General features: G+C 70.3%; 102 protein-coding genes and 1 pseudogene (2 of these 103 only partly in view). 60 read left to right on the top strand and 43 right to left on the bottom strand.

Going from position 1 to position 111609, the window contains the following annotated elements:
- The 8 genes in view from AC1IQ6_RS14210 to AC1IQ6_RS14175 are tightly spaced (at most 38 nt apart) and all read right to left on the bottom strand, a layout consistent with a single transcriptional unit that may run on beyond the window.
- Positions 1-985, bottom strand: the 5' portion of a protein-coding gene (locus AC1IQ6_RS14210; protein ID WP_219929560.1) for an HAD family hydrolase. 50 nt of this gene lie to the left of the window's left edge; only the first 985 of its 1035 coding nucleotides appear in the window; its start codon is at positions 983-985; the stop codon falls past the left edge of the window.
- On the bottom strand, positions 985-2325 hold the full coding sequence (locus tag AC1IQ6_RS14205) for a hypothetical protein (protein ID WP_246842376.1): 1341 nt from the start codon (positions 2323-2325) through the stop codon (positions 985-987). The genes AC1IQ6_RS14210 and AC1IQ6_RS14205 overlap by 1 nt, the downstream gene beginning before the upstream one ends.
- Positions 2322-3833: a vWA domain-containing protein gene (locus AC1IQ6_RS14200; RefSeq protein ID WP_485864784.1), complete on the bottom strand. Its 1512-nt coding sequence runs from the start codon at positions 3831-3833 to the stop codon at positions 2322-2324. Before AC1IQ6_RS14200 ends, AC1IQ6_RS14205 begins: the two co-directional genes overlap by 4 nt.
- Positions 3824-4840, bottom strand: coding sequence for a VWA domain-containing protein (locus tag AC1IQ6_RS14195; protein ID WP_485864783.1), 1017 nt, complete (start codon positions 4838-4840; stop codon positions 3824-3826). The genes AC1IQ6_RS14200 and AC1IQ6_RS14195 overlap by 10 nt, the downstream gene beginning before the upstream one ends.
- Positions 4827-5333, bottom strand: a complete 507-nt coding sequence (locus AC1IQ6_RS14190) for a DUF4381 domain-containing protein (RefSeq protein ID WP_485864782.1) — start codon at positions 5331-5333, stop codon at positions 4827-4829. The genes AC1IQ6_RS14195 and AC1IQ6_RS14190 overlap by 14 nt, the downstream gene beginning before the upstream one ends.
- Complete coding sequence (locus AC1IQ6_RS14185; protein WP_102771139.1) at positions 5330-6268, bottom strand: DUF58 domain-containing protein; 939 nt, start codon at positions 6266-6268, stop codon at positions 5330-5332. The genes AC1IQ6_RS14190 and AC1IQ6_RS14185 overlap by 4 nt, the downstream gene beginning before the upstream one ends.
- Positions 6269-6277: 9 nt before the next feature.
- Entirely contained in the window at positions 6278-7237 is a 960-nt protein-coding gene (locus AC1IQ6_RS14180; protein ID WP_485864781.1) for an AAA family ATPase, read from the bottom strand.
- A 38-nt stretch (positions 7238-7275) separates the two neighbouring features.
- Positions 7276-8424: a formylglycine-generating enzyme family protein gene (locus AC1IQ6_RS14175; protein WP_102771821.1), complete on the bottom strand. Its 1149-nt coding sequence runs from the start codon at positions 8422-8424 to the stop codon at positions 7276-7278.
- Between the two features lie 528 nt (positions 8425-8952).
- On the opposite strand from AC1IQ6_RS14175, the gene AC1IQ6_RS14170 reads away from it, so the two are divergent.
- Genes AC1IQ6_RS14170 through AC1IQ6_RS14140 form a run of 7 tightly spaced genes read left to right on the top strand, consistent with a single transcriptional unit; the run spans position 8953 to position 16086 of the window.
- Positions 8953-9978, top strand: a complete 1026-nt coding sequence (locus AC1IQ6_RS14170) for a TauD/TfdA family dioxygenase (RefSeq protein ID WP_479729815.1) — start codon at positions 8953-8955, stop codon at positions 9976-9978.
- Between the two features lie 2 nt (positions 9979-9980).
- Positions 9981-10670 (top strand): GntR family transcriptional regulator, encoded by a 690-nt coding sequence (locus AC1IQ6_RS14165; RefSeq protein ID WP_102771142.1) that lies wholly within the window; start codon positions 9981-9983, stop codon positions 10668-10670.
- 59 nt (positions 10671-10729) lie between these two features.
- Positions 10730-11704, top strand: a complete 975-nt coding sequence (locus AC1IQ6_RS14160) for a Bug family tripartite tricarboxylate transporter substrate binding protein (protein ID WP_485864780.1) — start codon at positions 10730-10732, stop codon at positions 11702-11704.
- A complete protein-coding gene (locus AC1IQ6_RS14155) occupies positions 11701-12609 on the top strand; it encodes an SMP-30/gluconolactonase/LRE family protein (protein ID WP_102771144.1) in 909 nt (302 codons plus the stop codon). The genes AC1IQ6_RS14160 and AC1IQ6_RS14155 overlap by 4 nt, the downstream gene beginning before the upstream one ends.
- Before the next feature lie 34 nt (positions 12610-12643).
- Positions 12644-14314, top strand: a complete 1671-nt coding sequence (locus AC1IQ6_RS14150) for a thiamine pyrophosphate-binding protein (protein WP_485864779.1) — start codon at positions 12644-12646, stop codon at positions 14312-14314.
- A 21-nt stretch (positions 14315-14335) separates the two neighbouring features.
- A complete protein-coding gene (locus AC1IQ6_RS14145) occupies positions 14336-15307 on the top strand; it encodes a tripartite tricarboxylate transporter substrate-binding protein (RefSeq protein ID WP_485864778.1) in 972 nt (323 codons plus the stop codon).
- Between the two features lie 20 nt (positions 15308-15327).
- Positions 15328-16086: an SDR family oxidoreductase gene (locus AC1IQ6_RS14140; RefSeq protein ID WP_209165359.1), complete on the top strand. Its 759-nt coding sequence runs from the start codon at positions 15328-15330 to the stop codon at positions 16084-16086.
- On the opposite strand, the gene AC1IQ6_RS14135 is transcribed toward AC1IQ6_RS14140, so the two are convergent.
- Positions 16083-16691 (bottom strand): TetR/AcrR family transcriptional regulator, encoded by a 609-nt coding sequence (locus AC1IQ6_RS14135; protein WP_209165360.1) that lies wholly within the window; start codon positions 16689-16691, stop codon positions 16083-16085. The two genes, AC1IQ6_RS14140 and AC1IQ6_RS14135, sit on opposite strands and share 4 nt — an antisense overlap.
- 171 nt (positions 16692-16862) lie before the next feature.
- Between AC1IQ6_RS14135 and AC1IQ6_RS14130 the strand changes: the two genes are divergently transcribed.
- From AC1IQ6_RS14130 to AC1IQ6_RS14120, 3 genes are read left to right on the top strand one after another with little or no spacing between them, the layout of a single operon-like run.
- Positions 16863-18440 (top strand): MFS transporter, encoded by a 1578-nt coding sequence (locus AC1IQ6_RS14130; RefSeq protein ID WP_485864777.1) that lies wholly within the window; start codon positions 16863-16865, stop codon positions 18438-18440.
- 26 nt (positions 18441-18466) lie between these two features.
- Positions 18467-19627, top strand: a complete 1161-nt coding sequence (locus tag AC1IQ6_RS14125) for an HlyD family secretion protein (RefSeq protein ID WP_485864776.1) — start codon at positions 18467-18469, stop codon at positions 19625-19627.
- Positions 19624-21072 (top strand): efflux transporter outer membrane subunit, encoded by a 1449-nt coding sequence (locus AC1IQ6_RS14120; RefSeq protein ID WP_485864775.1) that lies wholly within the window; start codon positions 19624-19626, stop codon positions 21070-21072. Before AC1IQ6_RS14125 ends, AC1IQ6_RS14120 begins: the two co-directional genes overlap by 4 nt.
- On the opposite strand, the pseudogene AC1IQ6_RS14115 reads toward AC1IQ6_RS14120, so the two are convergent.
- Both AC1IQ6_RS14115 and AC1IQ6_RS14110 read right to left on the bottom strand, forming a co-directional pair.
- Positions 21030-21167 (bottom strand): annotated as a pseudogene (locus tag AC1IQ6_RS14115) (arsenic resistance protein); the annotation flags it as partial. The gene AC1IQ6_RS14120 and the pseudogene AC1IQ6_RS14115 sit on opposite strands and share 43 nt — an antisense overlap.
- 120 nt (positions 21168-21287) lie before the next feature.
- Complete coding sequence (locus tag AC1IQ6_RS14110) at positions 21288-22082, bottom strand: helix-turn-helix transcriptional regulator (RefSeq protein ID WP_111825166.1); 795 nt, start codon at positions 22080-22082, stop codon at positions 21288-21290.
- Between the two features lie 161 nt (positions 22083-22243).
- Between AC1IQ6_RS14110 and AC1IQ6_RS14105 the strand changes: the two genes are divergently transcribed.
- The 8 genes from AC1IQ6_RS14105 to AC1IQ6_RS14070 all read left to right on the top strand — a co-directional run bounded on the left by AC1IQ6_RS14105 (position 22244) and on the right by AC1IQ6_RS14070 (position 29880).
- Entirely contained in the window at positions 22244-23959 is a 1716-nt protein-coding gene (locus tag AC1IQ6_RS14105) for an FAD-dependent oxidoreductase (RefSeq protein WP_485864774.1), read from the top strand.
- Entirely contained in the window at positions 23934-24140 is a 207-nt protein-coding gene (locus tag AC1IQ6_RS14100) for a DUF2783 domain-containing protein (protein ID WP_209165365.1), read from the top strand. The genes AC1IQ6_RS14105 and AC1IQ6_RS14100 overlap by 26 nt, the downstream gene beginning before the upstream one ends.
- Before the next feature lie 13 nt (positions 24141-24153).
- On the top strand, positions 24154-24735 hold the full coding sequence (locus AC1IQ6_RS14095) for a VOC family protein (RefSeq protein ID WP_485864773.1): 582 nt from the start codon (positions 24154-24156) through the stop codon (positions 24733-24735).
- Positions 24736-24772: 37 nt separating this feature from the next.
- Positions 24773-25732: an MBL fold metallo-hydrolase gene (locus AC1IQ6_RS14090; RefSeq protein ID WP_111825162.1), complete on the top strand. Its 960-nt coding sequence runs from the start codon at positions 24773-24775 to the stop codon at positions 25730-25732.
- Between the two features lie 52 nt (positions 25733-25784).
- Positions 25785-26813: a fumarylacetoacetate hydrolase family protein gene (locus AC1IQ6_RS14085; protein WP_485864772.1), complete on the top strand. Its 1029-nt coding sequence runs from the start codon at positions 25785-25787 to the stop codon at positions 26811-26813.
- Positions 26814-26917: 104 nt separating this feature from the next.
- Positions 26918-28261, top strand: a complete 1344-nt coding sequence (locus AC1IQ6_RS14080) for an MFS transporter (RefSeq protein ID WP_111825160.1) — start codon at positions 26918-26920, stop codon at positions 28259-28261.
- A gap of 99 nt (positions 28262-28360) precedes the next feature.
- Positions 28361-29173, top strand: coding sequence for a nickel/cobalt efflux transporter (locus AC1IQ6_RS14075; RefSeq protein WP_111825159.1), 813 nt, complete (start codon positions 28361-28363; stop codon positions 29171-29173).
- An 83-nt stretch (positions 29174-29256) separates the two neighbouring features.
- Entirely contained in the window at positions 29257-29880 is a 624-nt protein-coding gene (locus AC1IQ6_RS14070) for a glutathione S-transferase family protein (RefSeq protein ID WP_485864771.1), read from the top strand.
- A 42-nt stretch (positions 29881-29922) separates the two neighbouring features.
- On the opposite strand, the gene AC1IQ6_RS14065 is transcribed toward AC1IQ6_RS14070, so the two are convergent.
- Positions 29923-30909 (bottom strand): Bug family tripartite tricarboxylate transporter substrate binding protein, encoded by a 987-nt coding sequence (locus AC1IQ6_RS14065; RefSeq protein ID WP_485864770.1) that lies wholly within the window; start codon positions 30907-30909, stop codon positions 29923-29925.
- Positions 30910-31070: 161 nt separating this feature from the next.
- A complete protein-coding gene (locus AC1IQ6_RS14060) occupies positions 31071-31913 on the bottom strand; it encodes an IclR family transcriptional regulator (protein ID WP_102771161.1) in 843 nt (280 codons plus the stop codon).
- Between the two features lie 221 nt (positions 31914-32134).
- On the opposite strand from AC1IQ6_RS14060, the gene AC1IQ6_RS14055 reads away from it, so the two are divergent.
- The 10 genes from AC1IQ6_RS14055 (at position 32135) to AC1IQ6_RS14010 (ending at position 41063) form a co-directional block, all read left to right on the top strand.
- Complete coding sequence (locus AC1IQ6_RS14055) at positions 32135-32938, top strand: enoyl-CoA hydratase-related protein (RefSeq protein ID WP_102771163.1); 804 nt, start codon at positions 32135-32137, stop codon at positions 32936-32938.
- Positions 32939-32988: 50 nt separating this feature from the next.
- A complete protein-coding gene (locus AC1IQ6_RS14050; protein WP_485864769.1) occupies positions 32989-33888 on the top strand; it encodes an SDR family NAD(P)-dependent oxidoreductase in 900 nt (299 codons plus the stop codon).
- 16 nt (positions 33889-33904) lie between these two features.
- Positions 33905-34585 carry a 3-oxoacid CoA-transferase subunit A gene (locus AC1IQ6_RS14045; RefSeq protein WP_102771165.1) on the top strand — a complete coding sequence of 227 codons (681 nt, stop codon included), beginning with the start codon at positions 33905-33907 and terminating at the stop codon, positions 34583-34585.
- Positions 34569-35240, top strand: a complete 672-nt coding sequence (locus tag AC1IQ6_RS14040) for a 3-oxoacid CoA-transferase subunit B (RefSeq protein WP_102771166.1) — start codon at positions 34569-34571, stop codon at positions 35238-35240. Before AC1IQ6_RS14045 ends, AC1IQ6_RS14040 begins: the two co-directional genes overlap by 17 nt.
- 19 nt (positions 35241-35259) lie before the next feature.
- Entirely contained in the window at positions 35260-36225 is a 966-nt protein-coding gene (locus tag AC1IQ6_RS14035) for an NAD(P)H-dependent flavin oxidoreductase (protein WP_209165372.1), read from the top strand.
- Positions 36226-36253: 28 nt separating this feature from the next.
- The gene (locus tag AC1IQ6_RS14030; protein ID WP_485864768.1) at positions 36254-36718 is read left to right on the top strand and encodes a MaoC family dehydratase; all 465 of its coding nucleotides are present in this window, start codon (positions 36254-36256) and stop codon (positions 36716-36718) included.
- On the top strand, positions 36715-37113 hold the full coding sequence (locus tag AC1IQ6_RS14025; protein WP_485864767.1) for a Zn-ribbon domain-containing OB-fold protein: 399 nt from the start codon (positions 36715-36717) through the stop codon (positions 37111-37113). The genes AC1IQ6_RS14030 and AC1IQ6_RS14025 overlap by 4 nt, the downstream gene beginning before the upstream one ends.
- Entirely contained in the window at positions 37113-38270 is a 1158-nt protein-coding gene (locus tag AC1IQ6_RS14020; RefSeq protein ID WP_485866572.1) for an acetyl-CoA acetyltransferase, read from the top strand. Before AC1IQ6_RS14025 ends, AC1IQ6_RS14020 begins: the two co-directional genes overlap by 1 nt.
- 537 nt (positions 38271-38807) lie before the next feature.
- Positions 38808-40172: an APC family permease gene (locus AC1IQ6_RS14015; RefSeq protein WP_102771170.1), complete on the top strand. Its 1365-nt coding sequence runs from the start codon at positions 38808-38810 to the stop codon at positions 40170-40172.
- A gap of 51 nt (positions 40173-40223) precedes the next feature.
- The gene (locus AC1IQ6_RS14010) at positions 40224-41063 is read left to right on the top strand and encodes an SAM-dependent methyltransferase (RefSeq protein ID WP_102771171.1); all 840 of its coding nucleotides are present in this window, start codon (positions 40224-40226) and stop codon (positions 41061-41063) included.
- Here AC1IQ6_RS14010 and AC1IQ6_RS14005 read toward each other — a convergent pair.
- From AC1IQ6_RS14005 to ydiK, 5 genes are all read right to left on the bottom strand, one after another.
- A complete protein-coding gene (locus AC1IQ6_RS14005; RefSeq protein ID WP_485864766.1) occupies positions 41060-42367 on the bottom strand; it encodes a type II toxin-antitoxin system HipA family toxin in 1308 nt (435 codons plus the stop codon). The genes AC1IQ6_RS14010 and AC1IQ6_RS14005 overlap by 4 nt on opposite strands.
- Positions 42368-42382: 15 nt before the next feature.
- The gene (locus AC1IQ6_RS14000; protein ID WP_111825150.1) at positions 42383-42727 is read right to left on the bottom strand and encodes a helix-turn-helix transcriptional regulator; all 345 of its coding nucleotides are present in this window, start codon (positions 42725-42727) and stop codon (positions 42383-42385) included.
- Positions 42728-42846: 119 nt separating this feature from the next.
- On the bottom strand, positions 42847-43980 hold the full coding sequence (locus AC1IQ6_RS13995) for a S66 peptidase family protein (RefSeq protein WP_485864765.1): 1134 nt from the start codon (positions 43978-43980) through the stop codon (positions 42847-42849).
- A 13-nt stretch (positions 43981-43993) separates the two neighbouring features.
- Complete coding sequence (locus AC1IQ6_RS13990; protein ID WP_102771174.1) at positions 43994-44827, bottom strand: RNA pseudouridine synthase; 834 nt, start codon at positions 44825-44827, stop codon at positions 43994-43996.
- A 61-nt stretch (positions 44828-44888) separates the two neighbouring features.
- On the bottom strand, positions 44889-45983 hold the full coding sequence (gene ydiK, locus AC1IQ6_RS13985) for an AI-2E family transporter YdiK (protein WP_485864764.1): 1095 nt from the start codon (positions 45981-45983) through the stop codon (positions 44889-44891).
- Between the two features lie 204 nt (positions 45984-46187).
- Here ydiK and AC1IQ6_RS13980 point away from each other — a divergent pair, with 204 nt between their 5' ends.
- Positions 46188-46382 carry a hypothetical protein gene (locus AC1IQ6_RS13980; protein ID WP_102771178.1) on the top strand — a complete coding sequence of 65 codons (195 nt, stop codon included), beginning with the start codon at positions 46188-46190 and terminating at the stop codon, positions 46380-46382.
- 24 nt (positions 46383-46406) lie between these two features.
- On the opposite strand, the gene AC1IQ6_RS13975 is transcribed toward AC1IQ6_RS13980, so the two are convergent.
- Positions 46407-47429, bottom strand: a complete 1023-nt coding sequence (locus tag AC1IQ6_RS13975) for a DNA-binding protein (protein ID WP_485864763.1) — start codon at positions 47427-47429, stop codon at positions 46407-46409.
- A gap of 98 nt (positions 47430-47527) precedes the next feature.
- On the opposite strand from AC1IQ6_RS13975, the gene AC1IQ6_RS13970 reads away from it, so the two are divergent.
- On the top strand, positions 47528-48625 hold the full coding sequence (locus tag AC1IQ6_RS13970) for a site-specific integrase (protein ID WP_485864762.1): 1098 nt from the start codon (positions 47528-47530) through the stop codon (positions 48623-48625).
- A gap of 96 nt (positions 48626-48721) precedes the next feature.
- Positions 48722-50218 carry a sensor domain-containing diguanylate cyclase gene (locus tag AC1IQ6_RS13965; RefSeq protein ID WP_348639085.1) on the top strand — a complete coding sequence of 499 codons (1497 nt, stop codon included), beginning with the start codon at positions 48722-48724 and terminating at the stop codon, positions 50216-50218.
- Between the two features lie 8 nt (positions 50219-50226).
- Here the strand turns inward: AC1IQ6_RS13965 and AC1IQ6_RS13960 are convergent, their stop codons facing one another.
- The gene (locus AC1IQ6_RS13960; RefSeq protein ID WP_209165382.1) at positions 50227-50961 is read right to left on the bottom strand and encodes a spermine/spermidine synthase domain-containing protein; all 735 of its coding nucleotides are present in this window, start codon (positions 50959-50961) and stop codon (positions 50227-50229) included.
- A 191-nt stretch (positions 50962-51152) separates the two neighbouring features.
- Positions 51153-51305, bottom strand: coding sequence for a hypothetical protein (locus AC1IQ6_RS13955; RefSeq protein WP_168202119.1), 153 nt, complete (start codon positions 51303-51305; stop codon positions 51153-51155).
- 424 nt (positions 51306-51729) lie between these two features.
- Here AC1IQ6_RS13955 and AC1IQ6_RS13950 point away from each other — a divergent pair, with 424 nt between their 5' ends.
- Positions 51730-52173: a GFA family protein gene (locus AC1IQ6_RS13950; RefSeq protein ID WP_485864761.1), complete on the top strand. Its 444-nt coding sequence runs from the start codon at positions 51730-51732 to the stop codon at positions 52171-52173.
- A 15-nt stretch (positions 52174-52188) separates the two neighbouring features.
- Here the strand turns inward: AC1IQ6_RS13950 and AC1IQ6_RS13945 are convergent, their stop codons facing one another.
- Positions 52189-52530 carry an Rdx family protein gene (locus tag AC1IQ6_RS13945; RefSeq protein ID WP_102771184.1) on the bottom strand — a complete coding sequence of 114 codons (342 nt, stop codon included), beginning with the start codon at positions 52528-52530 and terminating at the stop codon, positions 52189-52191.
- Between the two features lie 70 nt (positions 52531-52600).
- On the opposite strand from AC1IQ6_RS13945, the gene AC1IQ6_RS13940 reads away from it, so the two are divergent.
- Complete coding sequence (locus AC1IQ6_RS13940; RefSeq protein ID WP_485864760.1) at positions 52601-53800, top strand: multidrug effflux MFS transporter; 1200 nt, start codon at positions 52601-52603, stop codon at positions 53798-53800.
- Between the two features lie 66 nt (positions 53801-53866).
- Positions 53867-54718, top strand: coding sequence for an enoyl-CoA hydratase (locus AC1IQ6_RS13935; protein ID WP_485864759.1), 852 nt, complete (start codon positions 53867-53869; stop codon positions 54716-54718).
- Here AC1IQ6_RS13935 and chrA read toward each other — a convergent pair.
- Complete coding sequence (gene chrA / locus AC1IQ6_RS13930; RefSeq protein ID WP_111825142.1) at positions 54643-55899, bottom strand: chromate efflux transporter; 1257 nt, start codon at positions 55897-55899, stop codon at positions 54643-54645. The genes AC1IQ6_RS13935 and chrA overlap by 76 nt on opposite strands.
- A 199-nt stretch (positions 55900-56098) precedes the next feature.
- Here chrA and AC1IQ6_RS13925 point away from each other — a divergent pair, with 199 nt between their 5' ends.
- A complete protein-coding gene (locus tag AC1IQ6_RS13925) occupies positions 56099-56578 on the top strand; it encodes a carboxymuconolactone decarboxylase family protein (protein WP_102771186.1) in 480 nt (159 codons plus the stop codon).
- A gap of 1 nt (position 56579) precedes the next feature.
- Here AC1IQ6_RS13925 and pdxR read toward each other — a convergent pair whose 3' ends face one another.
- A complete protein-coding gene (gene pdxR / locus AC1IQ6_RS13920) occupies positions 56580-57983 on the bottom strand; it encodes a MocR-like pyridoxine biosynthesis transcription factor PdxR (RefSeq protein WP_111825140.1) in 1404 nt (467 codons plus the stop codon).
- Positions 57984-58048: 65 nt separating this feature from the next.
- Between pdxR and AC1IQ6_RS13915 the strand changes: the two genes are divergently transcribed.
- From AC1IQ6_RS13915 to AC1IQ6_RS13905, 3 genes are all read left to right on the top strand, one after another.
- A complete protein-coding gene (locus AC1IQ6_RS13915) occupies positions 58049-58516 on the top strand; it encodes a GNAT family N-acetyltransferase (protein ID WP_485864758.1) in 468 nt (155 codons plus the stop codon).
- On the top strand, positions 58513-59136 hold the full coding sequence (locus AC1IQ6_RS13910) for an FMN-dependent NADH-azoreductase (RefSeq protein ID WP_485864757.1): 624 nt from the start codon (positions 58513-58515) through the stop codon (positions 59134-59136). Before AC1IQ6_RS13915 ends, AC1IQ6_RS13910 begins: the two co-directional genes overlap by 4 nt.
- A gap of 154 nt (positions 59137-59290) precedes the next feature.
- A complete protein-coding gene (locus tag AC1IQ6_RS13905) occupies positions 59291-59731 on the top strand; it encodes a hypothetical protein (RefSeq protein WP_111825138.1) in 441 nt (146 codons plus the stop codon).
- Between the two features lie 11 nt (positions 59732-59742).
- Here AC1IQ6_RS13905 and AC1IQ6_RS13900 read toward each other — a convergent pair whose 3' ends face one another.
- The 3 genes from AC1IQ6_RS13900 to AC1IQ6_RS13890 all read right to left on the bottom strand — a co-directional run bounded on the left by AC1IQ6_RS13900 (position 59743) and on the right by AC1IQ6_RS13890 (position 64140).
- Positions 59743-61353 carry an arylsulfatase gene (locus AC1IQ6_RS13900; protein WP_111825137.1) on the bottom strand — a complete coding sequence of 537 codons (1611 nt, stop codon included), beginning with the start codon at positions 61351-61353 and terminating at the stop codon, positions 59743-59745.
- Between the two features lie 77 nt (positions 61354-61430).
- Positions 61431-62405 carry a SphA family protein gene (locus AC1IQ6_RS13895; RefSeq protein WP_111825136.1) on the bottom strand — a complete coding sequence of 325 codons (975 nt, stop codon included), beginning with the start codon at positions 62403-62405 and terminating at the stop codon, positions 61431-61433.
- Between the two features lie 160 nt (positions 62406-62565).
- Complete coding sequence (locus tag AC1IQ6_RS13890) at positions 62566-64140, bottom strand: TerC family protein (RefSeq protein WP_111825134.1); 1575 nt, start codon at positions 64138-64140, stop codon at positions 62566-62568.
- Positions 64141-64510: 370 nt separating this feature from the next.
- Between AC1IQ6_RS13890 and AC1IQ6_RS13885 the strand changes: the two genes are divergently transcribed.
- The 4 genes from AC1IQ6_RS13885 to AC1IQ6_RS13870 all read left to right on the top strand — a co-directional run bounded on the left by AC1IQ6_RS13885 (position 64511) and on the right by AC1IQ6_RS13870 (position 68240).
- Positions 64511-65224 carry an MgtC/SapB family protein gene (locus tag AC1IQ6_RS13885; RefSeq protein ID WP_102771828.1) on the top strand — a complete coding sequence of 238 codons (714 nt, stop codon included), beginning with the start codon at positions 64511-64513 and terminating at the stop codon, positions 65222-65224.
- Positions 65225-65308: 84 nt separating this feature from the next.
- Positions 65309-66076: an endonuclease/exonuclease/phosphatase family protein gene (locus tag AC1IQ6_RS13880; protein ID WP_102771194.1), complete on the top strand. Its 768-nt coding sequence runs from the start codon at positions 65309-65311 to the stop codon at positions 66074-66076.
- Entirely contained in the window at positions 66073-67266 is a 1194-nt protein-coding gene (gene clsB / locus AC1IQ6_RS13875) for a cardiolipin synthase ClsB (RefSeq protein WP_485866541.1), read from the top strand. The genes AC1IQ6_RS13880 and clsB overlap by 4 nt, the downstream gene beginning before the upstream one ends.
- Positions 67263-68240 (top strand): lysylphosphatidylglycerol synthase domain-containing protein, encoded by a 978-nt coding sequence (locus AC1IQ6_RS13870; RefSeq protein ID WP_111825129.1) that lies wholly within the window; start codon positions 67263-67265, stop codon positions 68238-68240. The genes clsB and AC1IQ6_RS13870 overlap by 4 nt, the downstream gene beginning before the upstream one ends.
- Here the strand turns inward: AC1IQ6_RS13870 and AC1IQ6_RS13865 are convergent.
- From AC1IQ6_RS13865 to AC1IQ6_RS13850, 4 genes are all read right to left on the bottom strand, one after another.
- Positions 68237-69346 carry a DUF748 domain-containing protein gene (locus tag AC1IQ6_RS13865; RefSeq protein WP_111825128.1) on the bottom strand — a complete coding sequence of 370 codons (1110 nt, stop codon included), beginning with the start codon at positions 69344-69346 and terminating at the stop codon, positions 68237-68239. The two genes, AC1IQ6_RS13870 and AC1IQ6_RS13865, sit on opposite strands and share 4 nt — an antisense overlap.
- Before the next feature lie 132 nt (positions 69347-69478).
- Positions 69479-69817 carry an ElaB/YgaM/YqjD family protein gene (locus AC1IQ6_RS13860; RefSeq protein ID WP_209165391.1) on the bottom strand — a complete coding sequence of 113 codons (339 nt, stop codon included), beginning with the start codon at positions 69815-69817 and terminating at the stop codon, positions 69479-69481.
- Positions 69804-70091, bottom strand: coding sequence for a hypothetical protein (locus tag AC1IQ6_RS13855; protein WP_485866540.1), 288 nt, complete (start codon positions 70089-70091; stop codon positions 69804-69806). Before AC1IQ6_RS13855 ends, AC1IQ6_RS13860 begins: the two co-directional genes overlap by 14 nt.
- Positions 70092-70145: 54 nt before the next feature.
- Positions 70146-71918, bottom strand: a complete 1773-nt coding sequence (locus tag AC1IQ6_RS13850; protein WP_209165392.1) for a thiamine pyrophosphate-requiring protein — start codon at positions 71916-71918, stop codon at positions 70146-70148.
- 197 nt (positions 71919-72115) lie between these two features.
- Between AC1IQ6_RS13850 and glgA the strand changes: the two genes are divergently transcribed.
- From glgA to treY, 8 genes are read left to right on the top strand one after another with little or no spacing between them, the layout of a single operon-like run.
- Entirely contained in the window at positions 72116-73681 is a 1566-nt protein-coding gene (gene glgA, locus AC1IQ6_RS13845; RefSeq protein WP_485866539.1) for a glycogen synthase GlgA, read from the top strand.
- 12 nt (positions 73682-73693) lie between these two features.
- Positions 73694-76882: a maltotransferase domain-containing protein gene (locus AC1IQ6_RS13840; protein ID WP_485866538.1), complete on the top strand. Its 3189-nt coding sequence runs from the start codon at positions 73694-73696 to the stop codon at positions 76880-76882.
- 14 nt (positions 76883-76896) lie between these two features.
- Positions 76897-80256 carry a maltose alpha-D-glucosyltransferase gene (treS, locus tag AC1IQ6_RS13835; RefSeq protein WP_485866537.1) on the top strand — a complete coding sequence of 1120 codons (3360 nt, stop codon included), beginning with the start codon at positions 76897-76899 and terminating at the stop codon, positions 80254-80256.
- A complete protein-coding gene (gene glgB / locus AC1IQ6_RS13830) occupies positions 80253-82439 on the top strand; it encodes a 1,4-alpha-glucan branching protein GlgB (protein ID WP_485866536.1) in 2187 nt (728 codons plus the stop codon). Before treS ends, glgB begins: the two co-directional genes overlap by 4 nt.
- A gap of 38 nt (positions 82440-82477) precedes the next feature.
- Positions 82478-84589 (top strand): glycogen debranching protein GlgX, encoded by a 2112-nt coding sequence (glgX, locus tag AC1IQ6_RS13825; protein WP_485866535.1) that lies wholly within the window; start codon positions 82478-82480, stop codon positions 84587-84589.
- Positions 84586-86373: a malto-oligosyltrehalose trehalohydrolase gene (treZ, locus tag AC1IQ6_RS13820; RefSeq protein WP_485866534.1), complete on the top strand. Its 1788-nt coding sequence runs from the start codon at positions 84586-84588 to the stop codon at positions 86371-86373. Before glgX ends, treZ begins: the two co-directional genes overlap by 4 nt.
- Positions 86370-88427, top strand: coding sequence for a 4-alpha-glucanotransferase (gene malQ / locus AC1IQ6_RS13815; RefSeq protein WP_485866533.1), 2058 nt, complete (start codon positions 86370-86372; stop codon positions 88425-88427). Before treZ ends, malQ begins: the two co-directional genes overlap by 4 nt.
- Positions 88424-91048, top strand: coding sequence for a malto-oligosyltrehalose synthase (treY, locus tag AC1IQ6_RS13810; protein WP_485866532.1), 2625 nt, complete (start codon positions 88424-88426; stop codon positions 91046-91048). Before malQ ends, treY begins: the two co-directional genes overlap by 4 nt.
- A gap of 78 nt (positions 91049-91126) precedes the next feature.
- Here the strand turns inward: treY and AC1IQ6_RS13805 are convergent, their stop codons facing one another.
- Together AC1IQ6_RS13805 and AC1IQ6_RS13800 are read right to left on the bottom strand one after the other, a co-directional pair.
- Positions 91127-91294 carry a hypothetical protein gene (locus AC1IQ6_RS13805; protein ID WP_168202118.1) on the bottom strand — a complete coding sequence of 56 codons (168 nt, stop codon included), beginning with the start codon at positions 91292-91294 and terminating at the stop codon, positions 91127-91129.
- A 150-nt stretch (positions 91295-91444) separates the two neighbouring features.
- Positions 91445-92359 carry an EAL domain-containing protein gene (locus AC1IQ6_RS13800; protein WP_102771207.1) on the bottom strand — a complete coding sequence of 305 codons (915 nt, stop codon included), beginning with the start codon at positions 92357-92359 and terminating at the stop codon, positions 91445-91447.
- Positions 92360-92699: 340 nt separating this feature from the next.
- On the opposite strand from AC1IQ6_RS13800, the gene AC1IQ6_RS13795 reads away from it, so the two are divergent.
- Positions 92700-93533 (top strand): universal stress protein, encoded by an 834-nt coding sequence (locus tag AC1IQ6_RS13795; protein ID WP_485866531.1) that lies wholly within the window; start codon positions 92700-92702, stop codon positions 93531-93533.
- A gap of 43 nt (positions 93534-93576) precedes the next feature.
- On the opposite strand, the gene AC1IQ6_RS13790 is transcribed toward AC1IQ6_RS13795, so the two are convergent.
- Entirely contained in the window at positions 93577-93729 is a 153-nt protein-coding gene (locus tag AC1IQ6_RS13790; RefSeq protein WP_102771209.1) for a DUF3309 family protein, read from the bottom strand.
- Positions 93730-93778: 49 nt separating this feature from the next.
- The gene (locus AC1IQ6_RS13785; RefSeq protein ID WP_181390871.1) at positions 93779-93940 is read right to left on the bottom strand and encodes a hypothetical protein; all 162 of its coding nucleotides are present in this window, start codon (positions 93938-93940) and stop codon (positions 93779-93781) included.
- Positions 93941-94040: 100 nt separating this feature from the next.
- On the opposite strand from AC1IQ6_RS13785, the gene AC1IQ6_RS13780 reads away from it, so the two are divergent.
- The gene (locus AC1IQ6_RS13780; RefSeq protein ID WP_485866530.1) at positions 94041-95108 is read left to right on the top strand and encodes a DNA topoisomerase IB; all 1068 of its coding nucleotides are present in this window, start codon (positions 94041-94043) and stop codon (positions 95106-95108) included.
- Here AC1IQ6_RS13780 and AC1IQ6_RS13775 read toward each other — a convergent pair.
- Positions 95094-95357 carry a hypothetical protein gene (locus AC1IQ6_RS13775; RefSeq protein WP_485866529.1) on the bottom strand — a complete coding sequence of 88 codons (264 nt, stop codon included), beginning with the start codon at positions 95355-95357 and terminating at the stop codon, positions 95094-95096. The two genes, AC1IQ6_RS13780 and AC1IQ6_RS13775, sit on opposite strands and share 15 nt — an antisense overlap.
- A 147-nt stretch (positions 95358-95504) precedes the next feature.
- Between AC1IQ6_RS13775 and AC1IQ6_RS13770 the strand changes: the two genes are divergently transcribed.
- The 5 genes from AC1IQ6_RS13770 to AC1IQ6_RS13750 all read left to right on the top strand — a co-directional run bounded on the left by AC1IQ6_RS13770 (position 95505) and on the right by AC1IQ6_RS13750 (position 100664).
- Positions 95505-95834 (top strand): four-helix bundle copper-binding protein, encoded by a 330-nt coding sequence (locus tag AC1IQ6_RS13770; RefSeq protein ID WP_111825116.1) that lies wholly within the window; start codon positions 95505-95507, stop codon positions 95832-95834.
- A 74-nt stretch (positions 95835-95908) separates the two neighbouring features.
- Positions 95909-96250, top strand: coding sequence for an ElaB/YgaM/YqjD family protein (locus tag AC1IQ6_RS13765; protein WP_102771213.1), 342 nt, complete (start codon positions 95909-95911; stop codon positions 96248-96250).
- Between the two features lie 75 nt (positions 96251-96325).
- Positions 96326-97225 carry a non-homologous end joining protein Ku gene (gene ku / locus AC1IQ6_RS13760; RefSeq protein WP_485866528.1) on the top strand — a complete coding sequence of 300 codons (900 nt, stop codon included), beginning with the start codon at positions 96326-96328 and terminating at the stop codon, positions 97223-97225.
- A gap of 20 nt (positions 97226-97245) precedes the next feature.
- Positions 97246-99714: a DNA ligase D gene (gene ligD, locus AC1IQ6_RS13755; protein WP_485866527.1), complete on the top strand. Its 2469-nt coding sequence runs from the start codon at positions 97246-97248 to the stop codon at positions 99712-99714.
- Positions 99715-99776: 62 nt separating this feature from the next.
- Positions 99777-100664 (top strand): SDR family oxidoreductase, encoded by an 888-nt coding sequence (locus AC1IQ6_RS13750; protein WP_102771216.1) that lies wholly within the window; start codon positions 99777-99779, stop codon positions 100662-100664.
- Positions 100665-100682: 18 nt separating this feature from the next.
- Here AC1IQ6_RS13750 and AC1IQ6_RS13745 read toward each other — a convergent pair whose 3' ends face one another.
- The 3 genes from AC1IQ6_RS13745 to AC1IQ6_RS13735 all read right to left on the bottom strand — a co-directional run bounded on the left by AC1IQ6_RS13745 (position 100683) and on the right by AC1IQ6_RS13735 (position 102149).
- Complete coding sequence (locus tag AC1IQ6_RS13745) at positions 100683-101291, bottom strand: DUF4142 domain-containing protein (RefSeq protein WP_485866526.1); 609 nt, start codon at positions 101289-101291, stop codon at positions 100683-100685.
- Complete coding sequence (locus AC1IQ6_RS13740; RefSeq protein ID WP_102771217.1) at positions 101288-101860, bottom strand: hypothetical protein; 573 nt, start codon at positions 101858-101860, stop codon at positions 101288-101290. Before AC1IQ6_RS13740 ends, AC1IQ6_RS13745 begins: the two co-directional genes overlap by 4 nt.
- Before the next feature lie 70 nt (positions 101861-101930).
- Entirely contained in the window at positions 101931-102149 is a 219-nt protein-coding gene (locus AC1IQ6_RS13735; protein ID WP_102771218.1) for a hypothetical protein, read from the bottom strand.
- Between the two features lie 125 nt (positions 102150-102274).
- Here AC1IQ6_RS13735 and AC1IQ6_RS13730 point away from each other — a divergent pair, with 125 nt between their 5' ends.
- Positions 102275-102655, top strand: a complete 381-nt coding sequence (locus AC1IQ6_RS13730; protein ID WP_111825110.1) for a hypothetical protein — start codon at positions 102275-102277, stop codon at positions 102653-102655.
- 4 nt (positions 102656-102659) lie between these two features.
- Here the strand turns inward: AC1IQ6_RS13730 and AC1IQ6_RS13725 are convergent, their stop codons facing one another.
- Complete coding sequence (locus AC1IQ6_RS13725) at positions 102660-104036, bottom strand: sigma-54-dependent transcriptional regulator (RefSeq protein WP_485866525.1); 1377 nt, start codon at positions 104034-104036, stop codon at positions 102660-102662.
- A 265-nt stretch (positions 104037-104301) separates the two neighbouring features.
- Between AC1IQ6_RS13725 and AC1IQ6_RS13720 the strand changes: the two genes are divergently transcribed.
- Entirely contained in the window at positions 104302-105216 is a 915-nt protein-coding gene (locus AC1IQ6_RS13720) for a sigma-54 interaction domain-containing protein (RefSeq protein ID WP_209165478.1), read from the top strand.
- A gap of 193 nt (positions 105217-105409) precedes the next feature.
- The gene (locus AC1IQ6_RS13715) at positions 105410-106807 is read left to right on the top strand and encodes an RNA polymerase factor sigma-54 (protein ID WP_485866524.1); all 1398 of its coding nucleotides are present in this window, start codon (positions 105410-105412) and stop codon (positions 106805-106807) included.
- Here AC1IQ6_RS13715 and AC1IQ6_RS13710 read toward each other — a convergent pair.
- From AC1IQ6_RS13710 to AC1IQ6_RS13700, 3 genes are all read right to left on the bottom strand, one after another.
- Positions 106804-109794: a PAS domain-containing protein gene (locus AC1IQ6_RS13710; protein ID WP_485866523.1), complete on the bottom strand. Its 2991-nt coding sequence runs from the start codon at positions 109792-109794 to the stop codon at positions 106804-106806. The genes AC1IQ6_RS13715 and AC1IQ6_RS13710 overlap by 4 nt on opposite strands.
- Positions 109795-109849: 55 nt before the next feature.
- Entirely contained in the window at positions 109850-110533 is a 684-nt protein-coding gene (locus AC1IQ6_RS13705; protein WP_485866522.1) for a DUF2325 domain-containing protein, read from the bottom strand.
- 62 nt (positions 110534-110595) lie between these two features.
- On the bottom strand, positions 110596-111609 hold the 3' portion of the coding sequence (locus AC1IQ6_RS13700) for an MFS transporter (RefSeq protein WP_485866521.1). It continues 240 nt past the right edge of the window; the window shows 1014 of its 1254 coding nt (coding positions 241-1254); its start codon lies off the right edge, out of view; its stop codon occupies positions 110596-110598.

The following is a 111609-nucleotide window of genomic DNA, read 5'->3' as shown; positions in this document are numbered from 1 at the left end:
CGACCGTCCAGCCGCGGGCGCGGGCCTCGTCCAGCGCCTTGTCCAGGCGGCCGAAGCTCGACTGCCGGTCATAGGCCCATTCGCGCTTGGCGTCGGTGTGATGAACCAGCCCGGCGAAGCGCTTGCCAGGGCCGGCCATGGTCCACTGCAGCATCTGCAGGTCGCCGTCGGAGTTGCCGAAGGCCAGGATCGGGCGGCGCCCGATGCCGTGCTGGATCGCCACCGGCTTGCCGGGGCCGTCGTCGTTGAACGCCAGCTTGGCCTGGCGCATCAGCCGCGGCTGGCCCTGGTCGAGCTGGTAGACCGTGGTCACGCTGCTGCCGATCACCTGTTCGGGCGGGATGCCGTAGGCGGCCTGCGTCCATGGCCGCATGAATTCGACCTCGCCGCCGGAAACGATGTAGGTCTTGAAATCGTGCGCGCGCAGATAGTCCAGCAGTTCGCGCATGGGGGCGTAGGTCATGCTGGTGTACGGCAGGCCGGTGCGCGGATGGCGCGCGGTCTTGAGCCAGTCCTGCACGCTCTGGGTGAAATCGGCCGTGGTCATGCCGCCGTGGGTCGCGGCCACGATCTCCAGCATGCCGCGTTGGCCGCTCTTGGCCAACGCGGCGCGGTCGCCCTCCAGCACGGCCTTGAACGGCTGGCGGCTGCGCCATTCGGGATGGGATGGCGCCAGGGCCTGCACCCGGTCCAGCGAGAATTGCAGCTCGAAATACATGGGCTGCTCGCTCCACAGCGTGCCGTCGTTGTCGAACACGGCGATGCGCTCGTCCGGCGCGACGAAGTCGGGGCTGCCGGGCGTGGCCACGGCCTGCACGAACTCGACGATGGCGCTGCGCGAAGGCCCGTCGTTCCAGGACGGCAGCGCAGCCTGCGGCCGCGATTGCGGTTCGGTGGCCGCGCAGCCGGCCAGCAGGCCCAGCGCCAGCAGCCAGGTCCAGGCGGTCAGGCGCCGCAGGCTTTGAAGTGGATCGATACGCCGCATCATTGTCTCCCCATGCGTGTTGCTCGTCGCGGTTGTACGGAATTCAGTTCCGCCGGCAAGGCGTGGCGGTCCGGGGCGCGGCGGCGCCAGGCCTTGCGCCAGCCGCGGCTGGCGGAGGCGAGCTGCCCGCGCCAGCCGGCATGCCCGGCGCCTGCGCCATACGCCTGGCGCAGCGCGTTTTCCGCCAGGCTGCGATCGGCCGGCGACATCCGCGCCAGCGCGCCGCGCAGCCCGACGGCGCCGCGGATGCGCCGCAGCCAGCGATAGCACGCGCTCAGGCCCGGCTCGGCGCCGCGCGCCTCGCGCCGCCAGGCGCGCCAGTAATAGGGTTCGCTGGCGCGCCAGCGCGCCTGCGCGCGCCGCAGGCCGGCCCGCAGCGCGCGCGCGAGCCGGCGCCACCAGGGCCAGCCCAGCCACAGCGCCAGCGCGGCGACGGCCGCGGCCAGCAGCGCCTGCATGGCGCCGGCGGGCAGCGCCCAGCGCAGGCCATGGCGCAGCTGCGCCAGGTCGTCGGCCAGCGAGAACGGCACCGCGGCCGCAGGCGCGGCGGCCACTTCGACTTCGCGGCCGGGCAGCGTCTGCGCGCGGGGTTCGCCGCTGGCGCCATCGGTCCAGTGCAGCGTGATGGGCGGCAAGGCGTAATGGCCAGGCTCCCGGGCCACGTAATCGGCCCGGTCGATGCGCTGGCCGCCCTTGAAGCGGCCGCGTCCGTCGGTCAGCGTCGTGACCTCGGGTTCGCGCGGATAGCGCTTGAAGTTCGGCACCTCGTCCAGCGGCGCGGGCTGCAGCAGCATGGCCTGCACGCCGTCGGCGCGCTGGGTGATGCTGCGCGTGATGCGTCCGCCCTGCACCAGCGGGTCGGGGGCGAGCGTGTAGTCCTGGGTGACGGTGAGTGCGCCCGCGACTTCACCGGGCTGCGCCTGCCCGGCGAACTCGATCTGCAGGGGCGCGCTGGCGGCCGTCGCGGCCGCGCCCGAGGGGCCGAGCTGCGCGCTCACGCTCAGCGCGGGGATGGCGATCGTGCCGGGCGCGGCCGCGCTCAGCAGGAAGGTGTAGCGCAGGCCGTTCAGCGGCACGCCGTCGCGGGTGTCGCGGATCAGTTCGGCCTGGCCGGAAGGCGGCGTCACCATCAGGCCGTTCACTTCCAGCGTGGGCAGTTGCGGCGGCTGGGTGAACCAGGTCGTGGTCATCACGTCCAGTTGCAGCTGCAGCGTGGCGCCGGTCTGCGCCTGCGCGGGCGCGCGCGCCGTGACGTACAGCTGCGGCGTGTCCTGGGCCCGGGCGGGCGCGGCCAGGATCAGCAGCAGCAACAGCAGCCAGCGGGTCAATGCGCGCATCATGGCCGCACCCCCGCGTCCTGGGCCGCGAACTTGCCGCGCAAAAAGCGCGCCGGCGACAGGGTCAGATTGCGCAGCCACACTTCCGCCGAGGCGGCCTGCTGCACCTGCACCGTGGCGAGCTGGCCGGCCTTGGCGCTGCGGTCGGCGATGGTCTGGTCCGGCGGTTCGGCCTGTTCGCCCTGCTGCTCCTGGCTCATGGCCGCCAGCAGCCGCGTCACGATGCCGCGATTGACCACGGCCGGCTCCCAGCCGGGCTTGAGCGCCAGCGCGCGGTCATAGGCGGCGAGCGCGGCGTCGTAGCGCCGCAGCCGGACCTGGGTGTTGCCCACGTAGAAATAGGCGTCGGCGCTGGTCAGTTGCGAAAACGCCTTCAGCGCGGCGGCGTAGTCGCCGGCGGCGTAGGCCGCGCGTCCCTTCCAGTAGGGGGCGGTGTAGTGGGCGGCGGCCGCCTGGTAATCGCCGCGTTCGAATGCGAGCCGGCCCTGCTGGTCGGGCGTCAGGAAAGCGTCGGCCAGGCCGCCGGCGCGCGTATCGGGCGGCGCGCCCAGCGCCAGCACGCCCGCCACCAGGCAAGCCTGCCAGCTCACGCGCCAGCCGCGCCGGACCGCGACCAGCGCCAGCAGCGCCAGGGGCCAGCACAGCCAGTAGCCGGCGTCCTTCCAGTGCGGCGGTCCGGAAAGCGCGTCCTGCACCGCTTCGAAGTGCTGCTGCGCGTGCAGCGTGATCCAGTCCAGATCGTCGGCGCTGGCCGTCAGGCTGCCCAGCGGCGCGCCGGCGGCGCGGGCCATATCGCGCAGCGCCGCCTCGTCGATGCCGCCCTGCGGCTGGCTGCGGCCAACGGCCATGATCAATACCTGCAGGTTAGCGGCGGCCTGGGCGCGCTGGCGCACCGCGTCCGCGGGCGCGGCGCCGTCGGTCATCAGCAGCAGCGTCCCGCCTGCGCGCTCGGCCGCCAGCATTTGCGCCGCCTGGTCGATGGCGCCGGCCACGTCGCGCCCTTCGCTCTGGATCAGTCCGGTGGACAGGGCCTGCACGAACAGGTCCAGCAGGTCGCGGTCATCGGTGGGCGGCAGCACCAGGTGGCTGCTGCCCGCGTAGGCGATCAGCCCGGTCTTGGCCCCGGCGCGGCGCGCCGCCAGGTCGCGCACGGTCTGCTTGGCGGCCTCCAGCCGCGACGGCGGCACGTCGGTGGCGTCCATCGAGGCCGACAGGTCCACCGCGACCACCAGCGGCGCCGTGTTGTCGAGGAAGCCGGGCTCGTCGCGCTGCCATGCCGGCCCGGCGGCGGCCACCGACGCCAGCGCCAGGAACAGCGCCAGCAGATCGAGCGGACGCGGACCGCGCGCGCCGGCCACGCGCACGGTCAGGTAAGGCAGCAGATGCGGGGCGATGCCGTGGCCGCGGCCGATGCCGGCCTGGCCGGCGCGCCCGGCCCACCACAGCGCGGCCGCCAGCGCCACGCCCAGCAGGAACCACGGCCGCAGGAAATGGAAGGCGCTCAGGTCCATGCGTCCTCCCTGCGCTTTTCCCGGCCCGCGTCCCCGCGGGCGCCGAGCCAGCCGCGCAAAGCGCCCGCCACGTGCCATAGCGCCAGCAGGCCGATGGCCGCCAGCAGCGGCACCCAGAAGTATTCGCGCGTGGGCTGGTGGCGCAGCGTCTTGACCTCCTGCGGCGTGAGACGGTCGAGTGTGTCGTACACCGCCTGCAGCGCGGCCAGGTCGGCGGCCTGGAAAAAGCTGCCGCCGGTGGCGCGCGCGATCGCCTGCAGCGCGCCGAAATCCACGCGGTCCTCGCCGCTGGCCCTGGGATCGCCGATGCCGATGGTGTGCACGGTGATGTGGTGCGCGGCGGCCAGCTCGGCCGCGCGCGGCGGCGGCACGGCGCTGCCGGTGTCGTTGCCGTCGGTCAGCAGGATCATCACCTTGTCGCGCTCGTCGGCCGCGTCCAGCATGCGGATGCCCAGCCCGATCGCGTCGCCGATGGCGGTGTTCGGCCCCGCCATGCCGACGGCGGTCTGGTCCAGCAGCAGCTGCAGCGTGGCGTGGTCGCGCGTCAGCGAGGCCTGCGGATAGGCGCCGGTGCCGAACACGATCAGGCCCAGCCTGTCGTTCTTGCGCTTGGCGATGAAGTCGGCCACCACCGCCTTGACGGCCTGCCAGCGCGTCGCCGGCCGGCCCTGCGCGTCGCGGAAGTCGGCGCTGTCCATGGACTGGGAAATGTCCACGGCCAGCAGGATGTCGCGCACCGGTTCCGTATGGGTCAGCGGCGGCTCCACCCATTGCGGACGCGCCAGCGCCAGCAGCACCAGCAGCCAGACCGCGACGTTGAGCCACAGCTGGCCGCGGCCGGCCTGGACGCCCGGGCGCGACGGCGATTTGCCGGTAAGCCGCGCCATGGCGTCGAAGAACGGCGTGCGCAAGGCGCTGCGCGCCTGCACGTAGGGAGGCAGATAGCGGTAGGCCAGCCATGCCAGCGGCGCGGTGGCCAGCAGCCAGAGGTATTCAAGCCGCCACATGGCCGTGCTCCGTCCGGTGCTTTTCCATCCACAGGCGGCTGGCGGCCAGCAGCGCGCGCAGCGCCGCCGGATCGAGTCCGCGCACCGCCGCGTCGGGCGCATAGGCCAGCGTCGCCAGCAGGCGCGCGCCGTCGTCGGGCATGGGCGGGCCGCAGCGCCCCATCCAGGCCAGCCAGGCCGGGCCGGCCAGCGACGGCAGCGCGTCGTCGCCCGGACTTGCGGCCAGCGCGGTGCGCTTGAGCAGATCCGGCAGGCGGCGCAGCGCCAGCGGATCGGCGGCGGCCGCGGTTTCCAGGCGTCCGAGTTCGGCCAGCGCCTCGCGCCGGTAGCGGTTGTCGCGATGCCGGCGCCAGGCGCGCGCGCCAAACCAGATGGCCGCGGCGGCGGCGGCCAGGGCCACCGCGGCCCAGCCCCAGGTCTGCGGCCAGTAGGAAACCGGCGGCGGCAGCGGCAGCTCGCGCAATTGGTCCAGGCCGGGCGGCGCGGCGCTCATGTCCGCCCTCCCCCCGGCCGCAGGCGGCCCAGTTCGCGGCGCAGCTGCATCAGCTCGTCCTGCGCCGTGTCTATGGTCAGCAGCGGCACGCGGCTGCGCCGCAGCAGGTCGGCCACTTCGCGCAGCCGGCCGCTGAAGAAATCCGCCAGCGGCTGGCGTTCGCGCTGCCGCCCCACCGCGATCTCCAGCTGCAATTCGCCCTGGGTCACCAGCAGGCGGCCGCGCCGCGGAATGTTCTGCGCCATGGGGTCGAACACCAGCACCGCGATCACGTCGTTGTGGGCGGCCAGTTGCCGCAGGCGGCGCAGCGTCTCGTCGTCTGCGCCCGCGAAATCGCTAACGATGCAGACCAGGCAGTCGTGCGGCGCCTGAGCCAGGGCCGCGCGCAGCGCAGCGTTCAGGCCTTCGGGGCGCGGCGGCCCGGGGCGTTCGGCCGACAGGCCGCGATTGGCGCGCACGATCTCCGCCAGGAAACCGCGCACGCGGTCGCGGCTGCGCAGCGGCTTGACGCCGCGCTGGCCCTCGTCGTCGAACACGATGCCGCCGACCCGGTCGCCGGCGCGCAGCGCCATCCACGCGGCCGCGGCGGACAGTCTTGCGCCCACCGCGCACTTGAAGGCCCGCACCGAACCGAAATACATGTTCATGCGCTGGTCCGCCAGCACCAGCGTGGGCCGGTCGCGTTCCTCGGTATAGGCGCGCACGTAGGGCTTGCCATAGCGCAGCGAGGCCCGCAGGTCCAGCTGGCGCAGGTCGTCGCCGGCCACATAGCGGCGCAATTCCGCGAAATCCAGGCCCCGTCCGCGCAGCCGCGAGCTATGCAGGCCGGCCAGCACGCTGCTCAGCGGCTGGCGCGCCAGGAACGACAGCCCCGCCACGGCGCCTTCGAGGGCGACCAGCTCGGCCAGCGGAGGATGCACGGGATGCGGCTGCATGGGCCATCCTCAGGCGGGCACCGCGACGCTGTCGAGCAGCCGGTCGATCACCGCGTCGGCGGTCACGCCGTCGGCGACGGCGTCGTAGGACAGATGCAGGCGATGGCGCAGGATCGGATGGGCGACTTCGCGCACGTCGTCCGGCGAGCTGAAATCGGCGCCGGCCAGCCAGGCGTGCACGCGCGCGGCCCGGTCCAGCGCGATGGCGCCGCGCGGGCTGGCGCCGACCTGTATCCAGCGCGCCAGCTCCGTGTCGGCCGGGCTGCGCGTGGCGTTGACCAGGTCCACGATATAGCGGTCGACCGCGGCGGCCACGTGCACCGCCGCCGCTTCGGCGCGGCAGGCGAACAGGTCTTCCTGCGACAGCCTGTCGGCGCCCGCATGGGAATCGGACGGCTGGCGCAGCAGCGCCAGCATCGCCGCCTCGTCGGCCGCCGCGGGATAGCCGAAGCAGATCTTCATCAGGAAGCGGTCCATCTGCGCCTCCGGCAAGGGATAGGTGCCTTCCTGTTCTATGGGGTTCTGCGTGGCCAGCACCATGAACAGCTCGGGCATGGCGCGCGTCACGCCGCCCACCGTGATCTGGCGTTCCTCCATCGCTTCCAGCAAGGCCGACTGCACCTTGGCCGGCGCGCGGTTGACCTCATCGGCCAGGATCAGGTTGCCGAACAGCGGTCCTTGCTGGAACGTCACCCGGTTGCGCCCTTCGGCATCCTGCTGCAGCACGTCGGCGCCGGTGATGTCCGACGGCAGCAGGTCCGGCGTGAACTGGATGCGGCTCATGTCCGCCGCCAGGTGCGCGGCCAGCGTCTTGACGGTGCGCGTCTTAGCCAGGCCCGGCAGGCTTTCGAGCAACACGTGGCCGTCGGCCAGCAGCGCGATAATGATTTCGCGGATCACCCGCTCCTGGCCCAGCACCGAGCCGGACACTGATTTTTCGAGCGCGAGAATGCCGTCGCGGTTCGCCATGCCCCTCCCCCGTAGACATCAAAACTGAAACGCGTTGCTCAGCGGCTTGCGACGCTTGCCTGTCTGGCCTGGGCCGTTTTCCATTGCTCCGGCGTCATGACGGTCCGGAAGCCGAGGTGCGACATGGGATTGAGCGGATCGGTGCCGCGCCGCGCGCTGGCGCGGTAGCTGATGCAATAAGTGTCGCTGCACAGGAAGGAGCCGCCGCGCGTCACGCGCTTGGGCGCCGAGGGCGGCACGATGCCGTCGTCCGGATCGAAGCTGTCGGACGGGCCGGCCGGGTCCTTGGGGGGCTGGCGGAACTGCGACTGGATCTGGAAGGCGTCGGCGCGGTACCAGTCGGCCGTCCACTGCCAGACGTTGCCGGCCATGTCGTAGAGCCCGTAGCCATTGGGCGTGTAGCTGCCCACCGGCGTCGTGCCGACCTGCACTTTTTCGTCCTTCACCACCGGGAACGGCTGCGCCTGCCGGGTGTCCCAGATGTTGGCCATGGCCTGCCCCTGCGGCAGCAATTCGTTGCCCCAGCTATAGGTGGCCTGCTCCAGGCCGCCGCGGGCGGCGTACTCCCATTCGGCCTCGGTGGGCAGGCGCTTGCCGGCCCACTTGGCGTAGGCCTGCGCGTCCTCGTACGACACCTGGACCACGGGATGGTCGTCCTTGCCGTCGATATTGCTGTTGGGGCCTTGCGGATGGCGCCAGTTGGCGCCCGGCACGAAACGCCACCAGCGCGAATAATCGCGCAGCGACACCTCGGTTTCGGTGCCGACGAACACCATGGCGCCGGGCACCAGCGCGCTCTCCGGCGGACGCGGCGTGCCGGCGGGCAACTGCGGCTGCAGGTCTTCCCAGCGGGGTTTTCTTTCCGCCGTGGTGACGTAGCCGGTGGCTTCGACGAAACGCCGGAATTGCGCGTTGGTCACGTCGTTCACGTCCATCCAGAAACCGCTGACGCGGACCTTGTGCGCGGGACGTTCGTTGGGCTGCGACATCTTGTGGTCGTTGCCCATGAGGAATGCGTTGCCGGGTATCCATGCCATGCCGGCCGGGCCGTTCTTGCCGTCGCCCAGCTTGACCACCGGCGCCTGGGGCGCGGAGGCGTCCGCGGAGCCCGCCAGATACGCGCCGAACGCGGCCGCAGCACCGAGAATCGCAGCCATTGCCAAACCGATCTTCAGCCCTTGCTTCACTTGCTTCTCCATCCTGGTAAGTCAAAGCCGAATGCCACGCATGGTGCGGTAATGCTGTTTTTATTTCTTGTTAGTGCCGGGAAAACCCGCAAGGGAAAACCCGGAAAGAAAACGCCTTTTAATGGCGTGCAGGCAGCGGTGCGAAAGCGGCGCTTGCCGCAGCGCGGTATTTTCCGTGCGAGTAGAGAAGATAATGCGTATCGCGCAAATACGCTATCCGAAAAGCGAAATCTCGGGGGCGTTCGGAAGGGTTTGTTGGATTAATAGTAATGCACGCGTCACAGCCGCCGGGTATGCGTTGCAGCGCGCCGGATAATCACGCCCGGCCGCGATATCGGCGGTTTTAACGATGCAACCTTATATGTATATCGAAACAATATCGAACGGAAATATTGACGCCGTGTATTAGCCGGCTGCTTTTCTTCGCGATTCGCGCCTTCCTAGGGTTTCTCTGGATAACACTTGATTGTCGGATTGTCGACAATGCAACAACAGTACAAATTTTTCCAGAGATCCGGGAGAGCTGCAATGCGTCTGACGAAACTGGAGGGACCCAGCGTTTGGAGAAGCGAGGAATTCGGCGGCCAGGAAGACTGGTGCCAGCGCCTCACGGAAGCGGAGCTGGCGGAAATCATGGCCGCGGTGCGCCATTGCCAAAGCCGCGGCACTCCCCTGTTCGAGATCGGCCGGGATGAATTTCCGCTGGACCGGCTGGCGCGGCGCTTCGAGCGCATCCGCGGGGAACTGGAAGGCGGACGCGGCTTCACCGTGCTGCGCGGGCTGGACCCCGCCAGCCTGGACCCGGAAGCCTGCAAACTCGTGATCTGGGGGCTGGCCCAGTACCTGGGCACGCCCGAGCCGCAGGACCGTTCGGGCAGCCTGCTGCACAGCGTGACCAATACCGGCAAGACCATCGCCAACAGCGATACCGCGCGCGGTTATGAAACCGACGACGAGCTGAAATTCCATAACGACGGCGGCGACGTCTTCATGCTGCTGTGCCTGCGCACCGCCAAGGAAGGCGGCGTCAGCAAACTGGTCAGCGCGGGCGCCCTGTTCAACGCCATCCTGCAGGAGCGCCCCGATTTGGCGGCGGTGCTGCAGCAGCCCTTTTATTTCGATTCGCGCGCGCAGAACCTGAACGAGAAGAAAGTCCAGGTGGTGCCGGTTTTCACCGAGCACATGGGTTATCTGAACGTGCTGTACAAGCGCCGCTACATCGTGACCGCCCAGCGCTTCGAGGACGTGCCGCGCCTGACGCCCGAGCAGGTTGAGGCGCTGGACATATTCGACCGCCTGTGCGCGGACCCCGCCCTGCAGCTCTCGTTCAGCATGCAGCCCGGCGATATCCAGATCGGCAACAACTATTCGATCCTGCACGCGCGCACCAAATACGTGGATTACGACGATCCGCAGCGCCGCCGCCATCTTTACCGCCTGTGGCTGACGCTGGAGAACAGCCGTCCGCTGCCCGAGGTGTTCGGGACGACGCGGGAGTTCGGGCCGTCATATGCGCGGCGCCAGCAGCGCGCGCAGGCCAACATGGAGCAGTGAACGTGGGCCAGGTACAGTTTCTTTCCCTTCCCGACCAGATCGTCAGCCGGCTGACCGAGGACATCCTGAAGGGCGTCTACCTGCCCGGCCAGCGGCTCAAGGAGCAGGAGCTGGCGCTCAAGATGGGCACCAGCCGCGCGCCGTTGCGCGAGGCCTTCCGGGTGCTGGAGCGCGACGGCCTGATCGAGATCCTGCCGTGGCGCGGCGTGCGCATCGTCGAACCCACCTATGACGAGGTCAGGGATCTCTTCGAGGCCCGCGCCGACATGTTCGGCCTGTGCGTCAGGCACGTGGCCGTCCATGGCGAGCCGGCCCTGCTCGAGCGGATCGACGGCGATATCGACGCGCTGATCCGGCAGACCGACGCCGGCTGCGACGAGCGCGAATACAAGGAAATGACCAACGCCATCAGTTCGCAGATGTACGCGCAGATCCAGAACCGGTACACGCGCGCGTTCATCGAGAACCTGCGGCAGAAGATGCTCTGGCACTACTGCTACATGGGCATTTCTTCTTATGCGGGGCGTCAGGAAGCCAACCAGTACTGGCGCGAGTTGGCCCGCGCCCTGCTGGCGCGCGAGCCGCTGGCGGCCGAGGCGGCCGCGCATCGCATCATGGCGGCGTCCAAGGACGTGGCGCTGCGCCTGCTGGAAGAAAAACTGGCCGCCCCAGCGGAGCCCGGCATGAAGTAGCGGCACGGCATGCAACGCGCCCGGCAGAGGCGCGGCGGCCCCAATCGAGGAGACAGGTGATGGTGAGTATCAAACAGATGTTCGCCGGCCTCGCCCTGGCGGCGTTGCAGGTATTGCCGGGTTCGGGTCTCGCCGCGCCGGCCTGGCCCGAACGGCCGGTCACGGTCGTGATCGCCTATCCGGCCGGCGGCGCCGCCGACGTGGTCGCGCGCATCGTGCTGAACGAACTGGCGGCAAGCCTGGGGCAGCCCTTCATCGCCGAATCCAGGCCCGGCGCGAATTCCAACATCGGCGCGGAATGGGTGGCGCGGGCCAGGCCCGATGGCTACACGCTGCTGGTCAGCGGTCCGTGGTTCGCCATCAACCAGTACATCGAGACCGGCAGGCGCTGGCAGCCCGACAGCCTGGTCCCGGTGGCGCGTTTCGCGCTCACCGACAACCTGCTGGCGGTGCCGGCCAGCGCGCCGTACCGGGACCTTGCGGGCTATGTGGCCCATGCGCGCGGGCAGACCGATCCGCCCCTGCAGTACGCCAGCCCGGGCGCCGGATCGACGCAGCGCATGGCGGCCGAGCTGTTTCTCGCGCAGGCCGGCATCAAGGTGGATTCCGTCCAGTACAAGGGCGCCCCGCCCATCATCCCGGACCTGGTCAGCGGCCGCGTGTCCATGGCGGTGCTGGCCGCGGCCAATGTGACCTCGCTGATCCAGGCGGGCAAGCTGAAGGGCCTGGCGACCTTCGGCGAGACGCGCGGGCCGAGCACGCCCGATATTCCCACCATGGCCGAGCAAGGCTATCCCAAGGCGGTGGTGACTTCCTGGTTCGGCCTGCATGCGCCGGCGGGCACGCCGCCGGAAGTGATACGCCGGCTTTCCGACAGCGTCGGGAAAGTCGTGTTCAAGCCGGCGGTGCAGGCCGCGCTGCGGGCCGCGGACGCGCAGCCCGCGTTCCTGGACTCGCAGGACTTCGCCGCCTACATACGCAGCCAGCAAACCCTGTGGCAAGAGCTTGCCGCCGATCTCGAAGGAAAAAAATGAGCGCCGTGCATGTCGTCGTGGAAAGCGGCGACCGGCTGGGAGAAGTCCCGCTGTGGTCGCCATCGCGCCGGGTCCTGTACTGGATCGACGTGCGCAAGCCGGCGCTGTACTGCTGGGCGCCGGACACGGGCCGGGTGCGCGCCCTGCCCTTGCCCGAGCCGGTAGGCAGTTTTTGCGAAACCGGCCGCGGCCGGCTGCTGCTGGCGCTGAAGTCCGGCCTGTACTTCATGGACCCGGACAGCGGTGCGCTGCAGGCCTGGTTCGATCCCGAGCCGCAACTGCCGGGCAATCGGCTGAACGACGGCAAGTGCGACAGGCAGGGACGGTTCTGGGTCGGCAGCATGAACGACGGCGACCGCCTCCCGACGGGCACGCTGTACTGCGTGCGCGGCGACGGCCGGGCGGCGGGCCACGTGTCCGGCATCACGATACCGAATTCGCTGGCCTGGAGCCCGGACGGCAAGAAGATGTACTTCGCCGATACGCCGGCGCGGCGGATCCTGGTCTACGACTTCGATCCCGACGACGGCGTGCCTGCCAATCCGCGCACCTTCGTGGACCTGGCCGGCCATCCGGGCCGCCCGGACGGCGCCACCGTCGACGCCGAGGGCTGCCTGTGGAGCGCCCTCGTCCATGCCGGCCAGGTGGTGCGCTACACGCCGCAGGGGCGCGAGGACCGGGTCATCACGCTGCCGGTGACCGGCGTGACCTCGTGCGCCTTCGGCGGCGCGCGCATGGAGACGCTGTTCGTCACCACCGCCACCCAGGGACTGTCGGAACAGGCGCTGCGCGAGCAGCCGCTGGCCGGCGCCCTGTTCGCGGTGGACGCCGGCGTTTCAGGGATAGGCGAGACGCCTTTCGCCGAGGGAGAAACCGAAGCACGCGGCACGACGCCGGCGCAGTGAGCGCCATCCAAAATCCACTAAACGAGGAAAGCCCATGTCCACTCCCCTCACCGGCGGCCGCGTCATCGCGGAAATACTCCAGGCGCATGGCGTCGAACACGTGTTCTTCATGGACGCCATCCTGCGCCGCGCGCTGGTGGAAATGGAGAAGCTGGGTATCCGGCGGATACTGGCCCACTCGGAAATCGCCGCGGCCTACATGGCCGACGGCTACGCCCGGATCACGGGCCGGCCCGCCGTATGCATGGCCCAGTCGGTGGGCGCGGCGAACCTGGGCGCGGGCCTGCAGGATGCGTTCCTGGCGCAGACGCCCATCGTCGCGCTGACCGGCAGGCAGCCCGCGGCCATGCAGTACCGCAACGCCTACCAGGAACTGCCGCACGAGCCCATGTTCCGGTCCACGGCCAAGCACAGCATGCGGGTCGACGGCGTCGAACAATTGCCGCACGTCCTGCGCCAGGCCTTCCGGGAGGCCGTGACCGGCCGGCCGGGGCCGGTGCATATCGACGTGGCCGGCCACACGGGCGACGCGATCGGCGCGGCGGTGCTGGATGGATATCCTGCCGCGGCGCGGCCGTTTTCGTCATTGCCCGGCTTCCGGGCGCAGGCGGAGGCGCGGCGGGTCGAGGCGGCCGCCGCGATGGTGGCGCGCGCCGAGCGGCCGGTCATCGTCGCCGACCTCGGGGTATGCACATCGGGCGCGCAGCAGGCCTTGCGCCGCTATGCCGAGCACGCCTCGATCCCGGTGGTGATGTCGCTGGACGCCAAGGCGGTGCTGCCCGAGGCGCATCCGCTCAACGGCGGCGTCGCGGGCACGTATTCGCGCGCCTGCGCCAACCGCATCGTCGGCGCGGCCGATCTGGTGATTTACGCCGGCAGCGTGATCGGCGACCACATCAGCCACAACTGGACCCTGCCCGCGCAGGACGTGCCGGTGATCCAGATCGACGCCGACCCGGCGCAGCTGGGCCGCAACTATCCCGGCGCGCTGGGCCTGGCGGGCGATACGCGCAGCGTGCTGGAACAGCTGACGCAGGCCTGCCCCGCCGCCGAGCGCGCGGCCTGGGTGGACCGGGTCCAGGGCTACGTGCGCGAATGGAACGAGGCGGCCGCGCCGGCCCGGGCCAGCGACAGCGTGCCCATCCGCCCCGAACGGCTTTGCGCCGAGCTGAGCGAGGTCTTGCCGGCCGATGCGATCCTGGTGTCCGACACCGGCTACTCCTCGCAGTGGAGCGGCACCTATGTGGCGCTGCGCCACGAAGGCCAGCGCTACCTGCGCGCCGCCGGCTCGCTGGGCTGGGGCTTTCCGGCCTCGCTGGGCGCGAAGTTCGCCGCGCCCGATGCGACGGTGGTGTGCTTCACCGGCGACGGCGGCTTCATGTACCACATGCCGGAGCTGGAGACGGCGCTGCGCTGGGGGCTGAAGACCATCACCGTGGTCAACAACAACCATTGCCTGGCCCAGGGCACGCGCTCGATCCTGAGCGCGTACGAAGGGTCCGACGGCAGGCGCGAAGAGATCTATCACTACCGGCCCATGGACTTCGCGGCCATCGCGCAGGCCATGGGCGCGGTGGGCTTACGGGTGACCCGTCCGGCCGATTTCGCTGCGGCCTTCGAGCAGGCGCGCGCCAGCGACCTGCCGGTCGTGATCGACGTGGTCACCGATGCGCAGGCGCTGGCGCCCCTGCCCTGGACACCCTGAACACGGTCTAAGGAGAACGACATGGGAAGCAGACTGCGCGCGCTGGCTGGCGCCATTTCCGTATGCTTTGCCGGCCATGCGGCGACGGCCGCCGCCGCACAGCCAGACTATCCGTCCCGGCCCATCCGCATGATCGTGCCGTACGCGGTGGGCGGCACCACCGATCTGGTCGCCCGCCAGTACGCGGACCTGCTGGGACGTGAACTGAAGCAGACCGTGGTGGTGGAAAACCGGCCGGGCGCCTCCACCAATATCGGCAACAAGCTGGTGGCCGACGCCGAGCCCGACGGCTACACCCTGCTGTACGGCACAGGGCAGATGACGCAGACGCTGACCTTCGGCCCCTTCCCCGCCATCGACCCGACTACCGCGCTGGCGCCGGTCAGCCTGATCCTGACCTCTCCGCAGATGATCGCGAGCAACAAGGAACAGAAATTCTCCACGCCCGAAGAACTGATCCACGCGGCCCGCGCCCAGCCCAGGGCCATCAGCATCGCGTCGGCGCAGCTGCAGCTCTACGTCAACGTGCTGGGCGCGCGCGCCGGCATCGAACTGCTGCACGTGCCCTACAAGGGCGGTGCGCCCGCGGTGACCGACACCATAGGCGGACGCACCAATCTGGTGATGGGGCAGCCGCCGGTGCTGCTGCCTTTCATCCGCAACGGCGTGCTCAAGCCCATCGCCGTGCTGTCGAAGGACCGCATCGCCGCCCTGCCCGAGGTCCGCACCTTTGCCGAGGCCGGCGTGGCGTCGCTGGACCTGGTGAGCTGGAACGGCGTGTTCGCGCCCAGAGGCACGCCGCCCGCGGTGATAGACCGGCTGGCGCAGGCCACCCGGGCCGCGCTGGCCGATCCCACGCTGGAACGCCTGGCCGAGGACGGCCTGACCATACAGTCCAGCACGCCCGCGCAGCTGGCCGCGCGCGTGGCCGGCGACGTGCGCGCGTGGAAGCAGCTGGCGCAGGACAACCCCGAACTGGCGCAGGCGCGCTGACCGACGACCGAGGAGACGACATGCAACAGACCACGGACAGCGCCCCGCGCGGCGTCATTCTGGTGACCGGCGGCAGCCGCGGCATCGGCGCGGCGATCTGCGAGCGGGCCGCGCGCGACGGCTATGACGTATGCATCAACTACCGCAGCAACGAGGAACAGGCGCAGGCGGTGGCCGAGCAAGTCCGCGGCCACGGCCGCAAGGCGCTGACGGTGCAGGCCGACGTGGCCGACGCCGCGCAGATCGCCGCCATGTTCCGCCAGGCCGACCGCGAGCTGGGCAGCCTGACCGCGCTGGTCAACAACGCCGGCACCAGCGGGCGCATCGGCCGCGTGGACGCGCTGGAGGCGCCGGACCTGCAGGCGATTTTCGCGCTCAACGTCATGGGCAGCTTTCTGTGCTGCGGCGAGGCCATACGCCGGATGTCGACGCGCCATGGCGGCAAGGGCGGCAATATCGTCAACATGTCCTCGGCGGCCGCGCGGTTGGGCGCGGCCGGGCGCAACGTGCATTACGCAGCCAGCAAGCGCGCGCTGGAAGCGCTGACCTTCGGGCTGGCCCAGGAGGTGGCCGCCGAGGGGATACGCGTGAACGCCGTGGCGCCGGGCGTCATCGACACGGAGATCCACTCGCGCGAACGGCTCGCGCAGATGGCGCCGCAATTGCCGATGCAGCGCCCCGGCACCGCCGTCGAGGTCGCCGACACCGTGATGTGGCTGCTGTCGCCGGCGGCCGGCTACGTGTCGGGCGCCAACGTCGGCGTGTCGGGCGCGCGCTAGGCCGGTCCGGCGCCCAGTCCGCGGATCAGTATGTCCGCATAGGCCTCGCACAGACCGGTGTCGCCCAGCGTGCCGGTCAGCAGGTGCAGCCAGCTCGCGCCCATCGCGAGCGAAATCGCGGCCTCGATCTCGGGGCCGTTGCGCACTTCCCCGCGGTCGCAGGCGCGCTGGAAAATCTCCCGCAGATTGTTCTTGCGGCGGTCGACGAATTCATCGCGCAGCAGGCTCAGCGTCTGCGGGTCGGACTGGGCTTCGGCGACGATGCTGCGCAGCGCTTCGCCGGCGCGCGTGCCGCTCCACCAGTGCCACAGCGCGGCCAGGAAATCGGTGAGTTCAGCGCGCAGATCGCCTTGGCGCGAGGTGGCCAGCCCGGCTTCGCCCGAGCGCTCGTAGACCTCGACGATGAGCGCCGCCTTGTTCTTCCACCAGCGGTAGATGGAAGGCTTGCTGGAGCCGGCCCGCTTGACCACGGCGTCCAGTGTGAAGCCGGCGTAGCCGGATTCCTCGAGGATGGCGGCGGCCGCCTCGATGATGGCGCGGTGGGTTTCCTCGCTGCGCACGGCGCCGTGCGACACGCGCGATCGCTTCTGGGTCCTGGATTCCACGTCGGCTGCTCCTGGTTGCAACGCCCTCGGTCCGGCGCGGCTGCATATCGCCATGCGCGCATCGGACTGTTCTACGGATGTAGGTAATTCTCGTCGAAATCGGATTGTCTTAACGATACCGAGAGTATATATTTTGGCCTAACGATACTAACGGTATTTATAGGGCACCCGATGTCAACCGCTCCTCCTCCCCTCCCGGGCCGCCTCTATGCGCTGGCCGTCGCCGCGCTGGGCGCCGCGATAGGCTCCACCTTTCCGCTGGCAGCAATCCTGGCACAAGGCGACATCGGCGGAGGCCTGTCGGCCAGCGCGGACGCGACCGCGTGGCTGACGACGATATACAACGTCGGCCAGATCTTCTGCCTGCCCATCGTGATGACGTCGGCCGCCGCCTTCGGACGCGGCCGCAGCATGCGCTGGGCCGGCCTGGGCTTCGCGCTGGCGTCGGCGGCCGTGGCGCTGTCGCCGCAATTGGCCTGGGCGCTGGTGATGCGCTTTGCGCAGGGATTCTTCGGCGGCATGCTGCCGGTGCTGATGTTCCTGTTGGTCATGACCAGCCTGCCGCCGGGGCGCGCCCAGGTGCGCGGGCTGGCGGCGTTCGCCGCGGCCACCTCGCTCGGGGTCGGGCTGGCGGGATGGCTGGCGGCCGAGCTGGTGGCGCTGGGCGGTTGGCGCATGCTGTTCTGGGCCCAGGCCGCGCTGGGCGCGGGCTACTACCTGCTGGCGCGGCGCGCGCTGCCGCAGGATCGCGGCGACATCCACTACCTGAAAGTAAAGGACTGGCCCAGCTACGCGCTGCTGTCGGCCAGCCTGAGCGCGCTGGTCATCGCGATCTCGGAAGGCGAACGGCATTTCTGGTTCGAGAGCTGGTGGATCAGCGCCTGCCTGCTGATGGGCCTGGTGGGCATGGGACTGGGCGCGGCCAGCCTGCTGCGCGCCAACCGGCCGCTTTTGCACCTGGAGATATTCCGCAAGTCCACGTTCAGCTGGGCCATCGTGCTGCAGATCATTTTCCGCTTCGGCACGCTGTTCGCGGTCTGGATCGCGCCGCAGTACCTGATGCGCATCCACGGCTTCCGGCTGGAGCAGATCTCTTCCATGCTGCTGCCGCTGTCGGCCGGCACGCTGGCCGCCCTGCCCGTCGCGTTCTGGCTGGCGCCGCGCGTGGACCAGCGCCTGGTGCTCAGCGCCAGCCTGGGCCTGTTCGCGCTGGCCTGCGTGCTGAGCGCCTCGCTCAGTCCCGACTGGACGGCGCAGAATTTCGCGCCCGCGCTGCTGGTGGCCGGGCTGGGCCAGGGCCTGTTCTCCGTGGCGACGCTGCGCTTCGCGGTCTACGGCATCGGCAAGACCGACGGCGCGACCTGCGGAATCATCTTCAACTACTCGCGCGTGCTGGGGCTGGTCAGCGGCATCGCCGTGTTCAGCCACGTGGTCAACGAGCGCGAAAAATACCACTCCGCCGTGCTGACCGAAAGCGTGGGCTGGCTGGCCAGCGAACCCGCCGCCCGGCTGCGGCAGACGGCCTCCGGCCTGGCCGACTGGGTATCCGATCCGGGCGGCGCGCAGGCCGCGGCCGTCGGCCGCCTGGCGCGCAGCGTGGCGGGCCAGGCCTACACGCTGAGCTACGGCGACGCCTTCCTGCTGGCCGCCGGCCTGCTGCTGCTGGGCGCGGTGCTGGTATGGGCGCTGCCGCGGCTGCCCAGTCCGCTCGCGCCGCCGGCTCCCGTCCCGTCCGCCAACCCCGTTTGAGATCGCACTTCGCTAGAGGCTGTTCCATGAGTACCGCAACCACTTCCTCCCCTGCTCCCAGCGTGCGCCAGGTCATCCTGCACACCAGCCACCGCGTCCTGGCGGCGTCGGCCATCGTGCTGGCGCTGGGCGGCCTGGTCTACGGCGCCTATGCGCTGTGGCACGGCGCCACCCCTTACGAGCGCACCGACAACGCCTACGTCAAGGGCGACCTGACCTATGTGGGCACCAAGGTCAGCGGCTATGTCCAGAGCGTGGATACGGAGAACAACCGCAAGGTGCAGGCCGGCCAGCGGCTGGTGCAGATCGATCCCAGGGATTACGAGGCGGCGGTGGCCGACGCGGAATCCGCCGTGGCGCTGGCCCGCGCCACGCTGGAGCAGATCGGCGCGCAGCAAACGCTGCAGGCGACCCAGATACGCATCGCCCAGGCCACCGTGACGTCGGCCCGCGCGCAGGCCGAGCGTTCGCAGGCGGATTTCCGGCGCGCGCAATCGCTGGTGCAGCAAGGCGGCGTCAGCCGCGCGCTGTACGACCAGGCCAGCGCGGAACACATCAGGGCCGCCTCCGCGCTCAGCCAGAACCAGGCGCAGGCCGACTACGCCCGCCAGCAGCTCAACGTGCTGCAGGCGCAGCGCGAGGCCGCGCTGGCCAGCCGCGACAGCGCCGAGGCCAGGCTGGAGAAGGCCCGCAACGACCTGGCCGCCACCACCATCGTGGCGCCGCGCGAAGGCCGCGTGGCGGGTCGCAACGTGCGGCCCGGCGAATATGTGGCCGTCGGCACGCGGCTGATGGCGGTGGCGCCCACCCGCGATCTGTGGGTCGAGGCCAATTTGAAAGAAACCCAGCTGGCCCGCATCCGTCCGGGCGACCGGGTCAGCGTGCGCGTGGACGCGATTCCGGACGCGCGCTACTGCGCCACCGTAGAAAGCGTGGCCGGCGCCAGCGGCTCGGAGTTCGCCGTGATTCCGCCGGACAACGCCACCGGCAATTTCACCAAGATCGTGCGCCGCTTTACCGTGCGCATCCTGCTCGATTCCGGCCAGCCCGGGCTGGAGCGGCTGGGCGCGGGCATGTCGGCCGTGCCGACCATCGCCATCGATTCCCGCCCCGGGGCGCAGGCCGCGTGGAATCCGCTGCGCCTGTTCTATCCGGCCTTCACCTGCGCGAGCGAGGAGCAATCATGAAAACCCGCCATTTCGCCCCTGCCCTGGGCCTCGCCGCGGCCTTGCTGCTGTCGGCCTGCGTGACGCCGCCCGACCTCGGCGACAAGCCGGTTCCGGCCGCCGCGCGCGAACTGGCCAGCAACCGCAGCCTGGCGGCGCCGCGGGCCGAGTGGCCGGCGCGCCAATGGTGGACGGGCTACGGCGATGCGCAGCTGGACCGGCTGATCGGCCAGGCGCTGGCCCAGGCTCCGTCCATGGCGGTGGCGCAGGCCCGCATCCGGCGCGCGCAGGCCGGCGTGCAAGGCGCCGGCGCCGCGCTGTATCCGCAGCTGGGGCTGACGGGCGGCGTGGCCGAAGCCAAGCCCAGCACCGCCACCGGCGCGCCGGTGGCCGATGCGCTGCGCGGCTGGAACGACAGCGCCCGCGCCGCGCTGGAGTTTTCGTACGAATTCGATTTCTGGGGCAAGAACCGTGCGCTGCTGTCGGCCGCGGTGTCGGAACTGTCGGCGGCGCAGGCCGAAGGCGCTGCCGCCGAACTGAGCCTGTCGACCGCCGTGGCCACGGTCTACGCGGACCTGCTGCGCCTGTACAACGACCGCGACATGCTGGAGGAAGTGCTGCGCATCCGGCAGGAAAGCGAGCGCCTGGTGCGGATGCGTTATCGCGCGGGCTACGATTCCGAGGCCGATCTGCGCCAGGCCCAGGCCGGCCCGCCCGCGGTGCAGGCCGAACTGGCGGCGTCGGACGAACAGATCGGGCTGGCGCGGTTTCGCCTGGCGGCGCTGCTGGGCCTGGGCCCCGACGCCGCGCTGGAGATCCGGCGGCCGGGCAGACCGGTGCTGCGCGCCGCCGGGCTGCCCGCCAACCTGCCGGCCGACCTGCTGGGCAGGCGGCCCGACCTGACCGCGGCGCGTTGGCGCGTGGAGTCGCTGTCCAGCCGGATCGACGCGCGCGAGGCCGACTTCTATCCGAATATCAACCTGAGCGCGGCGCTGGGCCTGCAGGCCCTGGGCGTGGGCAACCTGTTCCGGTCCGGCGCGGACTACGGCTCGGTCGGCGCGGCCTTCAGCCTGCCGATATTCGACGCCGGCCGGCGCCGCGCCGCCTACGGCGTGGCGCGCGCGGATTACGACGCCGCGGTCGCCAACTACGACGCGGCGCTGGCGCAGGCGCTCAACGAGATCGCCGGCATCGTGCTCAATGGCCGCTCGCTGGACGAACAGATCCGCCATGCGCGCGAGGCGCTGGACATGCAGCAGCGCGCCTGGGAACTGGCGCGCGCGCGCTACGCCGGCGGCGCGGCCGATTTCCAGTCGGTGCTGATCGTGGAGGACCGCCTGGCCACGCAGAAACGGGCGGTGGCGGCGCTGGACAGCCGACGCTTCGCGATCGACGTGGCGCTGCATCGCGCGCTGGGCGGCGGCTATGACGATGCCGCGCCCAGGCGCGGCAGCAGCCGGACGTAGAGCAGTTCGCAGAGCAGCTCCACCAGGGTCTGCGCCAGGATCACGGCCGGCACCACGGGCACGGCGCCCGGGATCGCCAGACCCAGCGGCAGCACCCTTTCAAGCGCGCCAACGGCATATCGGGGGGATGGGCCTCTGTTTGGGAGGGGGCATCATAGCGCGGGGCTATCCCCTTCCATCCGTCCGATATTGTTCGGAGCCGGCGCGCGGAATGTTCAGGACGATTTTTCGATGCCGCCGGCCGCCGCCGGCGCCTTGACCAGGAATTCCTTCAGGCTGGCCACGTTGTTCTTCTTGAAGATGCGGTTCTTGTAGGTGATCACGGTAGTGGGCGACAGGCCCAGTTCGCGCCCCACTTCCTTGGCGGTATGGCCCTGGCGCAGCAGTTCGGCCACCTGGATCTCGCGCCAGGACAGGCCACAGGCCCAGTTCGCCGCGCGCGCCGGTTCGGCGTGCGCGCCGCACAACTGGTGGTGGCGCCGCGCCAGCGCGAGCAGCAGCGGCGCGCGCACCCGCAGAAGCTCGGTGACTTCGGGCCTGTGCATGCGCGAAAAGTACAGGTTCACGTAGCTGATGCCGTCGCCGCGCGCGCCGATGAGCGAAATCTTGCTGGCGAATCCCGGGCGCTCGAAGAGCACGCGCCGGTACTGCGTGTCCGAAATGTGCTCGGGCGACTCCGGGCGGATGATCGGCTCCGGATGGCGCTCGGGCTGGCACGCCATGTCGCGCAGCAGCGCGTAATTGGGGTCGCGGCGGTAAAAGCCGTCGTCCACATAGACATTGGTGGTCCATTCGATGAGCGACTGGTTCAGCAGGCTGGCCGACGACGAGTACCGCACCTGCCCGTCATGGCCGTACAGCACGTGCGACACATGATCGGCGGCGACGCCCTCGCGCAGGGACAGCAGCAGCGCGGCATGGAACATCGGACCGCCCAGGTCCATCACGGCGGACTCCACCCATCGGTCCGGCTCTGCCGCCGCGGGTAGCGGATTGCTTGTCTCTTCCATGGTTCTGTCATTCCCCGCTTGCGCGTGTTTTTTCCCATTCTACGGTCATCCAGGACCGATGCGTGTCCTCGTCCGTGAGGACATGACGAAGCCATTACACGCTCCTAGAGTGGTAACCGCAACGCAGTGCCATGAGATTAATCAAACTATCAGGGAAAACCATGAAAGAGCTTCCCATCTACGCTTACAAGCGACCCGAGGAGATGGACCACCCTTGCGCCGAGCCGCATCCGGTGGTCGTCGTGGGGGCCGGCGTGACCGGCCTGACGATGGCGCTGGACCTGGCGCGCCGCGGCGTGCCCGTGGTGGTGCTGGATGACGACAACACGGTCGGCGTGCGCGGCCTGGCCTCGCGCGGCATGGTCTGGGCCCAGCGCTCGCTGGACATCCTGGACCGGCTGCGCGCGGTCGGCGACATCGTCGGCACCGGCGTGCACTGGAACGTCGGCCGCGTGCTGTGCAAGGACCAGGCCGTGGCGTCCTTCACGCTGCAGGACCAGCCCGACATGCGCCACAACGGCTTCGTGAACCTGCAACAGTATTACCTGGAGTCCTTCCTGGTCGATGCGCTGGTGCAAGAGCCGCTGGCCGAGCTGCGCTGGCTGAACCGGGTCACCGGCATCGAGCCGGGCAAGAACGGCCCCGCCACGCTGGAGGTCGAGACCCCGGACGGCCCCTACCGCGTCAGCGCGCAATGGGTGATTGCCTGTGACGGCGCCAACAGCCCGATCTGCGGCATGCTGGGCCTGCGCCCGCGGGTGCACGTCCGCACCGAGGACCGCTGGGTCATTATCGACATCGTCCTGCGCAACACCACCTGGCCCGAAGAGCGCTGGACCTGGCTGGACGCCCAGAGCAACCACGGCCGCGCGGTCTGGCGCCACAAGATGGCCGACGACACCTGGCGCCTGGACTTCCAGCTGCGTCCCGAAGAGGACGCCGCGCAGGCGGTCACCGAAGCATCCATGCGCCAGCGCGTCTGGGACCTGCTGGGCGAGAAAGTGGAGTTCGACATCGCCTGGCACGGCGTCTGGGCCTACCGCCACGAATGCCTGGACAACCTGCGCCACCACCACGTGCTGTTCGCCGGCGACTCGGCCCACCTGCTCGCGCCCTTCGGCGCGCGCGGCGGCAACGGCGGCATCCAGGACGCGGACAACCTGGGCTGGAAGCTCGCCCTGGTGCTGGCCGGCAAGGCCGACGAGTCGCTGCTGGACACCTATAGCGTGGAACGCCGGCACGCGGCGATGGAAAACATCCGCCAGGCGCGCCGCTCCGCCCGCTTCGTCTATCCGGCCCCCGGCAGCTCGGCCGCCATGTGGCGCGACGCCATCATCGCGCTGGCCCCGACGCACGAAACCGTGGCCCGCATGGTCAATACCGGCCGCCTGTGCATGCCCGCCGTCTACCCGGCCTCCTCGCTGGTGCGCGGCGCGCACGCCCATGCCGGGCGCGCGCTGCCCAACATCGTGCTGCGCCGCGCCGATGGCCTGACGCTGTACGACGTGGCCGGACCGTGGTTCACGGTGCTGGTGTTCGGCGACGCGCTGCCGGCCGGCGCGCCCGCCGCGCAGGACCAGGACGCCCTCGTGAAATGGGTGGCCGTCGGCCCGCTGTGCGACGAACGCGGGCGCGCCGCGCTGGCGCACCAGCTCGGCGTCGCGATGGACGGCCAGGCCTGGCTGCTGCGTCCCGACCAGCACGTCATGGCCGCCAGCGCGCCCGAGGTGCAGGACCCCGACGCGCTGCTGGCCTGGGTGGCCGAGGCGCTCGGCCGGGCCTCCGCCCTCTCCTCCTCGTTTCAATCCTTCCCGGAGGCCAGCAGCCTCCCCAAATTCGGAGATGCCAGCCATGTCGCTTTCTCAGCAACAGCTTGACGATCTGCTCGAGCGCCTGGTGGCGCTGACGGACGTGCCCGACCCCGTGGCCCAACGCGACCGCCTCGCGCGGCTGTCGCTGTGCCTGATCGAAGCCCTGGACGACGGCCCCCGGGCCCAGGCGATCCTGGACCAAACGCTGGCGGACCATCCGGATTCGCCGGCGCTGACCCTACCCTGAAGGAGACGGCGCCATGACGCTCAATCCATCGCAGTCCAACCAGTCCATCAAGGGCCTGCACCACTTCGCCTGGCGCTGCCGCGACGCCGAGGAGACCCGCCGCTTCTACGAAGACGTGCTGGGCCTGCCGCTGGTCCACGTCATCAAGGAGGAGCGCGTGCCCTCGACCGGAGAACTGTGCCCCTACGTGCACCTGTTCTTCGAGTTCGCGGACCACTCCTACATCGCCTTCTTCGACCTGGGCGACAACCGGCTGAGCGAGTTCGATCCGGACACCCCGCGCTGGGTCAACCACTTCGCCATGGAGATCGACAGCGAGGCCGAACTGGAGCGCATGCGCCGGCGGCTCGTCGAACACGGCATCGAAGTCGTGGGCCCGACGGACCACCACTTCATCCGCTCGATCTATTTCTTCGACCCCAACGGCATCCGGCTGGAACTGACCGTGCGCGTGCCCAAGGACGAATACGTCAGCCGCAAGCGCCGCAGCGCGCATGACGAACTGGCCGCCTGGACCCTGGACAAGGCCGCCGGCCTCAGGCCCGGCGCCACCGGCACCAGCAGCGCCGAGCGCCGCCGTGAACACGCCGGCTGAGGCCGCCCGCCACCCCCCCATCAAGTAAAGGAACACCATGAGCAAACCCTTCGCCTCCCAGGCCGACCTGACGGAAAAAAAGGTCTCCTTCCAGCGCCTGTCCGAGAACGCCTACGCCTATGTGGCCGACGGCGATCCCAACTCGGGCGTGATCATCGGCGACGACTGCGTGATGGTGGTCGACGTGACCGCCACGCCGGCCATGGCGCAGGGCCTGATCCGCGCGATCCGCGGCGTGACCGACAAGCCCATCCGCCACGTCGCCCTCACCCACTACCATGCCGTGCGCGTACTGGGGGCCTCGGCCTTCGCCGCCGAGGGCGCGGTCAACGTGTTCGCCAGCCGCGGCACCCATGATCTGATCGTGGAACGCGGCCAGGCCGACATGGATTCCGAGATCGGCCGCTTCCCGCGCCTGTTCCAGTCCGTCGAGACCATCCCCGGGCTGACCTGGCCCACGGTGGTGTTCGAACGCGAGCTGACCATCTTCCTGGGCAGCCTGGAAGTGCGCATGCTGCACCTCGGGTCCGCCCATACGCGCGGCGACTCGGTGGTGTGGATTCCGTCGCAGGGCATCTGTTTCTCCGGGGACCTGGTGGAGTTCAACGCCGGCGTCTACACCGGCGACGCCCACCTGGCCGACTGGCCGTCCACGCTGGACAAGCTGCAGGCGCTGCAGCCGCGCCAGATGGTGCCGGGCCGCGGCCCCGCGCTGACCACGCCGGAAGGCTGCCGCGAAGCCATCGACTACACGCGCAGCTGGGTGCAGACCCTGTACGGCTGCGCCCAGGACGGCGTGGCCAAGGGCAAGAGCCTGAAGCAGGTCTACGAAGACACGCGCCGCGTGATGGATCCGAAGTTCGGCCACGTCTTCATCTACGAGCACTGCATTCCGTTCGACATCTCCCGCGCCTTCGACGAGGCCAGCGGCATTTCGGTGCCGCGCGTCTGGACCGCCGAGCGCGATCGCGAGATGTGGGCCGCGCTCACCGCCTGATCCTGCGGCCCCCCTGGCGGGGGCCGCCCTCTATCTACGGAGCAATCTGAATATGAAACTCGCCACCCTGACGAACGGCACCCGCGATGGCGAACTGGTCGTCGTGAACCGCAACCTGACGCGCATGCGCGCCGTTGCGCACATCGCCGCGACCCTGCAGCAGGCGCTGGACGACTGGGCCCGCAAGGCCCCGCTGCTGCAGGCCGAATACGAATCGCTGGATTCCGGCGCCGGCCCCAGCCAGTCCTTCGACCCGGCGCGCTGCGCCGCCCCGCTGCCGCGCGCCTACCAATGGCTGGACGCCTCGGCCTACCTGAACCACGTGGACCTGACGCGCCGCGCCCGCGGCGGCGAAATGCCGCCCTCGTTCCTGACCGATCCGGTGATGTATCAGGGCGGCTCGGACGACTTCATGGGGCCGCGCGAAGACATCACGGCCGCCAGCGAGGACCTGGGCGTGGACCTGGAAGCCGAGGTCATCGTGGTCACCGACGACGTGCCGCTGGGCGTGGACGCGGACAAGGCGCTGGATCACGTGGTGCTGCTGGGCCTCATCAACGACGTGACGCTGCGCAACATCGTGCTGCCGGAACTGGCCAAGGGCTTCGGCTTCGTGCAGGGTAAGCCGGCCTCGGCGCTGTCGCCCGTGCTGGTCACGCCCGACGAGCTGTCGCCCTACTGGCGCGGCGGCAAGCTGCACCGCGCCATGCACGTCTGGCTCAACGACAAACAGATCGGCCAGCCCCAGGCCGGCGAGGAAATGCAGTTCCATTTCGGCGAACTGATCGCGCATGCGGCCCGCACCCGCCGCCTGGGCGCCGGCACGCTGCTGGGCAGCGGCACCATCTCCAACGCCAGCGACGCCGCCGGCGTCTGTTGCCTGGTGGAGGCCCAGGTGCGCGAAAAGCTGCGCGACGGCGCGGTCAGCACGCCCTTCCTCAAGCATGGCGACCGGGTCCGCATCGGCATGCGCGACGACGCGGGCCAGAGCCTGTTCGGCGACATCGAGCAGGCCGTGCGTATCCCGGGCACCCGCCCCCTGCCCCAGACCGCGCCGGCGGCCGAAACGGCCACGGCCTGAACGGGCAAGGCAAGTTGCGCCGCCGCGCCCGCCCGGCGCGGCGGCGTCCTCTCCGAAGAACACACAAAAGCAGGACCCGCTGCAAGCCCCCCAAGGAGACATCCATGCAGACAGAACTTTCCGCCGCCGGCGCCGCGGGCGCTCCCGCTGCGCCCGGCGCACTGGTCAGCGCCGAAGACCGCAAGGTGCTGGCGGCCACGCTGGTCGGTTCGGCCATCGAGTGGTACGACTATTTCATCTACGTCCAGGCCGCCGGCCTGGTGCTGGGGTCGCTGTTCTTTTCCCCCTTCGCCAAAGAAAACCCCGAGTTGTCGCTGATCCTGTCGTTCGCGACGGTGGGCGTGGCCTTTCTGTTCCGGCCGCTGGGCGCGATATTCTGCGGCTACATGGGCGACCGCTACGGCCGCAAGCGGGTGCTGGCCGCCACGCTCATCCTGATGGGCGTGTCCACGTCGCTGATCGGCGTGCTGCCCACTTACGCGCAGATCGGCATCTGGGCGCCCATCATGCTGGTGGCGCTGCGGGTGCTGCAGGGCTTCTCGGCCGGCGGCGAATGGGGCGGCGCGGCCCTGATGGCGGTGGAGCACGCGCCGGGCAACCGCCGCGCGCTGTTCGGCGCCTTTCCGCAGATCGGCGTGCCGCTGGGCATGATCGTGGCCACCGGCGTGCTGTGGTGCATCACGGCGGCGATCGGTTCGGACAACTTCATGGCCTGGGGCTGGCGCATTTCGTTCCTGCTGTCCATCGCGCTCATCATCGTCGGCGTGATCATCCGCCGCGCGGTGGAGGAATCGCCGGTGTTCCTGGAGATGCGCTCGCGCCGCAGCCATTCCTCGGCGCCGCTGGGCACGCTGCTGCGCAAGCATCCGCGCGAGATCCTGCTGACGACGCTGATCTTCGTGGGCAACAGCACGGGCGGTTACCTGCTGGTGGGCTTCTTCATCAGCTACGGCAGCCGGGCGCTGCACATGCCGGCCCAGGAAGTGCTGATGATCTGCACGCTGGCGGCGGTCTGCTGGCTGGGCTCCACGCTGCTGGGCGGCTGGCTGGGCGACCGCATCGGCCGCGTGCGCACCTTCCAGCTGGGCTACGTGCTGCTGGCGCTGTGGGCCATTCCGATGTGGAGCTTCATCGACTCGGGCGACGTCACCAAGTTCGCGTTCGCCCTGGTGGTGCTGGCCGTGCCGCTGGGCCTGACCTACGGCCCGCAGGCGGCGCTGTATGCCGAGATGTTCCCGGCGGACGTGCGCTATTCGGGCGTGTCCACGGGCTACGCGCTGGGCTCCATCTTCGGCGGCGCCTTCGCCGCCATGATCGCCCAGGCCATTATCACGGCCACTGGCCTGTCCTGGATGGTGGGCGTCTACCTCATCGTGATGGCGGCGATATCGTTCATCGCGGTGACGCTGGTCAAGGACCGTCCGGGCACCAACCTGCACGCCGACTGAAGCGGGCCCATGACGCCCCGGCGGGCGTCATGGGTATTGTCCGCAAATCCCGCCGGGGGGGAATAAGATTGCCGCCTTGCAACTGTAGGCGCCCCCCTGATGCTGTCCTTCTCCGAATTGCTTGCCCAGGGCGCCGCGCACGCCTGGCTGTTCATTCCCAGCGCCATCCTGCTGGGCGCCCTGCACGGGCTGGAGCCCGGCCACTCCAAGACCATGATGGCCGCCTTCATCGTCGCGATCCGCGGCACGGTGTGGCAGGCGGTGCTGCTGGGGCTGACGGCGACGGTGTCGCATACCCTGGTGGTCTGGGGCATCGGCCTGGGCGGCATGCTGCTGTGGCAAGGCGTGGACGCCGAGGCCATAGAGCCCTACTTCCAGCTGGCCTCGGGCGTGGTCATCGTGCTGATCGCGATCTGGATGTGCTGGCGCACCTGGCGCGAACAGCAGGCGGCGCACGGCCACCATCATCACCACCACCATCATCACGACCACGATCACCACCACCATCATCACGACGACGATGGGCAATACCAGGACGCGCACCAACGCGCGCACGCCAGCGACATCCAGCGCCGCTTCGCCAACCGGCGCGTCACCAACTGGCAGATCGCGCTGTTCGGCCTGACCGGCGGCCTGATTCCCTGTCCGGCCGCCATCACGGTGCTGCTGCTGTGTCTGCAATTGAAGGAGTTCACGCTGGGCGCGGTGCTGGTGCTGTGTTTTTCCATCGGGCTGGCCATCACGCTGGTGACGGTGGGCGCGGTCGCGGCGCTGGGCGTGCGCCACGCGGCGCGGCATGCGCCCTGGCTGGGCGCGCTGGCGCGGCGGGCGCCGTACCTGTCAGGGGTGCTGATCATAGCCGTGGGCATTTATGTGGGCCTGCTGGGCTGGTCCAACCTGCCGGCGGCCTGAATTCCCGGCCGGCGGGCGCGGTCTTGGAGGGCCGCCGCGATGGGGGGATAATGGTTTTTTCACCCTGCCGAAAGAGGATGCCGATGTCCCGCTGGACCTTTTACTCCGCCCCTGGCACTTGCGCGCTTGCCACCCATATCGCCCTGCATGAAGCCGGCGCCGACTTCGATCTGGTCAAGCTGGATTTCAGCGCCGGGCAGCAGCAAAGCCCCGAGTACCTGCGCGTCAACCCCAAGGGCCGCGTGCCCGCGCTGGCCACCGAACACGGCGTGCTGACCGAAACCCCGGCGCTGCTGGCCTTCGTGGCGCAGCGGTTTCCCGAGGCCGGGCTGGCGCCGCTGGACGATCCGTATGCGTTCGCGCGCATGCAGGAACTGAACAGCTATCTGGCTTCCACCGCCCACGTGGCGCACGCGCACAAGCGGCGCGGGGCGCGCTGGGCCGACGATCCGGCCGCGCACGAGGCCATGCGCGCCAAGGTGCCGCAGGCCATGACCGCCTGCGCGGCCTACCTCGAAACGCAGATCGCCGGCCCCTGGATCGCCGGCGAGCGCTACAGCGTGTCCGACGGCTACCTGTACACCATCGGCAGCTGGCTGGAAGCCGACGGCGTGGACATGGCCAAGTTTCCCAGGCTGACCGACTACCTGGCGCGCGTCGAGGCGCGCCCGGCCGTGCAGCGCGCCCGCGCCGAAGCCCAGGCCTGACGGCCTTGCGGGCGGCCGACAGCGCCGCCCGCCATCCTGCGCTTAATCCGCAGACAGTTTCAGTTTCCTGATCCAGTCGCCGAAGCGCGCGATTTCCGACTGGTAGAACGCGCCCAGCTCCTGCGGCGTGCGGTAGGCGCCTTCGGCCGATTGCGCGTCCAGGCTTTTCTGCACCTCGGGATTGGCCAGCGCGGCCTTGTTGGCCGCGTTCAGTTTCTGCACCACGGCCTCGGGCGTGCCGGCCGGCGCGAACAGCGCATACCACTGCGAGAACTCCAGCCCCGGATAGCCGGCCTCGGCCATGGTGGGCACGTCGGGCAGCGCGCGCGTGCGCTGCGGATGGGCGACCGCCAGGATCTTGATGCGGCCGGACGCCTGCTGCGTGGTGGCCGAGGCCGTGCCCACGAAGGCCAGGTCGACCTGGCCGCCCATCGCGTCCGTGACGGCCGGGCTGTCGCCCTTGTACGGTACGTGCACCATGTCCAGGCCGGTGGCGGCCTTGAAGGCCTCGCCGGTGAGGTGGCCCGTGCCGCCCACGCCGCTGCTGCCGAAGGACAGGCGGTGGGTCTTGCCGTAGGCCAGCAGGTCCTGCACGCTGTCGATGCCCAGCCCGGCGTTGACCACCATCACGATGGGCACCGACGCCACCATGGCCACGGGCGTGAAGTCCTTGCTGGCGTCGTAGGGCTGTTTCTTGTACAGCGTGGGATTGGTGCCGTGCGTGGCGCTGTTGCCCATGAGGATGGTGTAGCCGTCCGGCGTGGACTTGGCCACGGCCGACGCGCCTATCATGCCGTTGGCGCCGCTTTTGTTGTCGACCACGATATTGGCCTTCAGCGACTCGCCCATGTAGCGGGCCATCAGGCGCGTCAGGTAATCGTTCGCTCCGCCGGCCGCGTAGGGCGAAATGAACTGCACGGGCCGGTCCGCGGGATATTCCGCGAGCGCAGGCAGGGCCAGGCCCGCGGCCAGCAGCCCTGCTCCGATGCGGCCGGCCAGCCGCAATCCGAATGGACGAAAGTTCAGCATAGGGTGTCTCCTCAGACTGTGCGTGGATTTTTGGAATACCGGAACCGGCTTGCCCTTCGGTTCACGTCGTCCGCAGTCTAAGAGGCGGGCGGCGGCCGTGCGCCGCCCGCTGGCGCGCGCCGCGCAGATTCGGGTCCACTGTGTGGAATTCCGGCGCCCGTTCAGGCCAGCGCCAGCGTGGGCATGGCGTACGGGACGCGGTCGCGGTCCACGTAGCCGCGCAGCTCGGCCTCGATCGAGCGCACGGTATCGTCCAGGCAGCGCACCACCATCTCCAGCCGGTCGTGCCCCAGGCGCGAGGCCAGCGTGGACACGCTGATGCCGGCAGCCGGCGTGCCGTCGGGCGCGCGGATCGCCATGCCGACCGAATGCACCGGCGGCTCGTCCATGACCTTGTTGGTGGCGTAGCCGCGGCGGCGGGTGCTTTCGATACTGGCCCGCAGGGCCGCCTCGGTAAAGCGCGGGCTCTTGCGGCGCGTGCGCTCGACGTTGATGCGGCAGATGCGGTCGATCTCGTCGTCGGGCAGCGCGCTCAGCAGCGCCAGGCCGCTGGCGCCGACGTTCAGCGGCCGGTGCCGGCCCACGTCGTGCACGAACATCTTTATGGGGAAAGCGCCGTCGGCGCGCGCCACGCAGATGCCGTCGAAACCCGAGCGCACGGTCAGGAACACCGTGTCGCCGGTGTGCTCGGCCACCGCTTCCACATAGGGCAGGCAGATGTCGCGCACCGCCAGCTTGGGCGCGGCGGCCAGGCCCAGCTCGTAGGCCAGCGCGCCCAGGTAATAGCGCTTGCTCTGCAGGTCCTGGCGGATCAGCTTTTCGGCCACCATGCCCTGCAGCAGCCGGTGCGCGGTGGGACGTTCCAGCCCGGTGCGCCGATACAGCTCCACCAGCCGGCTGCCGCTGCGGTTGTTGACCGCGATGATGCGCAGCAATGCGATGGCGCGCTGCAATGACTGGGTGCCCGCGGCGCCGATGGCGCCGCCGGTGCTGGCCTGGTTCATGATGGTCTCCTCGCCCGCGGCCGGGCCGCGGGGCGTGTTTTTAGTGGTCTACATTGCGGACGCTTGTTTTGCCGTCATTGTGCCCCCTGCCCCGCGCTGGTTGAAGCGCGAGTTCACGATACGGACTCTTTTTGCGGCGGCCGCCCGGGCCCGGGCGCGGCCCGCGGGCCAAAACGCCGCAACATAGGGGCCTGTTATCTCCGCAACCGAACTGGAAGGCCATGGCACTGGAGCAAGAACTGATCGTCCGCCTGGAGGCGGGCGTGCTGTGGCTGACGCTGAACCGGCCCGACCGCCGCAACGCGCTCAGCCCTGCCCTGTATGAGGCGCTGCGGGACGCGCTGGAGGCCGCCGGGCGCGATCCGGCGGTCGGCGCCGTGGTGCTGGCCGGCGCGGGCGGCGCCTTTTGCGCGGGCGGCGACATGGACCGCATGCGCCGCCAGGCCGAGTCCGCGCCGCCCTCGCCCGCCCAGCGCATCGCCGCCATGCGCGGGCGCACCCGCATCGTCGAATACCTGCACGGCATGCCCAAGCCCGCCATCGCCATGATCCGCGGCGCGGCCGTGGGCGCGGGGCTGTCGCTGGCGCTGGCCTGCGACCTGCGTTATGGGGATGCCAGCGCCAGGCTGCGCACCGGCTTTATCGGCGCGGGCGTGCCGGGCGATTTCGGCGGCCATTATTTCCTGCCGCGCATCGTCGGCCCGGCCAAGGCGCGCGAACTCTACCTGCGCTCGCCGATGCTGTCGGCCGCGCAGGCCGAGCGCCTGGGCCTGCTCAATGCGGTCTACGACCCGGACCGGCTCGAACCGGAGGTGGCCGCCATCGCCGGCGCCCTGGCCCGCGGCCCGCAGCCGGCCGTGGCCCGCATGAAGGAAAACCTCAATGACGGCCTGGCGCTGGACCTGGCCGCCCTGCTCGATCGCGAATGCGAGCGCCACGTCGAATGCGTCGACAGCCCCGATCACCGCGAGGCGGTGCTGGCGTTCACGCAGAAGCGCGCGCCCGTGTTCCAGGGGGCGGCCTGATCCGTCCGGCCGCGCAACAAGTTTCCCGACCATCCAAGTAAGGAGTTTCGATGTCCACACTATGCAAAGACCGGGTCGTGATCGTGACCGGCGCCGGCCGCGGCATCGGCCGCGAATACGCGCTGCAGCTGGCGCGGCTGGGCGCGCGCGTCGTGGTCAACGACCTGAGCGTGTCGCGCTCGGGCGAGGACACCGGCGAGAGTACCGCCGCGGCCGTCGTGCGCGAAATCGTCGAAAGCGGCGGCCAGGCCATCGCCAACCACGAGAACGTGGCCGACTTCGCCGGCGCCCGGCGCATGATCGAGGCGGCGCTGGACCACTACGGCGCGCTGCACGGCCTGGTCAACAACGCCGGCATCCTGCGCGACCGCACGCTGTGCAATATGAGCGAAGAGGAATGGGACGCCGTCATCGAGGTGCACCTGAAAGGCACGTTCGCGCCGTCGCGCCACGCGGCCGCCCACTGGCGCGACCTGTACAAGAAGACCGGCGAGCCGGTCGGCGGGCGCATCGTGAACACCTCTTCGTCCTCGGGGCTGTACGGCAATATCGGCCAGATCAACTACGGCGCGGCCAAGGCGGGCATCGCCGCCATGACCATCATCGCCGCGCGCGAGCTCAAGCGCTACGGCGTGACGGTCAACGCGATCAATCCCCATGCCCAGACCCGCATGACCGAAGGCCTGCGCGAGCGCAGCGCCGAAGAGATCGAGGCGCGCCATCCGCGCTGGATCGCCCCGGCGGTGGCCTGGCTGGTCAGCGCCGAGAGCAGCGACGTGACCGGCCGCATCTTCGAGCTGGGCGGCGGCCATCTGGCGGCGATGGAAGGCTGGCGCCGCGGCCCCGCGGCCGAGCCGGTCGACGACGCCGCGCGGATCGGGCCGGTGCTGCGCGACCTGGCGCAGCGCGCCCGCCGCAACGTCGATATGAAAGGCCACGATCTGGACTGACCCGGGAGAGCCTGCCGTGATCGACAAGCAAGTGAGTTCCATAGCCGAAGCCGTGGCCGGCATCAAGGATGACTCGGTCATCCTGGTCGGCGGCTTCGGTTCCTCCGGCCGTCCGGCCGATCTGATGGAGGGCCTGCTGGACCTGGGCGTCCGGGGCCTGACCATCGTGGCCAACAACGCCACCGTCGGCGACGACATCGTCAGCGAGCTGATGGCCGCCGGCCGCATCCGCAAGGTGGTGTGTTCGTTTCCGCGCGGCCTCAAGGGCCGCACGATCTTCGACGAGCTGTACGGCGCGGGCAAGATCGAACTGGAGCTGGTGCCGCAGGGCACGCTGGCCGAGCGCATCCGCGCCGGCGCGGCCGGCATCGGCGGTTTCTTCACGCGCACCGCGGCCGGCACCCGCCTGGCCGAGGGCAAGGAAACCCGCGTCATAGACGGGCAGACCTACGTGCTGGAGCGCCCCATCAAAGGCGACGTGGCGCTGCTCAAGGGCCTGCACGGCGACCGCTGGGGCAATCTGGTCTATCACCGCGGCGCGCGCATCAACAACCCGGTCATGGCCGGCGCGGCCAGGCTGGTCGTCGCCCAGGTGCGCGGCATCGTGCCGCTGGGCGCGCTGGACCCGGAACACATCGTCACGCCGGGCGTTTTCGTGGATCGTTTAGTGGAGGTGCCCAATGAGCGCAAGGCTTAGCCGCCAGGATATCGCCCGCGTCGCCGCCCGGGACATACCGGACGGCGCCTGCGTCAACCTCGGCATCGGCCTGCCGACCCTGATCGCCGACCACGTGCCGCCCGGCCGCGAGCTCATGCTGCACAGCGAACAGGGCCTGCTGGGCCTGGGGCCGGCGCCGGCCCCGGGCGAGGAAGACTACGACGTGATCAACGCCGGCAAGCTGCCGGTGACGCTGCTGCCCGGCGCCTCGGTGTTCAGCCACAGCGAATCGTTCCTGATGATCCGCGGCGGCCATATCGACATCGCCTGCCTGGGCGCGTTCCAAGTGGCGGCCAATGGCGACCTGGCCAACTGGACCGTGGACGCCCCCGGCCAGATCCCGGGCGTGGGCGGGGCCATGGACCTGGCGGCCGGCGCCGAACAGGTCTGGGTGTTGATGGAGCACTGCACCCGCGACGGCGCGCCGCGCATCCTGGAGCAATGCAGCTATCCCCTCACCGCGCCGGACTGCGTGGACCGCATCTACACCGATCTGGCGGTGATCGACGTCACCGCCGCGGGACTGGTCGTGCGCCGCCTGGCCGAAGGCTGGACGCTGGAGGCGCTGCAGGCGCTTACCGGCGCCCCGCTGACGCTGGCGCCGGACTGCTCGCCCTACCGCGCCGACCTATAGAGAAGACAAGGAGCACAATGTGCAGACCGCAGTAACCCGCATGCTCGGCATCGAGCATCCCATCGTTCAGGGCGGCATGCAGTGGGTGGCCCGCGCCGAACTCGCCGCGGCCGTCTCCAACGCCGGCGCGCTGGGCATACTGACCGCGCTGACCCAGCCCAGCCCCGAGCACCTGCGCCGCGAAATCGCCCGCATGCGCGAGATGACGGACCGCCCCTTCGGCGTGAACCTGACCTTCCTGCCCACGCTCAAGCCGGTGCCGTACGCCGAGTACCGCGACGCCATCATCGAATCGGGCGTCAAGATCGTGGAGACGGCCGGCAACAATCCCGGCGAACACATGCCGGCCCTGAAGGCCGCCGGCGTGCGCGTGATCCACAAATGCACCACCCCGCGCCATGCCCGCAAGGCGCAGGAGATCGGCGTGGACATCGTGTCCATCGACGGCTATGAGTGCGCCGGCCACGTGGGCGAGAACGACATTCCGGGCCTGATCCTGATTCCGGCCACGGTGGCGCAGGTGTCGATACCGGTGATCGCCTCGGGCGGCTTCGGCGACGCGCGCGGCCTGGTGGCCGCGCTGGCCCTGGGCGCCGAGGGCATCAACATGGGCACGCGCTTCATGTGCACCCGGGAGTCGCCGGTGCACGAGTCGATCAAGCAAGCCATCACCCGCTCCAGCGAAACCGACACCCGGCTGATCCTGCGCAGCCTGCGCAACACCAGCCGCGTCTGGGCCAACCAGCTGTCGGCCGAGGTGGTGGCGCTGGAGCGCGCCGGCGCGGGCATCGACCGCATCGGTCCGCTGGTGGCCGGCGCCAAGGGGCGCGGCGTCTACGAAAGCGGCGACGTCGAAAGCGGCATCTGGACCGTGGGCATGATCCAGGGCCTGATCGACGACATTCCGGCCTGCGGCGACCTGGTGCGCCGCATCATGGACCAGGCCCACGGCCTGGTGTCCGGACGCCTGGCCGCCCTGCTCTGACCCATTCTTTCTTACCTGGAGGCAGCCCATGCTGACTTTGGAAACCCCTTACGAACTCGAAGCCCACGTCGGCAAAGTCCTGGGACGGACCGGCTGGATCGAAGTCACCCAGCCCATGATCGACGAATTCGCCCGCCTGTCGGGCGACGACAACTGGATCCACGTGGACGTGGAGCGGGCCCGGCGCGAACTGCCGGACGGCAAGACCATCGCCCACGGCATGCTGACGTTCTCGCTGATGTCCGGCATGGGCGGCGAGATCGTGCAGGTGCGCCGGCGCGGGCGCGGCATCAACTACGGCTCCAACAAGGTCCGCTTCACCGCGCCGGTGCAGGTGGGCTCGCGCATCTGCCTGGAGCGCAGCCTGGTGGCCTTCGAACGCCTGGAAGGCGCGGTGCGCCTGACCTACGGCAACACCATGTACCGCGAAGGCCAGGAACGCCCGGTCATGGTGGCCGAAACGCTGAACCTGATGTACGAAAAGGGCAAATGATGAGAGTCGACGACGCAGCCGGCACGGGCGCGCCCTATGCGCGTTACGTGCGGCATCTGAAGGCCGGCGAACTGGCCTATCAATTCAGCCCGGCGGCCGGGCGCGCCGTGTTCTTTCCGCGGGTGCGCTGCCCCTACACCGGCCAGGACAGCCTGCAATGGCGCATCAGCGCCGGCATCGGCACCGTGTACAGCACCTCGGTGGTCTACCCGCGCAAGGGCGAGCCCTACAACGTGGCGCTGATCGACCTGGACGAAGGGTTCCGGATGATGAGCCGGGTCGAGGCGGCCGACCCCCTGCTGGTCGCCATCGGCCAGCGCGTGCGCTTTCGCGCCGCGGCCGAGGAAGGCCTGGACGATCCCGTCGCCGTGTTCACGCCGCTGGAGTCCGCATGATGAACGACGATTTCCGACCCGGCCGCGCCGTGGTGGCGGGCGCGGCCGAATCCGACCTGGGCGCCGTGGGCGAGGCCTATACGGCGCTGGACCTGATGGCCCAGGGCGTCTACCGCGCCCTGGACGACTGCGGACTGTCCATCAAGGACGTGGACGGCCTGTTCTGCGCCACCACCCAGAGCCGCCTGGCGGGCCTGGCGCTGGCCGAATACCTGCAGCTGCCGGAAGCCTACATCGACTCCACCTCCATCGGCGGCTCGTCGTTCATGGGGCACCTGGCGCGGGCCGAGGCGGCGATCGCCGCCGGCTTGTGCGAGGTCGCCGTGGTGGCCTACGGCAGCACCCAGCGCTCGCTGGGCCGCAAGAACACCAGCCGGCCGGAATGGAACCCCTACGAATCGCCCTACAAGCCCTTCCTGCCGGCCACGGCCTACGCCATGGCTGCCGCCCGCCACATGCATGAATTCGGCACCACCCGCGAGCAGCTGGCCGAAGTCGCCGTGGCGGCGCGCCAGTGGGCGCTGCTGAATCCCATGGCCTGGGAGCGCGAACCCCTGACGGTCGAAGGCGTGCTGTCCTCGCGCATGGTCAGCCATCCGCTCACCATCCGCGACTGCTGCCTGGTCTCCGACGGCGGCGGCGCGCTGGTGCTGACCACGCCGGCGCGGGCGCGCGGGCTGCGCACCGCCCCGGTCTACCTGCTGGGCTCGGGCCATTGCAGCACCCACCTGACCATCAGCAACATGCCCGACCTGGTCAATACCGGCGCGCGCGTGTCCGGCGAGATCGCGTATGCGCAGGCCGGCCTGACCGCCTCCGACATGGACGTGGTGGGCCTGTACGACGCCTTCACCATCAACACCGTGCTGTTCCTGGAGGATCTGGGCTTTTGCGCCAAGGGTGAAGGCGGCGCCTTCGTCGCCAACGGCCGCATCGCGCCAGGCGGCCAGTTGCCCGTCAACACCAACGGCGGCGGGTTGTCGTACTGCCACCCCGGCATGTACGGCATCTTCCTGCTGATCGAAGCCGTCCGCCAGTTGCGCGGCGAATGCGGCCGGCGCCAGGTCGAGGGCGCCGAAGTCGCCCTGGCGCATGGCAACGGCGGCGTGCTGTCGTCGCAGTACACGGTGATTCTGGGCGGGGCTTCGACGGTTTAGGTGTTCTCGGGTGTCGCCTTGATTCGGTGTTAGAACTGAGGCGATGCTGGCCGCGTTTATACCGGCTGCGCCTGCGCGAGCACCTTGGCCCGGACCTTTGGCGGCAGGTCGCCGGGCGTTCGCAAATCGACGTGGATGCCCTCAAGAACCGTTTCGGAGAATCGCCCTGGCCCGACTTTCCCGAGCAGCGGCAATTCGCCGGCAAATACCCAATTTCAGTGATTCCCAGCCGAGCGCCAGCGGTATCTAATGCTCACGCCGGGGCGCGAGCATGAAGCAGCTTCAGAGAAATCACTTTAATTAATTCACTTTATATAGCTAAGAAAAATCTCAGATAATCAATTATTTAAAACGATAAGTTAAAGTTGTTTGATGCAGGAAGCGTCGCAATGGGCCCGACGCTTCCTGCATTTTTTTCGGGTAAACCCGAAGAAACTTTCCAGGACATATCCGAGTCGATAATTGTTCAGGTTATTGTCAGATGCCGCCGCCCGGCGGCATCCGCGCCTGCCCTTTCCCGCCGACCCGAGAGCCCCGATGACAAGGTCCGCCGCGCGTTCGTCCGCGAGTTTCCAGCATGCGCCCCCTGCCGCCGGCCTGTCGGTGCTGGATGCGACGATGGTGCTGGTGGGCGTGGTCATCGGCATCGGCATATTCGGCTTTCCTCCGCTGGTGGCCCAGCACGCCGCTTCCGAAGCCGCCTATGTGGCGCTGTGGGTGGCGGGCGGCTGCGTGATGCTGGTGGGGGCGCTGTGCTATGCGGAGCTGGGCTCGGCCTATCCGGGCGCCGGCGGCGAATACCTGTACCTGACGCGGGCCTGGGGCCAGCGCGTGGGCGTGATGTTCGCGTGGGCGCGCTGCACGGTGATCCAGACCGGCGCGATCGCGGTGGTGGCCTATATCTATGGCGATTATGCGCAGCGCCTGGCGCCGCTGGGCGATTACGGCCCTGCCCTGCACGCGGCGCTGTCGGTGGTGGCGCTGACCGCGCTGAACGTGGCGGGCACGCGCTATTCCAAGCGCCTGCAATGGGTGTTCACGCTGCTGACGCTGGCGGCGCTGGCCGCGGTGCTGGTGGCCAGCCTGTCGGCCACCGCGCAAGGCCCGCTGCGCGACGTGGCGCCGATGCCGCTTGCCGGGCATCCGGCCGGCCTGCTGGGCATGGGCATGGTGTTCGTGCTGCTGACGTACGGCGGCTGGAACGAGGCCGCCTATCTGAGCGGCGAACTGCGCGAGCCCGGCCGCAACATGAGCCGCGTGCTGCTGCTGGGCACCGTGGTGGTCACCGCCGCCTATGTGCTGACCAACCTGGCCCTGCTGGAGATCTTCGGGCTGCAGGGGCTGCGCGACACGCCCGCGCTGGGCGCCGACGTCATGCAGCTGGCGGCCGGCCCGTATGCCGCGGCCCTGCTCAGCCTGACGATCTGCGCCACGGCGCTCAGCACCATCAACGGCACCATCATCACCGGCGCCCGCGTGTACTGCGCGCTGGGCCGCGACGTGCCGCGCCTGGGCGCGCTGGCGGCCTGGAACGCGCGCAACGAAACCCCGGCCGCCGCGCTGCTGGCGCAGGGCGCGATCACGCTGGCGTTGATCGGGCTGGGCGCGTTCAGCAAGAACAGCGTGCAGACTCTGGTGGCCTATACCGCGCCGGTGTTCTGGCTGTTCATGCTGCTGGTGGCGGCCTCGGTGTGGCGGCTGCGGCGGCTGGACCCCGACCGTCCGCGCCCGTTCCGGGTGCCGCTGTATCCCCTGCCCCCCTTACTGCTGGCGCTGGTGTGCGCCGGCCTGGTGTATTCGAGCGCCGTCTACGCGGGAGCCGGCGCCCTGATCGGATTGGCCGTCCTGGCGGCGGGCCTGCCCATGCTGCGCCTGGCCCGCCCGCAGCCGCCGCCAGATTAGGCGCGGCGCTTGCAGACGGCTTTACGCAACCCCACGCAAGGAGCCTGCATCATGCAAATCGCGATTCCGTTCCAACGGCCCGGCGTCCGGGCGGCTTCGGCCGCGGCGCTGGCCCTGGCCTGCGTTCTGGGCGCCGCCGCGCAGGCCGCGCCCGCGGCGGCCACCGAACAACAGCAGGACTACGAGCCCAGCGTCGGCCAGGACGGCAAGGACGTCATCTGGGTGCCCACGCCCCAGACCCTGGTCGACAAGATGCTGGACATGGCCAAGGTCACGCCGCGCGACCGGCTGATGGACCTGGGCTCGGGCGACGGCCGTACGGTGATCACCGCCGCCCAGCGCGGCCTGACGGCCCAGGGCATCGAGTACAACCCGGACCTGGTGGCGCTGTCGCGCCGCAACGCCGAGCGCGCCGGCGTGGGCGACCGGGCCACGTTCGTGGCGGCCGACCTGTTCGCCACCGACCTGTCCAAGGCCGACGTCATCACCATGTTCCTGCTGTCGACCATCAACGAAAAACTGCGGCCCAGGCTGCTGGAGCTGGCGCCGGGCACGCGGGTGGTGTCGAACACGTTCCGCATGGGCGACTGGGAGCCGGACGCCGAGGAAACCGTGACCGAGAACTGCAGCAGCTATTGCACCGCGCTGCTGTGGATCGTGCCGGCCAAGGTCCAGGGCAAGTGGGACGTGGACGGCCAGACGCTGCACCTGGAGCAGCACTACCAGAAGCTGTCCGGCAAGCTGGGTTCGGTCCCGATCTCCGATGCGCGGCTCAACGGCGCCGAAATCGCCTTCACGGTGGACGGCGTGCGTTATACGGGCGTGGTCAACGGCAAGACCATGAGCGGCAAGGCCGCGGGCCGCGGGAGCTGGTCGGCCAGGCGCGCCTAGGAATCGTTGCGCCAGGCCATCAGCGAGGCCTCGACGTGGCCGACTTCCTGGGCGCTCATGCCGGCCATGTCGTAGTAGCGCCGGCGTTCGGCCACCACGCCGCGCACCTGGTCCAGGATCTGGCGCGCGGCGGTTTCGGAGCGCAGGCCGAAGCGGCGGTATTCGCTCAGGCAGTTCTGGAACGAGCTTTCGCGCCCGGCCGCGCCGATATGCAGATAGTGCCTGGCCGAGCCTTCCTGCGTCACCACGTCGAACAGCGGCGACAACCGGTAGCTGTGGGCGTTTTCGTCCTTGAGAAAGCCGACGTTCTTCAGGTGGTCGTCGGTGTTGTGCACGGCCACGTTCAGCACCATGCGGGCGTAGAGCTCCTTCAGGTCCTGCACCGGGTTGGACGACACGCGGCGGGCCACGTCGGCCAGCCGGGCGTAGGAATACGTGGCCTTGCCGCGCGGCCCGTCCAGTTCGCGCTTGCCGATCTGGACGGACGGGCTGATGAGCGAGGCCCCGCTCAGAAAATGGCGGCGCGCGACGATGGGGTCCGCGCCCTTGCCCGCCGGCAGCAGTTCGCGGTCGAAGCGATGGGTCAGCAGCACCGCGCCCAGCCGCGTTTCGGCCAGCCGGATCTCGGGAACGGTCAGGCCGATGGCCCTGGCCATTTGCAGGTTGGCGTACTCGACCCGCTGGCGGTCGTAGGAATCGCCCTTGCGCGGGAATTTGGCGATCCACATCTCGCCCTGGTCGTCGCGCACGATGGTCTTGGGGCGCGCCCCGCCGATGTCCCATGAACTGCCCAGGATGTCGCGGTACAGGCCCTTGGGCTTGACGCCCTGGTCGATGTCGGTGAGCAGCCCGGCCAGCGATTCCAGCTGGCTGACTTCGGGCAGACGGTAGGTCTTGCGCATATTGGGCGTGAGCTGGCGCGCGCTGAAGAACAGCGCCCCCACGCCCATTCCGCGGCCCTTGAGCAACACCTCGTCTTCGGTCACGCGCGCGCCGGCGTTGTCGATGCGCATGACGTTGCGGCCCCAGGCGTCGGGCGCGGCGTCGAATATGGCGCCGAGTTTTTCGTAGCGGCTTTCGGTGCGGAACGTGCTGCGGGCGTCGACCAGCGGCAGGTTCAGCGGGTCCAGCGCGAAGGCGCGCGGGTCATCCACGTAGGACTGCACGTAGGTGAATTCGGCGAAAAAGCGGTTCTCGTCCGTGTCGTCCAGCGTCAACAGGCCGGCCAATACGGCCTCGCCGCGGATGTCGACGTAGACGTATAGCTCGCTTTCGACCGATTTGTGCTTCTTGCCGGTAGCCATGTGCGCAGACGCTTCTTACAGCCGGGTGGGATCGGCCCGGTGCGAGTGCAGCGCGCCCGCGCCGCCGCGGCTGGGCCGGCGCATTGCGTCGAGCCGCTTGCCGACGCCGTCCTGCTCGGGATCGCCGAGCGCGTAGAGCTGGTCCGCGTAGCCGTACTGGAGCAAGGCTTCCACGGCCAGCGCCAGCGACACGCCGCCGTCGCCGCGTTCGAGACGGGCGATGGTGGCGCGCGACACGCCCATGCGGCTGGCCAGCGTGGACTCGGTTTCGGCGCGCCGCAGCCGGGCGGTGCGGATATTGGCGCCGATCCGAGCCAGCGCTTCGGCGGCCTCGAAGCTGGGTTCGATCTTCTTTTTCATGACTCAATAATAGTGCTTAATCTACTGGAATGCACCATAAATGAGGCATGTCGGAAAATAAATGGTGTCATTAATAGCGCATTTAGGCTGGTTTTGCACTATTAATGATGCATTTCCAGCTATCGGATCACTACGGCCTGTTCCAGGCGCAGCGCGCCGCGTCCGGTGTCCAGCGTCACGCGCGCGCCCAGGGGCAAGGTCAGGTTGGGATTGCCGTGGCCGCTGGGCCAGCCGCCCAGCACCGGGATGCCGCGGCCGCGGAACTGGTCCAGGATCAGCGGATACAGCATGCCCTGGGCCTGCGCGTCGTCCATCTGCACGCCCAGGATGCGCGTGAAGCTGCCGACCAGCACGCCCTTGACGCCGTCGAACTTGCCGGCGGCGGCCAGCTGGTTCAGCAGCCGGTCCACGCGCGGCAGCGCCTCGTTGACGTCCTCGATGAAAAGAATCGCGTCGCGCGTGTCGATCTCGTAGGGCGAGCCGATCAGCGCCGCGATCAGAGCGAGGTTGCCGCCCACCAGCCGCCCGGTGGCCGTTCCCGGCACCAGCGTGGTGGCGGGGGCGTCCAGCGGCGGGTCGATCCAGGCGCCCTGCCCGAACTGCCCGCTCAGCATGGCCAGCAGATGCGATTCGGTCGGCTCGCGTTTGCCGGCCAGCATGTCCTGCGCCAGCATCGGGCCGTGGAAGGTCACGAAGCCGGCGCGCCGCTGCAGGGCCAGATGCAGGGCCGTGATGTCGCTGTAGCCGATGAAGGGCTTGGGATGGCGGCGCAGCAGCTCGTAGTCCAGCCCGTCCAGCAGGCGCCACGAGCCGAAGCCGCCTTGCAGGCACCACACCGCACTGACGTCGGGCGCGGCGAAGGCGGCGTGCAGATCGGCCAGCCGCTCGGCGTCGCTGCCGGCCAGGTAGTCGTACGGCGGCTGCAGTCGGACGCGCGAAGCCGGCATGACCTGCGGCGCGTAGCCGCGCTCCTGCAGCCATTCGGCGGCCTGGTCGCTGGCGTCGGGCGCGGCCGAGGCCGGCGCCACGATCGCCACTTTCGCGCCGGGCCGCAGCGCCGGCACCGGCGAGGCGGCCGTGCCCGGCGAAACCGGAGGCGCGGCGGGCGCCGGCGTGGCCGGCCGCCGCGGCGCGACCGGCGCGCGCGACGCACAGCCGCCCAGGACGGCGGCGGACAGGCCCAGGGCCCCCGCCTGAATGAGAAAACTGCGGCGCGGGGACGGCTGGCCGTGGTTTGCTGCTTTGCTGCTCATGTCCTTCCTTTGATCAGAACCGCTCATAGCCCAGTCGGTAGCGCCACAGCCCCGGCGCCAGCCCCGCCATGGGCAGGCGGCCGATGCGGATGCGGCGCAGCGCCAGCAGGCGCAGGCCGGCCGTGTCGCAGACGTACTCGATGAATCCCGGCGCCGGCGTCTTCAAGGCGAAGCGCAGATGGGTTTCGTTTTGCCAGCTGACCTTCATGGGCGTGGCCGGACGGCCCTGCCAGGCCAGGCCGCGCTGAAGCCGCGCCAGATCGCCCTCGCCCAGCGCGCCCGCGACCTCGGCGATGTACTCGTGCTCTACGTGGCGCGCGTCTTCGACCAGCTTGCGCATCACCGGATACTCCTGCGTATAGACCAGCAGCCCGCTGGCGGCGCGCTCCAGCGGCGTGGCCAGCTTCAGGCCATTGAGCATGCGCTTGAGGAAGCGCAGGCCGGAGCGGTCGCCGGGCATCAGGTTCTCGGGCAGGATCAGGTCGCGCGCCGAGCCGGGTTCGTCGTTGGCGTACAGGCCGGCGGGCTTGTGCAGCAGGATGGTGACGGGCTGCGCGGGTTCCAGCCGGGCGCCGGGCAGCAGCGCGACAGCCTGTTGCGGGGCGACCCGGAAGCCCGGCTCTTCCACGGTCTTGCCGTCCACCGCGACCCAGCCGCCCTCGATATAGCGTTCGGCGTCGCCGCGCGAGCACTGCTGTAGCGCGGCCACGCGCTTGGCCAGGCGCTCGCTGCCGTCGGCCGGCTTGCTGTCCTGGCGGGCGGTATTGCGGGGGGCGTTTCTGGACGCCGCGGCGCGGCGTGGAAGAGTCAGCGTGCCGGCGGCGCGCGTGTGGGGAGGCTTCGACATGGAACTGGCGGATGGCGTGACTGAAACCGCGGGCGCGCACGCCCGCGTCGAGAGGCGAATGTTACGCCCTTGGCCCGGACCCGGGCGCTTGCACGGCCTGCGGCGCGGGCGTTTCGTCGACCCAGGCGTGCAGCAGCGTCTGCGTCACGGCCAGGATGACCGGGCCGATGAACAGGCCCACGATGCCGAAGGCGAACATCCCGCCCAGCACGCCGGCCAGTATCAGCAGCAGCGACAGGTTCACGCCGCGCTTGATCAGCATGGGCCGCAGCAGGTTGTCCAGCATGGCCACCACCAGCGCCCAGGCCAGCAGAATGCCGGCGGCCAGCTTCATGTCGTTCTGGAACAGCCACACCACGCCGCCCAGCATGGGCAAAAACGGGCCCAGCTGGGCCAGGCACAGCATGACCATCAGCGCGGTCAGGATGCCGGCGGCCGGCACGCCGGCGATCCACAGGCCGATGCCGCCCAGCACCGACTGCACCACCGCCGTCACCACGATGCCCAGCGCCACGGCGCGGATCGCCAGCGCGGCCAGCCTGACGGCGGACATGCCGCGCTGCCCGGCCAGCCGGTTGAAAAAGCGCAGCACGAACTGGGCGGCCACGTCGCCGCGGCGGTACAGAATGCCGGCGATCACGACCGTGATCAGCATGTGCATGGCGAACACGCCGACGATGGCGGCATGGCCGAGCAGCCAGCGCGCGGCGATGGTGAGATACGGTTCCAGCCGGGCCAGCAGCCCGCCCGCGCCGGCATCCGACAGCGCCTGCCATTCGTGGGCGATGCGCGGGCCGGCCAGCGGAATGCTGCCCACCCACGCCGGCGGCGCCAGCAGCGCATAGTCCGGCAGGCTCTTGATGGCCGCCATGATGGCGCCGCCATGCAGCGCCAGGGTGGCGATCACCTGGTACAGCGGCAGCACGATCACGAACAGCAGCAGCAACAGCATGACGATGGTGGCGATCCAGCGGCGTCCGCCGCAGCGGCGCTGGATCGCCAGCAGCACCGGCCAGGTCGCCACGACAATGGTGGTGGCCCAGACCAGGCCCGGCAAAAACGGCCGCAGGATGTAAAGACTGCCTATCGTCAGCCCGGCAAGTATGGCGATGACGAGCAGGACACGGGCGATATCGACCGGTTGACGTGGCTGCACCGGCGGCTCCTGACAGGGCCCGCGGCCCTGGATGGTTGCGCATGGCGGCCGTGTGGCGCCCGCCCGGGTGCCTCGCGCCATAGCGTTTCGCTGCAATGTATCCGAAATTCCCCGGTTCGGGGACAGGGCCGAAGGCGGGCACGCGACTTGCCGGCAACGCCGGGCCTGCCGCGCTTGCGGCGGCCATCTTTAGCGAGGTACGCCATGAGGACCCTGACCACCGCCGGCCTGGTGCTGGCCGTCATGCTGGCCGGCTGCTCCGGCACCGGAACCAGTTCCTACAGCTCCACTTCGTCGCGCCCGTCCGGCTCGACGGCGGCCAATCCGGCCAACTACCACTCGTCCAGCTTCGGCGAGCCCAACAACGAGCCGTTCCAGGGCGTGTATCCGGGCCATTGACGCTAGGCCCGGCCCGCCGCGGCGTCAGGGGCGCGAGCCGTCGGCGGGCGGCGCGCCCGCGCTCAGCGCCACAAGGTGGCGCGCCATTTCGCCCAGTTGCGCGTCCTTGGCCTTGAGCTGTTCGGCGCTGTCGTCGGCCCGGGCGGTGGCGGCGGCCAGCGCGGCCTGCAACGCGCGTTCGCGTTCGCGCGCCAGCGCCGCGTCGGCGCGCACCGCGGCCAGATCGGCCTCGAGGCGCTGGCGTTGCTCCTGCGCCTCGGCGCGCGCGGCTTGCGCGCCCTGCTCCGCCTGGCGCCGCTGCGCCTGTTCATCGGCCAGGGCCTTGTCCGACCGCGCCTGCTGCTGTTGCGCGGCGGCCTGGGCGTCATCCAGCCGGGCCTGCAGGCGCTTGACCGCGCCGCGTTCGGCGTCCAGTTCATTGAGCCAGCGGCGTTCATGCGCCGAGTGGCGGGATTGCAGCGCTTCCAGCGCCTGCGCGTGGCGGCTGCGGGACTGTTCGGCATCGGCCAGCAAGGCCTGGGCGGCCGCGCGCGATTCGGCCAGTTCCTGCTGCAGCTGTGCCAGCCTGTCGTCGCGCAGGCGCAGCTGTTCTTCGGCCGCCAGCAGCCGGTCTTCGGCCGCCGCCAGTTGCGAGGTGGCCACGCGCAGCGCTTCCTGCAGGTCGCGCTCGCGCTGGGCCAGGCCGGCCTCGCGCCGCTGCAGTTGCTCGGCGTCGGCCGCCAGCCGGCCGCCCTCCTGCGCCAGTTCTTCCCAGCGTTCACGATAGGCCTGGGCCTGCTGCGCGCGGGCTTCGGCCTGGGCGGCTTCCCAGAAATGCGCGGCGGCCTGGGCCACCGGGTCGGGCACCGCCGGCGCGGCGGCGAAGGCGCCGGGGTCCTTGATGCGCGCGCCCAGGGCGCGGAACCAGGTCTCCAGATACGGGCTGACGGTATTGGGCGACCCGCGCCCGATCTTCTGGCGCACGCGTTCGATGGTGGGCCGCGCGCCTTCCAGCAACAGGGCGTCGGCGGCGCTCCAGACGTCGGTCTCAGTAATTCCGGTGGCCATGGCTGGTTTTCCGTCAGATTTTCGGGATAATTACCCTCGATAAGTGAACCTTATCGCGAGTAATCTATAGAATATGTTAGATATCATACAGCATATGTATGTATTTTAATAAAATGCCGCCGCTGATCCCAAAAACCGCCCTGCCAATCCTGAATCCCGCCGCGCTGGACGCCCAGGCCCACGCCGCCATGCGCGACCTGATGCGCGAAGGCAGTTCGGCCAACACCGCGGCCGCCTACCGCGCCGCGATCCGTTACTGGACGGCCTGGTACGGGCTGCGCTACGGCCAGCCCTTCGCCCTGCCCCTGCCCGAGGCCGCGGTCATCCAGTTCGTGGTCGACCACGCGCAGCGCGACACCCCGCAAGGCCTGAAATGGGAGCTGCCGGCGGCGCTGGACCGCGAGCTGGTGCGCGTGAAGGCCAAGAGCCGGCCCGGCCCGCCCAGCCTCAATACGCTGCTGCAGCGCCTGGCGGTGCTGTCCAAGGCCCACGAGCTGCACGGCCATCCCAACCCCTGCCGCGCCGCGCGCGTGCGCGAATTGCTGGCGCGGACCCGCCGCGCCTATGCCGGCCGCGGCGCGGCGCCCGCCCGCAAGGCGGCGCTGACGCGCGAGCCGCTGCAGGCGCTGCTGGCGACTTGCGACGATTCCCTGCGCGGGGTGCGCGACCGCGCCCTGCTGCTGTTCGCCTGGGCCAGCGGCGGTCGGCGCCGTTCCGAGGTCGCGCGCGCCACGGTCGAGAACACCCGGCGCACGGCCGACGGTTTCCTCTACACCCTGGCGCAATCCAAGACCAACCAGTCCGGCGCGCGGCGCGCCGACGACCAGAAGCCCATCGTCGGCCCGGCGGCGCGCGCGCTGGACGACTGGCTGCGTATGAGCGGCATCACCGCGGGCCCGCTGTTTCGCCGCGTGCGCCGCGGCGGCGTGCTGGGCGAGCCGCTGGCGCCCGCGGCGCTGCGCGACATCGTGCAGCAGCGCTGCCGGCTGGCCGGACTTGAGGGTGACTTTTCGGCGCACAGCCTGCGCTCGGGCTTCGTGACCGAGGCGGGCCGGCAGAACGTGCCGCTGGGCGACACCATGGCGCTGACCGGCCACAGCAGCGTGGCCACGGTCATGGGCTATTTCCGCGCCGGCTCGGCCGCCCGGTCGCCGGCCGCCCGGCTGCTGGACGAGCCCGAGGGCGGCCCACGGTAGAATTCGGGGCAGCTCCCCTGCCTCGACCCGGCCCTCCCCCTCATGCGAATCCACCTACGCGGGCTCGTGCTTGCGCTCACCATATTCAGCGCGCTCGTGTCCACCGTGAATGCGCTTTATGCCAGCTACCGCGTCCAGCGCGAACAGCTCATCGCCAATACGCTGGAAGCCAACCGCGTCTACGCCGCCAAGCTGGCGGAAAGCACGGGCGTGTTCCTGAAGTCGGCTCAGCGCCGGCTGGAATACAGCGCCCGCCACCTGGCCGCGCGCATCGACGCGCCGGACCTGCTCGCGGCCGAGGCCATGCGGCTGCAGGAACAGGACGACAGCTTCAATACGGTGGCGATCGTCCGGGCCGACGGCACCCTGCTGGCCACCTCGCAGACCCTGCGCGGATACCTGGGCGTGCGGGTCGACACGCCCGGCAGCCGCGCCGCGCTGCAGGCGCGCCAGCCGCTCATCAGCAAGCCGTACGTCTCGCTGACCGGCGTGCTGCTGCTCACCGTCTCCCATCCCATCCTGGCCGAGAACGGCCGCTACCTGGGCTACATCGCGGGCACCATCTATCTGAGCGACGAAGGCGCGCTGCACACGCTGCTGGGCAGGCATCCGTACCAGGACGGCTCCTATCTCTACGTGGTCGACGCCGAGGGCCGGCTGCTCTACCACGAGGACCCCGGCCGCGTGGGCGACAACGTCAGCCGCAATCCGGTGGTGGCCGCCGTGATGCGCGGACAGGCAGGCGCGCAGCGCCTGGTCAATACGCAGGGCGTGGACATGCTGGCCGGCTACGCCAGCGTGCCCGCCAGCGGCTGGGGCGTGATCGCGCAGCGGCCCACCGGGGCGACGCTGGAGCCGCTGGACCGGCTGATCTGGATTCTGGTCGGCTACGCCACGCCGTTCGCGCTGCTGTTCCTGCTGGCCATCTGGTGGTGCGCGCGCAAGATCTCGCAGCCGCTGTCGCAGCTGGCCACCAATGTGGAACACCAGGACATGGCGGTGGCGATGCAGCGCGTGCGTTCGGTGCGCGCCTGGTATTTCGAGGCGCGCCGGCTCAAGCTCGCGGTGATCCGGAGCTTCACCAACCTGCAGGACGAAATCGGCAAGCTCAACCAGGCCAGCATCACCGATCCGCTGACCAGCCTGTACAACCGGCGCGGGCTGCAGGCCGCCGTGCAGCGGCTGCAGGCGGCCGAGGCGCCGTTCGCCGTGGTGGCGCTGGACATCGACCACTTCAAGCGGGTCAACGATACCCACGGCCACGCGGTGGGCGATGAAGTGATCCGCAGCCTGGCGCAATTGATGCGCGACGGTTCACGCCCGTCGGACGTGCTCTGTCGCAACGGCGGCGAGGAGTTCCTGATGCTCCTCCCCGCCGCCGGCGCCCGCGAAGCCGGCAACGTGGCCGAGCGCCTGCGCCGGCGCGTGCAAGCGCAGCAGCTGCCCGGCGTGGGCGCCATCACGATTTCCGCCGGCGTGGCGCAATGGCCGGGGGGCGGCGCGGATGTGGGCGCGGCGTTCCGCGAGGCCGACGAGGCGCTGTACGACGCCAAGCAGCAGGGCCGCAACCGCGTGGTGACGCACGCGCCCTGACCCGCTTTTCAGTCCACGACGGGCCACAACCCGGGCGCGATGCGCGTCCACAGCTCGGCGCTCATGGCCTCGGGCTTGTGCGCGGGCAAGCGGGTGCGGCGCTTGAGGCGGCCGCCCTTGCAGGCGAACACGATGCGATGCGCCAGCGAGGTGTCGCTGACCTCCACCACCGATCCGGCAAAGCGCTGCCGGATGCGGCCCAGATAGCGTTGGGTATTGAAGTCCGACGCATGGAAGTTGCACACCATCAGCCCCTCGGCGGCCAGGGCGCGCCAGCACGCTTCGTAAAAGTCCGCGCTCGCCAGTTGCGGCGCAATGCCGCCGATCTGGAAACCGTCGACCAGCACGGCGTCATACTCGTCCCGGTAGTTCCGGATCAGCTCGGCGCCGTCGCCTTGCAGCACCGCGAAACGCTCGTCGTCGTCGGGCACCAGGAACGAATCGCGCAAGGCGATGACCTGCGGATTGATCTCGTAGACGTCGATGCGCGCCGACGGCAGATAGCGGTAGCAGAACTTCGCCAGCGACCCGCCGCCCAGGCCCACCATGGCGATGCGGCGCGGCTCGGGATTGAGCAGCAGAAACCCCATCATCAGGCGCGTGTACTCCAGGTTCAGCGCGTAGGGATCGCCGGTCCACATGCGGCTCTGTATCTCTCCGCGCGAGAACATCAGGGAACGCGAGGTCGGCGTGACATAGATGAAGGGCCTGACCATCGGGCGGCTGGAGGGGCTTTCAGGCATACCGGGTGCTCGCTATCGGAAAAGTCGCGCCAACGGCGGCGCAGGCGCAGGCCGCCGCGCGGCGCGTGGGCCGCAACGGCGGGAACTGCGGTGCGTGAATGCAGCACCGCCTGCGGCGGCGCGGCGCGCCATCGCAGGCGGATACGTGGAGAGGGCCGGCCCGGACGGGCCGGCCGACACAGGCTTGGGGCTTAGGCCGTCGAGCGCGAGGCCTCGCGGTCCTGGTGGGCGTCGGCCTTGGCCGCGGCGGTCTTGGCGTCGGTGTCCTGCTTGGTCTCGGGCGCCTTCCAGTTCAGCGGCGGAATCTCGAAGCGCGACTTCTTGCTGGCCAGTTGATGAGACATGGGCGTTCTCCTGTTCAGGGCGTATGGCTTGCCCGGCACAAGCGCGATACGCAGGATTCAAGCGCGCCCGGGATGCGGCTCCCTGGCGGGATGCGGGCGCATGCTAGGCGGGCGGCGCTGGCGAAGCAACGGCCGGAACGCGCCCGGCCATCGCTGGAAAGTTCTGGCTTGCGTTGTTGATATTCGTTGTTGATATTGTTCGTTGGCTGCCAGATAAAGAATTTTAGCATCATTTTGCGCGAAATAGAAGCCCCTGACGCAATCGCCCCGCTACCTTGTCGCGATTGCCACTGCCCTCGCCCGTGACGCGCCGATACACTGGCCGCGTCGATTCCTGCTCCTGGAGATCCGCGATGTCCGACGCTCCCATCGAAGGCGGCTGCGACTGCGGCGCGGTCCGCTACCGCCCCTGGCCAGCCCGCCCATGTTCGTGCATTGCTGCCACTGCACCGTATGCCAGCGCCACTCGGGCAGCGCCTTCGGCATGAACGCACCCATCGAGACCGACCGCGTCACGCGGTTGAGCGGCGAGCTACGCCGCTACCCGGCCGGCAAGACGGCCGATGACGGCGAAACGGCGGTGGTGGTGCGCTGCGCCGCCTGCGCCGGCTATCTGTGGAGCCACCACCCGGCGTTCGGCGAGGCGGTGGCCCTGATCTACGCGGGCACCCTGGACCGCCCCGCCGACTTTCCGCCGGGCGCGCATTGTTTCGTGCGCTCCAGGCAGCCCTGGCTGCGCCTGCCCGAGGACGTGCCGGCGGCCGACGAGTTCTACGACCAGGAAGCCTGCTGGCCCGAGGCCAGCAAACGGCGCCTAGAAGCGGCGCTGGCCGCCAGTCGGCGGCGGCCGTGGACGCCCAAGGTGTGAACGCGGGGTCCGGCGTCAGGCGTCGGGCTGCTTGCGGGCAATGGCGGCGGCCGCGCCGTCGTCGCGCTCGTGGCCGTCGATATGGCCCAGCGGACGGCCCGGGTCGAGCCGGTCGCGCACGCGCTGCTTGAGGATCTTGGCTTCGGGAAATCCGCCGTCGCTCTTGCGGTCCCAGATCAGGTCGCCGTTGTAGGTGACCTGGAAAATCCCGCCCGTGCCCGGCTGCAGCACCACCTCGCCCAGGTCGGTCGAGAAGGTGGACAGCAGCTCCTGGGCCATCCAGGCCGCGCGCAGCAGCCACTGGCACTGGGTGCAATAGAGGATCACGATACGGGGTCGCAGGGCGGGCGCGTTCATGAGGCGATTCTCCTTCGTTCATGGATAATATCGGGTTTTCCCGGGTTCGCAACGAACCCCGAGCCTGTCCATGAAGTCTGCATTATCTCCCCGTGGCCAACGCTGGCTGATCGGCCTCCTGATGGGGCTGGTCACGCTCACGCCGATGGGCATCGACATCTACCTCCCTTCCCTGCCGGCCATGGCGCAGGATTTCGGCCGGCCCGTCACCGCGCTGCAGGCCAGCATCACGCTGTTCATCTTCGCCGTGGGCGTGGGCCAGGTGCTGATCGGCCCGCTGGCCGACCGCTACGGCCGCCGCCCGGTGGCGGTAGGCGGGGTGCTCGCCTATCTGCTGGGATCGGCGCTGGGGGCGACGGCCGGCTCGCTGGAAGTGTTCTACGCGGCCCGCGTGATCCAGGGGCTGGGCGCGTGCTCGGCCTCGCTGGTGGCCTTCGCGGCGGTGCGCGACTGCTTCAGCCCCGCGGTGGGCGCGCGCGTCTACAGCTATCTGAACGGGGCGTTGTGCACCGTGCCCGCGCTGGCGCCGCTGGTGGGCGGCGCGCTGGCGGTGCATGCGGGTTGGCGCAGCACGTTCGCGTTCATGGTGCTGTTCGCGCTGGGGCTGGCGGCGCTGCTGGCGCTGCGGTTCGAAGAGACGCGGGCCGCGCCCGGCCGGCCGCAAGGCCCGCTCTACAGCCTGCGGCGCTACGCGCCCATCGTGGCCAGCGGCCGCTTTCTGTATTTCGCGGCGTTCGGCATGGCCGGCATGGCCATGATCCTGGTGTTCGTGGCGGCCGCGCCCGTGGTGCTGGTACAGCAGCTGGGCTATTCCGAACTGGGATTCTCGGCCTGGTTCGGCGGCAACGCGGCCATCAATATCGGCGCGTTCTTCCTGGCGCCGGCCTTCATCGCGCGCTTCGGCCGCCACACCATGGTGCGGGTCGGCATGGCCGCGCTGCTCGCGGCCGCGGCCATGCATCTGGCGGCCTGGCTGTGGCTGCCGCTGTCGGCCTGGGCCTTCATGCTGCCGGTCGCGGTGCTGACCGTGGGCTTTTCGCTGGCGCTGGGCTCGGGCCTGAGCCTGGCGCTCGAACCCTTCGCCGAACGCGCCGGCACCGCGGCCGCGGTCTACGGCCTGTTCCAGATGAGCGGCTCGGCCCTCATCGCCACGCTGCTGGTCGACAGCGGCATGCCGCCGCAGGCCGCCATGGCCTCGATCGGCGCGGCCATCGTGGCGCCGCTGCTGTTGCTGTCGGCCGGCATGGCGCGCCGCCTCGCGGCCGGCTGAGCCGCCGGTTTTCTTTCCACCACGCAGGGCTTAGTATCTTCCGGGAAATCACAACCTGGAGGAGACATGGAGAGCCCGATTCTCGAGCGCACGGACGAAGGCGGCGTGGTGACCCTGCGGCTGAACCGCCCGGGCCAGTTCAACGCGCTGTCCGAAGCCATGCTGGCCGCGTTGCAGGCGCAGATCGACGCCCTGGCCCGCGATGCCGACGCGCGCTGCGTGGTGCTGGAATCCGCCGGCCGGGCGTTCTGCGCCGGCCACGACCTGCGCGAGATGCGCAGCCAGCCGTCCCTGGACTATTACCGCGAGCTGTTCAGGAAGTGCGGCAGCGTCATGCAGGGACTGCAGGCCCTGCCCGTGCCCGTCATCGCCAAGGTGCGCGGCGTCGCCACGGCGGCCGGCTGCCAGCTGGTGGCCAGCTGCGACCTGGCGGTGGTGGCAGATAGCGCCACGTTCGCGGTGTCGGGCATCAACGTGGGGCTGTTCTGCTCGACGCCGGCGGTGGCGCTCAGCCGCAACGTGTCGGCCAAGCGCGCCTTCGAGATGCTGGTGACCGCCCGCTTCATCGACGCGGCGCAGGCGCGCGACTGGGGCCTGATCAATGACGCCGTGCCCGAAGCGGAACTGGACGCGCGCGTGCAGGCCCTGGTGAACGACATCCTGGCCAAGAGCCCCACCGCCATCCGCTACGGCAAGCGCATGTTCTACAAGCAGCGGCAGATGGCGCTGGCCGACGCGTACGATTACGCCGGCGACGTGATGGCCCGCAACATGATGGAGGCCGACGCCTGCGAAGGCATCGACGCTTTCCTGCAGAAACGGGCGCCGCGCTGGCAGGACGTTCAGCCCAGCCAGCCCAGCGCCCAGCCGCCCGCGGCGGCGATCAGCACCACCCAGACCGGCGACCATCGGGCGTAGACCAGCAGCGCGAACAGCAGCAACGCCAGCGCGAAGTCGGTGCGCCCGCGGATGGCGCTGGCCCAGACCGGATCGTACAGGGCCGACAGCAGGATGCCGACGACGCTGGCGTTGACGCCCGCGATCAGGTTGCGCACGCCGGGCCGCAGCCGCAGGCTTTCCCAGAAAGGCAGCGCGGCCGCCACCAGAAGCGCCCCGGGCAGGAAGATGGCGACCAGCATGGCCAGCGCGCCGGCCCAGCCCGATAGCGGCCCCGGCGACATCGCGCCCAGGAAGCCGGCGAAACCGAACAGCGGCCCCGGCATGGCCTGGGCCGCGCCATAGCCGGCCAGGAACTCGGCGTCGGACACCATGCCGCCGCCGACCGCGGCCGATTCCAGCAGGGGCAGCACCACGTGCCCGCCGCCGAACACCAGGGCGCCGGCGCGGTAGAAGCCATCGAGCTGGCGCGCCAGCGGCTGGCCGGTCAACGCCGCCCAGGCCGGCAAGGCGGCCAGCAACAGCACGAACAGGGCCAGCGCGGCGTAGCCGGCGCGGCGCGACACGGCCTGGCGTTCGACCGCCAGCGCCGGGCGCGCCGGCACTTGCAGCGTGGCCGCGCCGATGACGGCGCCCAGCAGGATGGCGGCCACCTGCCCCAGCGCGCCGGGCACGGCCAGCGTGACGAGCGCGGCCGCCACCGCCAGCGCGGCGCGCGTGCGGTCGGGACAGAGCGAGCGGCCCATGCCCCATATCGCCTGCGCGATGACGGCGACCGCCGCGACTTTCAGGCCGTGGATGGCGGCCGATCCGGACAGCCAGCCGAACTGCGCCAGCCCCGCCGCGAACAGCCCCAGCGCCACGGCCGTGGGCAGCGTGAACGCCACCCACGCGGCCAGCATGCCGGCCCAGCCGGCGCGCTTCAGGCCGATGGCCATGCCGACCTGGCTGCTGGCCGGCCCGGGCAGGAACTGGCACAGCGCCACCAGATCGGAATAGGCGTATTCGTCCAGCCAGCGGCGGCGCTCCACGAATTCGGCATGGAAGTACGCCAGGTGCGCCACCGGTCCGCCGAAAGAGGTCAGGCCCAGGCGCAGGAAAACCAGGAATACCTCGAAGACGGAACCCGGACCGGGCTGGACGCGGGCGGGCGCGGTGGACTGGCTGGCGACGTGTTCGTCGTGGGAAGGCGGCTGCGGCATGGGACGGGGCTTCATCGGCTACGGGGCATGAGTATCCTGCCCTCGCTTCAAGCTTATAGCCGGGCGCCGCGGCGGATTCAACCGGCGCCCGCCCGAATATGGCCCATAGCGAAATACCGTTCATGGCACTTCTGCGCCGGGCGCGCCGGCCGCATGCTACGGGCTCTGGATTTCTCCCGAGACATCGACAGGAAGCAATATGACTCAGCGATTGAATTACTTCGAAACCACGCCCGAACTTTCGAAGAAATACCTGGAATTCAGCACCGCGCTCAAGAAGTCGGCGGTGGTCCGGGAATTCGGCCATCTGGTCGATATCCGCGCCTCGCAGATCAACGGCTGCGGCTTCTGCCTGGACATGCACGTCAAGCAGGCCAGGATCGAAGGCGAACGCGAACTGCGGCTGCACCACGTCGCGATCTGGCGCGAATCCACCCTGTTCTCGGCGCGCGAGCGCGCCGCGCTGGCCTGGACCGAGGCCGTGACCACGCTGGCGCCGACCGGCGTGTCCGACGAAGCCTACCGCGCCGCGCGCGCCGAGTTCAACGAGGCCGAATTGTCGGAACTGACGCTGCTGATCGTCGGCATCAACGGCTGGAACCGCCTGAACGTGGCGTTTCGCACGGCGCCCGGCTCGGCCGACGCGGCCTATGGCCTGGACAAGGCCGGGCTGAATTAACTCACATCAACGCGCGGATGCGCAGACCGAGTTCGCGGGCCTGCGCCGCCGACGCGATGTTGGTGAAGCTGAGCAGCAGCCCCGGCTGCCCGCCCGGTCCGGCATACCAGCGCGACACGGCTTCGGCGAAGAGGCCTTGCTCGACCATGCGCTGCGCCAGGCGCCGGTCCCCCTGGCCGGCCCGCAGCCGCGCCACCATGTGCATGCCGCCCGGTTGCGGCTCGATCCGCAGGCGCGTGCCCAGCGCCTCGGCCAGCCCGGCGGCCGCGGCCTCGCGGCGCTGCGCGTACAGCCTGCGCATGCGCTGGATATGGCGGCCGAAATGGCCTTCGGCCATGAACGCCGCCAGGATGGCCTGGGTCAGGCCCGGCGCGCCGCCGCCCAGCCAGCACAACTGCTCGAAACGCGCGCTCAAGGTTTCGGGCACCACCAGATAAGCCAGCCTGAGCCCGGGAAACAGCACTTTGCTGAAGGTGCCCGCGTACAGCACGCGGCCCTGCCCGTCCAGGCTTTTCAAGGCCGGCAAGGGCCGGCCCACGTAACGGTATTCGCCGTCGTAATCGTCCTCCACGATCCACGCGCCGCTGCGCTGCGCCCAGTCCAGCAGCGCCTGGCGGCGCGGCAGCGACAGCGACATGCACAGGGGGCTTTGGTGCGCGGGCGTCACCACCGCGCCGCGCGCGCCCGGCGCGCGTTCGATGCCGGCATCGACCATCAGGCCGTCCTGATCCACCGGCACCGGCGCCGGGCGCAGCCGCGCCTGCTCCAGCAGCAGCCGCGTCGGCGGATAGCCGGGATCTTCCATCCAGACTTCGTCGCCCGGTTCGAACAGGGCCTGCAGCACCAGGCGCAGCGTGTGGTTGTAGCCGGACGTGATGAACACCTGCGCAGGCTGGCAATGGATGCCGCGCGCCACCTGCAGATAGGCGGCGGTGGCGGCGCGCAAGGCCGGCAGGCCGCTGCTGGGCGGATAGGCCAGTTCCGCGGCCTGCAGCCCGCGCAGCTGCCTGGCCCCCAGCCGCGCCCACAGCTTGCGCGGAAAGGCGTCCAGCGCCGGCAGCCCCATCTGGAACGGCAGGATGCCGGACCAGCGCGGCCAGGCCGGCACGTCGTGCGCCGGCGGCTCGGGCGCGGGCGGCGCCGGCGCGCCGGCCTGCGGCTGCAGATCGGGCGAGACCACCGTGCCCGCCTGGCCGCGCGCCTGGATATAACCCTCGGAGGCCAGCAGCGAATACGCCACCTCCACCGTGCCGCGCGCCACGCCCATCTCCTTGGCCAGCGAACGCGCCGACGGAATGCGGTCGCCCGGCTTGAGCGTGCCCTGGGCGATCGCGCCGCGAAAACGCTCGTAGACCTGCCGGTACAGGGGGCCGGCCTCGCGGTCCTGGGGAGATGCACGACTCATGGCATAGTCCAAAAATCAAAATATGGCCCTGGGAATTATGGCATGCGCCGCCTACCATGGCAGCCATGACACCTGATCCCGACCTCCCCCTGCGCCACCTCGAAACGCCCGACGAGGTGCGCGCCTGCCTGCCGCTGATGCGCGAGCTGCGGCCCCACCTGGACGATGCCGAAGACTTTCTGGAACGCGTCGCCCGCATGCGCCACGAACGCTACCGGCTGCTGGCCGTCATGCGCGACGGCCAGGCCGTGGCGCTGGCCGGCTACCGCTTCCAGGAAAACCTGGTGTACGGCCGTTTTCTGTACGTGGACGACCTGGTCGTCTCGCCCGCGCTGCGCGGCGGCCGCCACGGCGCGCGGCTGCTGCAGGCGCTGGACGAACTCGCCCGCGGCGCCGGCTGCGCCCGGCTGGTGCTCGATACCGGCCTGGGCAACGCGCTGGCCCAGCGTTTCTACTTCCGCCAGGGCCTTTTGACCAGCGCCATCCGTTTCGGCAAATCCCTGCACGTACCCGTGGAGACCCTCGCCCCATGAGCATTCTGCGCATTATCTGCAGCCCGCGCGGCCGCGCCTCCGAAAGCTACCGCCTGTCGCAGCGCATCGTCGAGCGCATCGCCGGCGCGGCCCCGGCCATCGTCGACGTCGACGCCAATACCCTGCCGCACGTGGACCCGGACTATGCCGCCGCGCTCAGCGCGCGCCAGGACCCCGGCGGCCCCGCGCTGGAGCGCGGCGCGCTCAGGCGCTCGGCCGAACAGATACGCCTGTTGCGCGAGGCCAGCCACATCGTGATCGCCACGCCCATGCACAACTTCACGGTGCCGTCCTCGCTGAAGGCCTGGATCGACCACGTGGTGCGGGTGCGCCATACCTTCAGCATCACGCCGCAGGGCAAGGTCGGCAGCCTGCCCGGGCGGCCGGTGTACGTGGCGATCGCGTCGGGCGGCGACTTCTCCAGCAGCGATCCGCGGCGCCAGCAGGACTTCCTCACGCCCTATCTGCGCTATGTGCTGGGCACCATCGGCCTGACGGACGTGACGTTTTTCTCGGTGCAGGGATCGGTGCGCAGCCCGGTGGAACTCGAGGCGGCGCGCGGCCGCGCCGAGGCGGCGATCGCCGCGCATCCGTTCGAGGCGCGCGCCATCGCGGCCTAGCCTCAACCTTAGGGATACCCCCTCTCATGCTTGCGGCTACCGCCGCAAGCAGGGTCCATGCGCGGCGCATTGACACTGCCGAATGGCGGGCACTACGCTTTTTGCAACACGCTCTCCACCTAAGGATGGCGGGGCTTACGTGCAGGAGCGGACCATGATTTTGCATCGAGCGGTGTTGTGCGCGGCCGCCGTCCTGGCCTTGAACGGCTGGGCGGCGCCGAGCGCCGAGGCGGCGTGCAGCGAGGAGAAAATCCAGGCCATGGCCGAAGACGGCCGCTCGACCCGTTCCATCGCGCGCGCCTGCGGCATGTCCAACGCCAAGGTGCGCGGCGTGATCGAAGGCATCGAAGCCGGCGCGGTGGTCAAGGCGCTGCCCGTGGAACCGGCCAAGCCGGTCCAGGTCCCGGAGCCGGACCCGGCTGCCGGCAAGCTGCCCGCCGGCAGCGCCCTGGCGCGCTGCGATTGCCAGGGCTGGATGCCCGCCGGCGAGAAGGCCCCGGAAAGCCGCTGCCAGAGCGGCATGTCCATCACCGCGCCATGTCCCGGTTACTGCCCGCCGCGCGGCATCGCGCCGTGGCGGCGGGTCTGCAGCTGACGCGGCCGGCCCTACTTCGCCTCTTTCTTGTCCTGCGCCTTGAAGTGATCGGCAATGGACTTGTGCACGCGCTCCTGCACCTGGTCGATGCTGAAGCTGGCGGGCCGCTGGCTCGGCGGATAGGTCACGAAGGTTTCCATGAACGCGGTGGCCTTCATCGTGCCGATCTCGGTCAGGTAGGAGTTTTTGCCGAGCCAGTCGTTGTATTGGTCGGACGTGATGTCCGCGCGTTCGTACGGATCCATTCTCAGGTTGAAGACCTTGGGCACCCGCAGGCAGACGAACGGTTCCTGCCAAATGTTGAGATTGCCCGGCGCGCGCTGTTCGCAGAACACGATCTTCCAGTCGTCGTAGCGCATGCCGACCAGGATGCCGTCATCGTTGAAGTAGTAGAAATCGTTGCGCGCGCTCTTGTCCGACTTGCCGGTCAGGTAGTCGAGCTGGTTGTAGCCGTCCAGGTGCACCTTGAAGTTGGTGGGGTTTCCAGGCGGCGTCCAGCCCTTGAGCAAGCGGTCCTTGATGGACGTATCGCCTGCGGCCGCCAGCAGCGTCGGGAACCAGTCCATGCCGGACACGATGCCGCGCTTGACTTGTCCCGCCGGGATTTTCCCGGGCCAGCGGACCATGGCCGGCACCCGGAAAGCGCCTTCCCAGTTGGAATCCTTCTCGCTGCGGAACGGCGTGGTCGCGGCATCCGGCCAGCTCCACTGGTTGGGGCCGTTGTCGGTGGTGTACACCACGATGGTGTTGTCGGCGATGCCCAGGTCATCGAGCTTTTTCAGCAGCTTGCCCACGTCCTCGTCGTGTTCGAGCATGCCGTCGGCATAGTCGTTGCCCGGCATGCCGCTCTTACCCTTGTTCTCCGGCCGTATATGGGTATAGATGTGCATGCGCGTGGTGTTCATCCACACAAAGAACGGCTTGTCGCCCTTGCCGTGCTTGTCGATGTAATCGAGCGCCGCGCCCACGGTCTCGTCGTCGATGGTTTCCATGCGCTTCCTGCTCAGCGCCCCGGTGTCTTCCACCTTGCCGTCGGCCGAGGCCTTGATCACTCCGCGTGGCGAGAAATTCTTCACGAACGGATCGTTGGAATCCTTGGGCCAGTACGGGCGCTCAGGCTCTTCTTCGGCGTTCAGGTGATACAGGTTGCCGAAGAATTCATCAAAGCCGTGCCGGGTCGGCAGGTATTCGTCCTTGTCGCCCAGGTGGTTCTTGCCGAACTGGGCTGTGACGTAGCCTTGCGCCTTCAGCGCTTCGGCGATGGTGATGTCGCCTTTCTGCAGGCCGACCGAGGCGCCCGGCGCGCCGACCTTGGTCAGCCCCGTGCGCAGCGGCGACTGCCCGGTGATGAAGGACGAACGGCCGGCGGTACAGCTGTTTTCACCGTAGTAATCGGTGAACTTCACGCCCTCCTTGGCGATACGGTCGATGTTGGGCGTCTCGTAGCCCACCACGCCTTCGCCAAAGGCGCTGATGTTGGTCTGCCCGATGTCGTCGCCGAAAATCACCAGGATGTTCGGCTTCTTGCCCGGCGCGTCCTGGCTCTGCGCCTGCGTGCCGGCCGCGGTCGCCAGGCCTGCCGCGGCGACAAGCGCCGCACTCAACAGCTGTCTTGCGTTCATCGCATTTCCTCGGAAGATCAGGCCAGTTCAGCGGCCGGCCGTGCCGCCAGGCGGGAAACCGCCCCGCCCGCTACGCCTCAGAACACCAGCGTGGCGGTCGCCATGACCGTGCTGGTGCTGTCCAGGCGGTTGGTGCTGCTGATCGTGGGCACCCATCGCAGCGACAGCGACAGCGAACGCTGGTCAGCCAGCTTTCTGTCGTAGGTCACGATGGGGCCCAGCGCCCAGTCCCTGCCCTTGAACCCGTTGAGCCGGTCGGCCGTGGGGCCCTTGTCGCTGCCCAGCTGCTGGATGGTGCCCAGGATCAGGCCGGCGCTGAAGCCGTTGCTGAAGACCTTGCGGCCCATCATGTCCATGCTGAACAGCGGCGCGTTGCGGTAATCGGTGGCGCTGTTGCGCGTATAGAACTGGAAGCCGGCGACCGTGTCGATCTGGAAGCCGGACTCCGGATAGATCCCCGTGTAGGCCACCTGCGGGATGAAGGTCCAGTTGTTCAGGCTGGGGTTGGCCATGTCGTTGGCGTTGTACTTGCCGGTGGGCGCCCACACGTTCAGGCTGAGCGCCAGGTGCGAGGTCTCGGAGAAGTGGTAGCCGGCGATGATGGGCGAGAAATACAGGTCGAACAGGTTCGACGCGGTGTCGTCCTGGCTGACGCTGCGCCCGCCCGCGCCGGCCAGGGTGGAGGTCACCTTGTTCCACACGTAGGGAACGGTGATGCTGGAAGCGAAGTTCCAGCGTCCCGGCCCGGTGTCCCAGGTCTTGAGCAGGGTCGCCAGCGTGAACGAGGCTTCGGCGTCCAGGCCCAGCGAAGTCCGGCCCGCGACCGGCACCTCGCGGCTGCCGCCGATGCCGCCGTCCAGGTAGATCTGTGAAAGATTGACCGCCCAGATGGGTTGCGGCGAGACGATGCCGGCGTTGGGCTGGACATTGGTGCCGGTGATCTGCCGTCCCAGCGCGCCTTCCGTGGCGTGCGCGGCGCCCGGGGTCGCCAGCGCGGCCAGCGCCGCGCAGAGCGCGGCCGTGCCCTTGAATCCAGACCTCGTGTTGCCCATGCGATGTACCACCTGTAGCGATAACCAAAAGCAAAGACACTAACTGAGCCTGGGGCGGACGCGCTGCCCGGGCTGCGGATAAGACCAGTCAAATCCCCAATACAGGGTCAGATAATCGCACGAGAGCGACAGATTTTCCAGGCATCCGGGCGCGCCGATTTCAATCCTCGCCGGCGCCCTCCTCGCCGCGGCTGGCCCGCACCTGGTCGATGCGCAGGCCGCCGCGCCGCGTCACCTCGAAGCGCCAGTCGCGCCAGGCGATCGTGTCGCCCGGCTCGGGAATGCGGCCGGCGGCGCGCAGCAGGCAGCCCGCCAGCGTGGCGTCGGGGTAATCGTCGGCCAGCGCCGGCGCCTCCAGCAGGCGCGCGGCCTCGCCCACCGCCAGCCGGCCGTCCAGCAGCCAGGAGCCGTCGGACAGGCGCAGCGACTCCGACAGGTCGGCCTGGTGCTCGGGCAGATCGCCCGCCACCGCGGTCAGCACGTCCATGGGCGTGACCAGCCCCTCGCAGACGCCGTGCTCGTCCACCACGATCAGCATGTGATCGCGGCTGGCGCGCAGCTCGTCCAGCACCTTGAGCACCGGCATGGTCTCCAGTACGTAGCGCGGTTCGCGCGCCAGCTCGACCAGGTCGATCGGGCCGGGGGTCTGCAGCCTGGGCAGCACGTCCTTGAAGTGCAGCACGCCCAGCACGTTGGCCGGGTCGCCCGCGCACAGCGGCAGGCGCGAATGGCCACCGCCAAACTTGCGGACCACGTCCTCGGGCGTGTCGGCCACGTCCAGCCAGGTGATGTCGCCGCGCGGCACCATGATGGAACGCACGTCGCGCGCGCCGATGGACAGCACCCGTTCGATCATGGTGCTCTCCTCGGGCGCGAAGGCCGGCTCTTCGCCCGCGCCGTCGACCAGCGCGACCACCTCGTCGACCTGCGCGCCGGCCTGGCCGGCGGGGCTGGCGCGCAGCAGCCGCAGCACGGCCTGCGCCGTGCGCTGGCGCCGGCCCAGCGCATGCGCGCCGCGGGCGCGGTTGCGCCGCGCCAGCTGGTTGCACAGCTCGATCAGGATCGAGAAGCCGATGGCGGCGTACAGATAACCCTTGGGCACGTGAAAGCCCAGCCCTTCGGCCACCAGGCTGAAGCCGATCATCAGCAACAGGCCCAGGCACAGGATCACCACCGTCGGGTGGCGCGCCACGAAGGCCATCAGCGGACGGCTGGCCAGCATCATCACCGCCATCGCCACGATCACGGCGATCATCATGATGCTCAGGTCCTGCACCATGCCCACCGCGGTGATCACCGAGTCCAGCGAGAACACCGCGTCCAGCACCACGATCTGCAGGATCACCTGCCAGAACACGGCGTGCTGCGGCCGCTGGCCGGCGTCGTGGGCGGCGCCGCCTTCGACGCGCTCGTGCAGTTCCATCGTGCCCTTGAAGAGCAGGAACAGGCCGCCCAGGATCAATATCAGGTCGCGGCCGGAAATCTCCGCGCCCAGCAGCGTGAACAGCGGCTCGGTCAGCGTCACCACCCAGGCGATGCTGGCCAGCAGGCCCAGGCGCATCACCATCGCCAGCGTCAGGCCGATCAGGCGGGCGCGGTTGCGCTGCGCCGGCGGCAGCTTGTCGGCCAGGATGGCGATGAACACCAGGTTGTCGATGCCCAGCACAATTTCAAGCACGACCAGGGTCGCCAGGCCCAGCCAGGCGGTGGGGTCGGTCATCCAATCGAAAATCATCGAAGTTCCACGTATAGCGTGATGGAGCGCGCCAGCGCGCTCCCGGAATCGTCAGGGGAATGGCGCAACGGACGCGCGCGCGGCGGCGCGCGGCAGCCCAGGCGCGGCGTGGCGGCCCCGGATCGGGCCAGACGGGTATCGTGGAACGGCCGCGGCATGCGGCCGGAGGAAGGGGTCGGGCGCCGGCGCGGCGCCGGCCTAGAGGGAGGCTCTTCGTTCATAAATGGCGGACGGCCGGGACTGCCTGCCGTCCACCTTGCTCTCTTTCTTACTGGAACCTGAATATTACCTGAATCTGGCCCATCGCCCGGTGTCATCAAACAAACCGCATGCATGCCCGATCATGGCGCGCCGCCGTACCGAGGACACCATGAAGAATTTCGACAACATCCAGCTGCTCACCCTGGCCAATACCCTGGTCAGCCTGTTCACCGCTTTCGTGCTGGGCGCGGTGGTCGGTTTCGAGCGCCAGTTCCGCCAGCGCACGGCCGGGCTGCGCACCAACGTGCTGGTCGCGGTGGGCGCGGCGATCTTCGTGGACATGGCCTTCCTGGTGGGCGGCGACGACGGCGGCGCGCGCGTGATTTCCTACGTGGTGTCGGGCGTGGGCTTTCTGGGCGCCGGCGCCATCATGCGCGAAGGCGGCAGCATCCGCGGCCTGAACACCGCGGCCACGCTGTGGGGCTCGGCGGCGATCGGGGCGTGCGCCGGGGCCTCGCTGATGCTGGAGGCGGTGGCCGCCACCGTGTTCGTGCTGGCCGCCAACACCCTGCTGCGCCCGGTGGTCAGCTACGTCAACCGCCAGCCGGTCGATGCGCAGACCACGGAAGTGACTACCGTCATACACCTGATCGCCACCACGGCGCAGCGCCAGGCCGCCATGATGGTGCTGGAAGACGTGCTCGAAGCCGAGCAGCTGCCGCTGTCCGAGCTGAAGATCGACCAGTTCGGCGAAGACGAGGTCGAGATCGAGGCCGCGCTCAGCGAAGCCTCGGTCGACGAACTGGACCTGGACCGGGTGGTCGCCAGCATCGCGGCCTCGCCGGCCGTGCGCACCGCGTTCTGGGCGGCCAGGACGGTGTAAAGGCGGCGACGCGGGGTTACGCCCGCTTACTTTCCGGGCACGCGGCTTGCTCGGCAGGCGGGGATCGCCCATTCCGGAGCCCGCATGCCCGCCTCGCACTATATCGACGCCACCACGCTGACGGTGCTGACCGTCAACACGCACAAGGGTTTCACCAGTTTCAACCGCCGTTTCATGCTGCACGAACTGCGCGACGCGCTGCGGGCGGCGGGCCCGGACATCGTGTTCCTGCAGGAGGTGCTGGGCGAACACCAGGGCCATGCCGAGCGCCACCGCTCCTGGCCCGCGCTGTCGCAGTACGAGTTCCTGGCCGACACGCTGTGGACCGACTACGCCTACGGTCGCAACGCGGTCTATCCGGCGGGCCACCACGGCAACGCGGTGCTGTCGCGCTACCCCATCGAACGCTATGAAAACCACGACGTCAGCGTCGGCGGCCACGAACGCCGCGGCATGCTGCACTGCGTGCTGCGCGTGCCCGGGACGCCGACGCCGGTGCATGCGGTCTGCGTGCACCTGGGGCTGCTGGAGCGCCACCGGGGCCGCCAGCTGGCGCAATTGTGCGAACTGGCGGCCGACGGCGTCCCGGCCGCCGAACCCCTGCTGATCGCCGGCGATTTCAACGACTGGCGGCTGCGCGCCGACGGCCCGATGCGCGACTGCGGCACCAGCGAAGTCTACAGCTCGCGGCTGGGCCGGCCGGCGCGCACCTTTCCGGCGCGCTGGCCGCTGCTGCGGCTGGACCGCATCTACGTGCGCGGCGTGCGCGACTGGCGGCCGCTGCCCATGGCGTCGCGCGTCTGGTCGCGCCTGTCCGACCACGTGCCGATCAGCGCGGAGATCGCCCTATGAACCTGAGCTGGCGCGGGAACAACCGCTACACGCTGCTGGAAAACGGCACCGGCTATTTCCCCGCGGTGCTCGACGCCATCGCGCAGGCCCGCAGCGAAGTGCTGGTCGAGACCTTCATCCTGTTCGACGACACCGTGGGCCGGGAGATCCGCCAGGCCCTGATCGACGCGGCGCACCGCGGCGTGAGCGTGGACCTGACCATCGACGGCTACGGTTCGGACGAACTGAGCGAGGAATTCCTGGGCGGCATGACCGACAGCGGCATCCGCGTCCACATCTTCGACCCGCGCCCGCGGCTGCTGGGCGTGCGCACCAACGTATTCCGGCGCATGCACCGCAAGATCGTGGCCGTCGACCGCCGCTGCGCCTTCGTGGGCGGCATCAATTTCTCGGCCGACCACCTGCCCGACTTTGGCCCGCAGGCCAAGCAGGACTACGCCTTGCGCGTCGAGGGGCCGCTGGCCGCGGATATCGCCGACTATGCGCGCGCGCAGCTGGGCGGCGAGCGGCCGCGGCGGCGCGGCCGGCGGGCCGCCATCCTGGAGCAGATGCCGGCCGGCGACGGCGGTGGCCGCCTGGTGGTGCGCGACAACGTCGATCACCGCAACGACATCGAGCGCCATTACCGCGCCGGCGTGCGGGCGGCGCGCCACGACGTGCTGATCGCCAACGCCTATTTCTTTCCCGGCTACCAGCTGCTGCACGACCTGGCCGACGCGGCGCGGCGCGGCGTGCGGGTCAGGCTGCTGCTGCAGGGCGAGCCCGACGTGCTGGTCGCGCGGCTGGCCGCCTCCATGCTGTACGACTACCTGATCGACGCCGGCGTGGAGATCTACGAATACTGCAAGCGGCCGCTGCACGGCAAAGTGGCCTGCGTGGACGGCGACTGGGCGACCGTGGGGTCCAGCAACCTGGACCCGCTGAGCCTGGCGCTCAACCTGGAGGCCAACGTGATGGCGCGCGACCGCGGGCTCAACGCCGAGCTGCGCCGCAGCCTGGAGCGGCTGATCGAGCAGGACTGCCGCCAGATCGAAATGTCGGTGGGCTCCAGGCGGCGCCTGCGGCGGCTGTGGATAGGCGTGGTGGTGTTCCACTTCCTGCGGCGCTTTCCGGCCTGGGCCGGCAGCCTGCCGGCGCACAAGCCCAGGCTCCAGTCCCTGCCCCTGCCCACGGAAAGAGAGACGGCATGAGAGTCTTCCGCTCCACCCTGACGCGGGCGCTGCGCCATCGCTGGCCGCGCCTGAAGCGGATTCTGCCGGCGCTGGTGCTGGCGGTCGTGGCCGCCCTGCTCATCCATTTCGGCCGCGCCGTGGACTGGCCCCAGGTCTGGGTTTCGATGCGCGCGATTCCGGGGCGCACGATCATGCTGGCCTGTGCGCTGGTGGCCGCCGGCTACCTGGCCTACGGCGCCATGGATCTGCTGGCCAAGCGCTACACCCGCCACACCCTGCCCTGGCCCAAGGTGCTGGGCGTGGCGATGACCAGCTATGCGCTGAACCTCAATCTCGGGGTCCTGCTGGGCGGGCTGGGCGCGCGGCTGCGCCTGTATGCGCGCCTGGGATGCCGCAAGTCGGTCGCCACCCGCGTGGCGCTGTTCTCGGCCGCGACCAACTGGATCGGCTTCGGCTGGCTGGCCGGCGCGCTGTTCGTGGCGGGCGCGGTGCCGTTGCCGCAGGGCTGGGGCCTGCGCCCGGACGTGCTGCGCCTGCCGGGCGCGGCGCTGCTGGCGCTGGCCGCCGCCTACGTAGGCTTCTGCGCGCTGGCGCGCCGCCGCAGCTGGACCTGGATGGGCCAGCATGCCAGCTTGCCGCACTTGGGCATGGCGGTCGCGCAAAGCCTGGTGGCGGCAAGCTCGTGGGCCATCATGGGCGCCATCATGTACGTGCTGCTGCAAGGCAAGGTCGGCTATCCGGCGGTGCTGGGCGTGCTGATGTGCACCAGCTTCGCGGCCGTGCTCATCCGGGTGCCGGGCGGGCTGGGCACCACCGAAGCCATCTTCGTCGCGGCGCTGGCGCCGGGGATTCCTGCACCCGAGGTGCTGGGCGCGGCGCTGGTGTACCGCGCGCTCTACGCCTTCGCGCCGCTGTGCCTGGCCCTGCTGGCCTTCGGGCTGGCCGAATGGCGGCTGCGGCACGGGCCGCACGCCTCCACGCCGGCGGCCTAGGGAGTAGGATCGAGCAGGTCCGACAAGGCGTTGCCCAGGCTCTTGACCGCGCCCGCCACGCCTTCGGCGGCGCCCTCCGCGCCCACCCCTATCGCATGCCCGAAGCCTTGCGCCACCTGGGCGGCGAAGCCGCGCGTGACCGAGAACCTGGGGCTGTCCAGGTCGCCCGACAGCGCGAACTCGAAGCGCACCGCGCCGGCCTCGTCCTTGAGCGCGGCCAGCACCGCCTTGCGCGGCAGCGAAAACAGCGAACCCTCGCCGCTGAACTTCAGGCCGCGCAGCGCCACCGTGCCCGCGGCCCGCAACTGGCGGCGTTCGATCACGGTGTTCATGTCCAGGTCCATCGCGCCGGCGGCCAGCGAGCCGGCGCCGTTGTCGGCCAGGTAAGGCGCGGCATGGCGCACGCCCATGTTGCGCACGCTGACCTTGATGTCGGCGTCCGTGCCGCCCACCACCAGCCAGCCTTGCGCGCTGACCGTGGCGTTGGCCCCGCCCTGCTGGTCGATCCGTCCGTTGAACTCCATTTCGCTGCGCGCGCCGTCGTCGGGCATGACCAGCGGGCGCAGCCGCGCCTGCACGCCGGTGAAGGCGATGCGGTGCGGCGGGCGCGATATCGCGGCGTCTTCGAAAGTCAGGCGGCCGTCCTGCAGCCGCAGATCGGCCACCCGTATCGGCTGGCGGTCCCGCCCGCGGCCGTCGCCGGCATCGCCGGTGCGCAGCGCCGCCTGCAGGGCCGGCGCGATGTGCAGGCTGCCGTCCGGCTGGCGCAGCACCGCGAAGTCGAAGCCTTCGACCGACACGCGCGTGAACACGGTTTCATGGCGCAGCAGCGCCGGCCAGTCCGGCTCCAGCACCACGCGGCGCGCCCGCACGTCGGCCTGGCCGGCCGCGCCGCGCACGATCACGTCGGTCAACACCACCTGGCGGTATCCGACCTCCACGTCGGCCACTTCGCTGCGCGGCCCCAGCAGATTGGCGATGCGCTGCTGCGCGATGCGCAGCGCCGCGAACGCCAGCACCGCAGCCACCGCCGCAAACAGCACCAGCACCGCCAGGGCGTTGCCCCACGGTGACCGGCCGCTCGGCGCGACTGCGTTCGTGCTCATCGTGCGTTCCCGAAACAAGGAAAGGAACCGGGCCGTGGGGTCTCGCTCGCGCGCGGCCCCGCACCCGGCACAACCTGTGCATCCTCCTGGATACCTCGCCGATCATCAATGGGTTAAATGGATGAGGCCCGCTCAACGGCGGCGGTGGTCGGACATCATGCAGACGCCGGCCAGCACGCCGACCAGCGCCGCCGCCGCGATGCTTTTCCACGCGTTCTCGTGCACGTACTCGTCGGCCGCGTGCGAGGCATGGCGGGCCCGGTCCCAGGCGAGGCGCTCCCAGCCGCTGGCCTGTTCGCGCGCGGCCTCCAGCTGCTGCTTGAGGCGGTCGCGGGCCGCTTCGATTTCGGACCCGCCGTAGCTGGCCGTGCTGCGCAACAGCGCCTCCGTTCCGGAGATGAGGTCGCGCACCGTGCGCGCCGAACTGTCGGCCGGATGGAATATGCCGCGCAATCCTTCATGCTTGCTCATAGGGTCTCCTTGAAAAACTCCGCCGCCCGCCCCGTGCGGCGCGGATGCGCACGCATTCCGCAAGCGGCGTGCCCGCCAGCCGGTCTATGCCCGGCGTCTGCTGCGGGTCCAGGCCCGGCATGGGATTGGGCAGGCTGTCCGGCGGCCAGCGTCCGTTCTTGTCGGTCTTGCGGCCGCCCGGATCGGGCGTCGGCTGCTCGGCCGGGCTCTGGTCCGGCGGGGACTTGCCGCCTTCGGCGTTGTCGGGGGAAGCGGGCGATTTGGGTTCTGCCATGATGGCCTCCTGAACTGTGCGCAAACGCAATATGCGGAGCCGGCGGGCGCGGCGTCAGCCCGCCCACCACTGCTTGATCGTGGCGCGCAGCGCCGCGCCGCCCGCGGCCGCGTCTTCCTTGCGCAGCGCGCGCACGTAGGCGGCGACCTGCTTGGCCGGTATGTGCGGCGGCAAGGGCGGCATCTCGGGATCGGTCACCATCTCCAGCACCACGGGCCGGGCGGCCGCCAGCGCACGGTCCCAGGCGGGACCCACGTCCTGCGGGTTCTCGACCCGTATGCCTTCCAGGCCCAGCAGCCGGCCGTAGTCCGCGTAGGAAAACGCCGGCAGCCATTGCGAGTCCGCGAAACGCGGGTCGCCGCCCATCACGCGCTGCTCCCAGGTCACCAGGTTCAGGTCGCCGTTGTTCAGCACCATGACGATCAGGCGCGGATCTGCCCAGTCCTTCCAGCGGTGCGAGATGGTGATCAGTTCGTTGATGCCCAGCATCTGCATGGCGCCGTCGCCCACCAGCGCCACCACGGGACGCTCGGGATAGGCCAGCTTGGCCGCCACCGCGTAAGGCACGCCGCAGCCCATGGTGGCCAGCCCGCCCGACAGCGAGCCCATCATGCCTTCGCGCAGGTCCAGGTCGCGCGCGTACCAGTTCGCCGCCGAGCCCGAGTCGCAGGTGACGATGCACTGCTCGGGCAGGCGCTGCGACAGCTCCAGAAACGGGCGCTGGGGATTGAGCGGACGGGCCTCGACCATGGCGCGCTCGCGCACCGTGTCGCGCCAGCGCGCCACCTGCTTCTCGATGCGTTCGCGCCAGCGGCGCGCCGTCTTGCGTTCCAGCATCGGCATCAGGGCCTGCAGGGTCAGCCGGCTGTCGCCCACCAGGCCCAGTTCGACCGGATAGCGCAGGCTCAGCTTGCGGCCGTCGCGGTCGATCTGCACCGCGCGCGCCTGCCCTTCCTCGGGCAGGAACTCGGCGTAGGGAAACGAGGTGCCCACCATCAGCAGTGTGTCGCACTCGTTCATCATGTCCCAGCTCGGCTGGGTGCCCAGCAGGCCGATGCTGCCCGTCACGTAAGGCAGGTCGTCGGGCACCGCGGCCTTGCCCAGCAAGGCCTTGGCCACGCCCGCGCCCAGCAGCTCGGCGGCCTGGCGGACCTCGGCGCCCGCGTCCAGCGCGCCCGCGCCCACCAGCATGGCGACGCGCTCGCCGCGGTTGAGGATCTCGGCCGCATTGCGCAAGGCCGCCTCGTTCGGCACCGCGGCATGCGAAGTCACGCCGATGCCGGTGTACACGGCGCCATGTTCGCGCGGCGGGCTCTCCACTGCCGGCAAATCCTGCACGTCGTTTGGAAAAATGACGCAGGTCACCGCGCGCCGCTCCATCGCGATGCGCATGGCGCGGTCGATCACGTGGCGCGCCTGCCCGGCGGTGGCGGCCATCTGCACGTAGTCGTGCGCCACGTCCTTGAACAGGCTGACCAGATCGACTTCCTGCTGGTAGTCGCCGCCCAGCGCGCTGCGGGCCTGCTGCCCCACCAGCGCCACCACGGGCTGGTGATCCAGCTTGGCGTCGTACAGGCCGTTGAGCAGATGGATCGCGCCCGGCCCCGAGGTCGCCATGCACATGCCCACCTGTCCGGTGAACTTGGCATGCGCGCAGGCCATGAAAGCGGCGCTTTCCTCATGCCGGACCTGGACGAACTCCAGCGGTTCCTGCGTGCGGCCGAAGGCGCCGATCAGGCCGTTTATCCCGTCGCCGGGATACCCGAACACCCTTCTGACGCCCCATTGAGACAGCCTTTCGAGGACGAAGTCCGACACAGTTTTCATACCCAGCTCCTGTCATGGTCGCGGTCCGTGGACAACACGACGCCAGCGGCAGCAAGCCCCATTCCTGCTGCGGGGCGCTCGGATACAAAAGAAAACAATGCGGCGGCGATTTGGGCACGGCGCTTGCGGCTGTCCAGGTTTTCCGCGGCCGCGTCGCACTTTTTTATCCGGCGCGGCCCGATACACCGGGAGCAGGCATGGCGAAGACTAGAACCCTGATCGTGGCCGGCGAGGCATTTCCCCTGGCCAAAACGGGCGGCCTCGGGGACGCCATCACGGGCATGGCCCGCGCGCTGGCCCAGGCAGGCACGCCGCTCATGGTGCTGCTGCCCGCCTACCGCGGCGTGCGCGCCCGCCTGGAGCGCGTCCGCGTGGTGGCGCCGCTGCACAACCTGCCGGGCGGCGATGCGCGCCTGCTGGCCGGCCGCTGCCCGCAGTCGGGCCTGGATTTCCTGCTGCTGGAGAACGACGGGCTGTACGACCGCGCCGGCATTTACCTGGACGAACAGGGCGTCGAATACGCCGACAGCGCGCTGCGCTACGCGGCGCTGGCCCATGCCGCCGCGCGCGTGGCCGGCGGCCTGCCCGGCGTCGCGCGCCCCAATCTGGTGCATGCGCACGATTGGCACGCCGGCCTGGTGCCATTGCTGTTGCATGCGCAGGGCCTGCACGCGACCCGCAGCATCATGACCATCCACAACCTGGCGTTCCAGGGCCGCTTCCCGATGGAGTGCGCGGCCGAACTGGGCATTCCCGAACGCTACCGCAACGGCGAAAGCATAGGCGCCTGGGGACAGCTGAATTTCCTGAAGGCCGGCATCCGCTATGCCGACCGCGTGACCACGGTCAGCCACAACTATGCGCGCGAAATCATGACGCCGGCCTTCGGCTGCGGCCTGGACGAACTGCTGCGCCGCCGCGCCGACGACCTGCTGCCGATTCCGAACGGCATCGACAACATCCTGTGGAACCCCGCCCGCGACCCGCACCTGGGCGCGCTGCGCTATTCGGCGCGCGACCTGTCCAACAAGGCGCGCTGCAAGGCCGCGCTGCAGCATGAGTTCGGCCTGAACGTGGACGCCGGCACCACGCTGATGGCCATGGGCAGCCGCCTGACCGAACAGAAGATGGCCGACGTGGCCGCGGCCGCCCTGCCCGAGGCGCTGGAACGCCATCCCGGCCTGCAGGTCGCGATCCTGGGCCAGGGCGACCACCGTCTGGAACAGGCGCTGCAGGCGCTGGCGCAGCGCTATCCCGGACGCTGCGCGGCCCATATCGGTTATGACGAGGCGGCCGCGCACCGCCTGCATGCCGGCGCCGACATCCTGCTGCACGCGAGCCGTTTCGAGCCCTTCGGCCTGACGCCGCTGTACGCCATGCGCTACGGCGCGCTGCCCATCGGCTCGCGCGTGGGCGGCATGGCCGACACCATCGAAGATCCGGGGCCGCGCGCGCCGCTGTCGGCGATGGCCTCGGCCAACGGCCTGCTGTTCGACGGCGACAGCCCGGCGGCCATGGCCGAGGCGATCGCGCGCGCCATGGCCCTGCGCGAGCACGCCATGCTCTGGCGCACCATGCAGCGCAACGCCATGAGCGCCGACTTCAGCTGGCGCTCGGCCATCGGCCTGTACGCCAGCCTGTACCGCTCGCTGGCCGAACCCGAAACCCTGGAAGCCATGCCGGCGCGCGCCGACCGCGCCGCGGGCGCGGCCGCGCTGGGCGTGCGCCAGCCGGCCGGCGGCGCCGTGCCGGCGCCCGTGTAAGGAGACCGCCAGGTGCCGCCCACGACCGCCGCCATCGCCACCCAGGCGCCGCTGCGCCTCTATCACGCCCGCGGCGGCGCGCGCGAGCGAGAGTCCGCGGCCGCGCTCGGCCCGCGGCTTTACGAGCGCCTGCGCCAGCGCGGCTTCAACGCCGTGCTGCTGCCGGCGCCCTGGCTGCTGGATGAAGAAGGCGGCACGCAGGCCCCGCGCGACGCCGACCGCGCCCTGCTCGACGGCGCCGAGGTTCCCATCACCGAGTGGTATCGGCGCGTGTCCGCCGAGCTGGCGGACCACGGCCTGGCGCTGTACGTGGATGTGGTGCTGGACCGCTGCGCGCACGACGCGGTGGCCGCCACCGTCGGCCCCGACTGGTATCTGCCGCCGGCGGGCGACCCCGCGCGCGATCCGCGCCAGCCCGCGCAGGCGCGCCGGCTGCGCTATCTGCGCGACGGTCCGCTGCCGCCTGGCTTTCTCGCGGCCTGGACCGAACGGCTGGAACGCTGGGCCAGCCACGGCGTCACCGGCCTGGCCTTCCACGCGCCGCAACGCTTGGCCGGCGCGGACTGGGCCAGGCTGGCCGCGCAACTGCGGCGGCATCACGCCGGTCTGCAGCTGCTGGCCTGGGCGCCGGGCCTCACTCCGGCGATGCTGGCCGGACTGCGCGAGGCCAATTTCGACGGGCTGTTTTCCTCGCTGCCGTGGTGGAACTTCAAGGCCGAATGGCTGGCCGAAGAAGACGCGCGGCTGCGCGCGCTGGCCCCGGTCATCGCCGCGCCGCCCCACCCCGCCGACACCCCGCCGCCGGCGCGCGGGCGGCGCGCCATCTGGTCGGCCGCGCTGTGCGCCGACGGCCTGATGCTGGACGACCGCGACGAACGCGAACTCCCCGATGTGGAGGCCGTGAACCAGTGGTTCGCGGACGCCCGCCTGCAAGGGCCGCTGCGCGTGGCCGGCGGGCGCGACGGCCGCTGCACCGTGCTGCTGCGCGGCACGGCCGAAGGCGCCACGGCGGCATTGGCGCTCAATCCCTCCACCGACGCGCAGGCCCTGCTGGACTGGGACGCGCTGGCGCCGATGCTGCCGCCGGCCGACATCGTCCCGCTGTCGCCGCCCGTGGGCGCGGCCGCGCCGGACAGCGCGCCGGCCGCCATGCTGCCGCCGGGCGACTGCGCGCTGTTCCTGCTGGAGCCGACGCTGCCGGTGCGCGAGCCGTCGCGCCGCCACCGTTCGCGCGCCGACGGCAGCGGCAATCCGCGCATCGCGGTCGAACGGGTCAGCCCGGCGGTCGACGACGGCGCGTTCGCGGTCAAATGCATTCCGCACGAGCGCATCGCCGTCCATGCCGACATCTACATGGACGGCCACGAACAGCTGGCGGCCGAACTGCGCTGGCGCGCGGCCGACGAAACGCGCTGGCGCGCCACCCCGCTGGCGCGCGGCCCCAACGACCGCTGGGAGGCCGTGTTCCGGCCGCGCCGCGTGGGCGCGCATGAATTCGTCATCAGCGCCTGGCTGGACGCCTGGCAGACCTTCCGCCACGACCTGGAACTGAAGCACCGGGCCGGCCTGGACCTGCGGCTGGAGGTGCAGGAAGGCATGCAGCTTTTGCGCGAGGCGCTGGCGCGCGCCGGTTCCGCGGCCGACGCCGACGCGGTGCGCGAGGCGATCGAGCAGCTGGGCGCGCAGCCGCTGGCCGCCGACCCGGTCGCCGTGCTGCTGGACGAAGGATTGGCGCGGGCCATGCGGGCGCTGGACGACCGGCCGTTCGAGACCGTCAGCCCCACGCCCTATCCGCTCTGGGTGGACCGCTGCCAGGCGGGTTTTTCCAGCTGGTACGAGCTGTTCCCGCGCTCGCAGTCGCCCCATCCGGGCCGCCACGGCACCTTCGACGACGTCATCGCGCGCCTGCCGGACGTGCGCGCCATGGGCTTCGACGTGCTGTACATGCCGCCCATTCACCCCATCGGCCAGCGCAACCGCAAGGGCCGCAACAACAGCCTGCGCGCCGAGCCGGGCGACGTCGGCAGTCCCTACGCCATCGGCGCGCCCCAGGGCGGGCACGACGCGATCGAGCCGCAGCTGGGCAGCCTGGAGGATTTCCTGCGGCTGGTGGCTGCCGCGCGCGAGCAGGACATGGAGCTGGCGCTGGACTTCGCGATCCAGTGCTCGCCGGACCATCCGTGGCTGGCGCAGCACCCGGACTGGTTCTCCTGGCGCCCCGACGGCACGCTGCGCTACGCCGAGAACCCGCCCAAGAAGTACGAAGACATCGTCAACGTGTCGTTCTACGGCGCGCCGCCGCGGCGCGCGCGCCGGCTCGCGCTGTGGCGGGCGCTGCGCGACGTGGTGCTGTTCTGGGTGCGCCACGGCGTGCGCATCTTCCGCGTCGACAATCCGCACACCAAGCCGCTGCCGTTCTGGCAATGGATGATCGCCGACGTGCACGCGCAGTATCCGGACGTGATCTTCCTGTCCGAGGCCTTCACCCGCCCGAAGATGATGTACCGGCTGGCCAAGATCGGCTTCACCCAGTCGTACACCTACTTCACGTGGCGCAACGAAAAGACGGAACTGGCGGCCTACCTCGAGGAAGTGTCCAGCCCGCCGGCCGCGGACTTCTTCCGCCCGCATTTCTTCGTCAACACGCCCGACATCAACCCGTATTTCCTGCAGACCTCGGGCCGGCCCGGCTTCCTGATCCGCGCGGCCCTGGCGGCGCTGGGTTCCGGGCTGTGGGGCGTGTACAGCGGATTCGAACTGTGCGAGGGCGCGGCCCTGCCCGGCAAAGAGGAATACCTGGATTCCGAGAAATACGAGCTGCGCCAGCGCGACTGGCACGCGCCGGGCAATATCCGCGCCGAGATCGCGCGCCTGAACCAGATCCGGCGCTCCAACCCGGCGCTGCAAAGCCATCGCGGCCTGACCCTGGCCGACAGCGGCAACGACCGGGTGCTGGCCTTCTACAAGAGCACGCCGGGCCACGGCAACGTGGTGCTGGCCGCCATCAGCCTGGACCCGTTCCAGCCCCAGGCCGCGCGCGTCGAGGCGCCGCTGTGGCTGTTCGGCCAGCCCGACGCGGGCGCGCTCGCCGCCGAGGACCTGCTGGCCGAAACGCAGGAGTCCTGGCAGGGCAAGATCCGCGCCGTGACGCTGACCCCCGACCAACCCTATCGCGTGTGGCGCCTGTCGCTGCACGGATAAAGGCTACTCTTGCCATGACTAGCGAAACCCCGCCTCAGCACGACGACGGCCTCTGGTACAAGGACGCGGTCATCTACCAGCTTCACGTCAAGTCCTTCTTCGACTCCAACGACGACGGGGTGGGCGACCTGCCCGGGCTGATATCGAAGCTGGACTACATCGCCAACCTGGGCGTGAACACCATCTGGCTGCTGCCCTTCTATCCGTCGCCGCGGCGCGACGACGGCTACGACATCGCCGACTACCGCGGCGTGCATCCCGACTACGGCACCGTGGCCGACGTGCGCAAGCTGATCCGCGCGGCCCACGCCCGCGGGCTGCGCGTGATCACGGAACTGGTGGTCAACCACACTTCGGACCAGCATCCCTGGTTCCAGCGCGCCCGCGCCGCCAAGTCCGGCTCCGCGGCCCGCAACTTCTATGTCTGGTCCGACAACGACAAGGCCTACGCCGACACGCGCATCATTTTCTGCGACACGGAAAAATCCAACTGGACCTGGGACCCGGTGGCCAACGCGTACTTCTGGCACCGCTTCTATTCGCACCAGCCGGACCTGAACTACGACAATCCGCAGGTGCTCAAGGAAGTGCTGGCCGTCATGCGCTACTGGCTGGACATGGGCGTGGACGGGCTGCGGCTGGACGCGGTGCCCTACCTGGTCGAGCGCGAAGGCACCAACAACGAGAACCTGCCCGAGACCCACGCCGTGCTCAAGCAGATCCGCGCGGTGATCGACGCCGAATATCCGCACGCCCTGCTGCTGGCCGAGGCCAACCAGTGGCCGGAAGACGCGCAGGAGTACTTCGGCGCGGGCGACGAATGCCACATGTCTTTCCATTTTCCGCTGATGCCGCGCATGTACATGGCCATCGCCCAGGAGGACCGCTTCCCGATCACCGACATCATCCGCCAGACGCCGGATATCCCCGCCACCTGCCAGTGGGCCATCTTCCTGCGCAACCACGACGAACTGACGCTGGAGATGGTCACCAGCCGCGAGCGCGACTACCTGTGGAACGTCTACGCGGCCGAGCCGCGCGCCCGCATCAACCTGGGCATCCGGCGCCGGCTGGCCCCGCTGCTGGAACGCGACCGGCGGCGCGTGGAACTGATGAACAGCCTGCTGCTGTCCATGCCCGGCACGCCGGTGCTGTACTACGGCGACGAACTCGGCATGGGCGACAACGTGCACCTGGGCGACCGCGACGGCGTGCGCACCCCCATGCAATGGTCGCCGGACCGCAACGGCGGATTCTCGCGCGCCGACCCCGAGCGGCTGCCGCTGCCGGTGCTGATGGGGCCGCTCTACGGCTATGAGGCGGTCAACGTCGAGGCGCAGCAGCGCGACCCGCATTCGCTCCTGAACTGGACCCGCCGCCTGCTGGCGCAGCGCCGCCAGAGCCATGCCTTCGGCCGTGGCGCGCTGCGCTTCATCTTCGCCGGCAACCGCAAGATCCTGGCCTATCTGCGGCAATGGCAGGACACCACCATACTGTGCGTGGCCAATCTGTCCAACGCGGCCCAGCCGGTCGAGCTGCCGCTGCAGGAATTCTCCGGCCGCGTGCCGGTCGAGATGCTGGGCGGCACGCCTTTTCCCGCCATCGGAGAACTGCCCTATCTGCTGACGCTGCCGCCCTACGGCTTTTACTGGATGGACCTGAGCGTGGACGCCGCCCCGCCGGACTGGCACGCCACGGCGCCGGCCCAGATGCCCGAGCTGATCACGCTGGTGCTGCGCGCGCGCGGCGGCGCGGCATTGACCGACGCCTCGCGCGAGACGCTGGAGCGCGAAATCCTGCCGCAGTACCTGGCGCGCCAGCGCTGGTATCCGGCCAGCCAGCCCCCGGCCCGCGCGCGCCTGGCCTACGCCACGCCGTTCGGCGCGGCCGAGGGCGAGTACTACTGGGCCGAGGTCGAACCCGAGGACGGCGTCAGCGGCCTGCGCGCGCAGGCGCCCTTCGTGCTGTCCTGGGACGAAAGCGCCTTCATCCAGTACGCCATCGCGCGCGTGCGCCGAGGCGCCGAGGTCGGGCTGCTGGCCGACGCCTTCCTGCAGCCGGGCTTCGTGCGCGCCGTGATCGCGGCGCTGCGGGCCGGCAAGGAACTGGACGGACGCAGCGGCGGCAAGCCCGGCGACAAGCCGGGCGTCATCCGATTCCTGCCCGAGTCCGGCCTGGCCGATATCGAGATCCCCGAGGACGCCGAGCTGCGCTGGCTCACCGCCGAGCAATCGAACAGCTCGGTCATCGTCGGCGGCGAACTGATCCTGAAGCTGATCCGCGCGGTGCAGCCCGGCGGCTCGCCCGAGGCCGAGATGACCCGCTACCTGACCCGCGCCGGCTACGCCAACGTGCCGGCGCTGCTGGGCGAAGTGCAGCGCGAGGACGCCGACGGCGTGATCCACACGCTGGCCATCGCCCACCGCTACGTCATCAATGAGGGCGACGCCTGGAACTGGACGCTGGACACGCTCAAGCGCACGCTGGCCAACGCGTTGCTGGTCGGCCAGGACCCCGGGGAATTCGAGCAGGGCCTGCAAGGCTATGCGGTGATGGCGTCCACCATCGGCGAGCGCCTGGCGCAGATGCACGCCGTCCTGGCCCAGCCCTGCGACGACCCGGCCTTCCGGCCGCGCCGCTGCAGCCAGGCCGACGCCGAGGCCCGCGCGCGCCAGATCCAGCGTCTGCTGGACCGCGCCGAACGCGACCTGCGCGCGCAGTACGACAAGCTCGAAGCACCGTCGCGCGCCTGCGCCGAATGGTTCTTCGAGCACCGTGCCCGGCTGGCCGAACACGTGGCCGCGATGGCGCAGGCCGAGGCCGGCACCCTGCACCTGCGCATCCACGGCGACTTCCACCTGGGCCAGGTGCTGGTGGCGCAGGCCGACGCCTACCTGATCGACTTCGAGGGCGAACCGGCCAGCAACCTGAAGGCGCGGCGCGCGCTGGCCTCGCCCTACCGCGACGTGGCCGGCATGCTGCGCTCCTTCGACTACGCGGCGGCGACGATGGCGCGCGCCGACGCCCTGGGCGGCCCCGCGGCCGACGCCAATGCCGGCGCGGGCGAAACCCCGGGGGACCCCGCCGCAGCAGCCGCCGAACTGCGCGACGCGCTGCTGGCGCGCTTCCGCCTGCGAGCGGCCGAAGCCTTCCTGCAGGGATACCGCGAGGCCCGCCCCTCCGACCTGATACCGGCCGATGACCGCGAAGACTCGCTGCTGGCGCTGGCCCAGCTGGAGAAAGCAGCCTACGAAGTCAGCTACGAAGCGGCCCACCGCCCGGACTGGATCTCGATCCCGCTGTGCGCGCTGGCCGAACTGGCGCGCGGCCAACTGATGTCGGCCGCCATCGACGCCGAAGGAAAACCCTCATGAGCCAGGACGCCCCGACCGACACCGGCGCCGTGGACGCCGCGCAACTGGCCGCGCTGGCCGCCGGCCGCTGCCAGGACCCCTTCGCCATCCTGGGGCCGCAGCAAGGCTGGCTGCGGGTCTACGCGCCCGGCGCGCTGGCGGTCGAAGCGCTGGACGGCGACGGCATGCGCACGCCGCTGCGCGAACAGGCGCAAGGGCTGTACGCGGGCCGCGTGGATCACGCCCGCCCCGGCGACGGCGCCTCGTACCGGCTCGCCATCCGCTGGCCGGACGCCGAGCAGATCACCGCCGATCCCTACGCCTTCGGCCTGCTGCTGGACGAGGCCACGCTGGAGGCGCTGGCGCAAGGCAGCTGGCACGCCGCCGGCGAAGCGCTGGGCGCCCGGCTGGTCGACATCGACGGCGTGTCCGGCCTGCGCTGCGCGGTATGGGCGCCGAACGCGCGGCGCGTGGCGGTGGTCGGCGACTTCAACGGCTGGGACGCGCGCCGCCACGGCATGCGCCTGCGCCACCGCGCCGGCGTCTGGGAGATTTTCATTCCCGGCGTGCGGCCCGGCGAGCGCTACAAATACGCCATCACCGACGCCGGCGGCCTTCAGCGGCTGAAGGCCGACCCCTATGCGCGGCGCAGCGAGGCGCCGCCGGACACGGCCTCCGTGGTGGACGACCCCGCGCCCTACGCCTGGAACGACGAGGACTGGATGCGGCAGCGCGGCGCGCGCCAGTCGCCCGGCGCCCCGCTGTCGATCTACGAAGTGCATGCGGGGTCCTGGGCCGCGCCGGCCGGCGGCGCCTGCCTGTGGGACCAGCTGGCCGACAAGCTGCCCGCCTACGCCCGCGCCATGGGCTTTACCCATATCGAGCTGATGCCGGTCATGGAGCATCCCTTCGGCGGCTCGTGGGGCTACCAGCCGCTGGGCATGTACGCGCCCACCGCCCGCCACGGCCCGCCCGAGGCCTTCGCGCGCTTCGTCGACCGCTGCCACCAGGCCGGCGTCGGCGTGATCCTGGACTGGGTGCCGGCGCACTTCCCCGATGACGCGCACGGGCTGGCGCGTTTCGACGGCTCCGCGCTGTACGAGTACGAAGACCCGCGCGAAGGCTATCACCCCGACTGGCACACGCTGGTCTACAACCTCGGCCGCACCGAGGTGAAGGCCTTCATGATCGCCAGCGCGCTGCACTGGCTGGGGCGCTTCCACGTGGACGGCTTGCGGGTCGACGCGGTGGCCTCCATGCTGTATCGCGACTACAGCCGCCAGCCGGGCCAGTGGATACCCAACCGCTACGGCGGACGCGAGAACCTGGAAGCCGTGCAGTTCCTGCAGGACCTCAACGGCGCTGTGCGCCAGGACCATCCCGACGCCATCATGGTGGCCGAGGAGTCCACCGCCTGGCCTGGCGTGACCGCGCCGGTGGCCGAGGGCGGGCTGGGCTTTCACTACAAATGGAACATGGGCTGGATGCACGACACGCTGCGCTACCTGGCGCACGATCCGGTGCACCGCAAGCACCATCACCACGACATCACCTTCGGCATGGTGTACGCCTATAGCGAGCGCTTCATCCTGCCGCTCTCGCACGACGAGGTGGTGCACGGCAAGGGATCGTTGCTGGCCAAGATGCCCGGCGACCTGACCGCGCGCCTGGCGACCCTGCGCGCCTACCTGGGCTTCATGTGGGCCCATCCGGGCAAGAAGCTGCTTTTCATGGGCGGCGAACTGGCGCAGCCGGCCGAATGGAACCACGACGCCGCGCTGGACTGGAACCTGCTCGACCAGCCCGGCCATCGCGGCGTGCAGCGGTTGATGGCCGACCTGAACCGCCTGTACCAGGCGCTGCCGGCGCTGCACGCCACGGACGCCGATCCGGGCGGCTTCGCCTGGGCCGTGCTGGACGACGCCGACAACAGCGTGGTGGCCTTCGTGCGCGGCGACGGCCGCAGCCACCTGCTGGCGGTGTCGAACTTCACGCCCGTGGCCCGCCACGGCTACCGCATCGGCGTGTCGCGCGCCGGCCGCTGGGCCGAGGCGCTGAACACCGACGCCGCCGACTACGGCGGCAGCGGCCAGGGCAACCTGGGCGGGGCCAGCACCGGCGACACGCCCGCCCACGGCCAGCCCCAGGCGCTGTCGCTGACGCTGCCGCCGCTGTCCACGCTGTTTCTGCTGCACGAAGGCTGAATGGCCAAGGACCCCCCTGCTTCTATGGACCGACCGCTATGGACCCCACGCAACTGACCCGCATCCAGGGCGGCCAGCCCTACCCGCTGGGCGCGACCAGCGACGGGCTGGGCGTCAACTTCGCCGTGTTCTCGGCCAACGCCACGCGCATCGAGCTGTGCCTGTTCGACGCCAAGGCGCGCAAGGAACTGCGCCGCTTCGACCTGCCGGAATGCACCGACGAAGTCTGGCACGGCTATCTGCCCGACGCCCATCCCGGCCTGGTCTACGGTTATCGCGCGCATGGGCCGCACGATCCGCGCAATGGCCACCGCTTCAATCCGCACAAGCTGCTGCTCGACCCCTACGCGCGCCAGCTGACCGGCCCGCTGCGGTGGAGCGATGCGCTGTTCGGCTACCGCATGAACCACGCGCGCGGCGACCTCAGCATCGACCGCCGCGACAGCGCACCCGCCATGCCCAAGGCCATCGTGCCCGAGGAAGCCCCTTTCATCTGGGGCAACAGCCGCCCGCCGGCCACGCCGTGGCAGGACACCATCATCTATGAAGTGCACGTGCGCGGCGCCTCCATGCTGCGCGAAGACCTGCGCCCGCCGCTGCGCGGCACCTGCGCCGCGCTGGCCGATCCGCGCTTTATCGAGCACTTGCAGCGGCTGGGCGTGACCGCGGTGGAGCTGCTGCCGGTGCACGCCTTCCTGCAGGACCGCTTCCTGACCGAACGCGGGCTGCGCAACTACTGGGGCTACAGCACGCTGTCCTACTTCGCGCCCGAGCCGGCCTACCTGCAGCACAACCCGAACGAACTGCGCCAGGCCATCCGCCGGCTGCACGCCGCCGGCATCGAGGTGATACTGGACGTGGTCTACAACCACACCTGCGAAGGCAACGAAATGGGCCCCACCCTGTCCTGGCGCGGGCTGGACAACGCCAGCTACTACCGCCTGGTGCCGGGCGACGAGCGCTACTACATCAACGACACCGGCTGCGGCAATACCGTCAACCTGTCGCACCCGCGCGTGCTGCAGATGGTGACCGACTCGCTGCGCTACTGGGCCAGTTCCTACGGCGTGGACGGATTCCGCTTCGACCTGGGCGTCACGCTGGGCCGCGAAGGCACGGGCTACGATCCCGGCTCCGGATTCTTCGACGCGGTGCTGCAGGACCCGGCGCTGGCCCGGCTCAAACTGATTTCCGAACCCTGGGACGTGGGCCCGGACGGCTACCAGCTCGGCAACCACCCGCCCGGTTTCGCGGAATGGAACGACAAGTTCCGCGACGGCGTGCGGCGCTACTGGCGCGGCGACGACGGCATGCGCGGCGAGATCGCCGCCCGTCTTTGCGGCTCGCGCGAGCTGTTCGACCGCCGCCACCGCCGGCCCTGGGCCACGGTCAACTACGCGGCCTCGCACGACGGCTTCACGCTGGCCGATATCGTGTCCTACGACAACAGCCATAACGAGGCCAACGGCGAGAACGGCAACGACGGGCACGGCGAGAACTACAGCCGCAACTGGGGCGAGGAAGGCCCGACCCAGGACGCCGCCATCCTGGAAACCCGGGCGCTGGCGGCGCGCGCCATGCTGGCCAGCGTGTTGCTGTCGGACGGCACCCCCATGCTGCTGGCCGGCGACGAATTCGGCAACAGCCAGGACGGCAACAATAATGCGTACTGCCAGGACAACGCGGTGTCGTGGCTGGACTGGACCCAGGCGCAGAGCGACGCGGGGCGCGAACTGACGCGTTACGTCGCGCGCCTGGTCGCGCTGCGCCGCGCCCATCCCAGCGTGCGCGCCGCCCGCTACAGCGACGCCGCCCGCGAGCCCAGCCCGGGCGTGGCCGCCATCGCCTGGTTCGACGCCGCCGGCGCGCCGCTGGACCAGGCGGCGTGGGACGCCGAACAGGAACGCGTGCTGGCGCTGCGCCGCGCCGCCTCGCGCGAAGACGGCGGCGTCGACCTCACCTTGCTGCTGCTCAACCCGGGCGACGAGGCCGCGGTGTTCACGCTGCCCGCGCCGGCCGCGGCCTGGATACGCGAACTGGATTCGGCCACGCTGGCCCCGGCCGCGCCGCTGGCCGACGCCGCGGTCACGGTGGCGGCGCACAGCGTGGTGCTGCTGGCGGCCGCGCAGCTGAACGGAGACGCATCATGACGGCGGCCGGCGGCGGTTTCGGCGCCACGCTGCTCGACAGCGGCGTGACGCGCTTCCGGCTGTGGGCCCCGACCGCGCCGGCGGGCCTGGCGCTGGAGGTCGAAGGCCATGCCCCCATCGCGCTGCGCCCGGGCGCCGACGGCTTCGTGCAGGCGGACGTCGATTGCCCGCCCGGCGCGCGCTACCACTACCGGCTGGACGCCGATACCGTCATGCCCGATCCGGCCTCGCGCCTGCAGGACGGCGACGTGCACGGCGACAGCATCGTGGTCGCGCCCGACGGCTATCCCTGGCGCCACCCGGACTGGCGCGGCCTGCCCTGGGAACAGAGCGTGCTTTACGAAACGCACGCCGGCCTGGAAGGCGGCTACGCGCAGCTGGAGGCGCGCCTGCCCGCGCTGGCCGCGCTGGGCGTCACGCTGCTGGAACTGATGCCCATCGCCGATTTTCCCGGCCCGCGCAATTGGGGCTATGACGGCGTGCTGCCCTATGCGCCCGACACCGCCTACGGCACGCCCGAGGAGCTGAAGCGGCTGATCGACACCGCTCACGGCCTGGGCATGGGCGTGATGCTGGACGTGGTCTACAACCACTTCGGGCCGGACGGCAACTATCTGGCGCGCTACGCCGCGCCCTTCTTCCGCAAGGACGCGCACACGCCCTGGGGCGACGCCATCGACTTCCGCCAGCCTGCGGTCAGCCAGTTCTTCAAGGACAACGCGGTGTACTGGCTGACCGAGTACCGCTTCGACGGCCTGCGGCTGGACGCCGTGCACGCCATCGTCGGCCACCAGTGGCTGCACGAGCTGGCGGCCGAGGTGCGCCGCCGCGTCCCGGCCGAACGCCGCGTGCATCTGGTGCTGGAAAACGACGACAACCGCGCCAGCCTGCTTTGCGGCGACTATGACGCCCAATGGAACGACGACGCGCACCACGTGCTGCACCATCTGCTGACCGGCGAAACCCAGGGCTACTACGCCGACTACGCCGATCGCCCGGCCGAGGCGCTGGCGCGCTGCCTGTCCGAGGGCTGGCTCTACCAGGGGCAGCCCTCGCCCTACCGCGGCGGCGAGCCGCGCGGCGAGCCCAGCGCCGACCTGCCGCCGACCGCCTTCGTGCTGTTCCTGCAAAACCACGACCAGACCGGCAACCGCGCCTTCGGCGAACGCCTGACCAGCCTGGTCGACGAGCCGGCGCGGCTGCGCGCCGCGGTCGCGCTGCAGCTGCTGGCGCCGCAGATTCCTTTGATCTTCATGGGCGAGGAACACGGCTCGCGCACGCCTTTTCTTTATTTCACCAGCCATGCCGACCCGGCGCTGGCGCAGGCCGTGCGCGACGGCCGGCGGCGCGAGTTCGCGCGCTTCGCGCAGTTTGCGGGGGCCGACGCGGCGCGGCGCCTGCCCGACCCGAACGACCCCGCGACCTGGCTGGCCAGCCACGCCGAACCCGGCGACGACGCGCGGCAATGGCTGGAGACCTATACCGCCCTGCTGCAGCTGCGCGCCCGCCTGATCGCGCCCAGGCTGGCCGGCGCGGTCAGCCTGGGCGCCAGCGCCGTGGACCGCCACGGCGTGTTCGCGCGCTGGCGGCTGGCCGACGGCGCGCGGCTGGAGGTCTACGCCAACCTGGGGCCGCGCCGCCTGCCGCTGCCGCAGGCGCTGCTGCCGGGCGCGGACCTGTACGCCACGCTGCTGTTCGAATCCCGGGCCGGCGGACGCGACGGCCTGGCGCACGGCGAACTTTGCGGCGACAACACCGTGTGGCTGCTGGAGGAGCCGGCATGAGCGCGGACGACGCTTTGTCGGCGCTGGCCGCCAGGGCCGGCATCGCGGAACACTGGACCGACGCGCGCCAGTGCCCGCAGCGCGTCTCGCCCGACGCCTTGCGGGCGCTATTGGCCGCCCTGGGCCTGCCCGCGGCCAGCGCCCGAGACATACGCGAAAGCGCGGACCGGCTGGACGAGGAAGCGGCGCGGCTGCCGCCGCTGCTCGCGGCGCGCGCCGGCGATCCGCTGAAACTGCCGCGCGACGCGCGCGGCGCGTATCAGATCCGCTGCGAGTCCGGCCGTTTGATCGAGGGCGCGGCCGGCCCCTTGCTGACCGCGCCCGACGAACCGGGCTATCACGCGTTGTCCTTCGCTTCGGGACAGGACACGGTGCTGGCGGTCGCGCCGCGCCGCGCGCCGGGCCTGGCGGAGCTGACCGGACAGGCCCGTCCGCGCAGCTGGGGCCTGTGCGCGCAGGTCTACAGCCTGCGGCGCGCGCCGGTCCCGGGCGGGCCGCAGCCGGAGGACGACTTCGGCGACTTCGGCGCGCTGCGCGAACTGGCGCGGCTGGCCGGCGCCCAGGGCGCCGACGCGCTGGCCATCAGCCCGGTGCACGCCATGTTTGCGGCGCAACCGGCGCGTTGCAGCCCCTACGCGCCGTCCAGCCGCTTGTTCCTGAACACGCTGTACGCCAATCCTGTGGCGGTGCTGGGCGCCGCGGCGCTGCGCCGCGCCCAGGTCGAGGAACCCGGCGGATACGGCGCGGCGCCCTGGATAGACTGGCCCCACGCGGGCGCGCGGCGCCAGCGCCTGCTGCGCGCCCTGCACCGCCAGTTCCAGGCGGTGGCCGCGACCGACCTGCGCCAGCAATACGCGCGCTTCTGCGCCGCGCAAGGCCAGGCGCTGCGGGACCATGCGGTGTTCGAAGCGCTGCACGCGGCGCGCGGCGGCGAGGATACGTCCTGGCCGCAATGGCCGGCGCAATGGCGCGACCCCGAGTCGCCTTGCGTGCGCCGCTTTGCCCGCCTCCATGCCCAGGAGGTGGATTTCCATTGTTTCGCGCAATGGCTGGCGGCCGAAAGCCTGGCGCAGGCGCACGCCGCGGGCCGCGAGGCCGGCATGCGGATCGGCCTGGTGGCCGACCTGGCGGTGGGCGACAGTCCGGACGGCAGCCACGCCTGGTCGCGCCAGGCCGACCTGATGCCGCGCATGGCCATCGGCGCGCCGCCCGATATCCATAACCCGCAGGGGCAGAACTGGGGCCTGACCGCATTCTCGCCGCGCGCGCTGGCGGCTTCCGGCTACGCCGCCTTCATCGACATGCTGCGCGCCACCCTGGCGCACGCCGGCGGCGTGCGCATCGACCATATCCTGGGCATGGCCCGGCTGTGGCTGGTGCCCGATGGCGCGCCGGCCGGCGGCGGCGCCTATCTGCGCTATCCGCTCGGCACGCTGCTGGCGCTGACGGCGCTGGAAGCGTGGCGGCACCGCGCGCTGGTGATAGGCGAGAACCTGGGCACCGTGCCCGCGGGCTTCGACGACACGCTGGCCGCGCACGGCGTGCTGGGCATGGACGTGCTGTGGTTCATGCGCGGGCCCGGCGAATCCGCCCCGTTCCTGCCCGCGAGCGCGTGGCCGCCGGCCGCCGCGGCCATGACGACCACGCACGACCTGCCCACGCTGCGCGGCTGGTGGGCCGGCCACGACATAGACTGGCGCGCCCGCCTCGGCCTGCTCGGCCCGGGAGAAAGCGCCGACACGCTGCGCCGCGAACGCGCCGCCGACCGCGCGCTGCTGGCGCAGGCCATCGGCGCCGACGAGCGCACGGCGCCCGCCGCGCCGCCCGTGCCCGCGCTGCTGCGCTTCGTGTCTTCCGCGCCCTGCCCGCTGCTGCTGGCGCCGATGGAGGACCTGGCCGGAGCGCTGGACCAGCCCAACCTGCCCGGCACCATAGACCAGCATCCCAACTGGCGCCAGCGCCTGCCGCTGGACAACCGCGCCTGCTTCGAAGAGCCCGGCGCGCGGCTGCGGCTGGACGCGCTGCGCGCCGGCCGCGAGCGAGGCCCGCCATGACCGCCCCACGCGCCACCATCCGCCTGCAATTGCACGCCGGCTTCACACTGGACGACGCCTGCGCGCGCGTGGGCTATTACGCGGACCTGGGCGTCAGCCACCTGTACCTGTCGCCCATCACCCGCGCGCGCGCCGGCTCCACCCACGGCTATGACGTGATCGACCACGGCTGCGTCAATCCCGAGCTGGGCGGCGAGCCGGCGCTGCGGCGCCTGGCGCGGGCGGCCCGCGGCCGCGGGCTCGGGCTGATCGCCGACATCGTGCCCAACCACATGGCCGCCCACCCGGACAACCGCTGGTGGCGCGACGTGCTGGCGCACGGCGCCGCCAGCGCGCACGCGCGCTGTTTCGACATCGACTGGGACCCGCCGGACGCCGCGCTGCGCGGCAAGGTGCTGCTGCCGGTGCTGGCCGAGCCCTATGGCGAGGCGCTGGCGCGCGGCGCGATCCGGCTGCGCCACGATCCGGACGGCGGCGCGCCCGCGCTGGAGGCCGCCGGCGCGCTGTATCCCGTGGCCGCGCCCTCGATTCCGCGCGGCCTGTCCGGCGCGTCGCTGGAGGATATGTACGCTCCCGCGCGGGACGCGGGCCGCCGGCGCCTGCACGAACTGCTGGAACGCCAGCATTACCGGCTGGCCTGGTGGCGCACCGCGCCCGACCAGATCAACTGGCGCCGCTTTTTCGAAATCAGCGAACTGGTGGGCGTGCGCGTCGAGGACGAAGCGGTGTTCGAGGCGGTCCACGCGATGGTGCTGCGGCTATACGCCGAGGGCATCCTGGACGGCCTGCGCATCGACCACATCGACGGGCTGGCCGCGCCGGGAGCCTATCTGCGCCACCTGGGCCAGCGCCTGGCCCAGGCCGGCGAGCCCTATGTGGTGGTGGAAAAAATCCTGGCCCCCGAAGAAAGCCCGGACCCGCGCTGGCGGACGGACGGCACCACCGGCTACGACTTCATGGACCAGGTCGGCGCGCTGCTGCACGCCCCGGCCGCCGAAGCGCCGCTGCGCGTATTCTGGCAGGCCCTGACGGGCGACGTGCGCGCCCCGCGCGAGCAGCTGGAAGCCGCGCGCCGCCGCATGCTGGCGCGCCACTTTCCGTCGGAACGGCTGGCGCTGGCGCGCTGCCTGGCGCGCATCGCCCGCCAGGACCTGCGCACCCGCGACTGGAGCGCGCAGGCCATCGACCGCGCGCTGTCGGCCGTGCTGACGGCATTTCCCGTCTACCGCAGCTATGCCGAAGACGGCGGGCGCGGCGAGGCCGACCGCCGCGTATGCCGCGCCGCCTTCGCGCGCGCGGCGCAACTGCTGCCGGCGCCGGCCGGCGGCGCCGACGCGGCCTTGCTGGAATTGCTGGACGGGTGGCTGGACGGCTCGCCGGGGCCGGACCCCGAGGTCCGCGCGCTGGCCTTGCGCCGCTTCCAGCAACTGACTCCGCCGTTGGCCGCCAAGGCGCTGGAAGACACGCTGTTCTACCGTTACGGACCGCTGCTGTCGCGCAACGAGGTCGGCGCCGCGCCCGACTGCTTTGCGCTGGCGCCGGCCGAGTTCCTGGCGCGCACGCGGGCGCGCGCCCAGGCGCATCCGCGCGCCATGCTGGCCACCGCCACGCACGACCACAAGCGCGGCGAAGACGCGCGCGCCCGCCTGGCCGCGCTGAGCGAAATGCCGCAGCGCTGGCGCGATACCGCGCTGCGCTGGATACAGGCGCTGCCCGCGGCGAACGACGCGCCGACGCTGGCCGACCGCTATCTGCTGGTCCAGACCCTGGTGGGCGCGTGGCCGGCCGATTGGGGCGCGGGCGACGACATGCCGGACGACGCGGCGCTAGCGGACTGGTTCGGGCGCATCGGGCAATGGCAGACCAAGGCGCTGCGCGAAGCCAAGCTGCACACCAGCTGGACCGATCCGGACCCAGCCTACGAGGACGCCGCCCAGGGCCTGCTGGACTTCCTGCGCGCCGATCCCGCGGGCCGCGGATTGCTCGAAGAGATCGCCGCGTTCGCCGCCGGACTGGCGCCCGCCGGCATGGTCAACAGCCTGGTCCAGACCCTGCTGCGCAATACGCTGCCGGGCGTGCCGGACCTGTATCAGGGCACGGAGCTGTGGGACTTCAGCCTGGTCGATCCCGACAACCGCCGCCCGGTGGACTACGCCCGCCGCGAGGCGCTGCTGGCGCAGGCGCGTGCGGCTTCGGCCCCGGACCTGTCGGACGCGGCCTGGCGCAGCGGCGCGGTCAAGCTGGCGCTGATCCAGCGGCTGCTGGCGGCGCGCGCGCGCACGCCCGCGCTGTACGCCGGGGCCGATTGCGAGGCGGTGCCCGTGCACGGCCCCCGGGCCGGCCAGGTGCTGGCCTGGCTGCGCCGCCACGCCGACGGCGACGCGCTCATCGTCGCGCCGCATCTGTGCGCGCTGGCGCTGGCGGACTATGCGCGCGGCCGCGCCGACGCCGCGCGAGGCTACTGGGCCGATACGGTGCTGCGCCTGCCTGCCGCCCGCTGGCGCAACGCGCTGGACGGCCGGCGCATCGCGCCGCTGGCCGACGGCAGCCTGCCGCTGGCCGAAGCGCTGCGCGACCTGCCGGTGGCGCTCTGCCTGTCGGGGCCGCCTGGCGATGAATAGATAAAGGCCCTGCCCGGCAACCCGGACAGGGCCTGCGCCGGCGTCGCGCCTTGCGGCGCGGCGCGCGGCCTTGGGGCGTCAGCGCGGCATCTTGCTTTGCTGCCCCGGCGCATGGCCTTGCTGCTGGCGGCCCTTGTCGGCCTGCTGGCCGGATTGCTGCCCCGGCTGGCGACGGTCCCGCTGGTCTTCCTGGCTCTGCTGTTTCTGGGGCTGCTTCTGCTGGTCGGGCTGGTTCTGAGTCGACATTGCACGTCTCCTGATGAAGCGGACACACTCCGCCGGACTATGCAGAGCAACCCGCGTGCCCAAGGCCGACGGCCGGGCAACCCGACATGCAAGAGGGAAAAAACGCCAAGAACCGCGCGCCGGCCCGGTAAATTCTGCGCGGGCGCGCCGCTATTGCGTGGTGACGTGGCGCGTGCGACGCGCCGGCGGCGCGTCCTGGCGGGCGTCATCATAGGCGTCCAGCCAGGTCGAGGCGTACGGGATGGGCGCGGCCAGCGCCTCGCCGCGCTCGCGCTGCGTGCGCAGGCGCATCATCAGTTCGTCCAGCGGCATGGGCCGGCCCAGCGCGAAGCCCTGCCCGTAGCGGCAGCCCGCGGCGCGCAGCGCGGGGATGTCGGCCACGTTCTCCACCCCTTCGGCGACCACCCGCCGGCCCAGCCGGTTGGCCAGCTCGGCCGCCGCCCGCAGTACCTCGAACGCCACGGCGCTGCGCCGCATGCGGGTGACGAAATACTGGTCGATCTTGACTTCGGACAGCGGAATGGCCGAGAGCAGTTTCAGCGACGCGTGGCCGGTGCCGAAATCATCCAGGCTGACCTCGCAGCCCGCGTTCTCCAGCTTGAGCAGCGCCGCGCGCAGCACGTCGAGTTCGCGGATCGGTTGGTCTTCGGTGAGCTCCACGCGCAGCAGCGAAGCCGGCAGTTCGGCGGCGTGGATGCGGCCCAGCAGGAAGTCCACCGCGCGCTCGTCCGACAGCGTGGACGCGGGCGCATTGACCGCAAGGGGCACCGCGATGCCGGCGCGCCTGAGGGTGAGCAGCATGTCGATCGCGCGCAGGGACACGCGCTCGAAGAAGGCCCTGTCCAGGCCCAGCCGGTTGATTGCGGGAATGAATTCGCCGGGCATGACGATGCCCAGTCTAGGATGATGCCAGCGCGCCAGCGCCTCGGCCGACACGATACGGCCCGTCAACAGGTCCACCTGCGGCTGCAGCAGCACGCGCAGCCCATCCTTGCCATTTACCAATGCGGCGATCTCGTCGTCGCTCGCCACCGAGCCTGTGGAAGCCTCGTGATTCGACGTCATGCCGACGCTCCTTGCGTGCCACCGGGCAGAGCCTGCGCTGTCCGGGCGCAGAAAGCGGCACATTTGGACATGAGTATTCCCAGCTACAGCGTTTTTTATGCGATTTCCTATGTTTGTTCCAGGCAAATTTTCATATTTGACGCGGCAAAGATACAGAAGTGTGTCCATATGTACTCCGGCGGTCTTTAACGCGATGGCCGACACTTTTGGTTGCCAATGCGATGGCGGGGAGTTGCGGCCGTTCGTGGAAACTGAGTACGGGTTGACCCTTATCAAGGGCCGATCGCACCGAACGCGCAACCATGTTGTTGACCGATCACGTTCAACCCAGGAGGCCATCATGTACCGCCGCATTTCCGTACACCTCGATCACGGATTCGACTGTAAGCGCCGCACCGACGTCGCGCTCGGGCTGGCCCGCCGCCACAAGGCCGAGCTCGTCGGCATTTACGCCAACGCCGCGCCGCCGCAGTACTACTACGGCGAATCGGTGCTGATGTCGCGCGCCGCCAGCGTCATGGAGCAACTGCAGACCCAGAGCCGCGATGCGGTGCTGAACGGCTTTCTCGCCTCCGCCGGGGCCGCCGACGTGCCGGCGGCGGTGCGCGCCGGCGAAGCCTCGCCCAGCGCCACCGTCGCGGCGCTGGGCCGCGCCAGCGACCTCATCGTCGTCAGCCAGGAGAACCGCGAAGACGTCGAAGCCGCGCACGAGATCGAGTTCGTCGAGCAGACGCTGCTGACGGCCGGCCGTCCGGTGCTGGTGGTGCCGTCCATCGGCGCCTTCCCGGTCATCGGCGAGCGCGTGCTGTGCTGTTGGGATGGCAGCCGCGAAGCCGCCCGCGCGCTGGCCGACGCCGCGCCCATGCTGCGCCTGGCTTCGACCCTGATCGTGCTGACCATGGAGGAAGGCGAGTCGCGCGGCAAGGCGCAGATCGCGTTCGAGGACCTGGCCAGCTTCTGCGAAGCCCACGGCATGCCGGCACCCGAGCACGTACGCCGCGACGTCAAGGGCGTGGGAGTGGGCAGCACCATCCTGAACGCGGCCGCGGACTTCAGCGCGGACCTGCTCGTCATGGGCGCCTATGGCCACAGCAAGCTGCGCCAGTGGGCGCTGGGCGGCGCCACCGCGTCGATCCTGAAAAACATGACCTTGCCGGTCATGTTCTCCCACTAGCGGGAACCGGGCGCGCGATGGCCGCGCGCCCGCCGCCGCGCGCCTACAAGCGTCCGGTCAGCAGCATCACGATCAACACGATCAGCAGAATGCCCAGGATGCCGCTGGGGAAGTAGCCCCAGCCCCTGCTGTACGGCCAGGCCGGCACGGCGCCTATCAGCAGCAGGATGAGGATGATCAGCAGAATGGTCGACATGGCGACTCCTCGTCTTTATCGATTCGAGTTCTGGAACGACGGGCGGACATCACTTCCCGGGCGGGGTGATTTCCTTGCCGGGCGGCGACAGCGGGGGCAGATCGACGTCCGGTTCGTCGGTATCGGGGTCCACGGGCAGGTCGCCCGGCGGCGAACCCGGCGGAATCGGATCGGGTTTGGGTGGGACGTGCATATGGAAAAAAGTTTGCATGGCGGCCTCCTTCGGGAATCCCAGCCGCTTGCAGCAAGCGGCGTGCCCGGGCACGCGGAATGCTGCTTGCCGCGCTTCCTTCCACGCCTGCCCTGCCCGCATGAAATCCGCCCGCTCCACCGCTGCGTCCGCGCCGTCCGCCACCACCGAGGCGGGCCTGGTCTATGTCGACGACGCCCGGCCCGGCTATACCCGAATGCGGGTCAACGGCCGCGCCTTCGCCTATCTGGACACGCAGGGACGCCGCATCCGCGACGCGGCTGAAATCGCGCGCATCGACGCGCTGGCGATACCGCCGGCCTATGAAAACGTGTGGATCTGCCCCACCCCGCGCGGACATCTGCAGGCCACGGGCCGCGATGCGCGCGGCCGCAAGCAGTACCGCTACCACCCCGACTGGACCGCGGTGCGCGACGCCGACAAATACCAGAGCCTGGCGGCCTTCGGGCTAGCGCTGCCGCGCGTGCGCAGGCGCGTGCAGCGCGACCTGGCCGCGCCCGGGCTGTCGCAGGACAAGGTCATCGCCACGCTGGTGCGGCTGTTGGAGACCACGCTGATCCGCATCGGCGCGCGCGAATACGCGCGCCAGAACCGTTCCTACGGCCTGACCACGCTCAAGCGCCGCCACGCCAGCGTGGCCGGCGGCCGCATCCGTTTCCGCTTTCACGGCAAGAGCGGCGTGGCGCACGACGTCAGGCTGGCCGACCGGCGCGTGGCGCGCGTGATCAAGCGCTGCATGGATATTCCGGGACAGCAGCTGTTCCAGTACCTGGACGATGAAGGCGAGAGCCATCCGGTGGATTCGGGCGCGGTCAACGCCTATCTGCGCGAGGCCGGCGTGGGCGATTTCACCGCCAAGCATTACCGCACCTGGGCGGGTTCGGTGCTGGCCTTCGCCGCGCTGCAACGTCGTCCCGAGCCGGACCCGGCCCGCGCCCGCCAGGCGGTGGCGGAGGTCATCCGCCAGGTGGCGCAGCGCCTGGCGAACACGCCGGCCGTGTGCCGCGCCTGCTATGTGCATCCGGCCATCCTGGAAGCCTATCTGGAAGGCCGGCTGCCGCCGCGCGCACGCGCGCCGGACGGCCCGCGCGGGCTGGACGCCGACGAGCGCCGGCTGCTGGCCTTTCTGCAACGAGGCGGCCGCGGGGCTGGCTCAAAGAATCGATGAACGCGCGTTCTTGGCGCGCGGCTGCGGCGCCGAGCCGTCGGCCCAATTCGATTCGGTGCGATTGTCCACCACGGCGCGCCGGTCGCGCGCGGCTTCGTCCGGTGTCGAGGCGTCCGGCTTGTCCGGCATGCGCGGAACGTCGACGGGACCGCGAGGCGGCAGTATCTTAACGTTGTCTTGCGCGCCGTCCTGTGGCCCCTTGCGGGCGCGGGCGGACTTGCCATGTCCGGATTTGGCTGCGGGTCTCATGCGTATCTCCTTCCGGTTCCGGTCTTTCATGCTACGGCGTCGCGTGCGCCGGAAAAGCCCTCGGCGCGGCGAAATTGCAAGCGGATGTGCCCGCCCCGGCCGGGCACGCCGATTGCCGGCAGGCACGGCGGCTCACAAGGAGATGCAATGCGAGACTCAAATTTCGGCCTGTGTGTGCAAGCCTGCTACGAATGCGCCGTGGCCTGCGACGCGTGCGCCGCGATGTGCCTGCGGGAAGACGCCGCCGGCATGCAGCGGGCCATCGGCCTGTGCACGGATTGCGCCGCCGTCTGCCGGCTGTGTGCGGCCATGCTGGCGCGCGACGGCGAGTTCGCCAAGGGGCTGTGCGCCTTGTGCGCCCAGCTCTGCGACGCCTGCGCCCGCGCGTGTTCGGCGTCGCCGGCGCAGCATTGCCAGATCTGCGCCGGCGCCTGCCTGGGCTGCGCGCTGGCCTGCCGCGACATGCTCGGGCCCTGATCCCGACCCGTCTTGCGCGCCGTCCCGGGCCGGCTTGCAAGACGCTTTTCCAGCCCGACCGCCAGGAGCTTGCGATGGCCACTACCAACACCCCCCTGCCCTCCGATTTTCCCGAGAACGGCCCGGACAACAGCAGCCTGCGCCGCCGCGCGCGGCATCCGGAATCCTGGATCGACGAACTGGAGGCCACTCTCAACGATAAGGAAGCCACCGATCTGGAGGCGCTGCGCGAGCGGCTGTCGGAGCAGCTGCGCGCCACCCGGCGCAGCCTGCGCGACGCTTCCGACAATGCGGGCGACCTGATGCGCGAAACCATCGATTGCACCGAGGAGTACATCCATGCCCGGCCGTGGCAGGCGATCGGGCTGGTGGCCGGCGCGGCCTTTCTGTTCGGCGTGGTGGTCGGCCGCCAGTAGCGCGGCCGCGGCCGCATGCCCGGCGCCGGGCATGCGGCTTGCTGCTAATCCCGTCCCCGACCTCTGGAGGCGGCCATGCCGCGTACCATCTGGAAAGGCGCGATCTCGTTCGGCCTGGTGCACGTGCCCATCGTGGTGCATGCGGCCACGCGGCCGCAGCGCCTGGATTTCGACTGGATAGACCGGCGCGACGACGCGCCCATCGGCTACCAGCGCATCAACAAGCGCACCGGCAAGCCCGTCGCCTCGGAAGACATCGTCAAGGGTTACGAGTACGAAAAAGGCGAATACGTCTACATGAACGACGAGGACTTCAAGCGCGCCAACGTCGCCGCCACCCAGACGGTGGAGATACAGGGTTTCGTCGACGCCGCCGAAGTGCCGATCTATTACTACGACACCCCTTACTACCTGGCGCCGGACCGGCGCGGCGAAAAAGGCTACGTGCTGTTGCGCGAGGTGCTGCGCCAGACCGGCAGGCTGGGGCTGGCGCGCGTGGTGCTGCACACGCGCCAATACCTGTGCGCGCTGCTGCCGCAGGGCGACGCCCTGATGCTGATCACGCTGCGCTACGCCGGCGAGATCCTGTCGGCCGATGACCTGGACCTGCCCGCCGGCAAGACCGCCGCGCCGGCCGCGCGCGAACGCGACATGGCGTTGCGGCTGGTCGAGGACATGACCGGCCCCTGGGACCCGCAGGCCTATCGCGACGACTATCGCGAAGACCTGCTGGCGGCCATCGAAAAGAAGATCAAGGCCGGCCGCACCCACGTGCTGGCCGAAGCCGAGGACGGCGCGAAGGCGCCGCGCGAATCGGCCAAGGTGATAGACCTGATGTCGCTGCTCAAGCAGAGCATCGAGCAGCGCGGCGGCGCCCGCAAGGCGCCGGCCAAGCGCGCCGCGCCGAAGAAAAAGCCCGCCGCCAGGAAAACTGCCGCCAAGTCCGGCGCGTCCGCCAGGCGCAAGGCGGCGTGAGCCGGTCATAAGGAGTTCCCATGAGCGAACCGCTGGCCCAGTACCGCAGGATGCGCGACTTCACCGGCACCCGCGAACCCGCCGGCAAGGCGCCGCGCGCGCGCCGCGCCGGCGACCTGTCCTTCGTGGTCCAGCGCCACGAGGCGCGCGCGCTGCACTACGACTTCCGCCTGGAACTCGACGGCGTGCTGGTGAGCTGGGCCGTGCCCAAGGGACCCAGCCGCGATCCAGACGTCAAGCGCCTGGCCATCAAGGTCGAGGACCACCCGGTCGAATACGGCAAGTTCGAGGGCGACATCCCCAAGGGCCACTACGGCGCCGGCCACGTGGACATCTGGGACCGCGGCACCTGGACGCCGGACGGCGATCCCAGGCGCGGACTGGCGCGCGGGCATCTGCGCTTCACCCTGCATGGCGGCACCCTGAATGGCGCCTGGGCCCTGCTGCGCCTGGGCAAGGAAGACAAGCAATGGCTGCTGCGCAAGCTGGACGACGACGCGGCGCTCGAAGGCGATGACGCCGAGGCGGCCCGCAAGGCCGAGGCGAAAAAGCCCGCCAAGGCGGCGAAGACGACGAAAACGACCAAAAGCGCCCGGCCGGCCACGCGCCGCGCGGCGCTGCCGGCCACGCTCGCGCCGCAACTGGCCACGCTGGTCGAGGCCCCGCCGCAGGGAACGGGCTGGTCCTACGAGGTCAAGTACGACGGCTATCGCATCCTGTGCCGCGTGCACGGCGGACGCGCGCGCCTGGTCAGCCGCAGCGGCATCGACTGGACCGCGCGCATGGCCGTGCTGGCCGACGCCCTGGATGCGCTGGACCTGCCCGACGGCTGGATCGACGGCGAAGTGGTCTGCCTGGACGAGCGCGGCATATCGGACTTCCAGTTGCTGCAGAACGCGCTGGACGGCCGCACCCAGGACCTGTCGTTCATGGCCTTCGACCTGCCTTACTGGGACGGCGAAGACCTGCGCGATCTGCCCCTGTCCGAGCGCCAGGCGCGCCTGGAGCAGGTGCTGGCCGCGCTGCCGGACGGCGTCCCCTTGCAGATGACGCAGCGCCTGGAGGTGGCCGACGGCACCGAAGGACGCGCGGCCTGGTCCGAAGCCTGCCGGCTGAGCCTGGAAGGACTGATCTGCAAGCGCCTGGATTCGCGCTACGTGGCGGGCCGGGGCACGGCCTGGCTGAAACTCAAGTGCCGGCCTCGCCAGGAATACGTGATCGGCGGCTACACCGCGCCGGCCGGCGCGCGCAAGCATTTCGGCGCGCTGCTGGTGGGCCTGCGCAAGGGCCGGAAGCTGGAATACGCGGGCCGCGTCGGCACAGGCTTCACCGCCGCCACCCTGGCCTCGCTCTACAAGAAGCTGCACGCGCTGGAGACGGACGCCAGCCCGTTCGCGGGCGAGCTGCCCGGCCCCGGGCGCTATGGGCAGAGCGCGGGCGAAATCCATTGGGTCAAGCCGGAACTCGTGGCGGAAATCCGCTACGCCAGCGTCACCCAGGACAAGCTGCTGCGCCAGGCGTCCTTCGTCGGGCTGCGCGAGGACAAGCCGGCCAGCGAGGTCGAGGGCGAACGGGTAGCCCCCACGCCCGAGCCCCCCGCCGCCAGGACGGACAAGGCCGCCGACAAGGTGGGCCAGGTCCGCATCACGCATCCGGGCCGGGTCATCATGCACGACCCGGACACCACCAAGCTGGACCTGGCGCGCTATTACGAGTCGGCCGGCGAACTGATCCTGCCGCATCTGCGGGGCCGGCGCATCGCGCTGCTGCGCTGCCCGGACGGCACCGACGCCACCTGCTTTTTCCAGAAGCACATCAGCGGCCGGCTGCCCGAGGGCCTGGAACGCGACGGCGAACACCTGCTGATCCGCTCGCTGGAAGGCGTGCTGGCCATGGTGCAGCGCGGCGTCATCGAGTTCCATACCTGGGGCGCGCGCCAGCCGCGGCCCGACGAGCCGGACCGCATCACCATAGACCTGGACCCGGGCCCCGACGTGCAATGGCAGGCCGTCGCCGAAGGCGCGCAGCTGGCGCGCGGCCTGATGCAGGAAATCGGCCTGACGCCGTTCCTGAAGACCACCGGCGGCAAGGGCCTGCACCTGGTCGCGCCGATCCGCGCGACCCAGCCCTGGGACGTGGTCAAGGGCCTGGCGCGCGCGCTGGCCGACGAACTGGCGCGGGTCATCCCCGAGCGCTACACCTCCAATATGTCCAAAGTGCGCCGCCACGGGCGCATCTTCGTGGACTATCTGCGCAACGGCAACGGCGCCACCGCCATCGCGGCCTACTCGGCGCGCGCCCGCGCCGGCGCGCCGGTGTCGCTGCCCGTGGGCTGGGACGCGCTGGAATCCGGACGCGACTGGCGCGGCGCGGCCTGCAATATCCGCAACGCGGTGGAGCTGGCGCGCGAACTGGGCGATCCCTGGCAAGGCTACGAAGCGGCCCGCAAGACGGTGGGCCCGCGCATGCTGAAGAAACTGGGCCTGTAGCGCCGGCCAGCGCGGGAACGCGGATTGCTCGGTGGGTGCAGACACGCACCCAGGAGAGACATATGAGCAAACCCACCCAGGACAACACCGGCGCGCGGCCGCACCCGACCCCACCCATGCCCGGCCAGCATCTGGACAAGCCCGGCGAAGAAGCGGACATGGCGCTCAAGCCGCAGTACCAAGCCCCTTCCTATCGCGGCAGCGGCAAGCTCGAAGGCATGGCCGCCATCGTCACCGGCGGCGATTCCGGCATCGGCCGCGCGGTCTGCGTGCTGTATGCGCGCGAAGGCGCCGACGTGGCCCTGGTCTACCTGAACGAACACGAAGACGCCGAAGCCACCTGCCGCGCAGTCCAGGAAGAAGGCAGGCGCTGCGTGCTGATCGCCGGCGACGTGCAGGACCCGGCCTTTTGCGAGAGCGCGGTGCAGCAGGCGGTGCAGGCCTTCGGCAGGCTGGACATCCTGGTGAACAACGCCGCCTACCAGCAGCACACCGATACGCTGCCGGAGATCGATAACGATAAATGGGACCGGACGCTGCGCACCAACATCACCGGTTATTTCTACATGGCGCGCTCCGCCCTGCCCCATCTGAAGGCCGGCGCCGCCATCATCAACACCGGCTCGGTGACGGGCCTGCGCGGCAGCGCCAGACTGCTGGACTACTCCACCACCAAGGGCGCGATCCACGCATTCACGCGCTCGCTGGCGGCCAACCTGGCCGGCCAGGGCATACGCGTGAACGCGGTGGCGCCGGGTCCGGTGTGGACGCCGCTGAACCCGGCCGACCAGAGTCCGCAGGCCATCCGGGAGTTCGGCAAGAACACGGATTTCGGACGCCCGGCGCAGCCCGAGGAAATCTCGCCCGCCTACGTGTTCCTGGCCTCGCCGGTCTGTTCCAGCTACATCACCGGCATCGTGCTGCCGATCACCGGCAGCGCCGGCGACTGAGGCCGGGCCGCCGCCCCATCATTTGGGCGGCGCGATCGAGGCCGGCGCGTCGCGCGAGGCGGGCGACACCGCCGGCGCCTCGCCCTTGACCGGCGGCTGGATCTTGTCGCCGTTGGCGGGCCGGCCCTGCTGCAACTCGCGGCTCATGGCCAGGTGCTGGGTCACCACCGGCAGCACGCGCGTGGCGAAATCGCGCACCTGCGGGTCCTCCGACTCGCGCGCCGCGGTCTCGTACAGGCGGTTGGCCATGACGTGCGCGTCCACCGCGGCCCGCTTGGCGTAGACCACGTCGAAGTCCGCCCCGCTGCGGTTGCGCAGTTGTTCCAGCGTGCTGCGGTCCGGCTCGGACGGCTGGTCGGGCAGCGTCACCTGCTTGCGCTGCGCCAGCGTCCTCAGTTCTTTGTCGATGGCGCGATGCTGCTCCAGCATCTGCGCCGCATAGGATTTGACCGCGCGGCTGTCGGCGCGCTGCTGCGCCAGCCTCGCGGCCTCGATCTCGAACATGCCCGAGCCCGCGGCCGCCTGTAGAAAGCGCGCGTCGGCCTCGGGCAGGTCCTGCGCCTGCAACGGCCCCAGCGCGGCCAGCAGCAGCGCCGCGGCCCAGGCGCGCATCCGCGGCGCGCTCATGCCGCTCTCCGGGGCGGGGTCAGGGGATCGAAGTCCTCCCACTTCCCTTCCAGCCAGCGGCCCTGCGCTCTTTCGATGTCCTTGCCGCCGGCCTGCCGCAGCACGCTGCGCGCCAGCGCATCGCGGTCCGGCGCGACGTGCAGCGCCAGCATGACGCCGGCCGGCCTCAGGTCCGGGTGCTCGTCGGGCGCGGCCGGCACGCCGGGACGTGCGCGCCGGCCGCGGCCCACGACCCACAGCGCGCCGGCCAGCGCGCCCAGGTAGGCGCCGACGCCGGCCGCGGCGATCACGACCAGGATGGAGGCGGCCAGCCGCGCCGCCACCAGCCCGCCGGCCAGCGCGAACAGCAGGCCCAGCACGGAAGCGCCGGCCACGGCGCCGAAGTGCCCGCCCTTGGCGTCCGGGTCGGCGATGCGGTCTCCGCCTATGGGAAACCGTGCGTGCTCGCCCGCCGTGTTGATGTAGAACGTATGGATGTCGTCCTCGGTGAAGCCCTGGTCGAAGAGCTGACGGGCCGCCACGGCGGCCTCGTCGAAGGTGTCGAATCGGGCGGCGACGATCAAGGCCATGGGAAACCTCCGGTACGGGAATGGCTTGCTGCTAGCCCAGCAACCGCCATGCCCGCGCGCCGGCTCCCGCCTATTTGCCGCCGGGACGCTTGCCCGGGTATTGGCCGCCCTCTTCGAACTCCGGCCCCTTCTCGTTCGGTTTCTTGTCGGCCGGGCGCGCCGGATGCGCCGGCGGCTTGCCGAAGCCCGGCTTGTCCGCGCCCAGCTTGCCGCTGCGATGCGCGGCTTCGGTCTCGTCCTGCGGCGTATTGGCGCGCGCGCCGCCGTCGCGTTTACGTTCGGTATCCATGCCGATCCCTCTCTTGCTGCAACGCGAACGGGTCTGCAAGCCGCATGCCCGGCCCGCCGGGAACGCCGCTTGCGTGTCGACGCCCGGGTCCGCGCGTGGTCGGACCACAACCCGAGGAGTCAACCATGAAACTGTCCCTAGCCGTTCTTCCTGCCGTGGCCCTGGGCCTGAGCGCGCTCGCCTTCCAGGCGCCGGCGCAGCCCGCGTCGGGCGCCGCCGCCGTGCGCAGCGACGACCAGATCGACGATCAGTACAAACTCGACAAGAAGCGCTGCGACGCGATGAAGGGCAACCAGAAGGACATCTGCCAGCAGGAGGCGGAAGCCTCGCGCGACAAGGCCAAGGCCGAGGCCAAGGCCGGCAAGCAGAAGGCCGAAGCCAACCGCGACGCCGCCAAGACGCGCAACGACGCCGACTATAAGGTCGGCAAGGAGAAATGCGACGCCATGTCGGGCAACGCCAAGGATGCCTGTATCGCGGACCTGAAGGCGCGCTACGGCAAATAAGGCCTTAGCGCCGCGGCGGGCGGGCCCCGGGTTCGCCCGGCAGCACATAGCCCGCCGCGGCGTATTCTTCGAGCCGGTTGTACAGGGTCTTGGGGCTGATGCCCAGCATCGCCGCCGTCTGCTTCTTGACGCCGTTGCAGCGCTCCAGCGTGGCCAGGATGAGCCGCCGGTCCACCTCGGCCAGCGTCTCGCCCACCGGCACGCTGACGCGCCCGCCCGTGGCCGAGGCGTCCGACGGAGACACCTGCGGCGCCAGCATGTCGGCCTCCAGCACATTGCCGTCGGCCATGATGAAGGCGCGGCGCACGAAGTTCTTCAGCTCGCGCACGTTGCCCGGCCATTCGTACTGCTGCAGCCGTTGCAGCGCGGCCGGGGAAAAATCCTTGCTGGTGCCGGACTCCTGGTTCTGCGTGGCGAGAAAGCGCCGCGCCAGCAGCAGGATGTCGTCGCCGCGCTCGCGCAGCGGCGGCAGCTCCACCGGGAACACGCTGAGCCGGTAATACAGATCCTCGCGCAGCTTGCCGTCGCGCACCGCCTGTTCGGGGTTGCGGTTGGTGGCGGCCACGATGCGGATGTCGCAGGCGATTTCGCGGTTGGTGCCCACGCGCATGAACTGGCCCGTCTCCAGCACGCGCAGCAGCTTGACCTGCAGGTCAAGCGGCATCTCGGTCACTTCGTCCAGGAACAGCGTGCCGCCGTCGGCGCGCTCGAAGTAGCCCTTGTGCTGGCGGTCGGCGCCGGTGAAGCTGCCGCGTTCGTGGCCGAACATTTCGCTTTCGATCAGGTTGGGCGAAATCGCGCCGCAATTGACCGCGATGAAGGGCCGCTGCCGGCGCGGGCTGAGTTCATGGATGGCGTGGGCCGCCAGTTCCTTGCCGGTGCCGCTTTCGCCGATGACCAGGGTGGTGACGTTGGTGGGCGCCACGCGTCCCAGCTGGCGGTACAGGTCCCGCATCCGTTCGGAAGCGCCGTACATCTTGCCGAAACGTCCCGGCTCCTCGAACGGCTGGCCGGCCAGGTCGCCGCCCGCGCCCGCGGCGATGCGCGTGAGGATATCGTTCAGCCGCTCCATGCAGATGGGCTTGACGAGGTAGTCGGTGGCGCCCAGCCGCAGCGCCTGCACGGCGTTGTCCACCGTGCCGTGGCCGGTCATCACCACGACCTCGGCGCTGGCCGCGGCCGCGTTCTTGAAGATGTCCATGCCGCTGCCCTCGGGCAGGCGGACGTCGGTCAGGACCAGATCGGGCGCCTGCCGTTCGAGTTGGATCATCGCATCCTTGATGCTCGCGGCCAGCGCCACCGAAAAGCCGCTGTCCCGGCCTATTTCGGCCAGCGTTTCGCGTATCGCGGCGTCGTCGTCGACGATCAGCAAATGGGGCATTCCCTGCTCCTTGTTGAGCCACGGTTCAGCATAGCGGCTGGCGTCGCGCGATGGGTAAATATTGGATACTTTCCATCAACGTTTTCGAATACTTGCAACTGGTCGCATACGCCGCCGCGGCCGCCCTCTACGATGCAATCTGGACAACGGCCCGCGCCCGGGCCAAGGAATCCGCATGGCCAATCGCACTGTCAATGCCGCCGCGCGCGATGCCGCCGCCGCCTCCCCTTCGGCGCTGATGGACGCCGACGGCCTTTCGCCGGCGATGCAAAAGCTGGCCTCCCAGCTCCGGCTGGCGGCCGCCACCGACGCCAGCGTCTTCATCGTGGGAGAAAGCGGCACCGGCAAGGAAATCGTCGCGCGCGCCATCCATGAAACCAGCGACCGCCGCGACCAGCCGTTCGTGGCCGTCAATTGCGGCGCCATCAGCGGCACGCTGGCGCATGCCGAATTGTTCGGCCACGAAAAAGGCAGCTTCACCGGCGCGGTGGCGCAGAACGCCGGCTATTTCGAGTACGCCAGCGGCGGCACGCTGTTCCTGGACGAAGTGACCGAAATGCCGCCCGATATGCAGGTGCATTTCCTGCGGGTGCTGGAATCGGGCACGTACCAGCGTGTCGGCGGGGCCGACCTGCTGCGCGCCAACGTGCGCGTCATCTGCGCCAGCAACCGCGACCCGCAGGCCGCCGTGGCCGAAGGCCGGCTGCGGCAGGATTTCCTGCACCGGCTGCTGGTGGTGCCGCTGCGCGTGCCTCCCTTGCGCGAGCGCGGCGACGACGCGCGGATACTGGCCCAGCGCTTCCTGGACGCGCTGAACCGCGAGCACGGCACGCAAAAAACCTTCTCCCGCGCCATGCAGGATGCGATTGCGCAGCACGATTGGCCGGGCAATGTGCGCGAGCTGCGCAACACGGTGCAGCGCGCCTATATCCTGGCCGACGCCGAGCTCGACGCCAGCGCCCTGGCGCGGGCGCGCGACGTGCCTCGCGGCGAGCTGCGCGACGGCACGCTATGCCTGCCCGTCGGCATGCCGCTCGAACGCGCCCAACGCGAGTACATCCTGGCCACGCTGGCCCACCACGAGGGCGACAAGCGGCTGGCGGCGCAGACACTGGGCATCAGCCTCAAGACCCTTTACAACCGGCTCGACGCCTACGGCCTGGACGTAGGCGAAAGCTGAACCGGCCGGCTGGGCAATTCTTACCGCGGCTTTGTAATACCGGCCCTGCGCGGCGCGTGCGGGCCGCCTGCCCGCCCGCCGCCGCGGCTGGCACGGAATTTGCATGTATACCGGGGTGCGCTGCCGTCCGGCGGCCCTCATCCTGGAGTCTCGATTGGGCTACCCTACGCAAGAATTGCGCCTGCGCCAGCAAATGACTCTGGCGCCCCGCCTGCAGCAATCGGTCAAGCTGCTGCAGATGACAGCCTTGGAATTCACCACCGCGGTGGAACACGCGCTGGCCACCAACCCGTTCCTGGAAAATCCCGAGGACGAACAGGACGGCGCGCCGGCGCCTGCCCCGCAGGCGCACGCCGCCCACGAAGCCCCTGCGCCCGAAGCGCCGGCGCCGGCTTCCGACGCGGACCAGCCTCCGCCCGATGCCCCCTCCTATTCGGGAGACTATCCCACGCGGGCCGCCGGCGACGGCGCGATCGACCAGGCCCAATGGGTCTGCGCCACGCCGTCCATGCACCAGCGCCTGTCGCAGGAACTGGGCAACTACCACCTGAAGCCGCGCGACCGCCTGCTGGCGGAGTTCATCATCGACGCGCTGGACGACGACGGCTATCTGCGCACCTCCCTGTGCGAGCTTTGCGGCAATACACAGGGCGAGTTCGATCCGCCGCCCGAAGAGACCGAATGGATGATGGCGCTGCGCCTGGTCCAGCAGCTCGACGCGCCCGGCCTGGCGGCGCGCGATCTGTCCGAATGCCTGATGCTGCAGCTGGCCGCCGACACCGAGGCCGCGCCGGAGACGCTTGCGCTGGCCCGCGACATCGTGCTGCGGCATCTGCCGCGCCTGGCCAAGAACGACAGCGCCGGCCTGCGGCGCGCCCTGGGCTGCACCGAGGACGCGCTGCGCCAGGCCTGCGCGCTGATCCGCAGCCTGGACCCCAAGCCCGGCGCGCGCTACAGCGCCGAGGCGCCGGCCTATGTGATTCCGGATGTGTTCGTGGACAAATGGCAGGCGCGCTGGCGCGTGCTGCCCAACCGCAACGCCATGCCCCAGGCCCGGCTGCACCGCACCTACGCCGACCTGTTCCGACGCGCCCGCCTCGACGACCGCAGCCCCATGGCCCAGGAACTGCAGGAGGCCCGCTGGCTGGTGCGCAACGTCGAGCAGCGCTACACCACCATCCAGCGCGTGGCCGAGGCCATCGTCAAGCGCCAGCAGACCTTTTTCGAGTACGGCGACGTGGCCCTGCGCCCGCTGATGCTGCGTGAAGTGGCCGACGACCTGGACATGCACGAGTCCACGGTATCGCGCGCCACCGTGGGCAAATACATGGTGACGCCGCGCGGCGTGTTCGAGTTCCGCCACTTCTTCTCGCGCGAGCTGGCCACCGAATCGGGCGGCTCCTGCTCGGCGGCCGCGGTGCGCGCCCTGATCAAGGAAATGGTCGAGGCCGAGGACCCGGCCATGCCGCTGTCGGACGTGGCGCTGACCCAGCAACTGGCCGCCAACGGCATCCTGCTGGCGCGCCGCACGGTATCGAAGTACCGCGGCCAGTTGCGCGTGCCGCCGGCCGAGCTGCGGCGCCAGCATTAGGCGCCGGGCGCTCCCGCGGTCTGGAGCATGCGCTGCACACGTTCGCCCAGCGTGGCCAGCGAGAACGGCTTGACGATCAGTTCGATGCCGCGCTCCAGCAGGTCGCCGTTGCGTCCGGCCTTGCCGGCGTAGCCGGTCATCAGCAGCACCTTCAGGTCGGGATAGGCCGCCCGCGCCGCGTCGGCCAGCTGCCGTCCGTTCAACCCCGGCAGGCCCACGTCGGTCACCAGCAGGTCGATGTCGCGCGTGGACAGCACCAGTTCCAGGCCGGCCTCGCCGTCGGCCGCGGTATGCACCTGCAGGCCCTGCTCCACCAGACATTCGTGCACCATGTCGCGCACGTTGGCGTCATCCTCCACCACGACCACCACCGCCTTGCACTTCAGCGGCGGCGCCGGCTCCGTGGGCGCCGCGCGCCGCGGCGCGCATTCCTCCGCGCCTTCATGGCGCGGCAGCAGCAGCCGCACTGTGGTGCCCTGGCCTAGCGCGCTTTGCAGCGTCGCCGCGCCGCCGGCCTGCCGGGCGAAGCCGTAGATCATCGACAGGCCCAGCCCGGTGCCCTCTCCCTGCGGCTTGGTGGTGTAGAACGGATCGAAGGCGTGCGACAGCACTTCCGGCGTCATGCCGCAGCCCTCGTCGGAGACCGCCACTTCCACGAATGGCCCCGGCTGCACTTCCAGCGCCTGCCGCAGCGACGGTTCGTCGCCCCGCAGGTTGCGCGCGGCCACCGTCAGTACGCCGCCTTGCGGCATGGCGTCGCGCGCGTTGATGACCAGGTTCAGCATGGCGTTCTCGAACTGGTTCTTGTCGCAGCACACGGTCCACAGGCCGGGCTCCACGTCGAAGGTGAGCCGTACCCGTTCGCCCGTGTAGCGGCGGAACAGGTCGGCCATGGACTGCAGCGCCGACGCCACGCTGAACGGCTTGGGGTCTATCGGCTGGCGGCGCGAAAACGTCAGCAGGCGCTGGGTCAGATGGGCCGCGCGATTGGCAGAATCCATCGCCACCGCGACGAAGCGCAGCGCCTGTTCCGGTGTGCCCGCGCCGAGCTTGCGCTCGATCAGGTACAGGGCGCCGCTGATGCCTTGCAGCATGTTGTTGAAATCGTGGGCGATGCCGCCGGTCAGGCGGCCCACCGCCTCCATCTTCTGCGATTGGCGCAAGGCGGTCTCGGCTTCGCGCAGGGCCTCGGCCTGCAGCTTCAGGTCGGTGTCGTCGCGGCCCGCCATGTACAGGCTGTCGTTCGACCAGGACATGCTCCACGTGATCCAGCAATGGCCGCCGTCGCGCTTGAGCACGCGGTTCTCCAGGTGCCGCACGGTCTGCGCCGGCTCGCCGTCGGCCGGCCGGACCCAGGCCGCCAGCGTGGCCGCCAGGTCCTCGGAATGGATCAGCTCAGGCAGGCTCATGGACAGAAACTGCTCCGCGCTCCAGCCGAGGATCGTGCGCACCGCCGGGTTGACGCTGACGAAGCGGCCCTGCCGGTCGACCACCGCCAGCAGTTCCGGCGACAGCCGCCAGATGCGGTCGCGCTCGGCGATCGCGTCTTCCACGCGCTGTTCCAGCACGCGCGCGTACTGCGAACGCTCGACCGCACCGCACATGCGCTCGACCACTTCTTCGATGAACGCGATGTCGGCGTGGCGCAACCGGCTGCCCGCCTGCGGGCGCGCCAGCAGCGCCGCGTCCGGCCGGCCCCAGCGGCGGGTCGGCACCACGATGGCCCACGGCCGGATATCGCCCTGGACCTGCGCCAGCAGAGGCTGCAGATAGGTGGTGCGCCCGTGCGCCAGGGCGGCGTAGTATTCGTCGCCCAGGCGGTCCAGTTGCAGCGGCTCCAGGTTTTCGCTGTCGGCGGCCGAGCGCCAGCAGGCCGACAGCGTGGGCGGCGTCTCGCCGCCGGCCCCGTCCAGCACCGCGACCAGCCCCAGCGCCAGGTGCTGGCCCAGGCTTTCGCAGGCGGCCTGTTCGATCACGCTCTGCAGATGCAGTTCCCGCATGCGGTCGCCCAGCGCCAGCAGCAGGTTCTTGCGGTGCTGCCCTTCCCACAACTCGCCTTCGGCCGCCTTGCGCGCCGTGACGTCCAGGAACAGCGCCATGATGCGGTCCGCCTCCACCTTGCGCACGCGCGCCTCGTACCAGGCCTGCCGGGGTGTGGATACGGCGAACTCGAACTGCGCCGCTTCGCCGGTTTCCACCACCCGCGCGAAGGTGTCCATGATCTGTCCCGGCACGCCCGGGATCATCTCGCGCAGGGTGTGGCCCAGCGTGTCGCCCTCCTGCATGCCGCTCTGGCGCTCGAAAGCCGGGTTGACCTCCAGGAAGCGGAAGTCGACGATGCGCCCGTTCTCGTCGCGCAGGGCTTCGCTGAGGAAGAAGGCCTCCTGCATGCCTTCGAACATGGCGCGCCAGCGCTGGCCGCTGCGGCGCAGCGCGGATTCGGTCAGGTGGCGTTCGATGGCCAGCGCGGCGCTGCGCGTCACCAGCGCGATGGCGTCGATATCGTGCGCCGACGGCGCGCGCGGCGCGCCGTAGTAATTGGAGAACACCCCTAGCAGCCGGCCGTCGGGCGCCTTGATCGGAGTGGACCAGCAGGCCCGCAGCCCGTTGGCCAGCGCCAGGTCGCGCCAGCGCGCCCAGATCGGGCTTGTGGCGATGTCCTCGACATAGACCGGGCAGCCGGAGTGCGCGGCCGCGCCCCACGACGCCATGTCCGGGCCGATGGCCGCGCCGTCGACGGCGGCGTTGAACGCGGGCGGCAGGCTGGGCGCCGCGCCGTGCCGCAGGCAGCCCGCGGCTTCGTCGAACATCGCGATGGAAGTCCGCAGCTCCACGCTGGATTGCGCCTCGATGGCGTGCAGCACGTGCTCCAGCACCTGCGCCAGCGGCACGCCGGCGGCGATGCGTTCGAGCATGATGCGCTCATCCTCCAGACGGGCCAGGGTGTCCGTCCAGGGCAGCGCGACGCGGTCTCGCTTGGTCAGCATTTAGGCTCCCCCACCACCAAGACTGTATTGCGGGGGGAGCCGGGCTGCCGAAACGCTAGGTAACTCGACGCAACGGTTCCCTGTCCAGCCGCAGCGCGCTCAAGGCTTCCGGCTTGTCGAGCAGCACGCACTGCTTGCCCGTGCGGGTGCAATGGTTCTTCACGCGCCAGTAAGCCCCGTGGCTGACGCAGCCGGTCTGGCAGATGACCAGGTCGGCCTGCACCAGGCTGGCTTCCAGCGCCTCGGCGCTGTGCGCGTCGCCGCTATGGCCCAGGTAGCGTCCGCCGGCCGTCTCCACCACCTTGCGCGTGAGCGCCAGGGCCACGGCGTCGGCGCCCACGCACAGCACGGACTTGCGCTGCAACGCCATCGCCGCCGGCATGCCGGCGGCGTCGGGCGGCCGCGCGCCGCCGCATTGGCTCTGCCAGGCCAGCCGTTCGCGCGACAGCGTGCGGATGCGTTCGATCAGCTGGGTCACGGTGCGCGCCAGCGCCGCGCGCCTGGGCAGCCCGGGCGCCGATAGCTCCAGCGCCTCGCGGTCCTGGCGCGCCCAGGCCAGCGCCGTGTCGCGCACGATGACGGCGGCGCGCAGCCGCATGGTTTCGGCTTCGAGGTGGAGTATGCGCGCCGCTTGCGCGGTCAACAGGCGGCTGCAATGGGACTGGGCCTGGCCGTAGGCGGCCAACAGCGCGGCGTGTTCGCGCCGCAGGGTCTGGCAATCGGAGATGGAATCAGGCATCGCGGCTCTCGGATCGGAATGCATCGAGCCACGAGTTTAAATGAGAATTAATCGCTTTTGTGCTATGCCTGCTGCAAGGCGGCCGCTCGACCGGCGCGCCGGTACAGGCTGGCGCTGATCGCCAGCGCCAGCGCCAGCAACCCGCCGGTCATCGCCGCCACCCCGTCCCAGGCGCCGTCGGCCCAGAAATGTCCGCCCAGGGAGCCCAGCACGCTGGAGCCCACGTAGTACACCAGCAGGTACAGCGCCGCCGCCAGCGCCTTGTAGCCCCGGGCCATCTGCCCTACCCAGCCGCTGGCCACCGCGTGGGCGGCGAAAAAGCCGAATGTGAACACCACGATGCCGGCGATCAGCACGGGCAGCGAGTCCGACAGCGTCAACAGCAGCCCGGCCAGGGCCAGGCCGGTGGCCGCGCACAGCATGAGGCCGCGGCCGTGGCGGTCGGCCAGCCGGCCGCAATAGGTGGAGGCGAAGATGCCCACCAGGTAGACCACGAAGATCGAGCCGATGAAGGTCTGGCTCAGCGAAAACGGCGGCTGCAGCAGCCGGAAGCCGACATAGTTGTAGACGGTGACGAAGGCGCCCATCAGCAGGCCGCCCAGCGCGAACAGCGCGCACAACGGGCCGTTCCGGAGGTGGGCGCCCACGCCGGCGCGCACGTCGGCCCAGACGCCGGCCCAGCCGCGCCCGCGCTGCGCGCTGAAGCGGCGTGAAGCCGGCAGCAGCCAGACGAACAGCAGCGCGGCCGCCATGCCCAGCACGCCCAGCGTGCCCAGCGCCGCGCGCCAGCCGAAATGGTCGGCCACCAGCCCGGTGATGACCCGGCCCGACAGCCCGCCGAAGGCGCTGCCGCTGATGTACAGCCCCATCGCCAGGCCCAGCGTCTCCGGTTCGACTTCTTCGGCCAGATAGGCCATCGCGACCGCCGGCACCCCGCCCATCGCCACGCCCTGCAGCGCGCGCAGCGCCAGCAGGCTGTGCCAGTCCGGCGCCACCGCCGCGACCGTGCCCAGCAGCGCCGAGGCCGCCAGCGACAGCGTCATGACGCGCTTGCGCGGCAGCGACTGCGAAAACAG

The organism is Achromobacter sp. MUI-25009338, assembly GCF_057359325.1.
This window is presented reverse-complemented; position numbering and strand designations above follow the sequence as displayed.

Coding starts and splice junctions, on each gene's coding strand:
- AC1IQ6_RS13905 (WP_111825138.1), top strand. CDS start 59,291: ATGATTTTGCATCGAGCGGTGTTGTGCGCGGCCGCCGTCCTGGCCTTG.
- AC1IQ6_RS13720 (WP_209165478.1), top strand. CDS start 104,302: ATGCAAAAGCTGGCCTCCCAGCTCCGGCTGGCGGCCGCCACCGACGCC.
- AC1IQ6_RS13885 (WP_102771828.1), top strand. CDS start 64,511: ATGAAGAATTTCGACAACATCCAGCTGCTCACCCTGGCCAATACCCTG.
- AC1IQ6_RS14065 (WP_485864770.1), bottom strand. CDS start 30,909: ATGCTGAACTTTCGTCCATTCGGATTGCGGCTGGCCGGCCGCATCGGA.
- AC1IQ6_RS13900 (WP_111825137.1), bottom strand. CDS start 61,353: ATGAACGCAAGACAGCTGTTGAGTGCGGCGCTTGTCGCCGCGGCAGGC.
- AC1IQ6_RS14005 (WP_485864766.1), bottom strand. CDS start 42,367: ATGGCTACCGGCAAGAAGCACAAATCGGTCGAAAGCGAGCTATACGTC.
- AC1IQ6_RS14010 (WP_102771171.1), top strand. CDS start 40,224: ATGCAAATCGCGATTCCGTTCCAACGGCCCGGCGTCCGGGCGGCTTCG.
- AC1IQ6_RS14040 (WP_102771166.1), top strand. CDS start 34,569: ATGAGCGCAAGGCTTAGCCGCCAGGATATCGCCCGCGTCGCCGCCCGG.
- AC1IQ6_RS13950 (WP_485864761.1), top strand. CDS start 51,730: ATGTTCGTGCATTGCTGCCACTGCACCGTATGCCAGCGCCACTCGGGC.
- AC1IQ6_RS13890 (WP_111825134.1), bottom strand. CDS start 64,140: ATGATTTTCGATTGGATGACCGACCCCACCGCCTGGCTGGGCCTGGCG.
- glgB (WP_485866536.1), top strand. CDS start 80,253: ATGAGCCAGGACGCCCCGACCGACACCGGCGCCGTGGACGCCGCGCAA.
- AC1IQ6_RS13715 (WP_485866524.1), top strand. CDS start 105,410: ATGACTCTGGCGCCCCGCCTGCAGCAATCGGTCAAGCTGCTGCAGATG.
- AC1IQ6_RS13975 (WP_485864763.1), bottom strand. CDS start 47,429: ATGGCCACCGGAATTACTGAGACCGACGTCTGGAGCGCCGCCGACGCC.
- AC1IQ6_RS13735 (WP_102771218.1), bottom strand. CDS start 102,149: ATGGATACCGAACGTAAACGCGACGGCGGCGCGCGCGCCAATACGCCG.
- AC1IQ6_RS14100 (WP_209165365.1), top strand. CDS start 23,934: ATGTCGCTTTCTCAGCAACAGCTTGACGATCTGCTCGAGCGCCTGGTG.
- AC1IQ6_RS13980 (WP_102771178.1), top strand. CDS start 46,188: ATGAGGACCCTGACCACCGCCGGCCTGGTGCTGGCCGTCATGCTGGCC.
- AC1IQ6_RS14130 (WP_485864777.1), top strand. CDS start 16,863: ATGTCAACCGCTCCTCCTCCCCTCCCGGGCCGCCTCTATGCGCTGGCC.
- AC1IQ6_RS13790 (WP_102771209.1), bottom strand. CDS start 93,729: ATGTCGACCATTCTGCTGATCATCCTCATCCTGCTGCTGATAGGCGCC.
- AC1IQ6_RS13740 (WP_102771217.1), bottom strand. CDS start 101,860: ATGGCCTTGATCGTCGCCGCCCGATTCGACACCTTCGACGAGGCCGCC.
- AC1IQ6_RS13915 (WP_485864758.1), top strand. CDS start 58,049: ATGACACCTGATCCCGACCTCCCCCTGCGCCACCTCGAAACGCCCGAC.
- AC1IQ6_RS13750 (WP_102771216.1), top strand. CDS start 99,777: ATGAGCAAACCCACCCAGGACAACACCGGCGCGCGGCCGCACCCGACC.
- AC1IQ6_RS14180 (WP_485864781.1), bottom strand. CDS start 7,237: ATGGCGAACCGCGACGGCATTCTCGCGCTCGAAAAATCAGTGTCCGGC.
- AC1IQ6_RS14015 (WP_102771170.1), top strand. CDS start 38,808: ATGACAAGGTCCGCCGCGCGTTCGTCCGCGAGTTTCCAGCATGCGCCC.
- AC1IQ6_RS14030 (WP_485864768.1), top strand. CDS start 36,254: ATGCTGACTTTGGAAACCCCTTACGAACTCGAAGCCCACGTCGGCAAA.
- AC1IQ6_RS14105 (WP_485864774.1), top strand. CDS start 22,244: ATGAAAGAGCTTCCCATCTACGCTTACAAGCGACCCGAGGAGATGGAC.
- AC1IQ6_RS13945 (WP_102771184.1), bottom strand. CDS start 52,530: ATGAACGCGCCCGCCCTGCGACCCCGTATCGTGATCCTCTATTGCACC.
- AC1IQ6_RS13910 (WP_485864757.1), top strand. CDS start 58,513: ATGAGCATTCTGCGCATTATCTGCAGCCCGCGCGGCCGCGCCTCCGAA.
- AC1IQ6_RS13710 (WP_485866523.1), bottom strand. CDS start 109,794: ATGCTGACCAAGCGAGACCGCGTCGCGCTGCCCTGGACGGACACCCTG.
- AC1IQ6_RS13775 (WP_485866529.1), bottom strand. CDS start 95,357: ATGAGACCCGCAGCCAAATCCGGACATGGCAAGTCCGCCCGCGCCCGC.
- AC1IQ6_RS14075 (WP_111825159.1), top strand. CDS start 28,361: ATGCTGTCCTTCTCCGAATTGCTTGCCCAGGGCGCCGCGCACGCCTGG.
- treZ (WP_485866534.1), top strand. CDS start 84,586: ATGACGGCGGCCGGCGGCGGTTTCGGCGCCACGCTGCTCGACAGCGGC.
- AC1IQ6_RS13895 (WP_111825136.1), bottom strand. CDS start 62,405: ATGGGCAACACGAGGTCTGGATTCAAGGGCACGGCCGCGCTCTGCGCG.
- malQ (WP_485866533.1), top strand. CDS start 86,370: ATGAGCGCGGACGACGCTTTGTCGGCGCTGGCCGCCAGGGCCGGCATC.
- AC1IQ6_RS14155 (WP_102771144.1), top strand. CDS start 11,701: ATGAGCGCCGTGCATGTCGTCGTGGAAAGCGGCGACCGGCTGGGAGAA.
- AC1IQ6_RS14060 (WP_102771161.1), bottom strand. CDS start 31,913: ATGAACCAGGCCAGCACCGGCGGCGCCATCGGCGCCGCGGGCACCCAG.
- AC1IQ6_RS14140 (WP_209165359.1), top strand. CDS start 15,328: ATGCAACAGACCACGGACAGCGCCCCGCGCGGCGTCATTCTGGTGACC.
- AC1IQ6_RS13925 (WP_102771186.1), top strand. CDS start 56,099: ATGACTCAGCGATTGAATTACTTCGAAACCACGCCCGAACTTTCGAAG.
- AC1IQ6_RS14190 (WP_485864782.1), bottom strand. CDS start 5,333: ATGAGCGCCGCGCCGCCCGGCCTGGACCAATTGCGCGAGCTGCCGCTG.
- AC1IQ6_RS13860 (WP_209165391.1), bottom strand. CDS start 69,817: ATGAGCAAGCATGAAGGATTGCGCGGCATATTCCATCCGGCCGACAGT.
- AC1IQ6_RS14145 (WP_485864778.1), top strand. CDS start 14,336: ATGGGAAGCAGACTGCGCGCGCTGGCTGGCGCCATTTCCGTATGCTTT.
- AC1IQ6_RS13955 (WP_168202119.1), bottom strand. CDS start 51,305: ATGTCTCATCAACTGGCCAGCAAGAAGTCGCGCTTCGAGATTCCGCCG.
- AC1IQ6_RS14120 (WP_485864775.1), top strand. CDS start 19,624: ATGAAAACCCGCCATTTCGCCCCTGCCCTGGGCCTCGCCGCGGCCTTG.
- AC1IQ6_RS14090 (WP_111825162.1), top strand. CDS start 24,773: ATGAGCAAACCCTTCGCCTCCCAGGCCGACCTGACGGAAAAAAAGGTC.
- treY (WP_485866532.1), top strand. CDS start 88,424: ATGACCGCCCCACGCGCCACCATCCGCCTGCAATTGCACGCCGGCTTC.
- AC1IQ6_RS14205 (WP_246842376.1), bottom strand. CDS start 2,325: ATGATGCGCGCATTGACCCGCTGGCTGCTGTTGCTGCTGCTGATCCTG.
- AC1IQ6_RS13785 (WP_181390871.1), bottom strand. CDS start 93,940: ATGCAAACTTTTTTCCATATGCACGTCCCACCCAAACCCGATCCGATT.
- chrA (WP_111825142.1), bottom strand. CDS start 55,899: ATGCCGCAGCCGCCTTCCCACGACGAACACGTCGCCAGCCAGTCCACC.
- AC1IQ6_RS13780 (WP_485866530.1), top strand. CDS start 94,041: ATGAAATCCGCCCGCTCCACCGCTGCGTCCGCGCCGTCCGCCACCACC.
- AC1IQ6_RS14020 (WP_485866572.1), top strand. CDS start 37,113: ATGAACGACGATTTCCGACCCGGCCGCGCCGTGGTGGCGGGCGCGGCC.
- AC1IQ6_RS13850 (WP_209165392.1), bottom strand. CDS start 71,918: ATGAAAACTGTGTCGGACTTCGTCCTCGAAAGGCTGTCTCAATGGGGC.
- AC1IQ6_RS14160 (WP_485864780.1), top strand. CDS start 10,730: ATGGTGAGTATCAAACAGATGTTCGCCGGCCTCGCCCTGGCGGCGTTG.
- AC1IQ6_RS14025 (WP_485864767.1), top strand. CDS start 36,715: ATGATGAGAGTCGACGACGCAGCCGGCACGGGCGCGCCCTATGCGCGT.
- pdxR (WP_111825140.1), bottom strand. CDS start 57,983: ATGAGTCGTGCATCTCCCCAGGACCGCGAGGCCGGCCCCCTGTACCGG.
- AC1IQ6_RS13800 (WP_102771207.1), bottom strand. CDS start 92,359: ATGACGTCGAATCACGAGGCTTCCACAGGCTCGGTGGCGAGCGACGAC.
- AC1IQ6_RS14170 (WP_479729815.1), top strand. CDS start 8,953: ATGCGTCTGACGAAACTGGAGGGACCCAGCGTTTGGAGAAGCGAGGAA.
- ligD (WP_485866527.1), top strand. CDS start 97,246: ATGAGCGAACCGCTGGCCCAGTACCGCAGGATGCGCGACTTCACCGGC.
- AC1IQ6_RS14085 (WP_485864772.1), top strand. CDS start 25,785: ATGAAACTCGCCACCCTGACGAACGGCACCCGCGATGGCGAACTGGTC.
- AC1IQ6_RS14125 (WP_485864776.1), top strand. CDS start 18,467: ATGAGTACCGCAACCACTTCCTCCCCTGCTCCCAGCGTGCGCCAGGTC.
- AC1IQ6_RS13705 (WP_485866522.1), bottom strand. CDS start 110,533: ATGCCTGATTCCATCTCCGATTGCCAGACCCTGCGGCGCGAACACGCC.
- AC1IQ6_RS13970 (WP_485864762.1), top strand. CDS start 47,528: ATGTATTTTAATAAAATGCCGCCGCTGATCCCAAAAACCGCCCTGCCA.
- glgA (WP_485866539.1), top strand. CDS start 72,116: ATGGCGAAGACTAGAACCCTGATCGTGGCCGGCGAGGCATTTCCCCTG.
- treS (WP_485866537.1), top strand. CDS start 76,897: ATGACTAGCGAAACCCCGCCTCAGCACGACGACGGCCTCTGGTACAAG.
- AC1IQ6_RS13935 (WP_485864759.1), top strand. CDS start 53,867: ATGGAGAGCCCGATTCTCGAGCGCACGGACGAAGGCGGCGTGGTGACC.
- AC1IQ6_RS14095 (WP_485864773.1), top strand. CDS start 24,154: ATGACGCTCAATCCATCGCAGTCCAACCAGTCCATCAAGGGCCTGCAC.
- AC1IQ6_RS14050 (WP_485864769.1), top strand. CDS start 32,989: ATGTCCACACTATGCAAAGACCGGGTCGTGATCGTGACCGGCGCCGGC.
- AC1IQ6_RS14110 (WP_111825166.1), bottom strand. CDS start 22,082: ATGGAAGAGACAAGCAATCCGCTACCCGCGGCGGCAGAGCCGGACCGA.
- AC1IQ6_RS13725 (WP_485866525.1), bottom strand. CDS start 104,036: ATGCCCCATTTGCTGATCGTCGACGACGACGCCGCGATACGCGAAACG.
- AC1IQ6_RS13855 (WP_485866540.1), bottom strand. CDS start 70,091: ATGGCAGAACCCAAATCGCCCGCTTCCCCCGACAACGCCGAAGGCGGC.
- AC1IQ6_RS13990 (WP_102771174.1), bottom strand. CDS start 44,827: ATGTCGAAGCCTCCCCACACGCGCGCCGCCGGCACGCTGACTCTTCCA.
- AC1IQ6_RS13995 (WP_485864765.1), bottom strand. CDS start 43,980: ATGAGCAGCAAAGCAGCAAACCACGGCCAGCCGTCCCCGCGCCGCAGT.
- AC1IQ6_RS13730 (WP_111825110.1), top strand. CDS start 102,275: ATGAAACTGTCCCTAGCCGTTCTTCCTGCCGTGGCCCTGGGCCTGAGC.
- AC1IQ6_RS14055 (WP_102771163.1), top strand. CDS start 32,135: ATGGCACTGGAGCAAGAACTGATCGTCCGCCTGGAGGCGGGCGTGCTG.
- AC1IQ6_RS14000 (WP_111825150.1), bottom strand. CDS start 42,727: ATGAAAAAGAAGATCGAACCCAGCTTCGAGGCCGCCGAAGCGCTGGCT.
- AC1IQ6_RS14150 (WP_485864779.1), top strand. CDS start 12,644: ATGTCCACTCCCCTCACCGGCGGCCGCGTCATCGCGGAAATACTCCAG.
- AC1IQ6_RS13865 (WP_111825128.1), bottom strand. CDS start 69,346: ATGAGCACGAACGCAGTCGCGCCGAGCGGCCGGTCACCGTGGGGCAAC.
- ku (WP_485866528.1), top strand. CDS start 96,326: ATGCCGCGTACCATCTGGAAAGGCGCGATCTCGTTCGGCCTGGTGCAC.
- clsB (WP_485866541.1), top strand. CDS start 66,073: ATGAACCTGAGCTGGCGCGGGAACAACCGCTACACGCTGCTGGAAAAC.
- AC1IQ6_RS13870 (WP_111825129.1), top strand. CDS start 67,263: ATGAGAGTCTTCCGCTCCACCCTGACGCGGGCGCTGCGCCATCGCTGG.
- AC1IQ6_RS13770 (WP_111825116.1), top strand. CDS start 95,505: ATGCGAGACTCAAATTTCGGCCTGTGTGTGCAAGCCTGCTACGAATGC.
- AC1IQ6_RS13765 (WP_102771213.1), top strand. CDS start 95,909: ATGGCCACTACCAACACCCCCCTGCCCTCCGATTTTCCCGAGAACGGC.
- glgX (WP_485866535.1), top strand. CDS start 82,478: ATGGACCCCACGCAACTGACCCGCATCCAGGGCGGCCAGCCCTACCCG.
- AC1IQ6_RS14185 (WP_102771139.1), bottom strand. CDS start 6,268: ATGCAGCCGCATCCCGTGCATCCTCCGCTGGCCGAGCTGGTCGCCCTC.
- AC1IQ6_RS13745 (WP_485866526.1), bottom strand. CDS start 101,291: ATGAGCGCGCCGCGGATGCGCGCCTGGGCCGCGGCGCTGCTGCTGGCC.
- AC1IQ6_RS13880 (WP_102771194.1), top strand. CDS start 65,309: ATGCCCGCCTCGCACTATATCGACGCCACCACGCTGACGGTGCTGACC.
- AC1IQ6_RS14200 (WP_485864784.1), bottom strand. CDS start 3,833: ATGGACCTGAGCGCCTTCCATTTCCTGCGGCCGTGGTTCCTGCTGGGC.
- AC1IQ6_RS13940 (WP_485864760.1), top strand. CDS start 52,601: ATGAAGTCTGCATTATCTCCCCGTGGCCAACGCTGGCTGATCGGCCTC.
- AC1IQ6_RS13805 (WP_168202118.1), bottom strand. CDS start 91,294: ATGTCGACTCAGAACCAGCCCGACCAGCAGAAGCAGCCCCAGAAACAG.
- AC1IQ6_RS14070 (WP_485864771.1), top strand. CDS start 29,257: ATGTCCCGCTGGACCTTTTACTCCGCCCCTGGCACTTGCGCGCTTGCC.
- AC1IQ6_RS14195 (WP_485864783.1), bottom strand. CDS start 4,840: ATGTGGCGGCTTGAATACCTCTGGCTGCTGGCCACCGCGCCGCTGGCA.
- AC1IQ6_RS14080 (WP_111825160.1), top strand. CDS start 26,918: ATGCAGACAGAACTTTCCGCCGCCGGCGCCGCGGGCGCTCCCGCTGCG.
- AC1IQ6_RS13795 (WP_485866531.1), top strand. CDS start 92,700: ATGTACCGCCGCATTTCCGTACACCTCGATCACGGATTCGACTGTAAG.
- AC1IQ6_RS13960 (WP_209165382.1), bottom strand. CDS start 50,961: ATGCCTGAAAGCCCCTCCAGCCGCCCGATGGTCAGGCCCTTCATCTAT.